Annotated in this window: 90 protein-coding genes and 1 riboswitch (2 of these 91 only partly in view); of the genes, 36 read left to right on the forward strand and 54 right to left on the reverse strand. The window is 64.0% G+C overall.

What is annotated here, in order from left to right; genetic code table 11:
* From AC19YX_RS22425 to AC19YX_RS22440, 4 genes are all read left to right on the forward strand, one after another.
* Positions 1 to 833, forward strand: partial view of a DUF4118 domain-containing protein gene (locus tag AC19YX_RS22425; RefSeq protein ID WP_500607044.1) — the end only. Its footprint begins 1858 nt before the window's first position; only the last 833 of its 2691 coding nucleotides appear in the window; its start codon lies beyond the left edge, outside the window; the stop codon is at positions 831 to 833.
* A complete protein-coding gene (locus tag AC19YX_RS22430) occupies positions 830 to 1522 on the forward strand; it encodes a response regulator (protein ID WP_020296250.1) in 693 nt (230 codons plus the stop codon). Before AC19YX_RS22425 ends, AC19YX_RS22430 begins: the two co-directional genes overlap by 4 nt.
* Before the next feature lie 357 nt (positions 1523 to 1879).
* Positions 1880 to 3130, forward strand: coding sequence for an EAL domain-containing protein (locus AC19YX_RS22435; RefSeq protein WP_500607045.1), 1251 nt, complete (start codon positions 1880 to 1882; stop codon positions 3128 to 3130).
* 158 nt (positions 3131 to 3288) lie between these two features.
* On the forward strand, positions 3289 to 6045 hold the full coding sequence (locus AC19YX_RS22440) for an autotransporter outer membrane beta-barrel domain-containing protein (protein WP_500607046.1): 2757 nt from the start codon (positions 3289 to 3291) through the stop codon (positions 6043 to 6045).
* A 178-nt stretch (positions 6046 to 6223) separates the two neighbouring features.
* On the opposite strand, the gene AC19YX_RS22445 is transcribed toward AC19YX_RS22440, so the two are convergent.
* Positions 6224 to 7165 carry a GGDEF domain-containing protein gene (locus AC19YX_RS22445; RefSeq protein WP_078468869.1) on the reverse strand — a complete coding sequence of 314 codons (942 nt, stop codon included), beginning with the start codon at positions 7163 to 7165 and terminating at the stop codon, positions 6224 to 6226.
* Positions 7166 to 7270: 105 nt separating this feature from the next.
* Positions 7271 to 8629, reverse strand: coding sequence for a chromate efflux transporter (gene chrA, locus AC19YX_RS22450; protein ID WP_500607047.1), 1359 nt, complete (start codon positions 8627 to 8629; stop codon positions 7271 to 7273).
* A gap of 256 nt (positions 8630 to 8885) precedes the next feature.
* On the opposite strand from chrA, the gene AC19YX_RS22455 reads away from it, so the two are divergent.
* The 5 genes from AC19YX_RS22455 to AC19YX_RS22475 all read left to right on the forward strand — a co-directional run bounded on the left by AC19YX_RS22455 (position 8886) and on the right by AC19YX_RS22475 (position 13503).
* A complete protein-coding gene (locus AC19YX_RS22455; protein WP_500607048.1) occupies positions 8886 to 9488 on the forward strand; it encodes a DUF6708 domain-containing protein in 603 nt (200 codons plus the stop codon).
* A 152-nt stretch (positions 9489 to 9640) separates the two neighbouring features.
* Positions 9641 to 9904: a PAAR domain-containing protein gene (locus tag AC19YX_RS22460; protein WP_500607049.1), complete on the forward strand. Its 264-nt coding sequence runs from the start codon at positions 9641 to 9643 to the stop codon at positions 9902 to 9904.
* A gap of 207 nt (positions 9905 to 10111) precedes the next feature.
* Positions 10112 to 11032, forward strand: a complete 921-nt coding sequence (gene rbsK, locus AC19YX_RS22465) for a ribokinase (RefSeq protein WP_500607050.1) — start codon at positions 10112 to 10114, stop codon at positions 11030 to 11032.
* 69 nt (positions 11033 to 11101) lie between these two features.
* Complete coding sequence (fucP, locus tag AC19YX_RS22470) at positions 11102 to 12433, forward strand: L-fucose:H+ symporter permease (RefSeq protein WP_500607051.1); 1332 nt, start codon at positions 11102 to 11104, stop codon at positions 12431 to 12433.
* Entirely contained in the window at positions 12430 to 13503 is a 1074-nt protein-coding gene (locus AC19YX_RS22475) for an aldose 1-epimerase family protein (protein ID WP_500607052.1), read from the forward strand. Before fucP ends, AC19YX_RS22475 begins: the two co-directional genes overlap by 4 nt.
* Before the next feature lie 20 nt (positions 13504 to 13523).
* Here AC19YX_RS22475 and deoR read toward each other — a convergent pair whose 3' ends face one another.
* Positions 13524 to 14294, reverse strand: a complete 771-nt coding sequence (gene deoR / locus AC19YX_RS22480) for a DNA-binding transcriptional repressor DeoR (protein ID WP_078468875.1) — start codon at positions 14292 to 14294, stop codon at positions 13524 to 13526.
* Between the two features lie 115 nt (positions 14295 to 14409).
* Here deoR and deoC point away from each other — a divergent pair, with 115 nt between their 5' ends.
* Complete coding sequence (gene deoC, locus AC19YX_RS22485; protein WP_201131401.1) at positions 14410 to 15093, forward strand: deoxyribose-phosphate aldolase; 684 nt, start codon at positions 14410 to 14412, stop codon at positions 15091 to 15093.
* A 128-nt stretch (positions 15094 to 15221) separates the two neighbouring features.
* Positions 15222 to 15575: a hypothetical protein gene (locus AC19YX_RS22490; RefSeq protein WP_238596113.1), complete on the forward strand. Its 354-nt coding sequence runs from the start codon at positions 15222 to 15224 to the stop codon at positions 15573 to 15575.
* A gap of 122 nt (positions 15576 to 15697) precedes the next feature.
* Here AC19YX_RS22490 and AC19YX_RS22495 read toward each other — a convergent pair whose 3' ends face one another.
* A complete protein-coding gene (locus AC19YX_RS22495; RefSeq protein ID WP_500607053.1) occupies positions 15698 to 18511 on the reverse strand; it encodes an autotransporter domain-containing protein in 2814 nt (937 codons plus the stop codon).
* 244 nt (positions 18512 to 18755) lie between these two features.
* Entirely contained in the window at positions 18756 to 19439 is a 684-nt protein-coding gene (locus AC19YX_RS22500) for a response regulator transcription factor (RefSeq protein WP_500607054.1), read from the reverse strand.
* Positions 19440 to 19533: 94 nt separating this feature from the next.
* Here AC19YX_RS22500 and AC19YX_RS22505 point away from each other — a divergent pair, with 94 nt between their 5' ends.
* The gene (locus AC19YX_RS22505) at positions 19534 to 21600 is read left to right on the forward strand and encodes a sensor histidine kinase (RefSeq protein WP_500607055.1); all 2067 of its coding nucleotides are present in this window, start codon (positions 19534 to 19536) and stop codon (positions 21598 to 21600) included.
* Between the two features lie 106 nt (positions 21601 to 21706).
* Here AC19YX_RS22505 and AC19YX_RS22510 read toward each other — a convergent pair whose 3' ends face one another.
* The gene (locus AC19YX_RS22510) at positions 21707 to 22342 is read right to left on the reverse strand and encodes a LysE family translocator (protein ID WP_078468881.1); all 636 of its coding nucleotides are present in this window, start codon (positions 22340 to 22342) and stop codon (positions 21707 to 21709) included.
* Positions 22343 to 22660: 318 nt separating this feature from the next.
* Between AC19YX_RS22510 and AC19YX_RS22515 the strand changes: the two genes are divergently transcribed.
* Positions 22661 to 24256, forward strand: a complete 1596-nt coding sequence (locus tag AC19YX_RS22515; protein ID WP_500607056.1) for a hypothetical protein — start codon at positions 22661 to 22663, stop codon at positions 24254 to 24256.
* A 158-nt stretch (positions 24257 to 24414) separates the two neighbouring features.
* On the opposite strand, the gene AC19YX_RS22520 is transcribed toward AC19YX_RS22515, so the two are convergent.
* Positions 24415 to 25335 carry a GntR family transcriptional regulator gene (locus tag AC19YX_RS22520; protein WP_500607057.1) on the reverse strand — a complete coding sequence of 307 codons (921 nt, stop codon included), beginning with the start codon at positions 25333 to 25335 and terminating at the stop codon, positions 24415 to 24417.
* Positions 25336 to 25550: 215 nt separating this feature from the next.
* Here AC19YX_RS22520 and AC19YX_RS22525 point away from each other — a divergent pair, with 215 nt between their 5' ends.
* Both AC19YX_RS22525 and AC19YX_RS22530 read left to right on the forward strand, forming a co-directional pair.
* On the forward strand, positions 25551 to 26300 hold the full coding sequence (locus AC19YX_RS22525; RefSeq protein ID WP_500607058.1) for a hydroxypyruvate isomerase family protein: 750 nt from the start codon (positions 25551 to 25553) through the stop codon (positions 26298 to 26300).
* 41 nt (positions 26301 to 26341) lie between these two features.
* A complete protein-coding gene (locus AC19YX_RS22530; RefSeq protein WP_500607059.1) occupies positions 26342 to 27064 on the forward strand; it encodes a transporter substrate-binding domain-containing protein in 723 nt (240 codons plus the stop codon).
* A 66-nt stretch (positions 27065 to 27130) separates the two neighbouring features.
* Here the strand turns inward: AC19YX_RS22530 and AC19YX_RS22535 are convergent, their stop codons facing one another.
* The 3 genes from AC19YX_RS22535 to AC19YX_RS22545 form a co-directional block, all read right to left on the reverse strand.
* Entirely contained in the window at positions 27131 to 27475 is a 345-nt protein-coding gene (locus AC19YX_RS22535) for a hypothetical protein (protein WP_078468884.1), read from the reverse strand.
* A 199-nt stretch (positions 27476 to 27674) separates the two neighbouring features.
* Positions 27675 to 27809 (reverse strand): DUF2256 domain-containing protein, encoded by a 135-nt coding sequence (locus AC19YX_RS22540; RefSeq protein ID WP_078468885.1) that lies wholly within the window; start codon positions 27807 to 27809, stop codon positions 27675 to 27677.
* A complete protein-coding gene (locus tag AC19YX_RS22545) occupies positions 27806 to 29344 on the reverse strand; it encodes a cryptochrome/photolyase family protein (RefSeq protein ID WP_500607060.1) in 1539 nt (512 codons plus the stop codon). Before AC19YX_RS22545 ends, AC19YX_RS22540 begins: the two co-directional genes overlap by 4 nt.
* 408 nt (positions 29345 to 29752) lie before the next feature.
* Between AC19YX_RS22545 and AC19YX_RS22550 the strand changes: the two genes are divergently transcribed.
* Positions 29753 to 30055, forward strand: coding sequence for a hypothetical protein (locus AC19YX_RS22550; protein WP_153050178.1), 303 nt, complete (start codon positions 29753 to 29755; stop codon positions 30053 to 30055).
* Complete coding sequence (locus AC19YX_RS22555; protein WP_500607061.1) at positions 30021 to 31115, forward strand: hypothetical protein; 1095 nt, start codon at positions 30021 to 30023, stop codon at positions 31113 to 31115. Before AC19YX_RS22550 ends, AC19YX_RS22555 begins: the two co-directional genes overlap by 35 nt.
* Before the next feature lie 93 nt (positions 31116 to 31208).
* On the opposite strand, the gene AC19YX_RS22560 is transcribed toward AC19YX_RS22555, so the two are convergent.
* The 3 genes from AC19YX_RS22560 to AC19YX_RS22570 all read right to left on the reverse strand — a co-directional run bounded on the left by AC19YX_RS22560 (position 31209) and on the right by AC19YX_RS22570 (position 35482).
* Positions 31209 to 31928, reverse strand: a complete 720-nt coding sequence (locus AC19YX_RS22560; protein ID WP_500607062.1) for a hypothetical protein — start codon at positions 31926 to 31928, stop codon at positions 31209 to 31211.
* 78 nt (positions 31929 to 32006) lie between these two features.
* Positions 32007 to 33746 carry an ABC transporter ATP-binding protein gene (locus AC19YX_RS22565; protein ID WP_500607063.1) on the reverse strand — a complete coding sequence of 580 codons (1740 nt, stop codon included), beginning with the start codon at positions 33744 to 33746 and terminating at the stop codon, positions 32007 to 32009.
* Complete coding sequence (locus AC19YX_RS22570; RefSeq protein ID WP_500607064.1) at positions 33743 to 35482, reverse strand: ABC transporter ATP-binding protein; 1740 nt, start codon at positions 35480 to 35482, stop codon at positions 33743 to 33745. The genes AC19YX_RS22565 and AC19YX_RS22570 overlap by 4 nt, the downstream gene beginning before the upstream one ends.
* Before the next feature lie 380 nt (positions 35483 to 35862).
* Between AC19YX_RS22570 and AC19YX_RS22575 the strand changes: the two genes are divergently transcribed.
* From AC19YX_RS22575 to AC19YX_RS22585, 3 genes are read left to right on the forward strand one after another with little or no spacing between them, the layout of a single operon-like run.
* The gene (locus AC19YX_RS22575; protein ID WP_078468892.1) at positions 35863 to 36747 is read left to right on the forward strand and encodes an ABC transporter ATP-binding protein; all 885 of its coding nucleotides are present in this window, start codon (positions 35863 to 35865) and stop codon (positions 36745 to 36747) included.
* The gene (locus AC19YX_RS22580) at positions 36744 to 39848 is read left to right on the forward strand and encodes a hypothetical protein (protein ID WP_500607065.1); all 3105 of its coding nucleotides are present in this window, start codon (positions 36744 to 36746) and stop codon (positions 39846 to 39848) included. The genes AC19YX_RS22575 and AC19YX_RS22580 overlap by 4 nt, the downstream gene beginning before the upstream one ends.
* A gap of 36 nt (positions 39849 to 39884) precedes the next feature.
* A complete protein-coding gene (locus AC19YX_RS22585) occupies positions 39885 to 42026 on the forward strand; it encodes a TonB-dependent receptor (RefSeq protein WP_500607066.1) in 2142 nt (713 codons plus the stop codon).
* 42 nt (positions 42027 to 42068) lie between these two features.
* Here the strand turns inward: AC19YX_RS22585 and AC19YX_RS22590 are convergent, their stop codons facing one another.
* Positions 42069 to 44192, reverse strand: coding sequence for a TonB-dependent receptor domain-containing protein (locus tag AC19YX_RS22590; RefSeq protein ID WP_500607067.1), 2124 nt, complete (start codon positions 44190 to 44192; stop codon positions 42069 to 42071).
* A 161-nt stretch (positions 44193 to 44353) separates the two neighbouring features.
* Here AC19YX_RS22590 and AC19YX_RS22595 point away from each other — a divergent pair, with 161 nt between their 5' ends.
* Entirely contained in the window at positions 44354 to 45391 is a 1038-nt protein-coding gene (locus AC19YX_RS22595) for a helix-turn-helix transcriptional regulator (RefSeq protein WP_500607068.1), read from the forward strand.
* Between the two features lie 42 nt (positions 45392 to 45433).
* Here the strand turns inward: AC19YX_RS22595 and AC19YX_RS22600 are convergent, their stop codons facing one another.
* The 4 genes from AC19YX_RS22600 to AC19YX_RS22615 form a co-directional block, all read right to left on the reverse strand.
* Positions 45434 to 47791, reverse strand: coding sequence for a PIG-L family deacetylase (locus AC19YX_RS22600; protein WP_500607069.1), 2358 nt, complete (start codon positions 47789 to 47791; stop codon positions 45434 to 45436).
* Entirely contained in the window at positions 47791 to 50181 is a 2391-nt protein-coding gene (locus tag AC19YX_RS22605) for a TonB-dependent receptor plug domain-containing protein (protein ID WP_421546496.1), read from the reverse strand. Before AC19YX_RS22605 ends, AC19YX_RS22600 begins: the two co-directional genes overlap by 1 nt.
* Positions 50182 to 50387: 206 nt before the next feature.
* On the reverse strand, positions 50388 to 50564 hold the full coding sequence (locus AC19YX_RS22610) for a hypothetical protein (protein WP_161955726.1): 177 nt from the start codon (positions 50562 to 50564) through the stop codon (positions 50388 to 50390).
* A 168-nt stretch (positions 50565 to 50732) separates the two neighbouring features.
* On the reverse strand, positions 50733 to 51290 hold the full coding sequence (locus tag AC19YX_RS22615) for a hypothetical protein (RefSeq protein WP_201131391.1): 558 nt from the start codon (positions 51288 to 51290) through the stop codon (positions 50733 to 50735).
* Between the two features lie 320 nt (positions 51291 to 51610).
* Here AC19YX_RS22615 and AC19YX_RS22620 point away from each other — a divergent pair, with 320 nt between their 5' ends.
* Together AC19YX_RS22620 and aldA are read left to right on the forward strand one after the other, a co-directional pair.
* A complete protein-coding gene (locus tag AC19YX_RS22620) occupies positions 51611 to 53788 on the forward strand; it encodes a PQQ-dependent dehydrogenase, methanol/ethanol family (protein ID WP_421546497.1) in 2178 nt (725 codons plus the stop codon).
* A gap of 69 nt (positions 53789 to 53857) precedes the next feature.
* Entirely contained in the window at positions 53858 to 55294 is a 1437-nt protein-coding gene (gene aldA, locus AC19YX_RS22625) for an aldehyde dehydrogenase (RefSeq protein ID WP_201131389.1), read from the forward strand.
* A 71-nt stretch (positions 55295 to 55365) separates the two neighbouring features.
* Here aldA and AC19YX_RS22630 read toward each other — a convergent pair whose 3' ends face one another.
* From AC19YX_RS22630 to AC19YX_RS22650, 5 genes are all read right to left on the reverse strand, one after another.
* Positions 55366 to 57309: a sigma-54-dependent Fis family transcriptional regulator gene (locus AC19YX_RS22630; RefSeq protein ID WP_500607070.1), complete on the reverse strand. Its 1944-nt coding sequence runs from the start codon at positions 57307 to 57309 to the stop codon at positions 55366 to 55368.
* Positions 57310 to 57466: 157 nt separating this feature from the next.
* Positions 57467 to 58747 (reverse strand): TRAP transporter large permease, encoded by a 1281-nt coding sequence (locus AC19YX_RS22635; protein ID WP_421546499.1) that lies wholly within the window; start codon positions 58745 to 58747, stop codon positions 57467 to 57469.
* Entirely contained in the window at positions 58748 to 59353 is a 606-nt protein-coding gene (locus AC19YX_RS22640; RefSeq protein ID WP_078468903.1) for a TRAP transporter small permease subunit, read from the reverse strand. It lies immediately after the preceding gene.
* A gap of 53 nt (positions 59354 to 59406) precedes the next feature.
* The gene (locus AC19YX_RS22645; protein ID WP_500607071.1) at positions 59407 to 60447 is read right to left on the reverse strand and encodes a TRAP transporter substrate-binding protein; all 1041 of its coding nucleotides are present in this window, start codon (positions 60445 to 60447) and stop codon (positions 59407 to 59409) included.
* An 82-nt stretch (positions 60448 to 60529) separates the two neighbouring features.
* On the reverse strand, positions 60530 to 61201 hold the full coding sequence (locus AC19YX_RS22650; protein ID WP_421546502.1) for an RraA family protein: 672 nt from the start codon (positions 61199 to 61201) through the stop codon (positions 60530 to 60532).
* 113 nt (positions 61202 to 61314) lie between these two features.
* On the opposite strand from AC19YX_RS22650, the gene AC19YX_RS22655 reads away from it, so the two are divergent.
* Positions 61315 to 62214 (forward strand): LysR family transcriptional regulator, encoded by a 900-nt coding sequence (locus AC19YX_RS22655; protein WP_078468905.1) that lies wholly within the window; start codon positions 61315 to 61317, stop codon positions 62212 to 62214.
* Positions 62215 to 62328: 114 nt separating this feature from the next.
* On the opposite strand, the gene AC19YX_RS22660 is transcribed toward AC19YX_RS22655, so the two are convergent.
* From AC19YX_RS22660 to AC19YX_RS22680, 5 genes are all read right to left on the reverse strand, one after another.
* Entirely contained in the window at positions 62329 to 63132 is an 804-nt protein-coding gene (locus AC19YX_RS22660; RefSeq protein ID WP_500607072.1) for an HpcH/HpaI aldolase family protein, read from the reverse strand.
* A 91-nt stretch (positions 63133 to 63223) separates the two neighbouring features.
* On the reverse strand, positions 63224 to 64027 hold the full coding sequence (locus tag AC19YX_RS22665) for a carbon-nitrogen hydrolase family protein (protein WP_078468907.1): 804 nt from the start codon (positions 64025 to 64027) through the stop codon (positions 63224 to 63226).
* 114 nt (positions 64028 to 64141) lie between these two features.
* Positions 64142 to 65140, reverse strand: a complete 999-nt coding sequence (locus AC19YX_RS22670; protein WP_500607073.1) for a TRAP transporter substrate-binding protein — start codon at positions 65138 to 65140, stop codon at positions 64142 to 64144.
* 27 nt (positions 65141 to 65167) lie between these two features.
* Entirely contained in the window at positions 65168 to 66451 is a 1284-nt protein-coding gene (locus AC19YX_RS22675; protein WP_020296292.1) for a TRAP transporter large permease subunit, read from the reverse strand.
* Positions 66451 to 66960 (reverse strand): TRAP transporter small permease, encoded by a 510-nt coding sequence (locus AC19YX_RS22680; RefSeq protein ID WP_421546506.1) that lies wholly within the window; start codon positions 66958 to 66960, stop codon positions 66451 to 66453. Before AC19YX_RS22680 ends, AC19YX_RS22675 begins: the two co-directional genes overlap by 1 nt.
* A 472-nt stretch (positions 66961 to 67432) precedes the next feature.
* On the opposite strand from AC19YX_RS22680, the gene AC19YX_RS22685 reads away from it, so the two are divergent.
* On the forward strand, positions 67433 to 68416 hold the full coding sequence (locus tag AC19YX_RS22685) for a GlxA family transcriptional regulator (protein ID WP_500607174.1): 984 nt from the start codon (positions 67433 to 67435) through the stop codon (positions 68414 to 68416).
* 121 nt (positions 68417 to 68537) lie between these two features.
* Here the strand turns inward: AC19YX_RS22685 and AC19YX_RS22690 are convergent, their stop codons facing one another.
* The 7 genes from AC19YX_RS22690 to AC19YX_RS22720 all read right to left on the reverse strand — a co-directional run bounded on the left by AC19YX_RS22690 (position 68538) and on the right by AC19YX_RS22720 (position 79323).
* Positions 68538 to 68885, reverse strand: coding sequence for a hypothetical protein (locus AC19YX_RS22690; protein WP_078468911.1), 348 nt, complete (start codon positions 68883 to 68885; stop codon positions 68538 to 68540).
* A gap of 170 nt (positions 68886 to 69055) precedes the next feature.
* A complete protein-coding gene (locus AC19YX_RS22695) occupies positions 69056 to 70804 on the reverse strand; it encodes a dipeptidase (RefSeq protein ID WP_500607074.1) in 1749 nt (582 codons plus the stop codon).
* Positions 70805 to 71005: 201 nt separating this feature from the next.
* Positions 71006 to 72412 carry an ATP-binding protein gene (locus tag AC19YX_RS22700; RefSeq protein WP_500607075.1) on the reverse strand — a complete coding sequence of 469 codons (1407 nt, stop codon included), beginning with the start codon at positions 72410 to 72412 and terminating at the stop codon, positions 71006 to 71008.
* Entirely contained in the window at positions 72409 to 74220 is a 1812-nt protein-coding gene (locus AC19YX_RS22705; RefSeq protein WP_500607076.1) for a DAHL domain-containing sensor histidine kinase, read from the reverse strand. Before AC19YX_RS22705 ends, AC19YX_RS22700 begins: the two co-directional genes overlap by 4 nt.
* Positions 74217 to 75170, reverse strand: a complete 954-nt coding sequence (locus AC19YX_RS22710; protein ID WP_500607077.1) for a cytochrome-c peroxidase — start codon at positions 75168 to 75170, stop codon at positions 74217 to 74219. Before AC19YX_RS22710 ends, AC19YX_RS22705 begins: the two co-directional genes overlap by 4 nt.
* Before the next feature lie 26 nt (positions 75171 to 75196).
* Positions 75197 to 77065 (reverse strand): putative bifunctional diguanylate cyclase/phosphodiesterase, encoded by a 1869-nt coding sequence (locus tag AC19YX_RS22715; RefSeq protein WP_500607078.1) that lies wholly within the window; start codon positions 77063 to 77065, stop codon positions 75197 to 75199.
* Positions 77062 to 79323: a GGDEF/EAL domain-containing response regulator gene (locus AC19YX_RS22720; protein WP_500607079.1), complete on the reverse strand. Its 2262-nt coding sequence runs from the start codon at positions 79321 to 79323 to the stop codon at positions 77062 to 77064. The genes AC19YX_RS22715 and AC19YX_RS22720 overlap by 4 nt, the downstream gene beginning before the upstream one ends.
* 211 nt (positions 79324 to 79534) lie before the next feature.
* Here AC19YX_RS22720 and nosR point away from each other — a divergent pair, with 211 nt between their 5' ends.
* Positions 79535 to 80893, forward strand: a complete 1359-nt coding sequence (nosR, locus tag AC19YX_RS22725) for a response regulator c-di-GMP phosphodiesterase, NosR family (protein WP_078468918.1) — start codon at positions 79535 to 79537, stop codon at positions 80891 to 80893.
* Between the two features lie 37 nt (positions 80894 to 80930).
* On the opposite strand, the gene AC19YX_RS22730 is transcribed toward nosR, so the two are convergent.
* Positions 80931 to 82301 (reverse strand): aminotransferase-like domain-containing protein, encoded by a 1371-nt coding sequence (locus AC19YX_RS22730; RefSeq protein ID WP_500607080.1) that lies wholly within the window; start codon positions 82299 to 82301, stop codon positions 80931 to 80933.
* Between the two features lie 132 nt (positions 82302 to 82433).
* On the opposite strand from AC19YX_RS22730, the gene AC19YX_RS22735 reads away from it, so the two are divergent.
* From AC19YX_RS22735 to AC19YX_RS22755, 5 genes are read left to right on the forward strand one after another with little or no spacing between them, the layout of a single operon-like run.
* On the forward strand, positions 82434 to 83723 hold the full coding sequence (locus AC19YX_RS22735) for a hydroxymethylglutaryl-CoA reductase, degradative (RefSeq protein ID WP_500607081.1): 1290 nt from the start codon (positions 82434 to 82436) through the stop codon (positions 83721 to 83723).
* A complete protein-coding gene (locus AC19YX_RS22740) occupies positions 83720 to 84646 on the forward strand; it encodes a hydroxymethylglutaryl-CoA lyase (RefSeq protein ID WP_500607082.1) in 927 nt (308 codons plus the stop codon). Before AC19YX_RS22735 ends, AC19YX_RS22740 begins: the two co-directional genes overlap by 4 nt.
* Positions 84647 to 84704: 58 nt before the next feature.
* Positions 84705 to 85169, forward strand: coding sequence for a hypothetical protein (locus AC19YX_RS22745; protein WP_500607083.1), 465 nt, complete (start codon positions 84705 to 84707; stop codon positions 85167 to 85169).
* Positions 85166 to 86554: a tripartite tricarboxylate transporter permease gene (locus tag AC19YX_RS22750; protein ID WP_078468923.1), complete on the forward strand. Its 1389-nt coding sequence runs from the start codon at positions 85166 to 85168 to the stop codon at positions 86552 to 86554. Before AC19YX_RS22745 ends, AC19YX_RS22750 begins: the two co-directional genes overlap by 4 nt.
* 37 nt (positions 86555 to 86591) lie before the next feature.
* The gene (locus AC19YX_RS22755) at positions 86592 to 87614 is read left to right on the forward strand and encodes an SMP-30/gluconolactonase/LRE family protein (RefSeq protein ID WP_500607084.1); all 1023 of its coding nucleotides are present in this window, start codon (positions 86592 to 86594) and stop codon (positions 87612 to 87614) included.
* A gap of 13 nt (positions 87615 to 87627) precedes the next feature.
* On the opposite strand, the gene AC19YX_RS22760 is transcribed toward AC19YX_RS22755, so the two are convergent.
* The 7 genes from AC19YX_RS22760 to AC19YX_RS22790 form a co-directional block, all read right to left on the reverse strand.
* Positions 87628 to 88395 carry an ABC transporter ATP-binding protein gene (locus tag AC19YX_RS22760; RefSeq protein WP_500607085.1) on the reverse strand — a complete coding sequence of 256 codons (768 nt, stop codon included), beginning with the start codon at positions 88393 to 88395 and terminating at the stop codon, positions 87628 to 87630.
* Positions 88392 to 89399 carry a FecCD family ABC transporter permease gene (locus AC19YX_RS22765; RefSeq protein WP_421546520.1) on the reverse strand — a complete coding sequence of 336 codons (1008 nt, stop codon included), beginning with the start codon at positions 89397 to 89399 and terminating at the stop codon, positions 88392 to 88394. Before AC19YX_RS22765 ends, AC19YX_RS22760 begins: the two co-directional genes overlap by 4 nt.
* Positions 89396 to 90256, reverse strand: a complete 861-nt coding sequence (locus tag AC19YX_RS22770; protein WP_421546521.1) for an ABC transporter substrate-binding protein — start codon at positions 90254 to 90256, stop codon at positions 89396 to 89398. Before AC19YX_RS22770 ends, AC19YX_RS22765 begins: the two co-directional genes overlap by 4 nt.
* A gap of 47 nt (positions 90257 to 90303) precedes the next feature.
* Complete coding sequence (locus AC19YX_RS22775; protein ID WP_500607086.1) at positions 90304 to 92424, reverse strand: TonB-dependent receptor; 2121 nt, start codon at positions 92422 to 92424, stop codon at positions 90304 to 90306.
* Positions 92425 to 92459: 35 nt separating this feature from the next.
* Complete coding sequence (locus tag AC19YX_RS22780) at positions 92460 to 93233, reverse strand: class I SAM-dependent methyltransferase (RefSeq protein WP_078468929.1); 774 nt, start codon at positions 93231 to 93233, stop codon at positions 92460 to 92462.
* A gap of 109 nt (positions 93234 to 93342) precedes the next feature.
* Positions 93343 to 93544, reverse strand: a riboswitch (cobalamin riboswitch).
* Between the two features lie 57 nt (positions 93545 to 93601).
* Positions 93602 to 94597, reverse strand: coding sequence for an NADP-dependent oxidoreductase (locus AC19YX_RS22785; protein ID WP_500607087.1), 996 nt, complete (start codon positions 94595 to 94597; stop codon positions 93602 to 93604).
* An 86-nt stretch (positions 94598 to 94683) separates the two neighbouring features.
* Positions 94684 to 95472, reverse strand: coding sequence for an SDR family NAD(P)-dependent oxidoreductase (locus AC19YX_RS22790; RefSeq protein ID WP_500607088.1), 789 nt, complete (start codon positions 95470 to 95472; stop codon positions 94684 to 94686).
* 157 nt (positions 95473 to 95629) lie between these two features.
* Between AC19YX_RS22790 and AC19YX_RS22795 the strand changes: the two genes are divergently transcribed.
* Positions 95630 to 96208: a TetR/AcrR family transcriptional regulator gene (locus AC19YX_RS22795; protein ID WP_500607089.1), complete on the forward strand. Its 579-nt coding sequence runs from the start codon at positions 95630 to 95632 to the stop codon at positions 96206 to 96208.
* A 54-nt stretch (positions 96209 to 96262) separates the two neighbouring features.
* Here the strand turns inward: AC19YX_RS22795 and AC19YX_RS22800 are convergent, their stop codons facing one another.
* The 6 genes from AC19YX_RS22800 to AC19YX_RS22825 form a co-directional block, all read right to left on the reverse strand.
* Positions 96263 to 97099, reverse strand: coding sequence for an ABC transporter ATP-binding protein (locus AC19YX_RS22800; protein ID WP_020298635.1), 837 nt, complete (start codon positions 97097 to 97099; stop codon positions 96263 to 96265).
* Positions 97087 to 97890 (reverse strand): ABC transporter permease, encoded by an 804-nt coding sequence (locus tag AC19YX_RS22805; protein WP_078468933.1) that lies wholly within the window; start codon positions 97888 to 97890, stop codon positions 97087 to 97089. Before AC19YX_RS22805 ends, AC19YX_RS22800 begins: the two co-directional genes overlap by 13 nt.
* 9 nt (positions 97891 to 97899) lie before the next feature.
* Positions 97900 to 98886, reverse strand: coding sequence for an ABC transporter substrate-binding protein (locus AC19YX_RS22810; RefSeq protein ID WP_201131316.1), 987 nt, complete (start codon positions 98884 to 98886; stop codon positions 97900 to 97902).
* A gap of 795 nt (positions 98887 to 99681) precedes the next feature.
* Positions 99682 to 101316: a GMC family oxidoreductase gene (locus AC19YX_RS22815; protein WP_500607090.1), complete on the reverse strand. Its 1635-nt coding sequence runs from the start codon at positions 101314 to 101316 to the stop codon at positions 99682 to 99684.
* Positions 101313 to 102713 (reverse strand): purine-cytosine permease family protein, encoded by a 1401-nt coding sequence (locus AC19YX_RS22820; protein ID WP_020298639.1) that lies wholly within the window; start codon positions 102711 to 102713, stop codon positions 101313 to 101315. The genes AC19YX_RS22815 and AC19YX_RS22820 overlap by 4 nt, the downstream gene beginning before the upstream one ends.
* 158 nt (positions 102714 to 102871) lie before the next feature.
* Positions 102872 to 104362, reverse strand: coding sequence for an aldehyde dehydrogenase (locus AC19YX_RS22825; protein ID WP_500607091.1), 1491 nt, complete (start codon positions 104360 to 104362; stop codon positions 102872 to 102874).
* A gap of 486 nt (positions 104363 to 104848) precedes the next feature.
* On the opposite strand from AC19YX_RS22825, the gene AC19YX_RS22830 reads away from it, so the two are divergent.
* A complete protein-coding gene (locus AC19YX_RS22830; RefSeq protein ID WP_078468937.1) occupies positions 104849 to 105763 on the forward strand; it encodes a LysR family transcriptional regulator in 915 nt (304 codons plus the stop codon).
* A gap of 2 nt (positions 105764 to 105765) precedes the next feature.
* On the opposite strand, the gene argE is transcribed toward AC19YX_RS22830, so the two are convergent.
* From argE to AC19YX_RS22845, 3 genes are all read right to left on the reverse strand, one after another.
* A complete protein-coding gene (gene argE / locus AC19YX_RS22835) occupies positions 105766 to 106914 on the reverse strand; it encodes an acetylornithine deacetylase (protein ID WP_500607092.1) in 1149 nt (382 codons plus the stop codon).
* Entirely contained in the window at positions 106915 to 107589 is a 675-nt protein-coding gene (locus AC19YX_RS22840; RefSeq protein WP_078468939.1) for a DUF1028 domain-containing protein, read from the reverse strand.
* 160 nt (positions 107590 to 107749) lie between these two features.
* Positions 107750 to 109132: an aspartate aminotransferase family protein gene (locus AC19YX_RS22845; protein WP_078468940.1), complete on the reverse strand. Its 1383-nt coding sequence runs from the start codon at positions 109130 to 109132 to the stop codon at positions 107750 to 107752.
* A gap of 172 nt (positions 109133 to 109304) precedes the next feature.
* On the opposite strand from AC19YX_RS22845, the gene AC19YX_RS22850 reads away from it, so the two are divergent.
* The 3 genes from AC19YX_RS22850 (at position 109305) to AC19YX_RS22860 (ending at position 111883) form a co-directional block, all read left to right on the forward strand.
* A complete protein-coding gene (locus tag AC19YX_RS22850; RefSeq protein ID WP_201131310.1) occupies positions 109305 to 109913 on the forward strand; it encodes a TetR/AcrR family transcriptional regulator in 609 nt (202 codons plus the stop codon).
* A gap of 135 nt (positions 109914 to 110048) precedes the next feature.
* Complete coding sequence (locus AC19YX_RS22855; RefSeq protein ID WP_500607093.1) at positions 110049 to 111371, forward strand: flavin-containing monooxygenase; 1323 nt, start codon at positions 110049 to 110051, stop codon at positions 111369 to 111371.
* A gap of 68 nt (positions 111372 to 111439) precedes the next feature.
* Positions 111440 to 111883 carry a RidA family protein gene (locus tag AC19YX_RS22860; protein WP_078468943.1) on the forward strand — a complete coding sequence of 148 codons (444 nt, stop codon included), beginning with the start codon at positions 111440 to 111442 and terminating at the stop codon, positions 111881 to 111883.
* Positions 111884 to 111966: 83 nt separating this feature from the next.
* Here AC19YX_RS22860 and AC19YX_RS22865 read toward each other — a convergent pair whose 3' ends face one another.
* A complete protein-coding gene (locus tag AC19YX_RS22865) occupies positions 111967 to 114375 on the reverse strand; it encodes a TonB-dependent siderophore receptor (RefSeq protein WP_078468944.1) in 2409 nt (802 codons plus the stop codon).
* Between the two features lie 74 nt (positions 114376 to 114449).
* Positions 114450 to 115343, reverse strand: partial view of a FecR family protein gene (locus tag AC19YX_RS22870; RefSeq protein ID WP_500607094.1) — the 3' portion only. The gene runs 57 nt beyond the window's last position; 894 of the gene's 951 nt are visible here — the last part of the coding sequence; its start codon lies off the right edge, out of view — the gene reads right to left on this strand; the stop codon is at positions 114450 to 114452.

Consider the following 115343-nt stretch of genomic DNA (forward strand, 5'->3'; position numbering starts at 1 on the left):
TGGAGCTGGCTGAAGCCGAGCGCCTGGCTGATCCCCAGGAGCAGGGCTTGCTGGAGGCCTGCATGAGCCAGTTGGCAATCGCCCTGGAGCGGGTGCATTACGTCGAGGTGGCGCAGAGCACCCTGGTGCAGATGGAGGGCGAACGCATGCGCAACACCTTGCTCGCCGCCATCTCCCACGACCTGCGCACCCCGCTGACCACCATCATCGGCGCGGCGGACGCCGCAGCCCCCCATGCGCCACCGGGGCCGTTGCAGGACCTGCTGGGCGGCATCCACGAGCAGGCCAGCTCCATGCAGCGCCTGATCGAAAACCTGCTGGACATGGCGCGCATGCAAGAGGGCGGGGTGCGCCTGAATCGGCAGTGGCATTCCCTGGAGGAAATCGTTGGCAGCGCCCTGCGCCAACTGCGCGAGCCCCTGGCCCGGCATGTGGTGCGCACGGCCATGGCGCCCGAGTTGCCGTTGGTGGAGGTCGATGCCCTGTTGCTCGAACGGGTGCTGGTCAACTTGCTGGATAACGCCGCCAAGTACACGCCCGCCGGCACCCTGATTCAGGTCAAGGCCCGGGAGGAGCAGCACAGTATCGTCCTGCAGGTCAGCGATGCCGGGCCGGGCTGCCCCGATGGCAGCTCGCTGCACAGCCTGTTCGAACCCTTCACCCGCGGCCGGCAGGAGTCTTCGGTGGCCGGGATCGGCCTGGGGCTGGCCTTGAGCCGGCGCATTATCGAAGCCCACGGCGGCCGCATCGAGGCCCAGCCTCATGCAGGCCCGGGCATCAGTTTCATCATCACCTTACCCGCGGGGCAGCCGCCCTCCATGGAATCCCTATGACCAGTGCGCGCATCCTTATCGTCGAAGACGAGGCCAATATTCGCCGTTTTGTCGGCATCGCCTTGCAGGATGAGGGCTTTCAAGTGTTCGAGGCCGACAGCGTGAAACGCGCGCTGATCCACGCTGCCAGCCGCCAGCCGGACCTGGTGATCGTCGACCTGGGCCTGCCGGACGGTGATGGCAAACAGCTGATCACCGAACTGCGGGGCTGGCTGGCAGTGCCGATCCTGGTGCTGTCGGCCCGAGACCGCGAGGACGAGAAAGTGGCGGCGCTGGATGCCGGCGCCGACGACTACCTGGTCAAACCCTTCGGTGTGCCGGAACTCCTGGCGCGGATCCGCGCCCAACTGCGACGCCATGTGCAAGCCAGTACCACGGCCGCCACCAGCAAGGTGGCCTTCGGCAGCATCGAGGTCGACCTGGCCACCCACGAGGTGCGCCGCGAGGGCGCGCCGGTGCATTTGACGCCCATTGAATACCGCCTGCTCTGTGCCCTGATTCGCGGCCAGAGCCGAGTCCTGACCCATCGCCAATTGCTCCTGGAAGTGTGGGGCCTGGACTATGTGGAGCGCTTTCATTATCTGCGCGTGCACATGGCCCACCTGCGCCAGAAACTCGAAGCCGACCCGGCCCAGCCGGCGCACTTCATTACCGAGTTGCAGGTGGGGTATCGGCTGATGGGGCTGTAGCGGTCAATCGCAGCCCCTGTGCGCAAGGTGCAGGGGGCCGAGTGCCAGGGGCGGTCAGCCAATACCGTTGCTGCCTGGGGTTGATCAAGGGTCTGGAGACTGAAAACGTTTCACCTGAATGGGGGACGGGTTTCATTGGACCTCTCCACTGAGAACTCCCAGGGTGGGCACGCCTGTTGGGTGGCGCAGCGAGCTATATAACCCTCGGGTGAAAGCGATAAGTTACTGCTGTATCACTGGCCCATGACTTGAACTGCAACATGACTCGGCAGGCACTTATAGCGGGAAGGATAGAAATAAGAATTTTCTTATTTTCTTGGGAGGGTGCTGCGCGTAGGATCAAAAAAGTTTCGCAAGATGACCTCATGTAACGTGAAAACGCTAACAGTAATACTCTTTTGTTCGAGTACCTCAAGATCCAGTTCGTTAGTTTGTAAGTTAGAGGCCGCTGGCGTCGAACACATCCATGTTGTCGGTGGTGTCGAGGCCGCAGCGCTGCCTCCGGCGGAAGATAAAATAGATTTGGTGGTGTGCGATTCTTTTAAAACCCTAAGCGAGTTTGGGGTATTCAAGATGTTGTGCGAACGGCTTTCTTTTTTTTCGATCGTCATGTCTGAGAGTCTGGGGGGAGGGCTGAAGTGGGGCGTTCAAAGTTTGCAAGTCAAGTCAAAAAAGTACAATGCCGGCTTTTATGAGTTGACGGAAGGTGGGGCAGGGTTCGACAGCCTGGTTAGAAAGGCCCTGGCGGTAAAGAAAATAGTCATTGATCATTGTGGCTCCAACAGGCGTTTGGCGGGGCAGGGTGATGGGCTTCATGAGTCGCAGTTGTCCGAAGATATAACTAACCAGGCGCTCAAGGCCAAGCAGATACAGCCTTACTTTCAACCGCGGCTATGTATGGGGACAGGGTCTATAGTCGGCATGCAAGTAGTGGCGCAGTGGCTGCACCCTGAATATGGCGCGGGGGTATTGGAAAAGTTTGGTGGAATGGTTACTTGCCCTGTTCTGCAGAGAGATATTTTTTACTGCGTGTTGAACCCTGCTCTCAGGCTGCACAGGTATCTGGGCAGTATTGGCGAGTCGTTAACATTCTCCTATAGCCTTGATTGGGGGCTGTTGGGCGACAAGCAGTTTGGCGAAGAGCTGGTTAAAGTCATCAAGGCCGCGGGTGTACCGCTTAAACATGTATTTCTTGATGTGGCTTGGGCAGAAACCAATCTTATGAGCCTGGATTGCATTGAAAATATCACCGTGTTGGTGAGTGCTGGAATATGCCTGTGCCTGTGTCGATATGATGTCCGGTGTTCGCTGATCAAGATCCTGGCTGACATTCCGTTCACGCAGATAAAGATCTGCTCAAGTTTGTTGAAACCTTCGTTCTCTATTAACAACGATCAGATTATTAAAAGCGTGTCATTGCTGGCCAAGTCTGTCAGCGCCAAGGTAGTCATCGACGGAGTCGAGACGCAGAACGCGCTCCCGTACTTGAAAGACTTGGGCGTCGATTTGGCTCAAGGAGATTTTTTCTATTCGCCCAAGCCTGCTGCTGAACTTCTTGCGCTCATGCTGGAGCGCAAATCCATAAAAACCCTTAAGCCAAGCGTATAAGCGCTTCTGGCTCTCTTAAGTGTGGTTGCCTTTCCGGTCTGCGACTGCCTTATCAGACAAGGAATGAACATTCATTCCTATTAAATAAGCGCCAGCCTTGATGGCGGGAATGCGCTGTCGCGAGCAAAAACCAGCGCACCCTGGAAAGCGCCGATTGTTTGGTAATTGTTTATCTTTTCATCAGTTCCAATGAGATGTTTATGAAATATAACCTCCAGCACTTTCAACGCAACCGCACCGGTTCTGCGATACGCCTGACTTTTTTCTTCGTGGCATCTGTAGGTTCCACATTCACCCCTCTAATGTCCGCTTCTGCTGCGGACATCATTTATACCGGAAGCCCTTCTGATCTGAAGGCCGATCCAACGGGAGATACATCAACCCCGAAAAACAGCCTGTTGCCGAGTGATGTGTCGAATAACACCGTTATTGTCGGCGATCCTGATGCTGCCACTCGGGAAGTTTGGGGTTCGAGTGGCAGTACCCTTGTCGCTCCCTATGTCATTTATGGTGGTGTGGATGTCGGCGCGGATGGCGGCGCTCACGCAGTCGATATACATGGCAATAACGTGACGGTGAGTAACGTCCAGTACAGCTGGGACGGGCAAACAGCATTCAATGGCAAGGATTTGCAAACCGGGAGCGGTGGCGGTGTTGGCGGTATGGGCGGCGGCAGTGTTTATGGTGGATTGAGTGTCGGTGGCACCGGCGGTTCGGGTGCGGTTCGTGTCGGTGGGAACGGTGGTTCGGTTTACAACAACTCCATAACCCTGAGGCAGGTGCTGTTAGAGGGGGCCACCGGTGGTACTGGCGGTTCCAGCGGCAGCGGAAACGGCGCTGGCGGCGTTGGCGGCATGGGGGGCGGTAGTATTTATGGTGGGTTGAGTCTCGGTGGCGCCGGCGGAGGCCTGAAGGGTGATGGCGGTAGTGGGGGCGATGTTTACAACAACTCGGTGACCTTGACCGACGTAGTACTGACAGGTTCAAAAGGTGGCGACGGTGGTACAGCCGTTCAAAGCTCTACCTCGGGCGGTGTTGGTGGTATGGGTGGCGGCAGTGTGTATGGCGGCCTGAGTATCGGTGGCGCTGCGGGTTTGTTCGATTTCATTGACCTGTCCAGCGGCAGTGGCGGTGCGGCAGGAAAGGTCACCAACAACCATTTGCTCCTCACGAATGTGACGCTGACGGGGGCAGCAGGCGGCAGTGGCGGCAGTGGTAGCAGTGCTGACGGCATGGCGGGCATGAACGGCGGCAGTGTCTATGGCGGCTTGAGTGCCGGCGGCGCCGGTGCGGATGCTGGCGGCAACGGTGGTCAAGTCACTGACAACAGTATCGTCCTCTCAGGCACGTCATCCCTCTCTGGTGATATCTACGGCGGCTACAGCAGTGGCGGCGCTGCGGATACCGATAGCGGTGGCCTCGCCGGTCTGGGCGGGAACGCCAATAACAATACGGTGACGCTGCAAGGCCCTGACTTGACGATCGCCGGCTCGGTTTATGGCGGTTATAGCGTTGATGGCGATGGCACGGTGCAAAACAGCAGGGCCTTTACCGGCAACACCCTCAACCTCAATGGCTACAGGGGCTCGCTGGCCGGCATCTACAACTTTGAGACCTATAACTGGGTCTTGCCCAAGGACGTGGTCAACCAGGACACCTTGATCAGGATCACCGGTACCGACAAGGTCCAGCTTGATAACACCCGGCACACGATAGCCATGGAAAACGATGGCAATCGCCTTAATGCGGGTGACATCGTGACCCTTATCGATAAGGCCGAGGGCACTCCAACGCTTACGACCCAGCAGGTCAAGCAGGGGCATTTCATCATTTACGATGCAAGCCTGAAGACCCGCAATGACGGCCTCGTCTTGAGCATTGACGGCAAGCAGGACGCTACGCCTGCCGGTCGAATCAACCCGACTTCAAAAGCCTTCCTGGAAGGCCGAGCAGCGTCTCTTGCTTTCACCAATCAAGGGGCTGATTTGATCAGTGATTACGCAATCGGTGCCGCTGATTCAAGTGTCAAACGAGCCCGGCAGGACGGGATCAACCTGACGCCATTCGTGCTGCTCAATGGTGGTTCCAGCCGTTACAACACGGGCTCTCATGTTGATGTACGGGGTTTCAACATGCTCTTCGGCGTGGCCACCGGCCTTGAGCTCAAAGACCAGAGCGCCATTACCCTGGGTGTCTTTGCTGAGCGGGGTGATGGTGATTACGACAGCTACAACCGCTTCTCTGACTACGGCTCCGTCCATGGCACCGGCAATGTGCGTTACACCGGGGGTGGTGCGTTGTTCCATATGGACGTCGCCGGCACTGCGCTGAACAAAACGCCCTCATCGAGTACCCGTGGGCATGCGGGGCTGTACCTCGATGGATCGGTACGTACGGGTAATGCTGACCTGAGCTTTGACAGCCATGACCTGACGGATGCCGAAGGGGTTCGTGGCACCTACAACAAAAAGTCCAAGTACTACGGTGCTCATGGTGCAGTGGGGTATGTGCTGAATCTGGATGAACAGCAGTCGCTTGATGTGTACAGCCGCTACACCTGGACCCGGCTGGAGTCGGACAAGGTCAGCATCGGTAAAGACACCCTGAGTTTTAATACCTCGGACAGCTCCCGTCTGCGCCTGGGTAGCCGTTACAGCTACGCCTACACACAGAGAATCAAACCTTATGTGGGAGCAGCCTATGAGCATGAGTTCAAAGGTGATGTGTCGGGTAGCGCCTACGACCTTTCAATCGAGAAACCCACGCTCGGTGGTAGCACAGGGATCTTTGAGGTGGGTGTGACCATGAACCCACTGGCGTCTGCCGAGGCCCTGAGTATCGATGTGGGTGTGCAAGGGTATGTCGGTGAACGTGAGGGCGGCGCGGGCACCCTTAAAGCCAGTTACGCGTTCTGATCCGGCTGCAGGTCGTGCGCCCCGCAGGCGGGATGTTTCAGTTTCATCATCACCTTACCCGAGGGGCAGCCGCCCTCCATGGAAGCCCTATGACCCGTGCGCGGTGTGGCGGAGGGCTGAGTGGCTAAGGACTGAGTGGCTAAGGACAGTCAGCCAACACTGTCCTTTGCAGCGGGTATCAAACGTCTAGAAACTGAAAAAACTGATCTCTGCCCCGTTGTTTAGCCCTATAAAGCGCTTTGTCGGCTTGTGCCACTAAGGCACTGGACGGTTGCAGCGGGCCGAAGGTCTGAACCGAAAAGCCGATGCTGATGGTCAAATAGCCCGAGGTGGACGCGCAGTGCGGTATTTTCAGATCCCGTACACGCTGGCACAGCGATTCGACATACAACTTGGCCTGGTCGTGCGTCATGCCGTTGGAGAGGATGACAAACTCTTCGCCGCCATAGCGGGCTGCAAAGTCAGAGCCGCGCTGGAAGGTATGACTCAAACTGTCCGCGATACGTATCAACGCCTTATCGCCCGCTGGATGCCCATAAAGATCGTTGAAGGATTTGAAGTGATCGACATCGATCATGGCCAGTGTCAACGAGTCGCCGTTGCGGCAGGCAATTTTGCATTGGATTTCCAACTGCGTATCAAAGAAGCGGCGGTTGTAAATGCCGGTCAGCCCGTCTTTTATAGAGAGCTGTTCGAAGTGCATTTTCATTTGTTCGAGTGACTGATGTTCATCGCGTAACTGTTGCTGGATCAGGACTCGAGAGGTGACGTCTTTTTGAATGCCAATAAAGTTAGTGACCGCCCCAGTCTCATCGTGGATGGGCGAGATGCTTAGTTCATTCCAGAACATGGCGCCGTCCTTACGGTAGTTGCGCAAGGTCACCAGGCAGTATTCACCCTGGCTGATGGCATTGTGAACAATGTCCAGTTCTGGTTGTTCTCGGTCGTTGCCTTGCAGGTAGCGACAGTTAATGTTGGTTATTTCTTCGGCTGAGTAGCCGGTCATACGCTCAAAGGCCGGGTTTACAAAGATTAATGGGTTGTCATCCAGGCTGTTGTCGGAAATGGTAATGCCATCTCTTGAGTCCATGACGGCCTGTTTGAGAATTTCAATATTCATGCGAAATTCGCTGTTTTCAAGGGGGATCGAATCCGTTTCGCAACCAATGGAACTGCGTTTTTTGCAGTGTAGTTGCTGCCGGAGCGCACGGTTTTTTTGCCGCTGTCAGCGCAGCAGATGCACCGCCAATCCGACGAGTGCGCACGCCATCAGCACCTGAATGATTCCCCGCTTGAACCGGAACAAGGCAATGGCCGCTGCAATCGCGATCAGCACCGACGGCCAATCGAGGCTGCCGCCCACTCCCTGTGGCCAAAGCACGTGATAACCGAAGAAGCACGCCAGATTGAGAATCACCCCGACCACGGCTGCGGTAATGGCGGTGAGGGGGGCGGTGAACGTGAGTTCGTTGTGGGTCGACTCCACCAACGGTCCGCCGGCGAGGATGAACAGAAACGAGGGCAGGAAGGTGAACCAGGTCACCAGGGTGGCGGCGACGGCTCCAGCCAGAAACACATGCTCACTGCCGAACACTTGCGTGACATACGCCCCGATGAAGCCGACGAAGGCCACGACCATGATCAGTGGTCCGGGCGTCGTCTCGCCCAATGCCAGGCCATCGATCATGTGTGCCGGTGTCAGCCAGCCGTAGTGAACGACCGCGCCCTGGTAGACATACGGAAGCACCGCGTAAGCCCCGCCAAACGTCAGCAAGGCCGCTTTGGTGAAGAACCAGCCCATTTGGGTCAAGGTGCCTTCCCAGCCAAAGAGCGCGGTCAGAATGCCCATGGGCACGGCCCAGAGGGTGGCGCCAATCAGGGCCAGCGATGCCAGTTTCATCCAGCTGAACCGGGCATGCTCCGGGGGCGGGGTGTCGTCATCGATCAAGGCCGGCCCGAAGGATCTTTTGTTCGTGGCATGGCCACCTGCTCTGAACTTCTCGGGCGCCAGGCGTCCGCCGACATAGCCGAGCAGTGCCGCGCCGGCAACGATCAGCGGGAATGGAATATTGAACGCGAAGAGGGCGGTGAATGAGGCCGCGGCTATTGCCCAGAGCCAGGTGTTTTTCAAGGCCCGAGAGCCGATCCGCTGGGCGGCCTGGGCGACGATCGCGGTCACGGCAGGCTTGATGCCATAGAACAACCCGGCCATCACAGGCACTTCACCGAAGGCGATGTACATCCACGACAACGCGATCAGGATGAACAATGAAGGCAGCACGAACAGCACGCCCGCGATGACCCCGCCCCAGGTTCGATGCATCAGCCAGCCGATGTAGGTTGCCAACTGCTGCGCCTCCGGCCCGGGCAGCAACATGCAGTAGTTGAGGGCATGCAGAAAACGTCGATCGGAGATCCAGCGTCGCCGCTCCACCAACTCCTCGTACAGGGTGGAAATCTGCCCCGCAGGCCCGCCGAAACTGATGAATCCGAGCCGCAACCAAAACCAGAATGCCTCGCGAAGGCTGACGGCTCCCGGCCTCGACGGTGGGTGCTCAGCGGTAGGTGCCAAAACCTTGCTCATCGGCTTGCTCCTGTTCTGCACACACATATTCGGTGAGCACACCGTCGAACATGGCGCCGGTGGCCACTACGGGGTGGTCGTCGAAGCCTGGATTAAGTCAGTGACATTTCGAGGGTTGCGCGCAGCCCCGCGGGTTGGATGTTTTCCAGCCGGATCTGTCCGCCGAGGCGAAAGGCAATCGCTTGCACAATGGTCAGCCCCAGCCCTGCGCCCTGGTCATTGCCCCCGGCTGTAGAACCAGAGATTCGCTTGGCATTTGATCAGCCCGGAAAATTTCGTCCAACGCCGCCTACTAATCCGTTTTAACCGCGTTACCCGCCAAGTCTATCTGCATCGCCCACGCTACGCTGGCGGCATTACTACCCTGGCCTTGGATCAGATTTCCCCTCAACCTGCGGTAGGCGAGGACGAAGCGGCCAATATCGGCAGGCAACTGGTACTGGCCTGGGACTCCGCCGTCACCGGCCTCCCGCACCTCCATCTGATGTTTGTTGGCAAGGTGGCCGATGGCACCAGCGATATCGTCAATCTGTGGGAGTTTATCCGCCGTTATATGGAGGAAGGCCCACAGTCCGTGCCCCAGCCGAAGAAACTGCTGGGCAAGATTCCCTGGTTCTGGTTGTCATTGCTGGCGCCGTGGAGTTTTTTCAAGCCACTGTGGCAGGCCGGAATGCGGCGCCAGGTCATCTTGTGGGTCACGTTGGTATCGCCAGTCCTGTTGCTGCATGCCGCAGGTCACTGGATTTCGCTGCTTCTGTGCTGGGAGCCGCGCTGGCCGAAAATCATTCGCGAAGCGGGATTGCCTGGCAAGCCGGTGCCTGCGCTGTCCACCGCCAGCGACTGGCCGCCACTACCGTAGGTGAAAACGTCCCCGGCCAAACCGCGACGATCGCGAAAACAACCTGACGCTTCATCAGGCGTGATCCTCGATCCCGACACCCGAGCCAAAGAAAACGTCTGCCCTGGACAAGTCGTCACACCCGCGCAAGATCCACAACACGAGGACCGAGCATGACTCACCCATGGGTTGTCCTTGGTGATTCCAGCAGCCATGGTGGCACCGTACACACGGCAACGACTGGTTTCACCGCCAACGGCATTCCGGTAGCCGGCCACGGAGATACGCTGGCATGCCCCACACACGGCATGGTGGCAATCCAGGCAGCAGGCAATGGCGTGCACGGCAACGGCAGGGCACCTGCGCGCGAGGGTGATGTTGCAAGCTGTGGCGCGCGGTTGATTGCCTGCCAACACAGGTTGACTTGGGCTGGGTAGAGTCGCCGCTCAAAATGCCTTTTAGCTCACACCGCCACCGCAACACCCTGCATGACGCAGCCTTCGGGCTGCGTTTCTGTTTCTGCCGGCGGCTCGATTTTGCACGGCAACAAGAAAAAGGTTGAATAGTCACATCAAATGTTATTTAAATAACAAAAATAATAACGCTGTGGTGCTTGCCACGACGTGCACAAGGTAAAGATATCCATGAATAAGATCGCGGTCATCGGCAGCAACATGGTGGATTTGATTACCTATATCGACCGGATGCCCCAGCAGGGCGAGACCCTCGAGGCCCCGGGGTTCGCCATGGGCTGTGGCGGCAAGGGCGCGAATCAGGCGGTGGCGGCGGCCAAGCTTGGCAGCGGGGTGTTGATGGTGACCAAGCTGGGGGATGACATGTTCGCCGATAACACCCTGGCCAATTTTCAGCGCCATGCCATCGACTCGCGCTATGTCACGCGGGTGCCGGGCGTCTCCAGCGGCGTGGCGCCGATCTTTGTGCAGAGCGATTCCCATAACAGCATTCTGGTCGTCAAAGGCGCCAACGCGCATTTGAAGCCGGCGGATATCGACGCCGCAGAAGCGGCGTTGCGTGAATGCAGGCTGATGGTGCTGCAACTGGAAATCGACCTGGCGACCGTCTACTACGCCATCGAATTTGCCAAGCGCCACGGCATTCCGGTGTTGCTCAACCCGGCCCCCGCCGTCGCCGGGCTAAGCCGCGAGCATCTGGCGCAGCTGGACTTTTTCATCCCCAACGAAAGCGAACTGGCATTGATCACCGGCAAGGCGGTCGATGGCCCCGAGAGCGCGCTGCTTGCCGCCCGGGAGTTGGCCGCCCAGGGCATTCGCCACGTCATCGTCACCCTGGGCGAACAGGGCGCGTTGTATGTGGGCGAGGAGGGTGAGTTTCACGTGCCGGGGCGCAAGGTCGTGGCCCGGGATACCACCGGTGCCGGTGACGCCTTTATCGGCTGCTTTGCGCACTACTGGACTCAGCAGGGCGACATGCGTGCAGCCATGACCCGGGCCGTGGCGTACTCCGCCTGCTCGGTCACCGCCCTCGGCACCCAGAGTTCCTACCCCGACGCGGCCAGGTTCGCCGAGTTTTTTGAAGAGCGTTGATCCCACGCTCACCGCAGTTGGCCACACCCGCGTGGCGCTGATGCGCCCTGAATCCCACGGAGAATAACAATGACAAAAGTCCCGCTCCAACAGACCCCCGATGGTTTCTACCTCAACCGCACGCCCTGGTTCGCGTTCTTGCTGCTGTGCAGCATTTTCGCGCTGTGGGCGGCCGCGGCCAGCATGAATGACGTGTTGATCGCCCATTTCAAGAAAGCCTTCCTGCTCAGCGATTTTCAGACCGCCTTCGTGCAATCGGCGTTTTACCTGGGCTACTTTTTCGTGGCAATTCCGGCGGCCATGGTGGTGCGCCGTTTCGGCTACAAAAGCACGATTCTGGTCGGCCTGATGTTCTACATGGCGGGCTGTGCGCTGTTCTTTCCTGCGGCATCCACCGCGACCTACGGCATGTTCCTGATGGCGCTGTTTGTGATCGCGTGCGGGCTGTCGTTTCTCGAAACTGCCTGCAACACCTACTCGACCCTGATGGGCCCGCGTGAAACCGGCACCCGACGCCTGAACATCTCGCAAACCTTCCACCCGTTCGGGGCCATGGCCGGGGTGTATGTCGGCAGCTTTGTGATGTTCAAGGACACCGACGCCACCCATGAACAGCTGACCCAGATGAGCGCCTCGGAGGCGGCCATCCAGCAGTTGGAAATGATCCAGTCGACCTTGCTGCCGTACAAATGGATGATCGCCGTGCTGGTGCTGATGTTCATCCTGATCGCCATTACCCGCTTCCCCGCGTGCCGTGGCAATGCCAAGTCAGAGGTGAAAAAGCCCAGCCTCGGCCAGAGCCTGGTGCGCCTGTCGCGCAACCCGCGCTTTACCTTCGGGGTGCTGGCGCAGTTTCTGTATGTGGGGGCCCAGGTCGGGGTGTGGAGCTTCACCATTCGCCTGGCGATGCAGATGGGCGGAATGAACGAGCGCAGCGCGTCATGGTTCCTGCTGACGACCTTTGCCGCTTATTTCGTGGGCAAGATGATCGCCAACCTGCTGATGCGCAAGCTGCACCCGGCCAAGGTCCTCGCGATCTACGGCGTGCTGACCATTGTCCTGCTGGCCTACACCATCCTGGTGCCGAACATCAGCGCGGTGTACGCGGCGGTGGCGGTGAGCATTTTCCTCGGGCCGTGCTGGCCGACCATCTACGGCCTGACGATTGAAGGGCTGGGTGAAGACACCAGCGTCGGCGGTTCGCTGCTGGTGATGAGCATCGTCGGCGGCGGGGTGATTCCGGTGTTCCAGGGTCTGCTGTCAGATGCCACCCACGGCAATATGCAACTGGCCTACAGCGTGCCCCTGCTGTGCTTCGTGGTGATTGTCGCCTACGCCTATTCCTGCATGCGCCACAGTCGCGCCACGCAGCCTCGGGCCGGTGCGGTGGTGGCCTCATGAATGCCTTCACCCTGGCCTTGTCTCCCGAGCAGTTCAGCGGGGTGGAAAAGACCCTGCTGCAATCCGCCGACTTCCGCGTGCTGGCCTGGACCTACCCCAGTGGGGTCAAGGCCCTGGCGCTGGAAAACGCCCGTGGCCGAGTGGTGGCCCTGCCTTATCAGGGGCAGATGATTTGGTCCGCGACCTTCGATGGCTGCGACCTGACCATGCGCAATATGTTCAGCCAGCCCAGGCCCAGCCCTACGGTAATCGGCACCTACGGCTGCTTTATGTTCCACGCTGGTCTGCTGCGCAACGGTTGCCCGGCCCCCGAGGATACCCACCCGCTGCATGGCGAAATGCCTTGCGCGCCCATGGACGCGGCCTGGCTCGAAGTCGGCGAGGACGCTGCGGGCCTGTACCTGCGTCTGAGTGGCGACTACGAGTATGTGCAGGGCTTTGGCGACCATTACCGGGCCACCCCGACCCTGACCCTGCGTGCCGGTTCGGGGCTATTTGATATCGGCATGGCGGTCACCAACCTTGCGGGCAAGGCCATGGAGTTGATGTACATGGCCCACATGAACTACGCCTACATTGCCGGTGGCAGCCTGGTCGAGCCCCTGGCCGGAGCCCGGGCGCGGGTGCGCAGCAGCGTGCCGGCCCACGTCAAGCCGACCCCCGAGTGGTCGGCCTACATGGCGCAGTTGAGCCAGGATCCCTCGCGCCTGAGCACCCTGGACACCCCCGCGCTGCATGATCCGGAAATCGTCTGTTTCTTCGAAGCAGTCCCGGCCGACACCGCGGGCAACGCGCATTTTCTGCTGGACCACCCAGCAGGCCCGGCGTTTTACACCCGCTACCGACCCGATCAGTTCTCCCATGCCACCCGCTGGATCCTGCACAACGCCGACCAGGGCGTGGCCGCCTTCGTCTTGCCGGCCACCTGCGAACCCGAGGGCTACCTGGCGGAAAAAGCCAAAGGCCATGTGCGCTCATTGGCGGGCGGGCAACGCGCAGTGTTCAACGTGACCACCGGCTACCTGTCGGCTGAAGAACGGCGCCGCCTGCGGGATGAACTGGGCGGCTGATATGCGGCGGCGAGGGTGGTTCAGACCACCCACTGCGCGCCGTATTGGGTGATCAGTTCGCGGTAAGGCTTGGGCAGTTTCTTGTCGGAGACCACCACGTTGAATTGGTCCAGGGTGGCGAAATGGGCGGTGCGCACGACGTCGAACTTGCTGTGATCGGCCAGCAGCATGCAGTGCTGGGCCTGGCGCAAGACCTTCTGCTTGACCGCGACTTCATTGAAGTTGAAGCAGGTCACGCCGAAGGTTTCGCTGACGCCTGCGGCCGAGATAAAGGCCCAGGTCAAGCGCACGCTGTCGAGGATGCTGCTCTCGTCGGCATGCTCGAACACCTGGTTCTTGCGATGGAAGGTGCCGCCACACAGGACGATAGTGCAGTTGGGCTTCTGTTGCAGCTTGAGCAGCACGTTGAGCGAGTTGCAGACCGCGGTGAACTCCAGTTCATCGGCAATGAAATCAATCACGAAAGGTACCGTGGTGCCGCAGTCGAAGAACACCGTGTCGCCGCTCTTGATAAATGCAGCCGCGAGCTTGCCGATGCGGCGTTTCTCTTCCACGTGGCGGGTGCCCTGTTCCGTGACCTTGTAGTCGGGCGCGTCGGCCGGGTCGAAGGCCAGGGTGATATGTCCGCCGAGCAGATGAAACTTGTCCGGGTAGCGGTTGAGATCCCGGCGCAGGGTCATTTCCGAGACTTCCAGCAACGCGGCCATTTCCCGCAGGTGGATCGCTTTTTGGTCCTGCAGGGCTTGCTGGATCAGTTTGATGCGTTCTGATTGTTTGCTTTCCACAGGCATTCCGATCGGCTAGTAATGTTGTAATTACATCATTTGTTGGTATTATATTAACATCTGTTGGGCGAGCTTTCTAACGTATTACGCCCATCGTGCTCCTTCACCAGGAACGGATTTCATGACCTCAATCACACCCGCAGCACTTGCACAGTTTATCGACCACACCTTGCTGGCGCCTGACGCGACGCGGCAGCAGATCGCCGTGTTATGCAAAGAAGCGCAGGAGTACGGGTTCTATTCCGTGTGCGTGAACTCGGGCCAGGTGCCTTATGCCGCTCAATTGCTCAGCGGGCAGAACGTCAAGGTCTGCGCTGTGGTCGGGTTCCCGCTGGGCGCCGGGCTGAGCGAGAGTAAAGCCTTCGAAGCCCAACAGGCAATTGCCGCAGGTGCGGGCGAGATCGACATGGTGCTCAATATCGGCGCGTTGCGAGAGGGGCTGCTGGACACGGTGCGCGACGACATCGCCACGGTGCATCAAGCCTGCGGCTCGGTGCCGCTGAAAGTGATCCTCGAAACGTGCCTGTTGGACGAGGAGCAGAAGATCCGCGCCTGTGAAATCTGCCGTGAACTGGGGGTGGCCTTCGTCAAGACCTCGACCGGCTTCAGCCGCAGTGGCGCCACCGCCGAAGACATCGCCCTGATGCGCCGCGTCGTCGGCCCGCAGATGGGGGTCAAGGCGTCGGGCGGGGTGCGTGATTACGCGGCTGCAGTGGCCATGATCGAAGCCGGCGCCACTCGCCTGGGCACCAGTTCGGGAGTGAGCATTGTCAGTGGCAAACCGGAGGGCGGGGCGGGTTACTGATTTCGCCAGCACCTTCGACGTCTGTCGATGTTTGAAAAAAGGAGCCTCGGCTCCTTTTTTCGTTGCCGAGCCTGTTACCGTGATCCCCACGCCAATCAACGACCGTCAGGAACACGATGAAACCGCTAATGGATCAGTTCGATCGGCTGTGCCAGCAGGCGCAGTCTGCCTTTGGCGAGGAAGGGGAGCGGTCTTATGAGGCAACGCTCATCGATATTTTGAATTTCGTAAAACGGCACCCGCAGTGTCGGGCGGGATTTGTGGAGCGCTTCAAGCTGATATTGAACGTCGGCAACGCGCCGTTCGAAGCCGTTGCGTTCTGCATGCGCGAGCTGCAGTGGTTCGAGCTGAGGGACTACGTGAGTGCGGTGCTTCAGTCTTCCGTGGATCCGCGCAGTCAAGCGCTGACCAGCGTGTTGAGCGCCTATGACGAGGTTTGGCCCGATGCCGATTTGTATCGCTATTATGGCGGCCCGGCATGAGTGGCGATCTGTGACTCGTGGCTCGGTAAACAGGGCGTGCTCCAGTGCGCGAAGCCGATCCACGCAAATAAAAAAGCCACAATCGAAATTGTGGCCTTTGTTGCTGCGGCTTGCCCTGGCGCTTAGAACGCCCAGCGCAATTTCACCGACGCACCCTGGTTCAGGTAATCGCTGCGCGATTCGGCGTCGTAGTTCACGCTGACTTCGGTGCCGTTATCCAGGGTGTGGGTCAAGCCCAGGCCGGCGCGGCCCAGCCATGGGCTGGGGTCCACGCCACGGGTGGTGAAGGCGGCGGTGGGTGAGCCGGCGTAGGTCGAGGAGATCGACGTCGATTCGTTAAGCACGTCGTAACCCACGCCCAGGTTGGCGCTGAGCACGGTGTTGCTGCCCAGGTTGTAATTGAGCTTGCCGTCCAGGCTCAGCACCAGTTCTTGCGCGTCACGGCTGTCGACGTCGAGGTTCAGCGCCCCGGCGCCTTTCTCGTGATAGGACTCATCACCGATCCAGGTGTAGTCGGCGCGTACCGACGGCACGAAGGTCATGGTGTCGGTGAACCGCAGTGTGTGGCCCAGGCCAACCCCGGCGTGGGCGCTGTAGCTGTCGTAATCGGCCTTGGCGGTGGCGTCGGCGAACGGCATGTGGCGCTTGCCCTGGTTACGGTTCTTGCCGGCGTCGACCTGGAAGTTCAGTTCGGTGTCCGGGGCCAGCGCGTAGCTGCCGTAGCCGATCAGCTGGAAGGTGTCGATCTGCGCGTCTTGCGGGGCGACATGGGAGTCGCTGTCGATGTCGGTCTTGGCGTAGGCGAAGGCCACACCCAGGCGCGCCTGCTCGGAGAAGGCACCATCGATACCAATGGCCAGGCCCTGGGTGTTGGCGTCGAATCCGGAGATCCCGCTGCGCTCGCTTTGATCGGCCCACGAACCGAAGGTCTTGATCCACAGGTTCTGTTCAGCCGCCGGAGCGTCACCGGAGGATAAGCCGCTGTTGCTGGCCTGCCGCGCCTGGATCACCCGGTTGATGCCGGAAAGGGTGCTGCTGGTGGCCGCATTGGTACCGCCGGTCAGCAGGGGCAAGGTCTGGGTCACGGCGTCGGACACTTGCTGCCCGGTGGTCAGGCCGACGAAGTGGCTGGCCAGTTCGCCGTTGGGGTTTTGCGCAAAGGTCCGGTCAAGTGCACGGGCAGCCGGGCCGGCTGGGGAGTTGCCCATCTGGTTGACCACATGTTCGACGCTGGGGCCCGGGCCGTCCGTTGGGTTGGTCGGATCGACCGGATCGACCGGTGTGGTGGCCGCCGCCTTCAGGGTCAGGTCGATGGCATTGCCGTTCTTGATCGCGCCGAAATCGAACAGCAGTGAGTTGTCGCTGACGGCAAAGGTCCCGTCACTGACCAGGGTGCCGGCACTGAACACCTTATCCATGTGCGACACGTTGAACTTGGTGCTGGCATTGCTGACGTCCACCACAATGTTCGCGTTGCTTTGCAAGGTCGCGGTGCCGCTTACAGTCAACTTGCCAAAGTGGTTATCGTCGGCCACGCCGATCTTCAGGGTGCCGTTGCCGGTTTGCGAGTAGTCACCGTTGAAGTTGGCCGTGACCCCGGCGCTAGAGGCGACCCGCAGCGTGCCGTCGTTGGAAAAGCTCTTGATGGTGAAGGCTTCGCCGCCGGTGAGGGTATAGGTCGCATCTTTGCGCAACAGCACATCGGTGTCTTTGGCGTCGACGGCGCCCATGAAGCGAGCGGTGTCATTGCCGTCGATAACCAGCTTGGCCAGGCTGCCTGAGGTGTCGGAGTCGACCTTGATGGAGTTCAGGGCGCCGCCGATGATGCCGCTGTTGGTGATCGTATCGATCGTGGCACCGTTGGCGAGGAGGATGCCGTAGGCCTGGCCGGCGACTCTGCCGCCGGAGTTGTTGTCGATTGCCTTGACTGAACCACCGTCGACGCTGATACCCACCGCCGTGCCCTGGATGGCTCCTTTGTTGAGGATCGGGCCGTTGATCCTGGTGCCTTGCGAGGCTATGCCGATGGCGCCGGTGATGATGCCGCTTGCATCGTTGGAGATGCCTCCGGTGATCTCGCCCTTATCCACCTGGACGGCTATTCCGGTATCGCTCTTGATGGTGCCGGAGTTGATCAGCCAGCCAACGGAGCCGGTGCCCGAGCCTCCCTCGTCATCGAGGGCCAGATTGATGCCGGCTGTTTTGCCGCCAATCAACCCGGTATTTTCGATCACCCCTTCCACCTTGCTGCCATTGGTCACCTGAAGGCCGAATCGGTCGCCGGTGATGGCGCCGCTGTTATAGAGGTCGGTGCGGATGGTGCCGCCGTTCAGGTTCACCCCGGTGCCACCGGAGATGGTGCCGCGGTTGAGCATGGAGTAGAGCGCGGCGCCCTTGAGTATGTTCACGGCCGAGCCGGTGCTGGTTACAGCGGTGATTCTTCCGAAGTTGGCGATGGCCCCCAGATTCAGGCTGGAGGCTCCTCCGCTCAAGACAATCGCGTTGTCATAGCCGCTGATTTTGCCGCCGGTCTGGTTGGTGATGGAGGTGCCGCTGCCGGCGCCGATCGCAATCGCGGTGCCATTCTCCGAGGTCACGGAGCCGCCATTGCTGATGGTGCTCCAGTAGCCGGGAGTCGTTGCCGTGTTGATGGCGTTGGTGCCGGCGGTGGTGATCGAGCTGTCCCCGTTCACGGTGAGGCTTGCACCGCCTTCGATGGAGCAGGTCGACGTCAAGGCGACCCCGGACAGGGTTGGTGTGGTCCCTGAGCAGGCGGGCGCAGCCATGGCCGGGCCGGCGGCGGCCAGCAGTCCGGCCCCCGCGCCGGCCAGCAGCAGACGGCTGGCGCTGCGTTTCCCGCGGGCGCTGGTGAGTTCGTCGACCACGACGAAAGCCTGGCGCGTGTGGCTCCAGATAATGCGAAATGCAGTGTTCATTCGATTCCTCGAAGAAGCCTCTTTGGGCTTTAGGTGACAGACCGAGGCAATCTAACGGAAGCGTTGGCCGGCAAACTGAGCAAATCTGAGCGCCTTGTAGCCGCTGCTGCCAGGCCGCGCTGGCCCGTCCAAGCAACCCACCTGCACCTGACACCCCACGGCGACCACGCCGGCCAGCGCAGGCTCGTGCCTCGGCAGCGGCTAGAGGCTGCATCGGGGGGGATGTTGAACAGGTTTCGTGGGGCTAGGGCCGGATGCTGGCCGGCGCGTAGAAGCAATACCCGGCGTTGCGCAGGGTATTGATCGGCACTATCTGCCCGGAGGTTTCCTCGATGTTGCGCCGCAGGCGTCGCATCTGCGAGTCGAGTCGCCGCTGGTCATAGTCCAGATAGTCCTGGCCCAGGGCTTGAACGATGCTTTGCCGGCTGACGTTGCTGCCGGCCTGGCGCATCAGGCAGTGCAATACCAGCAGATCCTGTTGTGACAGGCGTACCGGGCCGGCGCCCGGGACCAGCAGGCGTCGGGGCCCGAGTTCGAGCAGCCAGGGCTGTTCGCTGCGGTCCAGGTTCAGACGCCATTTCAGGGCATCGAGCACCGCTGCCAATTCGTCCAGGTCGCAGTTCTTGCTCAGGTAATGATCGGCCCCCTCGCCAAGTCCGGCGATCTTGCTGGGCACACTGCCGCGCGCGGTAAACACGACGATGCCGAGCCGATGCCCGGCTTGGCGCAAGCGCCGGATCAACTGCAGCCCGTCACCGTCAGGCAGGCCCAGGTCAATGATCGCCAGGTGATGAACCTGGGCATCGAAACACCGCTCGAACTGCGCCAGGCTGCCCACCGTGGTCGTGACGTAGCCATGCTCCGCAAGGAACTCGTCGAGTTCCACGGCCAGTACGGGTTCATCTTCAAGGAGAATTAGCGGGGTCATGGCATAATTGTATCAAAGCGCCATCATTTTTGAGGCGGGTCTTTCTGAGTGAAACTGAGTGAATCCAAGTGCTGATCGATTGGGCCTGAGGGCTGTGGCAAAGCGCGCCATCCTGCAAAACCTGCTGGGTTGGCTGTCAGTGCTCCTGCTCTGCGCAGTCACCGCCCAGGCTCAGGCCCAGGTTCTGCTGCTGGGCGCGGCCACGGCCCCGGCCAATGCCAAGGGCTATTTGCAGCGTCTGGACGACCCCTCGGGGGGGCTGACGCCGACCGAGGCCGAGCAATCCCCGGCCTGGCGCGCGCTGCCGCAAAGCTTGAGCGCGGGCTACACCACCAACACGGTCTGGCTGCAAGTGCAGGTCGAGGCCCAGGACCCGGGCGAACACCGTTGGGTGATGCGCCTGAGCAATACCCTGCTCGACGATGTGCGTCTGTACCAGCGCGACAAACAGGGGGCCTGGCAGGAGCAGAAAGCCGGTGAGGATCTGGCGCGCAGCCAGTGGCCCATCGACTACCGCTCGGCGGTGTTTCCTCTGAAGTTGCGCCAGGGCGAGGTCAAAGTGCTATTGGTGCGCCTGCAGACCAAGAACGCCATGTCGGTCAGCCTGGAATTTGCACCGCGCCAGCTGTTTTCCGATATGAGTCGCCACGAGTACCTGGGTTTCGGTCTGTATTTCGGCGTTTACCTGATGCTGATCGGTTTCCATAGTGTGTTCTGGCGCATGACCCAGGCACCGGAAAGTGGCTGGTACCTGAGTTACGTCAGTTGCTGCGTGGCGGTCGAGGCCTTGACCGCCGGTTTGCCTCAGCAGCTTTTCAGGTTGCCAGTGAGCCTGAGCGATCCATTGCTGGGGATAGCGCTGGCGGTGGGAGTGCCGATTGGCGTGGTGTTCGCCGGGCGTCAATTGGGCTTGCCTCAGGTCTACCCCAGGTTGCACCGAGGCTTTGCCACCCTCGCTTGGTTGCTCTGCGGGCCTGCGGCACTGATCGTCATGGCCGGGCACTACCGCGATGCCATGCCGATCGTTCAGCTCACCGCGCTGTCGCTGGTGCCGTTGTATATCGGGATGGCCCTGTGGCTGCTGGTGCGCGGCCATCGCCCGGCACGTTTTTACCTGCTGGCGTTCGGCATCTATTACGCCGGGGTGGTGATCAGTTTCCTGCGCAACCTGGGCTACGTGCCGGCCACCTTCTGGACCGACAATGCCGCCGCGGCAGGCACCCTGATTCATATGGCGCTGATGAGCCTGCGCATCATCAGCCACTACAACCGCCTCAAGCAGGACAAGCAGCAGGCGCAAGCCGAGTCGGCCAGGCAGACCTTGCAGCAGAACGCGAGGCTTGAATCCCTGGTGGCTGTGCGGGTCAGCCAGCTGAGTGAGGAGATCGGCCGACGCGTGCTGCTCGAACAGGACCTGCGCGTGGCCCTGGAGCAGGAACAGCATATCCGCGCCCAGCAGAATGACTTTGTGGCGATGGTGTCCCATGAGTTCCGCACGCCGCTGGCCATCATCAATACCTCGGCGCAGCAATTGGCCAAGCACTTGGATGCGCCCGTGGACAAGAGCCAGCGCCGTTGCCAGAACATCCGCGAGGCCGGTTCGCGCCTGCTGGCGCTGGTGGATGACTACCTGACCCACGACCGCATGGCCGACGTGCAGCCGATGTCGCAGTTCAAGGACTGCGACCTCGGGGCCCTGTTCGAGGATGTGCTGGCCGGGTTCGAGCCGGGGCGGATCCGCTTCAATTGCACGCTGCCCGAGCGGCCCTTTATCTGTGACAGCGGGTTATTGCACGTGGCCGTGCGCAACCTGCTGGCCAACGCCGACCGCCATGCCCCGGCCGGGGCACAGATCGAGTTCGAGCTTTCCGAGCAGGATTCGGCCATCTGCCTGAGCATTCGGCACCCCGGCGAGGCCATTCCCGAGCAGGAGTGCGGACGCCTGTTCGACAAGTACTACCGTGGCCAGCAGGCCCAGCGCAGTTCGGGAGCGGGCCTGGGGCTATACATGGTGCAACGGATCGCTCAGTTGCATGACGGGGATGTGCAACTGCTGGAGGCAGGCGGGCAGGGGAGCATCTGCTTTCGGATGCGTTTGCAATTGCGTCAGGGCCCCGCTCAAACAGCGATCACCGACGTTGCCAGCGATGTGTATGGGTAGCCCCCGGCTGCGTTCATGACCCATTGCCGAGCGCCCGGCAGTCGTATGCGGGCGGTCAGGGGCGGGCCGAATCAGGGGGCGAGGCACCCACCTCCAGCAACCCGCTTCAACGCCGCCCTTCAAACGCCATACGCACCGCCAGGCCCGCCAGCACCGTGCCCATCAGCCAGCGCTGCACCAACTGCCACACCGGCTTACTGGCGAGGAAGGCGGCAATGGAGCCGGCCATAAGCGCGATCAACGCATTGACGCTCACGCTGATGGCGATCTGGGTCGAGCCCAGCACCAGGGACTGGGCCAGTACCGAGCCGTGGCCGGTGGGGTCGATGAACTGCGGCATCAGCGACAGGTACATGACCGCGACCTTGGGATTCAGCAGGTTGGTGACAAACCCCATCGTGAACAGCTTGCGCGGGCTGTCCTGCGGCAGGTCCCGGACCTGAAACGCGGAGCGTCCGCCGGGCTTGACTGCCTGCCAGGCCAGGTACAGCAAGTACAGCGCGCCGCCCAGGCGCAGGGCGTCATACGCATAGGGCACCGCCAGCAGCAAGGCGGTGATACCCAGGGCCGCGCACAGCATATAGACCAGGAAACCCAGCGCCACGCCGCCCAGGGAAATCAGCCCGGCCATTCGTCCCTGGCAGATCGAGCGTGAGATCAGGTAAATCATGTTCGGCCCCGGGGTCAGCACCATGCCGAGGGAGATCAGGCCGTAGGCGATGAGGTTGGACAGTTCGGGCATGGCGTGACTCCTGAAGGCATTGAAGGGAATCGGTACTGCGCCGAACCTTTACCTGGCGGTATTGGCCAGCGCCGAAGCAGTCGACTCGATGGCGCGCCGATAGTAGGGCGCCCGACAGCCGTGCGTTAGATACAGATTCATCAACAAAACGACATACAGCGCGGCGATCAGCTTTGGCCGGCCGCGCCAAGCCCATCGGCAGCGCGGCTTTGTGGGTATCTGGCCATCAGCCACCGGCGGGTCTCGCCACTGAAAAGCCGGCCCTATAGACTCGCCGGTTCGGGCGCGAGGACGGCGCCTTTATCGAGGACTTCACCCATGGCAAAGCAGATGCCGGCCCCTGGCGACGTGCTGGGTTTTCCCATTGAGCGAATTGGCCGCTTTGGCGCGTGCCAGATCCTGGCGCTCGACAGCGACAAGCAGCAGGTCACGGTGGCATTGCTGGACTGGACCGGCGAGCAGATGCCGACGTTGGATGACGTGGCGGATGCCCCGCGCTTCGTGAAGAACTTCATGTTCTGGAACGACCAGGAAATCGTCATGCACCTGGCCCTGCCCGTACCCGTGGCGTATTGCAGTATCGGCAACCTGCCGCTGCAGGGCTGCAGCGAATCCAACAGCTATGGCGGCTGGGGCTTCGGCGATCTCATCGCCCGCCAGTATGTCTGGAATGCGCTGCCCGGCGAGCTGACCCAGGCGTTCAAGGCCAGCCTGGACAGCGACGCCCTGGTCACTGCTCCGGGGCTCCTCTGTGCCGACAACGACCAGCCGATGCAGATGCGCGTCAGGTCTGCGTCGCGCTTCAGCGATGACGCGGCCTACCGCATCAGCGGCGATTTCAACATGGCCTCACTGCACGCCTGGCCGCTGCTGCACCAGGTGTTCCTGCACGCCTGGCGCGACGACCTGATACCTTTTCTGTGCAGCGCGCCCCTGGTCACCGAGCTGTCGCTGCTCAAGCACGATCAGCGCGAGCTCGACTTCTCGGCCACCTGCCTTGAACGGCTGGTGATCGACATCGAAGGTCTTGAGCGACTGGTCCTGCCCAAGAGCCTGACCACCCTGATCGTCCACGGCCAGGGCGCGGTCAAGCGCTTCGGCGCCATCGACGACCGGGTGGATGTGCTCAGCCAGCTGGCACCTGATGTGCGCCCCATGCTGACCGTGGTGGCCACGCAGAACGGGCGCTGGATCTCGCTGCAGGCCACCGGCACGGTGCCGGCAGTGCACGGGCTCGACCAGTTGCGCGGGCTGCTTGTGGCCAAGGTGAGCGAACTTGACCTGGCCGAAGTCGTCGACACCCTCCCCCACGTCGAATACCTGCACCTGTTCGGCGCCCCCGGGACCCTGAGCGGGCTGGGGTCATTGAGCGAGCTGCCGAAGCTCGAAGCGCTGTGGTTCTGTGACCTGTTCGGCTACAGCCCGGATGATTTCCCTGCACCCGCTGCGCTGCCAAGCCTGACCAGCCTGAGCCTGGACAGCCTGCCGGCGGACGTCGCGGCTGCGGTGCGCAAGGCGTACAAGAAGGCGCCGCAGGTGGACCTGACACTGAGCAAACCGCGCAAGCCCGAATGGCTGGCGGAGAACCTCGACAACCCGCTGCGGCACTGGGACGGTCGCGAAGGGTTTGCCCCGGCCCTGGTCAAGAAGGTGCACGCGGCCTACATCGCGGCGTTGCGCCAGGTGCGCGAGGCTGAAACCGTCCGGGTCGACGAGGGGGCCTACAGCCAGCGGGTCACCGCGGCCATCGCCGCGTTCCTCGAGGTGATCGCCGGGCTCAATCGCAAGCATGGCTTCCTCTACACCCTGGAACGCGACGAAGTGATCGACGCGGTCAACCTCCTGGCCGCGTCACTCTCGGCCCCGGCACGCGTCGCGCTGGACCCCTTGATCGAAGGAGCCCTGGACGATTGAACCGGTCCGTTGCGGCCGGCATCGCTCAAGCCTGCTGATCGACGGCTGCGTAACGCCACTCTTGCAGTGGCTTTATCGGTTGTTTTGTATCTTGTATCGACAGGAAACAATCGTGTTAAGCTGCGCCGCAACACGCTGGAGCGGCGTTCGAGGACCTTTTAATCGTTTTGTGCGGGCGACATCACGTCGCCTTCAGGCACGCCATCCGGCTGAGTCTTGAGCCGGCCGACATGGTCCAGATGCCTCCAGAGAAAGTGCGCGGCCTCTTCACGCCGATCGGATTCGATGAGGTCGAGCAAGTGAATATGTTCCCGGCATTGCGCCTCAAGACGCGTGCGATCGACGTTGGCTTTGTAGCCCATGAAACGCCGGAGCTGGTTTTGCTGGCGGATGGCGTCGATGAAAAAGGCATTGGCGGAGCCCTGCACGATCAGTTCGTGAAACTGCGCGCCGATCTCGAACAGTTGGGCGCGGGACAAGGTCTGGATCTCTCCGTCGAGCAGGGCCTGTTGTTGCTGTCGGGCCTCGGCAAACGCGCTGTGATTGACCTGATAGCCAGGCTCGAGCAGCGCGGCTGGCTCAATGGCCATGCGGAAGCGGTAGCTCTGGATGTAGGTCTGGGTGTTGTGCACGAAGCTCTTGAGGCTCCAGCCTTGGCCGGGATTGCGCTCGACCATGGCTTCGCCGGCCAGCCGGTTCAACACCTTGAGCAGTTGCCCGCGCGGCACGGCATAGCGGCGCAGCAGTTGTGCTTCAAAAAAGTGGGCGGGTATTTCACCGCTCAGAATGTCGTCGACCACGCGCAGGTAAAAGTCGTCGAAAGGGTCGCTGGCAAGAGGGAACGCCGCTTGCTGAATCTGCGCGGCGTCCTGATTCAGAAAGTAGCCGCGATTGGGTTCGTGGATCGCCAGGCCCCACTCGGCGAGCAAGGCAAACACCCGCCGCACAGGGGAGCGCGAAACCCCCAGGGCCTCGGCGAAGGTCTGCTCGCGCAAGGGCTCACCGGTTTGCATCGAGCGGGCGCGAACCAGGTCGATGACGCGGGGGGCCAGTTGCAAGGCGAGGTCTTTCTTGATCACGGGTTCTTTCTCGAAGGAGTGGCCTCAGTCCCTCAGCGGTAGCCCAGGGGGCTGCGGCGGACTGGTGGTGGAAAATACCATACGCAGCGACTGCGGGTGGGCTGGCAGGCAATCGTGGTACAGGCCCTTGTTGAATACGCCGATGGCGCAGTGCTGGAGCGGTGCAAAGAGCTCCAGGCGGATGATTTGTTTTTCCCAGGATGGAGGTTTACCCAGTGCTCAAGTTCAATGCTCACCTTGGTTTTCAGTTCAATGAATGGCCGTTTCTGCAACGTATCGAAGCGGCTGCGGCCGCAGGGTTTCGGGCGGTCGAGTTCCCGTCGCCCTATGAGTTCGACGCTAGTCTCCTGGCCGATCACCTGGCCCGGCATGGGTTGCCACTGATTCAGTTCGCCGCGCCGGCCGGTGTCAGCAAAGGCCTGGCCGCCCAGCACGGCAAGGAGCAGGAGTTTCGCGCGGGCCTGGCGCAGGCGGTGCGCTATGCCAGGACATTGGGGTGCTCGGATGTGCACATCATGTCCGGCGTCACCACCCGGGACGATGCGGCATCGACCTTCGGCGGCAACCTGGAGTATGCGGTCAAGTACTTCGAAGACCAGGGGCTGCGGCCGCTGATCGAAGTGATCAGTGCCCAGGAGGTGCCCGGCTACTACCTGTCCGACTTCGACAAGGCGCAGCAGGTGCTGGAGGACTTCCCGAGTGTCGGGCTGATTCTCGATCTGTACCATGCCCAGTTGCTGACCGCAGACGCTGCCGAGGTGCTGGCAAGGTTTTATCAGCGAACTGTGCATGTGCAAATTGCCGACTGCCCGGGGCGTCATCAACCGGGAACCGGAAGCATGGATTTCCCGGCCTTGTTCGCGGCACTGGAACAGCGTGGCTACAGCGGTTGGATCGGTTGTGAGTACCGGCCTTCGGGCCCGACCGTGAACTCCCTCGAATGGCTCAAACGCCTGGGCGCCTAGAGCGCGCACGGTACGCCCCGACCCCAACCCTGGAGCAAATCATGAGTGCAATCACCCCTGCGGTTCTTCAAGACCTGGCCCCTGGCGGCGTACTGCGCGCGGCCATCAATCTCGGCAATCCGGTACTGGCGCAGCAGGACCCGGATGGCTCGCTACACGGGGTCTCCGTGGCCCTGGCCAAGGCGTTGGCCGAGGAGCTGGGAGTGCGTCTGGAGATGCTGACTTTCGACGCCGCCGGCAAAGTGTTTGCCGCGCTGGAGGAGGGCAGCTGGACCCTGGCCTTCCTGGCCATCGAGCCGGTGCGCGAGCAGCAGATCGCGTTCAGCGAACCCTACGTGATGATCGAAGGCACCTACCTGGTTGCGACCGACTCGGCGTACCTCAAGGTCGAAGATCTGGATCAGCCCGGGCTGCGCCTCGCGGTCGGCCGGGGCGCGGCGTACGACCTGTTCCTCAGTCGGACCTTGCAGCACGCACAACTGGAGCGGGCCGAGACCTCCGCGGCGGCCGTGGAGCTGTTCTTCGACCAGGGCCTGGATGCCGCCGCCGGCGTGCGCCAGCCCCTGCAACAGGTGGCTGCTGCCGATGGGCGTTACCGGGTGCTGGAAGGCGCGTTCACCGCGATCCGCCAGGCGCTGGCCGTGCCTCGCCAGCGAGCGGCAGGGGCGGCGTATGTGAGGGCCTTCGTCGAGCGGAAAAAGGCCGAAGGGTTTGTCCACGCCGCACTGGCGGCGAGTGGTCAAGCCGAGGTCACGGTGCCCTAGGGCCGATGCTCTGGCTTGACACCCAGCCACGCCAACGGCGGGTTGTCAGGCCGGGCTCATTGCCCCTCAGCGTGAACGAAACCCCCAGACCATCTCCACAATGCGCTCCGCAACCACCAGGTAGATCACGATAAGGCCCAGTTGCAGCGCCAGGTGATATTCCAGCTTGGCCAGCCGGCGAACCCCATCACTGACATTGAGCAGCCACAACAGGGCCGATAAGCCGATCAGGCCCCAGCCTGCCATGTTGGAAACCAGCAGGCCCAGGAACAGGTCATGGGTGCCCCTGAGCGCATCGGTCCCCGCAGCAAACAGCAGGGCGCAGACGATCAGGTTTTTAACGTTGTCGAAGATCTGCGTACTGAGATCGTTTTCCAGCAGTTCCAGATAGCGATTCCAGAGTTTCTGCATAGTCGATAGGCCTCAAGTGTAGGCGTCGAAAGCCGGCGCCAACCCCACTCAGGGGCCATCAGCAGCGCCCTGGAGCAGCGCCAGCCCCGGTGAGAATGTCAGCGTAGCAGCCCGGGCCCCAGGCGCAGGGTGATGGGCGTCTCAGGCGCCCACCCCAAGGCATCGTCGCGACGATCCGCCTTTGTCGGCGCGGCAACACTCACCGAGCTTTGTGCCGCCGACAGCGCTCCGAGCAATAGCGCACCTGATCCCAGCACCGCGCCCATTTCTTGCGCCAGGCAAAGGGCAACCCGCAGGTCGCGCAGGTCTTGACCGGCAGTTCGCTCTTTTTCACAGCGGGTCCCCGGCGTCCAGGGCCGCGAGCAAATGCTGGCCGCGTTGCCAGAGCGCTTGCTGCTTGGCCTCCGGCATGCGGTCGAGGTTTTTATAGAGCATGGCCATGCGTTGGTTGCCCCGCAGCAGGTCGCCGTGGCGCATCAGGAAATGCCAGTACAGCGCATTGAAGGGGCAGGCGGTGTCTTGCGTGCTCTGCGTGACGTTGTACGCGCAGTCGCGGCAGTAATCCGACATGCGCTTGATGTACTGGCCACTGGCGCAATAGGGTTTGGACCCCAGGTAACCGCCATCGGCATGCATGACCATGCCCAGGGTATTGGGCAGTTCGACCCAGTCGAAGGCGTCCATGTAGATGGCCAGGTACCACTCGCAGATCTGGCTCGGCACGATCCCGGCCAGCAGGGCAAAGTTGCCGGTGACCATCAGCCGCTGGATGTGATGGGCGTAGGCATGCTCCAGGCTCTGGCCGATGGCCTGGCGCATGCAGTTCATCCGGGTGGCGCCGGTCCAGTAGAACTCGGGCAGCGGCCGCTGGTTGCCGAAGGCATTGCCCTGGGCGTAGTCGGGCATCTTCAGCCAGTACACGCCGCGCACGTACTCGCGCCAGCCGATCAGTTGGCGGATAAAGCCTTCGGCGGCATTCAGGGCAATCCTGCCCGACCAGTACGCCGCCTCCACATCGCTGCAGACCTGGCGGACATCCAGCAGGCCGATATTCAGCGCGGCGCTGATGCGTGCGTGAAACAGAAACGGTTCGTTGCTGGCCATGGCGTCCTGGTAGTCGCCAAACCCGGCCAGGCCGAAATCCAGAAAGTACTCCCACAGCGCCAGGGCCTCGGCGTGGGTCACCGGGTAGTCGAAGTTCTCCAGGGAGCCGTAGTGGCTGGAGAAGCGTGCGGCCACCAACTCCAGCACCTCGCGGGTTATCGAGTCCGTGCCAAACCGCGCCGGGTAGGGCGCCTTCGTTCCCTTGGGCAGCGCCTTGCGGTTGTCCGCATCAAAGTTCCAGGCACCGCCCACCGGGCTGCCGTCGCCATTGAGCAACAGCCCGCATTTGCGCCGCATCTCACGGTAAAAGAACTCCATGCGCAGCTGTTTCTTGCCCTGGGCCCAGGCCGCGAACTCGCTGCGGGAACAGATAAAACGCGTATCGGCATGCCACTCGACGCTTAACCCGCAGTCCTTGATCGACTGTTCGAGGCGCCAGTCGCCGCACTCCGTCAGGCACAGGACCTGAGCCTGCAACAGCGCTTGCCAGCGGCGCAATTCGCCCGGCACCGAGCCGGTGTTGTGCGGATCATCCAGGGTCACGTACTGCACCCGCAAACCCCGTTCGCGCAACGCCTGGGCAAAATGGCGCATGGCACTGAAAATCAGCACGATCTTCTGCGGGTGATGGGGCACATGGCTGGCTTCCTCCATCACCTCCACCAGCAACACCGTGTCGCGCTGCGCATCCAGCCCCTGCAGCGAGGCCAGGTCAAAGGACAACTGATCGCCCAGCACCAGGCACAGTCGGCGAGTCGTATTCATGGGTGGATCCAGCCAGTGTCGGGTGAGCGGAAGGTCATCCGGGCGGGAAGAGGGGGCGCAACACCGGATACGCTGTGGTTCTATCGTCTAAAACCTATACAAATATATATTTATGTATAGGTTATTCATAGAGCTTTGCGCAGGAAACGGGATTGTTCCGCGGTGCCTGAGGAACCACCCTCAGCCAGGTCTGTAGCTCGTAACAGCGGTCGATGGCCTGGCAAGGCCTGCCTTGCAAACTGAAAAGCCCCGGCTACGCTGATGGCAGAATGCCCTACCTGAAAAAAAGAGCATCCCTATAACAGCTTGTATGGCCCCCTCATTCATTCGAAATGTTGAAGGCTTGGAATGCACTTAATGCTCAGGTGGCTACTTATACTTTCCATCTCGCTGACGTGCTCTTGCACGGTGGTTCATATTATCGGCGAGAGCGGCAATGTCGAAACCCGCTGGATGCCGGGCATCTCCTATATCCACATTGACGCCACTGAGCGTCCCTTGTACGTGCAAAGTGAGACCCTGGGCCTTGGCTTTTCCAATCAATCACTGACGCTGGGTTACGGGGTGTTTGAACAAGTAGTGGTAGAGGATATCAGCGGCGGCACCTGCCTCCTGATATCTATTGCTGGCGGCCCCGCCAATCGAGACTTCTCATTTCAGAAAAAGGATCCTGAATATGTTTGTACAAACAAGGAAGTCAGCGTTCGTTAATACCAGGGCCATGCTCCTGGTGGTGGCGGGGGCAGGAGCGGGGTGTGCCCCCTTGCAGCAAGCGCCCTTGGTCTATACATCTTCCCACGTGATTGGCGTGAAGCTTGGGGTCGCCCCTACGCAGCCGGAATCCATGGAAGCCGTGATCGGCTATAAGGACCTGGACGCCGCCTATGCGCCTGTCGCGGTCTCTAATCCGCATTTGGACAAGGCCATGCAACCTGGAAATAAATACGATAAGGATCTCTATGAAATCAAGGAAATCTACGGGATCTATGGAACTCAGGCGAGCGCGGCGGGTGCCACTCAGTTATTGACGCCGGAAGAGTCGGTGGATATGAAGACGTATTTTGAAGAGTTCTCGAAGAAGGAGAACAGCGCAATCACCACCAGTAAGGCTAAGGCCGATTGGGAGGAAAAGCAGATTTGGAAGACGTTGAGTGAACAATTAATAAAGGAGTCTAAGGGGAGGGGCTGTAAAGAACTCGTAAGAAGTATGCCTATCAAAGACACCTATTTAAATCTATTCAACTGCGTTGCGGTAGATGCCCAAAGCGAAGTCAGGAGGATGTACGGCACCTTAAGCGATAAAAATCAGAGTTATGACTACTTTGATAGTGAGGAGCGCAAAGCTAAAGCGGAGTATGACAAAGCTAACGATGCCTCTCAGGTCGCCCTGACGAATTTCGCCCGCATCACTGACAAAGTTAAGGGCGCCCTTGAGAAGTTGGCCAGTATCCAGAAACGAGACGCCATTTCGGTCTATGGCTCGTTCGACGCCGATACCGGTGCAGAGACTGCCAAGGTCCAGGGCACTGACACCAATGGAAATAATGGTGTGAAGGTTAAAGTCGGCAAGGTTTTTTCAACCGGCGTGGCTGCGCAGAACGTGTCCGAGGCACAAAAAACTGTCGCTTCAGCGGTGGTTGTCAGTGCCTGTATCAATGCCCTGGGTGATCAGGCGCAGAAGGTGCACACAGGCGCTGGTGCAGGTGCCGCCAGACAAGCATTTATTCAAGCCTTGTTACCCGAGTGCTTCAAAGTGAAGCAGGAGAAATAATCCCCCTTCAGCCGGTCAGGGGTTTGGTTTTTGCGGCTGGATAAGCTGTCTTGGGGTGAGTCGGAGCGGGTGCACTGCATCCGCTGCCACTCCTCAAAAACCAAACGTCGGATGCCGCCCCTCGCTGTAGCGCCACTTTTTCCCAGCCATAAATGCGTCTTCGCCAAAGTGCGTGCGTATTGCCAGTCTTACCTCATCCGGCACCGGGTCGGTGATCTGCGCGGTGGCCTCCAGCCAATAGAGATCGTCGCCAAGCTGCTCCACACGCTGGAACGGCGCACTTTCTATGGCTTGCCTGCCGAACAGCTCGATATAGGGCTTGCCGTAGAGCGAGATGTTGGGAATTTCCGGCAGGCGCAGGTGAAGGTTGAATGGGGTGTCCCAGCCGGCGAATTCCATGCTGCGGATGTCGCCATACAGGGTGTTGCTACAGGCTGCCAACCGTTTGATCAAAGCCAGGAAGTCGTCAAGCATTGCGGGCTTTTTGCTGAAGGCTTTGCGCATCAGGAAACCACTGACAAAGGGAAACGATGGCGGGGTCGAGCGGTTCCACTGCACTTGGTACCCAAGGTGGCTGCCTGCCTCCAGCACCAGGCTGCCCGCCATCGCCGAGATGCCCGGCTGCGCCAGAAAGCGCAGCGGTTCTTCCACATCGACCAATGGCTGGCGCCCTTCGAAGGCGCCGAACCGGGTGGGCCGGATACTGGCGACGGCGCTGTCAAGGCACTGGATGATTGCCCGGGCCTGGGACGGTATCGAGAAGTCCCCCGTTGAGCTCAATGAAAAAGTGACGCCCGGAACTGGATTACTCATGAAGCTTCCCTTGATTTGCTGTGGACAGTCTGCGGCGCGCAGTCTAGCAAGGTCGGACGGCTCGGCGGGGGCCGAACCCTAGGGTGCTTCGGCTGTCAGGCGCCAGCCGCCGGCGCGTTGCCGGTCGTGCCAGAAGCCGGCGTAGCGCCCGTGCTTGGTCAGCAGTTGGCGGTGGGTGCCGGATTCCACCAGGCGTCCCTGGTCCAGCACCAGGATCTGGTCGGCGGCCATGATGGTCGGCAGGCGATGGGCGATCACCAGCACCGTGGCGCTGTGCATCAGGCTGCGGATGGCGGCTTGCACAAAGGCTTCGTTCTGCGGGTCGAGGGCTGCCGTGGCTTCATCCAGCAGCACGATCGGCGCACGTTTGAGCAAGGCCCGGGCCAGGGACACGCGCTGGCGCTCGCCACCGGACAGGCTGGCGCCGCCTTCACCCACTGGTGTATCCCAGCCCTGGGGCAGGCGCGCGACGATCTCATCAACCCCCGCCAGGCGCGCCGCCTCGGCCACCTGCCCAGGGCTGGCGTCGGGGCTGCCCACGCGGATATTGGCCGCCAGGCTGTCATCGAACAGGTACACGTCCTGCATCACCAGGGACAGTTGGGCCATCAGGGCTTCATTGGACAGCTCGCGCACATCCACCCCGCCGACCATGACCCGGCCCTGGCTGGCGTCGAAGAAACGCATCAGCAAGCGGGTGACGGTGGTTTTACCGGAGCCCGAGGCGCCGACGATGGCGGTCATCGAATGGGCAGGGGCGCTGAAGCTCAGGTCCTGGAGCACCGATGGGCCGCTGGGATAGGCGAAGCTCACCTGTTCGAAGGCGATGCTGCCGGGGGCGGTCAGTGGCCGGCTTAGAGCCGGTTCTGGCAGCGGTGGTTCGCGCAGGATGCTCACCAGTTGCTCCAGGTCGTTGCCGGCCATGCGCAGCAAGCCGCTGCGAGCGGCGGCTTCAGCCAAGGGCCCGACAAAGCGCGCCACCAGGGCCAGCAGCGCCACCAACTGGATGGCATCGATCTCGCCGGCCATGGCCAGCGCCAGCCCCACGCCCACCAGCAAGGCGAACGCCAATTGCACGGTCAGGCCGCCAGCCAGCAACTTGGGAAAGGTCTGCGCCAGCATCGAGCCGCCGGCCTGCTGTTGCGCCCGATTGGCGGCCTGCAAGGGTGGGTAGCCGTCCTGGGCCTGGCCAAAGGCCCGCAGCACCTGTTGAAACCGTGCGAATTCCACCACGCGGTTGCCGGCCAGGGTAGCGGCGGCCTCCACCCTTTGGTCATTGCGGGCGATGGCGTTGGCCGACCAGTGATGGGTGAAGTAGATCAGCGGTGCGCACAGCACTGCCGTCAGTCCCAGGCGCCAATCAAACACAAACAGGCTCAGGGCCACGGTGGCAGGTACTACTACGCCGGACACCACCGGCCCCAGGTAATGGGCAAACAGGCCGGTGACCATCAGCGTGCCGCTGGTAGCACTGCGGGACAGGCGCCCGATCTGCTCCGAATTGAACCAGCCCAGGGGCAGGCGCATCAGGTGCTGGCCGAGGCGGTCGTGCAGAGTGGTGAGCACCAGCAGGGCCAGGGTGAAGCCCTGCATCGCCTGGTGGTAATGGGCGATACAGCTCAGCAGCACCATGGCCCCGAGCACGCCGAGCCAGGCCATGGCCCCGTGCAGATCACCACTGAACAAGCCGTGCAGGATCGGCACCAGCAAGGCCACGGCCAGCCCCTGGAGCACGGCGCTGATCACCAGCCAGGCCAGGTAGCGGTAAAGGCGTGGGGCGTGGTCGGGGCCCAATAGGGTGAGCAGGCTGCGGATCACAGGGACATCTCCAGGTCGGGGGCGGTGGTTTCAGTGCTGGCGCGCCACAGTCGGGCATAGGCACCGTTGGCCTGCAGCAGTGCGCGGTGGCTGCCGCGCTCCAGCACCCGGCCCTGGTCGAGGACCACGATCTGGTCGACGCCGCTGATGCTCGCCAGGCGATGGGCTATCACCAGTACCGTGCGCCCTCGGGCCAGGGCCGACAGGGCGTCTTGGATCAGTGCCTCGGATTCCGGGTCGGCGTGGGAGGTGGCTTCATCGAGGATCAGCACCGGGGTGTCGGCCAGCAGCGTGCGGGCGATGGACAGGCGCTGGGCTTCGCCGCCGGACAGGATCGCGTCCTCGCCGATCACCGATTGGTAGCCACGGGGCAGAGCCTGGATGCGCTCATGGATCTGCGCCGAGCGCGCGGCGGCCTCCAGTTCGGCGTCGCTGGCCTGGGGGCGGCCGAGGCGCAGATTGGCGGCCACGCTGCCGTGCACCAGTTGCGCGTCCTGCAAGACAAAACCCACCTGGCGGTACAACAGGCCTGGCTCGATGTCGCGCACGTCGACGCCGCCCACCCGCACCCGCCCGGCGCTGACATCGTGAAAGCGCGGCACCAGCTTGGCCAGGGTCGACTTGCCGGCGCCGGAGGCACCCACCAGCGCGGTCACGCTGCCCGCCGGGCAATGCAGGTCGATGCCCCTGAGAATCAGATGCGCCGGGTCGTAGCCAAATTCGACCTGGTCGAAGGTGATGTCGCGGCCCTCTGGGGCTTTGCCCGGCGTCGGGCTAGGCAGCTCCTCGACTTGCAGCAGGGCTTCGATGCGCCCGGCGGCGGCCAGGGCGGTGCGCTGGGCGCCAAGGCTCTGGGTGATCACCAGCAATGACTGGGGGATGACCACCGCCACCAGGGTTTCGGCGAACAGCTCCAGGGGCGTGACCCAGCCCCGGGCCAGCAGCAGGCTGCCGACCCCCAGGCTCACCAACAGAATCAGCGGCACGCTCAAGGCCATGGAGGAAAAGGTCTCCAGGCGCAGCAATGGCCGCACCCAACCGGCGTACTGCGTGCTGAAACGGTCGACCGCCTGCTGATAGCTGCGATGGGCCTGGCCCGCCCGGCCGAACGCCTTGACCACGGCAATGCCATGGACGAACTCGACGATGGCCGCGCTGACCCGGGTCATGCTGACGTCCAGCTGCTGCATCTTGTCGCCGAAGCCACGCATCATCAGGCGGTAGGCCAGCCCATAGATCGGCAGGGTCAGCACCGCCAGCAGCGCCAGGCGCCAGTTCAGGCTGGCCAGCCAGAGCAGCCCGGCCAGGGGAGTGACAATGGCCGAGGTCTGCTCCACCGCATGGTGGGCAATCAGGTGGTGCAGGTCTTCAAGATCGTCTTGCACCACCTTGCGCACCGCACCGGAGGTGGTGTCGCTGTACCAGCCCAGGGGCACGCGGCCGAGCTTGCGCACCATGGCTTCGCGCAAGCTCGCTTGCAGCCGGTGGTCCGCCAGGTGCGTCAGCCACAGGGCAAGGCCGCTGGCCATCCAGCCCAGGCTCAGGGCGCCCACCACCAGCGCCGCCCAGCGCCACAGCAATTGGGGTTCGGCATGGCCGTCGAGCAACAGACGGCCCAGCTCGGTCAGGCCGATAAAGGGCACCAGGTTGACCAGCGCGCCCACGGCGGCAAACGCCACGCCGAGGCGAACAAGGCGATTGACTGGGCGTTTCAGGGTGTCCAGGGCGCTAGTCATGGGTTTTTCCGTGGTGACTCAGCCGCTGCACCGATAGTGCCTGGGCGCGGCTGATGTGAATGGCTGGAAAGTCGAGCAGGTTCAAGGAGCAACGATGCTAGTCGTTCCCATTGTCGGCACTACCCGCATCCAGTCGATTTCGCCCCGCATCCATTGGCCGGCCGGGGACTTGGGCGCTGCCGCTGCAGGGGGCGGTCCCTGGAGGCTGCGGGATACGGTTGGAAAATGACTTGAATCGGGTAGAGGCCGACCCGCGGCCTTGTCTACCGTCCCTGGCTGCCCCCTTCGCGGGCAGGTGTTCCCGCCCATCAGTGCCCGCCGCCCATCAGGGTCTCGTTCGACCCGAGGCCGGCGGCGGCACCTTGTCCATGGAGTTGCAGATGTCAGTCGATTCGGGTTTGCAGGTGCGCGGCCTGCACAAGCGCTACAACAACGGCGTCCAAGCGTTGCGCGGTGTGGACCTGAGTGTGGGCCCGGGCATGTACGGCCTGCTGGGCCCCAACGGTGCCGGCAAAAGCAGCCTGATGCGGACCCTGGCCACCCTGCAGCAAGCAGATGCCGGCAGCATTCGCCTGGACGGGGTGGATGTACTGGCCGACTCCGATCACCTGCGCCGGCGCCTGGGTTATCTGCCGCAGCAATTGGGGGCCTATCCGGGCGTCAGTGGCCGTGACCTGCTGGACCGTTTCGCCTGGCTCAAGGGCCGGACCGATGGCCGCCAGCGCCGCGAAGAAATCGAAGGGCTGCTGGCCAAGGTCAATTTGCAGGACGCCGCGCACCGCGCGCTGGCCACCTATTCGGGCGGTATGCTGCGCCGCTTCGGTATCGCCATGGCGTTGGTGGGGGCACCGCGCCTGTTGATTGTCGATGAGCCGACGGCGGGCCTCGACCCGGCGGAACGCAACCGCTTTCACCGGGTGCTGGCAGATGTAGCCGCCGAGTCCATCGTGCTGCTGTCGACCCATATCGTCGAAGACGTCGAGAACCTGTGCAGCCGCCTCGCGGTATTGGCCGGCGGGCAAATCATTGTCGAAGGCAGCCCGGCGCAACTGCTGCAGGCTGAACAGGGGCGGCTGTGGCAAGCCTCGTTCGCCCGGGGTGAAGCCTTGCCGACGGCATTGCACGTCGCGGCCAGCCCCGAGGGCAGCCGGGTGATCGTGCACGGGGAGCGTCCGGCCGACCCACGTTTCATCCCCCACACGCCACGCCTGGAAGATATCTACTACCTGGCACTGGCCCAGGCCGGCGAGGTGGTCGAGGCATGAATACCTTCGCCCTGATGATGCGCGAGGCCTGTGTGGAAATACGGGCCGGGCTGCGCAGCGGCATTCCGTTGCTGGTGTTCCTGGGCCTGGCCGGCTACTTGCTGATGTCCCTGACCAATGCCGACTACGTGCAGAAAATGGGCGCCAGCGATATTCCGCGCAATGCCCCCAGCCTGATTTACCTGATGGCGTGCGGCTGCATGTTCTTCCTGTTTTTTGCCTGGGCCTGGGTCTTTGCCCAGCCGGCCCTGAGGGAGCGCAAGGCGCAGTTGGAGGAGGTCTGGCTGGCCTTGCCGGTGTCGTTGCCGGCACTGTTGTGGGGGCGCTTTATCGGCGCGGCGGTGGTGGGCGGCCTGCTCGCCAGCTCGTTGCTGGTCGGTTTTTTGTTGAGCCCGGTCCTGGCCTTGCTGGGTTGGGTGCCGGCGGGCAGCATCGCGGCGCCGGCATGGGCGGCGCTGGGGTTTGCCTGGGTGGCCCTGCTGCTGCCGGTGAGTACCGGCGTCGGGGCCCTGTATTACCTGCTGGCGCTGCGCAGCCGCGGGCTGGCGGCACCCTTTGCCCTGGCCACGCTGCTGATGCTGCTATGGATGTTCGCCGTGGTGGTGCTCAAGGGCGGACATATCAATCCGCTGTTGGCGGCCAGCCTCGACCCGTCGCTGTTTACCTTCGCCCAGGCCCAGGTCGAAACCTGGAGCCCGGGGCAGAAGTCCCAGGCCTTGCTGGCATTGACCCCGGGCTTCTGGCTCAACCGTGGCCTGTGGTGTGGCGTGCCTCTGTTGCTGTTGGCCTGGGTCCTGGCCCGCAGTACGCGGGAGGGCTTGATGGGGCGGCGCTCCGGCACGCTGCTGGCCGAGCCGGCGCTGCACCGGGCGTCGGATGCACCTGTGCCGGGCCCGTTGCTGCCCAGTCGCTGGGCACTGGCCCTACGCTGCGAAACCCATTGGCAGTTACGTCAGATCCTGGCCCGCAAGCTGGCCTGGCTGGCCCTGGGGTTGTTGCTGGTGATGGGGGTGCTCAGCGGCTTTGTGCATGGGGTGTGGCATGCCAGCGGGCCAATGGTACCCCGGGCGGACCTGACCCTGCCGCTGCTGTCCAGTGCGCTGTTTCTGGTGATCGCCTTCGTGCTGGCGGCGCTGGTGGGCCTGGTCTGTCGTCGCGATGCGGTGGAGGGGCTGGGGGAGATGCTGCACGCCACGCCGGCCCCGGTCTGGTTGCGCCTGCTCGGCCAGGTGCTGTGCGTGGTGCTGGCGACCCTGCTGCTGGCCCTGGTGCCCGGCGTCGCCAGCCTGTTGATCAGCGCCATCGCCGCACCGCACAGCCTGGCCCCGGGCCTGGGGCTGACCTACTCACTGCTGGTGTTCGCTCCGCCCTTGCTGGAGCTGGCCCTGCTGACGGTGCTGGTGCATGCGTTGATCCGCCGTTCCGGGCTGGCCTACGCCACTTCGATGCTGCTGACATTTTTTCTGGTGCTCAATCACGAACTGGGGCTTGTGAGTTACCCACCCTATGCCATGGCGATCCCGGCCCATTTGGCGTTGTCGGCGTTGACCGGATGGGCGCCCTGGTGGCCGTACCTGGCGACCCTGGCCAGCTGGAAACTGGCGCTGTGCCTGGTGTTGCTGGCGCTGGCGGCCCTGGCCTTGCCCCGCGGGCCCGAGCCGCGGCGAATGGCCGATCTGCGTCGGCGCCTGTTCGGCCTGCCGGGTGCACTGCTGGCGTCGGGGCTGGTGCTGATGGGCAGCAGCGGTGCGCTGTTGCATCGGCATCTGGTGGAGCAGGGCACTTACCAGTCGGCTGCTGCCGAGCGGGCCGAACGCGCGGCCTGGGAGCGGCGCTGGCTGGCCGGTGCAGGTCCCTGGCAGGTTGCTGGTGGCCACCTGCGCTTGCAGGTGGATGGCGCGGCGCGGCAGGTGCTGGGGCAGTGGACCCTGGAGGGCGTGATCGCCGCTAACGGGCAGCTGGATGCCGAGTTGCCAGTGGGCATGAAGGTCACTGAGGTCCGGGTGATGGGCCAGCCGCTGGCAGTGGAACAAGACACGGACCACCTGCGCATTGCCCTGGGTATGTGCGCGGCGACGGGGTGCAAGGTGGATGTGCGCTGGACCTTGGGCGCCAGCGGTTGGCCGAGCGCGGGCGAGGGCTTCTGGCTAGGCCCTCGGGCGGTGTGGCTGGAAGCGCGGCGGGTGATGCCGCGCCTCGGCTTCGACCCCGAGCGATGGTTGCGGGCGCCGTTGCAGCGCACACAGGCCGGGTTGCCGGTGCAGTTGCCCATGCTGCCGGCGGGGGCTGCGGTGGCGGCCCAGGCGGTGGCCCCGGCGGGTGCCTGGCAATGGCTGATCGAGCTCAACGGCCAATCCATCAGCGGCAGCAGTCAGCAGCCGTTGGACTTTGCTTACGCCATCGCTCCTGGAGCCTTGGCCCAGAACCTGGACGGCGTGCAGGTCGTGGCCGATGCCAGTCGTCGGCAGACCGCCCGTGAGGTGCGCGAGGACCTGGACGCCATGGCCGCCTGCGTGGCGCAGCGCCTGGGCAGCAGCCCGACGGTCAATGAACTGAGCCAGTGGCCCAGCGGCATGGGCCGCAGCCGCTTGAGCCATGGTCATCTGTTGCTGGGTCAGACGCCGAGCTGGGATGTGGCGGCGGCCGGCGTCGGACGCTGGGCGCGGCGCGGGCATATCGCCGAACTGCTGGCTCGTCAGCGCCTGATCAGCACCGGCGACCTGCGTGAAGCCCCCGGGCATGTCTGGCTCAGCCACGGCGTGGCCGGGGCCATCGGCTTGCTGTGTGTGGGCGATGTGGACGGCCCCGAAGCCCGGGCCGCACTGGTTCGGCTCCAGGCCGATGACCTGGCCCGGGCCCTGGGCAGCGACGGCGAACCCATCGGCACCCTGGCCCAAGCCCGGGAGCAGGGCTGGGCGACGTTATATGCCCCTTTGGCCAGCCTGGACTGGGTCGCCAGCCAGAGCCCCGAACAACTGACGGCCATGACGGCCGCACTGCGCAACGGCCAGGGATGGCCCGCTTCGATCCAGGGCCTGCTTGGCGCGCCCTCGGAGCCTGTGGTGGCCGAGGCGCTGCGGCGCTGGGGCCCGCCGCAATAAATGGTCCTTGCTCTTTCATATCCCTGGAGTTTTTCCATGCCTGCACATTGGTCACTCACACCGCTGCGCCGTCCCGAGGGCTGGCGCGCCAACGTCCTTACCCAAACCCTGGCCCTGGCCTTGTCCAGCCAGATGTGCCCGGCCTTTGCCGTGGACTACCAGCCGCGCCCCGGCGCCATCGAGTTGACCCCACTGACAGTCAGTGCCCGGTTGAACCAGGAAAGCGCCCAGGACATCCCGTTCGGCCTGTCGGTGATCGACGGGGCCACCCTGGATGCCCGGCGCCTGCGCACCCTCGAAGAAGCCTTGCGCGGCACCCCCGGAGTCGACGTCAATTCCTGGGGCGGCGCCAATGACGCCAATGTGCGCATTCGCGGCGTCGGCTCGCTGAACCAGATGAGCATGGACGACGGCTCGGTGCTGCTGAATGTGGACGGGGTGCCGATGTCGATGCGCAATGCGGCCATGGCCACCCTCGATGTGCAGCAGGTGGAGGTGCTCAAGGGGCCCCAGGGCACCCTGCTTGGACGCAACAGCGAGGCCGGGGCGATCAACGTCACCACCCGCAAGCCGACCCGCGAGGTGCAGGGTTATGTGCGTGCCGAAGGCGGCCAGCAAGGCCAGTTCATGACCGAAGGTGCCCTGGGCGGTCCGTTGACCGAGACCCTGGCCGGGCGCCTTGCACTGCGCCGCAGCGGTTTCGACAACTGGGTCGACGACCAGCAGGATGGCCAGCCACTGACCAGCCCCCGGGACCTGGCCCTGCGCGGCAGCCTGCTGTGGGACAACGATGCGGGCAGCACCGGGCTGCTGGTTGCCGAACGCCAGCGGGCCGAACAGCATGCCGGCCTGGAGATGCTGCGGCCCTTCGCCAGCCAACCGAGCCTGGACTACACCCCCGGCGTCTTTGACGGTAACCGCAAGACCAATGAACGCTATTCCCTTGAGCTGAACCGGGACCTGGCGCAGTCGCGACTGACCTCGATCAGTGCCTATACCCGCACCGACTTCAACGCGGTCAAGGGTTACGATCGCAACATCACCCGTGCGCTGTACGGCTCGCCCTTCGAATACCTGATCGAGGATGCGGCCCGCGAGCAAGTCTGGAGCCAGGACCTGCGGCTGGGCTCGCTGGCGGGGGCCGAGGTGTTTTGGGTCGGCGGGTTCAACCTCTCGCGTTCCGAACGCAGTTTCGACTCCGACAACTTCACCAACGGCGCCCGGCAACGGCGTGACTTCAGCAGCAACAGCCATGCGGCCTATGGCGAAGTAACCTATCCGCTTGCCGAGGACTGGAAGCTCACCACCGGCCTGCGTCATACCTGGGATCGCAAGACCTACGACGCCGACTACTCCAGCGCCGGCAGCGTGGCCCATGACAGCCGGCAGTTGCAGGACCACTACAGCACCGGGCGGGTGGCGCTGGCCTACGCGTTGACGCCCCAGAGCAACCTCTACGCGGTGCTGGCGCGCGGCTACAAGTCAGCCGGTTTCAACGATTACGCCACCTCGGCCAAGGACAGCGAGCCCTACAAGGCGGCCAAGGTGAACTCAGCCGAACTGGGCTTCAAGCACGCCAGCGAGGACGGGGCGTTGAGCCTCGAAGGCGCGCTGTTTATCACCCGGGTCCGGGATGACCACCTGCTGGGTTATGACTTCAACACCCTGGCGGTCAGCGCGGTGAATGCTGATACCCGCAGCCAGGGCGCCGAACTGTCGAGCACCTGGCATGTCAACGATCAACTGACCCTGGGCAGCGCCATGAGCTACACCCATGCACGGGTGACCTCGGCTGCGCCAGGGGTGTCTGGCGGTGATGTGGCCGCGGGCAGCCGGGTGCCGGATGTGCCGTTGTGGAGTGGCAATTTCAGTCTGGCCTGGACCCGGGACCTGCCTGATTGGCTGGGGTTGCCGGCACCAAGGCTGAATACCCTGTTCAATTACCGGTTGCAGAAAAACCGCCCGGCGGACGCGCAGAATCACTACGACCTCAACGGTTACGCCAAGTTGGATGCGCACTTGGGGCTGGAAAGTGCCGGCTCGGAAGTCTACCTCTGGGGCGACAACCTGCTGGATGCGCGTTATGACCTGTATGGCTCGTACTCCACCGATCAGGTGCTGACCGGCCTGCCCGGCAGGGGGCGCTCGGTGGGGCTGGGGTACTGCTATTCGTTCTGACTCGTGGACAGTGGGAGCAGGCACGCCTGCTCCCCGGATCCGTCAGAACTGATAGGTGTAGCCGACACCAAGGGTGCGGCGCTGCGCGGGCGCACCATAGGCCACCGGGTCGCTGTAGAAACCATAGGTGTCATAGGTCTGGTTCAGCAGGTTGTCGGCGTAGGCATAGACCTCGCCGAATCGGCTTTCCAGGCCGGCACGCAGGTCCAGTTTTTCGTAGTTGTCCAGGTTGAAATGGTTCTGCGGGTCCGCCGCCCGTTCGCCCACCAGGTGGTAGTTGAGGCTGGTGTTGAGGGTGGTTTCTCCGAGGCTGGCAAGGGTGCCCAGGGGGTGCTTCCAACTGGCGTTGAAATTGCCGCTCCAGCGCGGCACATCCGGTGTGCGGTTGCCGGCGTCGACGTCACCGGCCTGGATCCCCTGCACACCGCTGGTGATCCTGGCGTCGAGGTAGGTGGCGCTGGCGGCCAGGGTCAAGCCATGGTCGAAGCGCCAGCTGCCTTCGAACTCGGCACCTCGGGTCCGGGTGTCGGCGTTGAAGGCGTTGGTGGCGAAGGTCGCGGCGTCGTAGCCCAGCAGGTGGTCATCCTTGACCCGGGTGTAGAACACGGCGCCACTGAGGCTGCCACGGCGGTCGGCGGTTTCACTCTTGATCCCCAGTTCAACGGCGTTGCTGACGGCGGCCCGGTACGGCTCGCTGTCGCTGACCTGGGAGGCATAGTCATTGAAACCACCGGATTTATAGCCCCGTGCCCCTTGCACGTAGACGTTGGTCTGCGGGGTGAGGGCGTAGCTCAGGGCGACGCGGCCGGTCCCGTAGTGATCGGTCAATCGGCGCGAGTCGTCGACCGCGTCGCTGCCCGCGAAATACTGGCCGTTGTAGGTCTTGCGATCCCAGGAGTGACGGTAGCCGGTGGTCAGCTTCAGGCGCTCGCTCAAGGGCAAGGTCACCTCGCCGTAGCCGGCATAGGTGGTGGTGCTGAAGTCGCGGAACTTGGCGCCCGAGGTGCCGTAGGTGTTGCGCGGCGTGTCATAACTGCGCTCGTTGCGCGTGGCGGCAAGGCCGGTGACCCAGAACACCTCGGAATCGGGCAGGGAGCTCAAGTGCAGATCCTGGCTCCAACTGCGCTCGAAGGATTTGTCCACCACCCAGAACTCATTGGGCGTGCCGTACAGGGCGCCCATGAGTTTGCTGTCGTAGGCGATCAGGCCTTCGAAGTTCGCAGTGGAAGTGGCGGTGGTGGAGGTCAGGCGGCTGTTGGCGAAGTCATGGTCGAGTTTGATCGCGTAGCGTTCGGTGGTCTTGAAGTTGTCGTCGAACAGGCCCGGGGTCAGGTCCAGGCTCGGGTCGCTGCCGTAGGGGCGCAGCACCAGGGAGTTGGTGGCGCGCCTGGTTTTCTGCCGTTCGGCGCTGAACAGTACGTGGGTGTCAGGGTCGAGGTCCCACAGCAGGCTGCCCCGGTAGGCCTCGTTGCGTGGCTTGGTCAGGGGGTGGTTGGTCTGGTCGTTGTCGATCCAGCTGTCGTAGCCTGCGCGGCGTACCGCCAGCCGGCCACTGAGGCTGTCACTGAGGGGCCCGCCCACCGCGCCCTCGGTGAGGAACTGGCCTTCCTGGCCCACTTCACCGCGCACATAACCTTGCAGCTCGCGGCTGGGCTGGCGGGTGGTGATATTCACCGCGCCCGCCTGGCCAAGCGCGCCAGACAAGGTGCCCTGCGGACCCTTGAGCACTTCGATGCGCTCGACATCCAGAGTCTCGAAACCCAGGCTGCGGGACGATACCGGCACCCCATCGATGTTGAAGGCTACCGAACTGTCATCCATGGACATCTGGTACAGCGAGCCGACACCGCGAATCAGCACGTTGAAATCATTCGGCCCGCCGGACGAGTTGACGCTGACTCCGGAGGTGTTGCGCAGGGCGCTCTCCAGGGTGTCGAGGCGCTGGGTGCGCAGCTGTTCGCCGCTGATCACGCTGAGGCTGATGGGCACGTCCTTGGGGTCCTCCTGCTCCATGCGCGCGGTCACGGTCGAGGCCGGCAACTGCAGGGTGTCCCGGGCCGTCTCGGCCAGGGCGCCATGACTCAAGGTGCAACTGATGACTATTGTTATGGTGTAACGTGTGTAGGGTGGTCGACGGCTGGCGGTCGAGGGGCGTGGTGCAGACATGATGGGGCCTTGGCTGGGTTCTTGGGCGATGCGCATCGCGGCGTGCGACGGCGGCTAAGGGAGCAACTGCAACGCCGCGAATGCTAGTGATTATCAATTGCGCCTCTCTACCCCAATGTGATCTGATTCGAGCCGTATCCGGTCAGCAAGGAGATTTATCGATGTCAGCTGTTCAGGAGGAGGGGCTTGAGTCCCTGCCCATCTCGCGGATTATTGCCAATGGCTATGGCGGGGAATTCGGCCCGGGCACCCAGTGCCGGGTCACCCGTGTGACCTTACAGGGAGGGCTGGACATCGTGCGCTGGCAAAGCACCTTCGAGCAGCCGGTCGAACTGCCGCTGCATGACGACAGCGAGCGCATCCACTTCAGCTTCACCAACCTGCTCAGGGGCAAGGCCTCCTGCAGCTTCCTCGAAGGCAGGCGCCAGCGTCGATTCGCGATTGACGAGGGGGCGGGCAGCATCAGTTTCGGGCGCAGCCGCCAGGGCCTCTACCACCAGCACGGCGAGATCGACAACATCACGGTGATGATCCATCCCGAGTTGCTGGCCCAGTGGGAAACCCAGATCGATCCGACCCTGCACAGCGCACTGGCGTGCGATCACTGTTTCCTGGACGGCCACCGCAGCGGCGAAATGAGCGCCACCGCGCAACTGCTCTGCGACGCCATGGACCCCGGTGCTGGCCTGGCCCCGGGCCCGCCGCGCAGCAGCCTGTGGCTGTATGGCCAGAGCGTGACCCTGGTCAGCCTGTTCCTGGAGGCACGGCGCAACCCGGGCTGTATCTGCCGCATCAGCCACATCGACCGGCAACGACTGCTGCGCGCCCGGGAGCGACTGCTCCAGGACCTGGGCAAGGCGCCCAGCCTGTCCGAGCTGGCGCGGGAGTCGGGAATGAGCCAGCCCAAGCTGACCCGAGGCTTTCGCCAACTGTTCTGCAACAGCGTGTACGGCGTGTTCCAGCAAGCGCGGATGATTCAGGCCCGCAGTCGGCTACTGGAGGGCGATGAGTCGGTGATGCGGGTTGCCTCGGACCTGGGCTACGCCAACGCCAGCCATTTCGCCACGGCGTTTCGCAAACAGTTCGGCATCAATCCATCGCTGCTCAAGCACGGCGGCAAAAGCCGGCTCATCGGTGCCGATCCGCTGAGCCAGGACCTTCAGTGCCAGATCCTCAGTGAGGGTTCAGGCTCAGCGTAGCCCAGGGCCCAGCATGCTCTGCGCAGCCCCTGAACGACGCCATCACTTCGCCAACAGATTGGCCAGCAGGCGGGCCGCGCCCGGCACGCCTGCCGGCAGTTGGCGGAAGAACGACAGCGGCGCGTAGATGAAGCGGCCCCGGCCCACCTGCGCGCTGATCAGTGCGCCACTCAGTTCCTGTTCGCCACGGTCGTGCATGCCCAGCAGACGTTGATAGCGCGGGTCGATGTCGCTGGCGAAGTACAGCCCGCGCTCCTGCACCCAGCCATCGAAGTCGTGCTCGGTGATGGGGTTGGGGTGGTTCAGCAACGGATGCTCCGGCAGCAGCAGGCGTACCGCGGCGTCCTCTTCGGTGACCCGGTCGCGGGTGATCGTGAAGGGGTAGGGGCCCAGCGGTTCGGCAGGCAGGGGCGCCAGCGTGTTGTATTGCACCAGCAGCACGCCGCCTTGTTCGACGTACTGCAGCAGTTGGGTGCGCGCCGCGGCGAGCGCCGGGTTGACGTTGTAGGCCCGGACCCCGGTGACGATGGCGTCGTACTCGGCAAGGGATTGCCGGGTGAGGGTCTCGGCCTTCAGTTCATCGACCTGATAGCCCAGTTGCCGCAACATCTGCGGCAGGCGGTCGCCGGCACCGGGCAGGTAGCCGATGCGTTCACCGCCGCGCTTGAGGTCGAATTTGACCAGGGTCGCGGTGGCCGGGGGGAACCAGTCAAACGCCGGGATATGCCCGTAGTCGATGGTTGCCAGGGCCTTGTCCAGCACTTGGCCGTCGACCCTGGCCTGAAAGCGCAGCTCGCCGTTCTGCGGGTGAGCCTCGGGTTCGAGGTCGAAGCCCAGGGTCAGTTCGTCGTCCTTGCGCCGCAGGCTGAACGGCTGCTGCTCGGGGGTGATGCGCCAGCCCGCCGGGGCCTGCGGTTGCAGCACGCCATTGAGTCCGTCGGCGAAAGCGTGCACCCGGACTTCGATCCGCCGGCTGTGATCATCACCAAACAGGTAGGCCGTGCTCGACGGGGTCAGTGTCAGCGGCGGTGTGAACTGCACTGGGCGATAGACCTCGCCACGGATCGGATCGACGTGCTTGAACTGGATCTCGCGCTGCACCTCAAGCACCTCCCCGGCGATGGCCAGCTGGGTGCCGACCTGCAGGCTGTGGGCCGAGCCGCTCAGCCGCAGCGGCTGGTCAATCTGCAATGGACGGTGCTCGCCAGCACTGAGCACTGACACCTCGACCGCGCTGCGCAGGAGGATTTCGGTGCGCACGGGAATGGCGCTGCCGGCCGGGAAGCGTGGCGCATCGGCCGTGGTTTCCAGCCACACGCCCGCCGCTGCCAGCAGCAGCGTCTGCACGTCTTGCAGCTTGCGCTCGCGCCACACGCCGGCGGGTAACCCCAGCAGTTGCCTGTGCAGTTGGGCCAGCCCCGGCACGGACCTGGCCGGTGCGGCACTGTCGTATTCGCGTTGCAGACGCTCGACCTGCCGGGCGATGGCCCGGGTCTGGGGCAGGCGGCTCCAGGTGCTGTCCACGCCGTCGAACAGGTCCTGTCGCGCGGCTTGGCCGTCGAGCAGGGCAAAGGATTCCATCAGTCGACCACGCTGTGCGGCGCTGCCGAAGCCCTGGCTCTTGTGGTGGTTGCGACTCAGGGCGGCTATTTCGCCATAGCTCAGGCCGAGCCTGGGGTTGAAGCCGCCGATGTCGACCTGCAATTGGCCGGGTTCGGTGGTGTCGCCGCTGCCCAGAAATGACTTCCAGGTGTTCCACAGCAGGCGCTTGGCTTGCCAGGGCTGAACCTCGCTCAACTGCTGGGGAAAACGGCGTGGGTCGGCCGCCGCGCGAAAGGCCTCCTGGGCCAGCAGCGAAGACGCCTGGTGATGACCGTGGCCGGCGCGGCTGTCACCGGGGAAGCGGGTGATGATGACGTCGGGCTGGAATTTGCGAATGGCCCAGACCAGATCGCCCAGGGTCTGTTCCTGGCCCCAGGCGCGCAGGGTTTCTGCCGAAGTCTTGCTGAAGCCGAAGTCCCTGGCCTGGCCGAACAGTTGCTCGGCGCCATCTTCCTGGCGAGCTTCGAGCAACTCCCGGGAGCGGATCAGTCCCAGGCCATTGCCCTGCTCGTTACCCAGCAGGTTTTGCCCGCCATCGCCACGGGTCAGCGACAGGTAGGCGGTGCGGTAGTGCCGCTGCTGAGCCAGCCAGGCGAGCAGTTGGGTGTTCTCATCATCGGGGTGAGCGGCGATGTACAGTACGCTGCCCAGGACCGCCAGGCGATCCAGGCCCTGGCCGATCCGACCGGCATCCAGTACCTGGGGTTGGGCCTGGGCCAGGCTGCTGGCGAGCAGCCCGGCGCAGAGCAGGGCGCCTATCCGTGTCAGCCGGGGCCAAGGCTTGATCGGGGCGCGCATCAGAACGCGTAGCTCAGGTTGGTGTAGTAGAACGCGCCCTGATGACCTTCCGGCGACACCGTGGAGTACTTGGCAATGCCGTAGGGGCCGCTGCCGGTGGCGTCCAGTTTGTCGGGGTGGCTGTCGAACAGGTTCTGCGCACCGACCGCCACCCGCAGCCCTGCGGCAAAGCGATAGCTCAGGTCGAGGTCGCTGATCCATTGCGCGGAGAAGGTCTGGTCGGTGCTGGCGGTGGTGCCACGGGTGGTGTACTCGCCGTAGCGGCGCTGGTTGAAGTTGGCTTCGAAGCCGTTGAAGGCGTAGTGCAGGCCCCAGATCAACTTGTTCTCCGGCACGTTGTCTTCCAGCACGCCGATGGCGGTGCGGCCCATGATCCGGCTCGAGGCGAAGCGCCCCACATCCCGTGCGTTGGTGACTTCGGTCTCGGTATGGGCAAAGCCCGCGCTCAGGTCCAGGGTGCCTCGGGGCAGGGTGAGGCGGTACTTGCCCCCCAGCTCCAGGCCCTTGGTGCGGGTGTCGAGGACGTTGGTGAAGAAGGTCGCGCTGTTGACGCCGGTGATGCCTGCCGCCGCCAGGGCCGCCACCACGTCCGCGCCGGTCAGGTTTTCGGAAGGGGTGATGCGGTCGTTGATATCGATGCGATAGGCATCCAGGGTGATGCTGGCCTCGGGCAGCGGGCGCAGCACCAGGCCGACGGAGATGTTCTTCGACTGTTCCGGCTTCAGCGCCTTGCCGCCCAGGGCCGCGGCGATCGGGCCGTCGGCCCGCAGCGTGCGCTGCAACACCGAGTCGTACACCGCGCCGGTCTGCACGATCTGGATGCCGGAGGCCTGATACCCGGCCTGCACCAGGGAGGGCGCGCGGTAGCCGGTGCTCAGGCTGCCGCGTAGCGCGACCTTGGGCGTGAAGTCATAACGCAGGGACAGCTTGCCGTTGGTGGTGTCGCCGAAGTCCGAATAGTGCTCGGAGCGCAGGGCCACCCCGGCGTTGAATTTCTCGGTGACCTGGGCCTCGACATCGACATAGCCGCCGAACACATTGCGCGACAGGCGGCCGGCGTCCACCGGGGTGATCCCGGAGCTGGCGGGGGTGTAGAAGCCGCCCGCCGGGTGCGGGTACCAGCGGTTTTCCGAGGCGGCGGCTTCACCGGCCTGCAACTCGTATTGTTCCCAGCGATAGGCCAGGCCGCTGGATAGGGTCAGCGGGCCGTGCAGGCCATCGACCTCGAAGTCCTTGACCCAGTCCAGCCCCAGATTGGCCTGGGAGTTGATGCGGCTGCCGGTGTCGAAACGGGTCGGCGAGGTGGGGCCCCAACTGGCATTCAGGGTGTCGTAGTAGGTGGAGTCGACTTCGTTGCGCCCGTAGTTGGCCGAGAGGTCGAACTTGCCCAGGCCCGGGTCCTCGAAGCGCAGGCCGGTGGTGGCGGCGTAGTCTTCGAGGCGATAGCGGGTCACCGGCCAGTAGCCGTTGGGGTAGACCGCGGCAATGTTGCGCCGATCTCCCGGCAGCACCAGCGAGGCTTCGGCGTCGCTGTTCTTGTGCGACCAGGTGGCGAAGCCGTAGGCACTCAGGCGCTCACTCAGGGAGGCCTCGCTGTTGAGCAGCAGGTTGTACTGGTCGGACACCTTGCCGACGCCGAAGCGCCAGTCACGCAAGGGGTTGCTGGCCGGCACCCGATTGTCCGGGTTGGTGTCGTTGGCCGGGTCCGACTCACCGGCATCGAAACTCACCGTCAGGAAGCCATCCCCCGGCAGCGCCAAACCCTTCCAGCCACTGAGCTTGCGCGACAACCCATCGCCCTTTTTGTATTCACCCAGGCGATAGCCAAGCTTGCCGCCCTGGTCCGCGCCCTTGAGCACGATATTGATCACCCCGGCGATGGCGTCCGAGCCGTACTGAGCCGAGGCGCCGTCACGCAGCACTTCCACCCGCTCGATGGCATCCAGCGGGAACAGGCTGATGTCCACCGGCACGCCGCCCTTGGCCGCGTAGTTCTGCCGGGTCACCGTCGAACCCGTGTGCCGGCGCTTGCCGTTGACCAGCACCAGCACCTGGTCGGAACCCAGGCCCCGCAGTGACACCCCCGGCGGCACCTCCTGGGCGAAGGCGCCGTTGACGTTCTGCGGGAAGCTGAACGAGGGCAACAGGCTGGCCAGCGCCTGGCCCAGGTTGGCGGCACCGGAGTCTTGCAACTGGGCAGCGGAAATCACATCCACCGGTGCCGAACTCTGCAGCGCCGTCACATCGCTGCGGCGGGTGCCGATCACCACCACGCTGTCGAGCTGCTCGTCTTCGACGCGGGTTTCGCGGCTGTCCTGGGCGAATGCCAGCGAGGACGGGTTAAGGGCGGCGAGTGCAACGGCACCGGCTAAAACATTGGACTTGAACAAGGCGCTGATCCTGCATGAAGAAGGGAAGGTATCGGCGCTAGAGCAAGGGCGGTGCCAAGGCATTCGGAGGGCGGCGGCGAGGCGCGGAATGCGCGCCAGGAAAGCCTTGTGAAACAACCCACTACGGACGCTTTTTTTTCACGCGCCAGGGTGAGAAAAACAACCAAGGCCCCCGTCGCAGAGGGCTCGCTGCTGCGTGGCAGGCACTATGCCAGCAACGCATCTGCAGCCGGGACGCTGACGTTCCGGGCCGTGAGCTTGGACAGGTCGGGGGTGATGTTCTGGGGGTGTGGTTGGGCGCTGCCCAGCAGGCCGGTGAGCACCAGCAGCAGGGCGAACAGCAATGAGACCAGCCAAGGGGTGAAGCGCAGTGCGTATGCCATGGGGGAGATCCTGACCGTTACCAGAGAGAGGGTTTGCCTCCACCTGGCAGGGGTCGGTCAGGAGCGAACTTAAGCGGCTGGCCAAGCCGTGTGAAATCATTTTTTGATCTAAGTCGCGTAGTAAACAACCTAGCCCGCCCGGAGCATCGCGCCGGTCAGGCCCACGCCTCAGGGTGTCGGCGACACCAGGGTGCGCTCACCCGACATCGACAGCTCGTAGATGCTCAGGGTGTAGCCGTCGGCGAGCACGGTTTCGATGAGGTAGGTCTGCAACGGCTTGGGCGTGAAGATCTGAACCGGCGGCTGCTTGCTGGCGCCCAGGGGGATCGGGATGCCGTTGAAGACGAAGGTGGATTCCTTGACCTTGGCCCGGACCTTGATCGGCTGGCCGGCGCTGACCAACTGGTCGATCACATCGGTCCCGGGGGCCATGCGCCGCAGGTAGGCGGGGATTTTCTTGAGGTAGGTGGCATCGAACACCGGCTCGCCGGCCACGATCATGAGGTCGTTCGGCACTTGCGGACTGCTGAAGTAGAACGTGACCGGGTTGTTGCCTCCGCCGCCGACATGGCGGTACGTCAGGCTGGCGTGCTTGTCGTCCGGGACCAGGGTCACATGGGGCGCGGGGGGCGGCTTGACCGCCTTGGCCGTCGGAGCGCGGTGGGAGCAGGCGCTGATCAGCAGGGCGGCGGCGATGGCGGTGGACAGCGTCAGTGCTTTATTCACGGGTATTCCTTAATAAAACTCACCGCCCTACGACTGCCAGTCCGTCTTTAGGTTCAAGGGACCGTGGCCTGCTGGGCAGATGAGGCCGTTGGCGCCCAAGCGACGATGCACGGCCGAAGGTGTCGTCCTGTGCCAGGCCTGACGCAGGTGTAGCGGCCGATGCGACACCTGTCGCACCCGGACGCAAGCCCTGGTCCGGGCTGCACGCCTTGCCCCGTGGGGCTTGCAGGGGATTGTCCGAAGGCTGGCATGGCGGTTGCTCTTCTCTAGTCGCGCAGCGCAATGGCTTCGCTACTAATAAGAATCAGGAGTCTCCCCCCATGACACAGATTGGCCTCGCCGTGCCTCCCTCTTTGCCGACCGCGCCCCTTGGCGTTCCATTCAAGACCCTGTTTATCGCCCTGGCCCTGGCCTTGGGTGGTGCGCCGGCCTGGGCCCAGGACCTGCCGGCCAATGTCGATGGCCCGCGGATTATCGCCGCCGACAAGGAGCCCGGTAACTGGATGAGCACCGGGCGCACCTACGACGAACAGCGCTACAGCCCGCTGAATAAGATCAGCGACCAGAACGTCGGCAAGCTGGGCCTGGCCTGGAGCTACAAGCTCGACCTGGATCGCGGGGTCGAGGCCACGCCCATTGTGGTTGACGGCGTGATGTACACCACCGGGCCGTTTTCGGTGGTCTATGCCCTGGACGCGCGCGACGGCAAGCTGCTGTGGAAGTACGACCCCAAGTCCGACCGCAACCGCGCGGGCGAGGCTTGCTGCGATGCGGTCAACCGCGGCGTGGCGGTGTGGAAGGGCAAGGTCTATGTCGGGGTGCTCGACGGTCGCCTGGAGGCCATCGACGCCAAGACCGGGCAGCGCGCCTGGTCGGTGGACACCCGCGCCGACCACAAGCGCAGCTACACCATCACCGGCGCGCCACGGGTGGTCAACGGCAAGGTGGTGATCGGCAACGGCGGCGCCGAGTTCGGCGTGCGCGGCTATGTCACTGCCTACGACGCCGAAACCGGCAAGCAGGCCTGGCGCTTCTTCACCGTGCCGGGGGACCCCAAGCTGCCACCGGAAGACAAGGCCATGGAAATTGCCGCCAAGACCTGGCACGGCGATGCTTTCGTCGAGCAGGGCGGGGGCGGCACCGCCTGGGATTCCTTCGCCTTCGACCCCGAGTTGAACCTGCTGTACATCGGCGTGGGCAACGGCTCGATGTGGGACCCGAAATGGCGCAGCCAGGCCAAGGGCGACAACCTGTTCCTGTCCTCCATCGTCGCGGTCAACGCCGACACCGGCGAGTACGCCTGGCACTACCAGACAACCCCGGGCGACGCCTGGGACTACACCGCGACCCAGCACATGATCCTCGCCGAGCTGCCGATTGATGGCAAACCGCGCAAGGTGCTGATGCAGGCGCCGAAGAACGGCTTCTTCTACGTGATCGACCGCGCCACCGGCGAGCTGCTGTCGGCCAAGGGCATCGTGCCCCAGAGCTGGACCAAGGGCATGGACATGAAGACCGGCCGGCCGATCCTCGATGAGGAGAACGCCGCCTACTGGAAGAACGGCAAGCGCAACCTGGTGACCCCGGCGTTTTGGGGCGCCCACGACTGGCAGCCGATGTCCTACAACCCCAACACCGGGCTGGTGTACATCCCGGCGCACATCATGTCCGCCTACTACGAGCACATCCCCGAGGCGCCCAAGCGCAACCCGTTCAAGAGCATGTACCAACTGGGCCTGCGCACCGGGATGATGCCGGAGAACGCCGAAGGCCTGCTGGAAATGGCCAAGGGCTGGTCCGGCAAGCTGATCGCCTGGGACCCGGTGAAGCAGAAGGCGGCCTGGGAAGTGCCCTACGTCACCATCTTCAACGGCGGCACCCTGAGCACTGCCGGCAACCTGGTGTTCGAGGGCAGCGCCGATGGCCGGGTGATCGCCTACGCGGCCGACAGCGGCAACAAGCTCTGGGAGCAGCCGGCCGCCAGCGGAGTGATGGCGGCGCCCATTACCTACAGCGTCGACGGTGAGCAATACGTGACCTTCATGGCTGGCTGGGGTGGCGCCTTCTCGACCTTTGCCGGGGCCTTGTCGCTGCGGGCCGGGGTCCAGCCGTTTTCCCAGGTGCTGACCTACAAGCTGGGGGGCACCGCCACGCTCAACGAACCGGCACCGCCCGCCGACACGCCGAAACCACCGCCCTTGAGCCGTGACACCGCCGCCATCGACGCCGGCGCCAAGCTGTATGACGGCTACTGCTCGCAGTGCCACGGCATCCATGCGGTCAGCGGCGGCGTGTTGCCGGACCTGCGCAAGCTGACGCCGGAAAAACACCAGATGTTCCTCGGCATCCTTTTCGGCGGCCGGGTCCCCGATGGCATGCCGTCCTTTGCCGACGCCTTCACCCCGCAACAGGTGGACCAGATCCATCAGTACCTGATCAAGCGCAGCCACGACCTGCAACAGGAAGGCGGCATCTGGAAAACCTTCAGCACTCAGTAACGACCCGCGACGCAGGTGCCCCGGTGGCGCCTGCAGCCTTTTTTTGACCCTATCTGCGAGAGAACCACCATGACCGAGCTGATTCATTACCAGAACTTCATTGGCAACGCCTTTGTCCCCAGCGACCAGCACATCGAGGTGCACAACCCGGCCAATGCCCGCTTGCTGGCACGGGTGCCTCAGGCCAGCAGCGACCAGGTCGAGGCCGCCATCGCCGCCGCGCGCCAGGCGCAAAAGGGCTGGGCCGCGCGTCCGGCCATCGAGCGCGCCGGCTACCTGCGCCAGATCGCGAGCAAGGTCCGCGACAACGCCGAACGCCTGGCCCACATCATCACCGCCGAGCAGGGCAAGGTCCTGGGGCTGGCCCGGGTCGAGGTCAACTTCACCGCCGACTACCTGGATTACATGGCTGAATGGGCACGGCGCCTGGAAGGCGAAGTGCTGACCAGTGACCGGGTCGGCGAAAGCATCTTTCTGCTGCGCAAACCCCTGGGGGTGGTGGCCGGGGTCCTGCCGTGGAATTTCCCGTTCTTCCTCATCGCCCGCAAAATGGCGCCGGCGCTGATCACTGGCAACACCATCGTCATCAAGCCCAGCGAAGAAACCCCGATCAACTGCTTCGAATTCGCCCGCCTGGTGGCTGAAACCGACCTGCCGCCCGGGGTGTTCAACGTGGTCAGCGGCACCGGGGCCACGGTCGGCCACAGCTTGACCAGCCACGCCGGCATCGACCTGATCAGCTTTACCGGCAGCGTCGGCACCGGCTCGCGGATCATGGCCGCCGCCGCGCCGAACATCACCAAACTCAATCTGGAACTGGGAGGCAAGGCCCCGGCCATCGTCCTCGCGGACGCCGACCTGGCGCTGGCGGTCAAGGCCATCACCGCGTCGCGGGTGATCAACACCGGGCAGGTGTGCAACTGCGCCGAGCGGGTGTATGTCGAGCGCAAGGTGGCCGAGCCCTTTATCGAGCAGATTGCCGCATCGATGGCGGCCACCCGCTATGGCGACCCCCTGGCCGAGGATGATCTGGACATGGGCCCGCTGATCAACCAGGCGGCCCTGGACAAGGTAGCGAAGATGGTCGAGACCGCTCGCGGCCAGGGGGCTGAAGTGATGACCGGTGGCGCGGTGGCCGACAAAGGCCAGGGCTTCCATTACCAGCCCACGGTGTTGGCCGGCTGTGGCAGCGAAATGCCGATCATGCGCCAGGAGATTTTCGGCCCGGTACTGCCGATCCAGATCGTCGATGACCTGGAACAAGCCATTGCCCTGGCCAACGACAGCGAGTACGGCCTGACCTCATCCATCTACACCCGCAGCCTGAGCGCGGCCATGCGCGCCAGCAACGGCCTGGATTTCGGTGAGACCTACATCAACCGCGAGAACTTCGAGGCGATGCAGGGCTTCCATGCCGGGACGCGCAAGTCCGGGATTGGCGGCGCCGACGGCAAGCACGGTTTGTACGAGTACACCCACACCCACGTGGTGTACATCCAGATCTGAGGCCGGGCCCGAGGTAAAAAAATGCCGGCTCCCATCAAGGGACCGGCATTTTTCATGGGGGCGACGGCGTCTTACAGCCGGTCGTTGGGCGCGATCAGCCCGTGCTTTTTCATCTTGCGGTACAAGGTCGAGCGCGAGATGCCCAGCTCACTGGCGGCGGCGCTGATGTTCCAGCGCTGGCGGCGCAGGCAGTCGTGCAGGCGCCGGGATTCATCGTCGCCCAGTTGCTCGGCGAGGTGCGCGGTCGGCGGCGGGTCGCGGCTGATCAGGGGCAAGGGCAGGGGCGCCAGCAGTTCGCCGGGCAGGCAGTCGAGGTCGATGACCCCGTCTTCGGCCAGGGCCACGGCGTAACGCAGGCTGTTGAGCAGTTGGCGGATATTGCCCGGCCAGGGGTAGTCGAACAGGCACTGTCGGGCCGGGGCGTCCAGGCGCAGCCCGTGGGCGTCGGTCTGCGCCCGCAGCAGGCTGTCGATCAGCTCGGCGCGGTCGCTGCGCTCGCGCAAGGCCGGAAGCGCCAGGTTCATGCCGGCCAGGCGGTAGAACAGGTCCTGGCGAAAGGCTTTGGCGGCGATCATCCCGTGCAGGTCCTGGTGTGTGGCGGAGATCACCTGCACATCCAGCACCACCGGCACTTCGGCCCCCAGGGGCGAGATTTCCCGCTCCGCCAGGACCCGCAACAGGCGGGTTTGCAGGTGCGCCGGCATGTCGCCGATCTCGTCGAGAAACAGCGTGCCGCCGTTGGCCAGTTCCAGCTTGCCCTTCATGCCTTTCTTGTTGGCGCCGGTGAAGCTGCCGGCGCGGTAGCCGAACAGCTCGCTTTCGATCAGGGTTTCCGGAATCGCCGCGCAGTTCAGGGCGATAAACGGCCCGGCGCGACGGCTGCTGGCCTGGTGGATGGCGCGAGCGAAGGCCTCCTTGCCGGTGCCGGTCTCGCCGGTGATCAGGATCGGGATGCCCTTGTCGATCACCTTGCGTACCCGGCGTACGTTCTGTTGCAGGCGCGGGTCGTTCCCGGCCAGTTGTTGCAGGTCCGGATGCGGCGGGCTCGCCGGGCGCACCACGGCGGGCGGCCGGTGCTGCTCCGAGGGGATGCGCAGGCCGATATCGAGCAGGGCTTCATCCTGCAGTCCACGCAGACGCACACCGCGCGCGCCGCCATTGGTGAACTGCAACAGTTCCTCCACCGTGGCCGGCAGCAGGCTGTGGATCGGCGCCCCCAGCAGCGGCGCCCCGGCGCTCCGCTCCAGAGCCACAAAGGCCGCGCGGTTGGCGCCCATCACCCGGCCGTTTTCATCCAGGGCCAGCAACTGTTCGTTGGCCAGGTCGGCGATTTCATCGATGGGCTTGAGGGACAGGGTCAGGCGATCGCGGTGGCTCTGGCGAAAGTGCGCGTTCTCGATCAGGCGCGCGTACATGATCACCAGTTGCAGGGTCAGGTACTGGCTTTCCCGCGGGCCGTCGCTGTTCAGACAGGTGGCGTTGAGGCAGCCGCGCAGCAGGCCCTGGGCGTCGAAGATCGGCGCCACCGAGCAACTGAGGCGGAAGTTGGAGGCCAGGAAGTGTTCTTCGCGGTGGATGATCAAGGGCTGGGCGGCTGCCAGGGTGGTGCCGATGCCGTTGGTACCGACCATCGATTCGTCCCAGCGCGCGCCGACCACCAGCCCCGACTGGGTGTAGGCGTCGTCGTGGCTCGGCAGCCGTGAGTCGAGGGTGATGCCGTTTCCGTCGCTGAGCAACACCGCGAACCCGGCCGGAACCACGCGCTTGGCCAGGCCGCTGACGCCCTGGCTGGCAATCGACAGGTACTGTTGATGTTGCTGCTGATGGCGGCGGATGTCCTCGGCGCACAGGATGTTCTTGCGGCTGGCGGCGCCCGGGTCGAGGCGGTGCTCGACCACGCTGCGGTACCAGGACTGGGCGATCAGTCCGTCGGGGCGGATGCCGCGTGCGGAAAAGTGATCGTTGACGAAGGCCGCGAGTTCGCTGGGGCTGGTCTGCGCGCTGTGCCGAGTCATGGAGTGCTCCCATCAGGCGTGACACCGGGGGGCGGTGTGCACGGCGATCTTATTGTTGTTGACGGTTAGCCGGGGCTGGCCGCTGTCTACCTTAGTCGCTGGCGCATTATTTTTCAGCCCCTGATGGTGTCGGCGGCTTTATCGGGGGCTGCCGCGATCAGGCCAGGTGGGGCAGCCAGAGCGCGATCTGCGGAAACAGGATCAACAGCGCGATCAGGATCAGCAGCACTGCGCAGAACGGCAGGGCGCCGTACACCACATCCAGGAAGCGGCCCTTGTTGCGGATGCTTTGCACCACGAACAGGTTCATGCCAAATGGCGGGGTGATCTGCCCCATCTCGCAGAGGATGATCAGGATCACCCCGAACCACAGCGGGTCGAAGCCCAGCGCGACAATGATCGGCACCACCAGCGGTGCGGTGGTGATCAACATCGCCAGCGTGTCCATAAAGCAGCCGAGGACGATGTAGAACAGGATGATCGCCAGCAGGGTGCCCATCGGCGACATGTCGAGGTCGGTGACGAAGCTGACCAGAGTCGAGGTCAGCCCGATGGAGGCCAGCACGAAATTGAGAAAGAACGCCGACAGGGTGATGAACAGGATCATGCCGGTGGTGCGCATGGTGGATTCAAAGGCCTGGCCCAGGTTGGTCCAGGTGAATGCACGGCGCCACAGGCCCAGGGCAAATGCGGCGATCACCCCCAGGGCGGCCGACTCGCTGGCGGTGGCGAAGCCGCTGTAGATGGCGCCCACCACCAGGGCGAAGATCGCCAGGGGTGGCAACAGGTCGGGGATGCTGGCCAGGCGTTCGGCCCAGGTCGCGTGTTGCTTGTGGCCGCCCAGCTCGGGGCGGATCAGGCAGGCGATGACGATCATCGCCACGAACATGAAACTGAGCAGGATCCCCGGCAGGGTCGCCGCCAAGTACAGCTTGGGCACCGAGAGGTTGGCGATCAGGGCGAACAGAATCATGTTGATCGACGGCGGAATCAGGATGCCCAGGGTGCCACCGGCCGCGATCGACCCCAGGAACAGCGGGGCCGGGTAGCCTTTGCGCTCCTGCTCCGGCAGGGCAATGGTCGAAATGGTGGCGGCGGTGGCCACGCTGGAGCCGCTGGTGGCCGAAAACAGCGCCGAGGCGCCGATGTTGGAGTTCATCAAGCCACCCGGCAGCCACGACAACCACTTGTCGACGGCGCCGTACATGCGCCCGGCGACCCCCGAACACACCAGCAGCTCACCCATCAGGATGTACAGCGGAATGGCCACCAGCAGGAATTCGGCGCTGGTGCTCCAGGCGATTTCGCCCATGGCGTTGCTCAGGGGCAGGCTGGAAAACAGCTCGGACAACGACATGCCCAACAGGCCGACGCTGACCGCCGCCGCCACGCTCAGGCCAAGCAGGGCCAGCAGGGTAAAGAGGGTAAAGGCCAGCATCTAGTGCGCTCCATGGGATGGCGCGCCGGCGCCACCGTGGGTTTCTTGTTGAATGTCTTCTTCGACCGAGTTGATCCCGATCAGCCCGTTGATTGCTGCCCAGCGTCGTTGGCGCAGCCGGGACAGGCTGGTGCAGGCCAGCACCGCCAGGGTCAGGGCAAAGAACGCGTAGCCGGCGAACCAGATCGACTGCGGCGCCCACAGCGGGATCTGCAGCGGCGTGGTGGAAATCGAGCGGTAGTGGATCGAGTCCCAAAGCACGCCCCAGGCGTGGTACAGCAGGGTTCCGGCAAACAGCGCCATGCCGCTCAAGGCCAGCAGGTCCAGCAGGCTCCGGGCCTTGAGCGACAGCCGTGAATAGAGGATGTCGACCCGGATATGGGAGCGTTTCAACAGGGCGATGGGAAACGCCCAGGTGCTGACAATCGCCAGTACATAGCCGGCTATCTCATCGGCCCCGCCCAGGGACAGGCCCAGGGTCTTGCGCAGGATCAGGTCGATCCCGATCATCAGCGCGGTGCCCATCAGGGCGATGCCGCCCACCCAGGCGCTGAGCCGGGCAATGCCGTTCACCAGCCGGGTCGCGCGGGATTCAGTGGGGTTCATGGATGCTTCTCCGCAAACGGTGTGGGTTCAGGACGCTGGGCACGTTGCACGGCTCAGGGCTGTTGCAGGTGCACGCCGATGGCGGCGCCTGCGGTGGCATTCCAGCGTTCGACGCAGGGCGCGCCACAGCGTTGGCCCCAATCGTTGGCGATGGTCAGCACGGCGTTCTGCAGGACTTGGCGCTCGGCGTCCGTCGGGGTGCTGACCTGCATCCTGGCCGGTCGATGGATCTTGCAGTCCGGGGCGCCGATGTTGCAGGCCAGCGCCGACTGGTTCTCGTTGGCGGTGGCTTCCCACCAGCGGTCTTCCAGGGCCTGGGCCTGTCCCTGGAGCAGGCGTTGCACCGGTTCGGGCAACGCCTGCCAGCGCTTGAGACCGATGGCATAGAAGCCGATGGACCAGTCCACCGGCAGGTTGTAGAGGTGGTTGGCGACGTCATACCAGCGGGCGGCATTGCCGGAGCCGATGCCGGTCACCGCACAATCGATGACACCGGTCTGCATCGCCGTCACCACCTCGGCGAACGGCAGGGTCATGGGCGCACCGCCGAGGGCGCTGATCATGTCCGACATATTGCGCCCACGAACCCGGACCTTGCGGCCCTTGAGGTCGGCGAGCGAGGACAGCGGGTCGCGACAGAAAAACACCTGTGCGGTGTAGGGCACGGTCGCCAGCAGCTTGACCCCGTGATGCTCGGCCATACGCTCGGCCAGTACCGGCTTGAAGGCACTGGAAATCTGCCGGGAGGTCTGGATGTCGGGGGCCATGCCCGGCAGGTCGATGCCTTCGAAAAACGGGTCGTCACCGGCGACGAAGGCAAACACCCCCATGCCGATTTCCACCGCGCCGCTGCGCAGCAGGCGCACCATCTCCGGGCCCTTGAGCCCGCTTTCCGACAGCCCGCGCAGGCTCGCCGTGAGGCTGCCGCCGGAGCGGGCGGGCAGGGTCTGGTTCCAGAACGGTTTTTCCACCGCGCCAAAGGTGTAGTTGTGGCTGCCGCCGCCAATCACATTGAAGTGAATCGGCGGTGGGGTATCGGCCTGGGCTGGGACGGCCAGGGCGAGGGTCAGGGACGCTATGAGGTACGGTTTCATGGTAGTCCTGTTGTTTTTCTAGAGGGAGCTACTAAGGCAGAAACGGCGTGGCAAAGGGGCTGCGGGTGGTGCTTGCTTCGGGTCAGGAACGGCGCTGGATGGCCGCCTCGATAATGGCTCGGGAGCCGACGATATCAGGGAATTTCTCGCCCTTGGCCAACCTGGTCAGGGTGGTTTTTTCATTGTTCTGGAATTCGATGGCCCGGCGCGCCAGGGGTATGGCCTGATCAGGGGCCATGACCACGATGCCGTTTTCATCGGCCAGCACCGCATCCCCGGGTCGGACCACCACGCCGCCACACTGAATCGTGGTGCAGAATTCGCCTTCTTCGCCCTTGAGCCGGGTGGTGATGGCGCTGGCGCCCCAGGACCAGATCGGCACCCCGTGCTGGCGCAATTCGCCGAGGTCGGTGACAAAGCCGTCAATCACGATCCCGGCGATGCCCGCCTGTTTGGCCGCATAAGCCATGGCCCCTCCGAGGGCGGCGGTGACCCGTTCGCCACAGCGATCCACGATCAAAAAATCTCCGGGGCGCACACACCCCATGGCGTATTGCAGGATGCCGCCATCAGCCCCGGGCATCCTCACCGTGACCGCCGTCCCGGCGGCGCGCACATCCTGGAAGTGAGCCTTTATATCGCTGTTTAAAATACCCCGGGTGATGAAGTGACCCAGGGTGGCCGGTTCTGCCGCAAGAAGTATCGAACGTTCTTCTTCGGTCATTTGCTGCGGTAGTTCTCGAATAATATACATGCTTGGCTTGACTTGTTTTTTGGTGAATGTCTGGTGCATTTAGTTCATCCTAGCAAGCAGGATTTTAAGGCGATAATAAAAATCAGCGCGTCAACTTCGGGACTATTTTTATCATGCGAATTACCCTGATGCAGATCGAGGCCTTCTATTGGACGGCCCGATTAGGGGGCGTGCATGCCGCCTCGCGCCACCTTCACCTGACCCAGCCGGCCATCTCCTCGCGCATTCGGGAGATGGAGTCATTGTTGAGCGTGAAACTCTTCGATCGCAGCAAACAGCGGATGATAATCACCGCTGACGGCTTGATCGCCCTGCAACATGCCGAACTGGCGCTGAACAACAGCGTGAAACTGGAACAGTTCGCAGCCAAGCAGAAGCAGAACCGCCGGCTGCGGGTGGGCGCCGACGAGTGTTCGGCCATGGTCGGGCTGACGGCAGTGATTGCCGAGATCAAGGCGCATTTCCCGGAGATCACCCTGGAAATCACCATCGATGTGGGGGCGGTGCTCAATCGCAAGCTCAATGATCACGAGCTGGACCTGGCGCTTTTGACCAACCCCATGACCCGCGATGACGTGACCGATATCTTCCTGGGCTGGATGACCTTCCAGTGGGTGGCCGCCGCCCACCTGGAAATCGACGGCGATTCTTTTCAGCCGCAGCACGCCGGGGCTTACCCGATCGTCACCCATTCCGCGCCTTCGACCCTGTATTCAGTGGTCGAGCGCTGGTTGAAAGAGGGCGGCAATGTCTCCGAGGCATTTCATTCCAGTAACTCCTTGGCCTTTATCGCGAAGATGATATCGGCCGGGCACGCTATTGGGATTCTGCCAGTACCGTTGATTCGAGATATGTTGGCAGTGGACATGCTCAAGGTATTACCTTGCACGCCGCCTATTGCACCCGCCAAGTTCTGTTTGTCGTATGTGACGGAAAAGCCGGACGTACAACTTGATGAGTTAGTTGCATTGACGCGGGCCACTTTATTGCGACAAAACTTCCTGGTTAATTGATCTTTTAATGCATGGCTTGAAAGGCCGAATCAAGTTACTAAGTTCGGCCACAAGCCTGTGGGTTATTCCGACAAGAGTGGATTGAGCTGATAATGTCCCCGGCAAACCGGGAGCTTATTCCGACCCCTCGAGTGCTTCACGGGTGGCGGCGATCTGTTGCCCGGCCTGATTTAGCCAGGACAGGTCACTGCCCATCAGCAGCATGTCGCAGCCCATTTCCCGCAGGCGCCGGGCGGTTTCAGTGTCAGCCGGGAAGCACGGCACCATCACCTGGATCGCACGCTGATGGCATTTCTTGATCAGCCATTGCAGGCGCGCCAGGACCTCGGGGTTACCCAGGCGATAGTCCACCGGCAACTGGCGGGACAGCGAGTAGTCGGCCGGGCCGAAATGCACGGCGTCGATGCCCTCGACGTCGAGGATCTCATCGATGTTGTCGAAGAATTCATAGCTCTCGGCCATGGGCACGATCACGCTGCGCTGGTTTTCCGCCTCGGTGTAGCGCGCCCATTCGAAGCCGGGACCGGCGTAGCGGGCCGAGCGCACCGAACTGTCGCCGCCGCGCCGGCCCACGGGCGGAAATTTGCTGCAGCGGATGATCTCGCGCATCTGCGCGGCGTTGTGCACCTGGGGAATGATCACCCCCGAGGCGCCCATTTCCAGGGCTTTGCGAATGTCCCATTCGAGGGTGCCGCGTACCCGGACCAGGCTGTGGACCGCCGCGTGGTGCGCCGCCAGCAGCAGTTTTTCCATGTCCCGGTCGACCCCCAGAGCCGTGTGCTCGGCGTCGATAAAGACAAAGTCCAGCCCCCAGTTGCCGGCCACTTCGATGGGCAGGCAGGCGGTGCTGTAAATATTCATCCCGAACGTCACGCCAGCGGCCATTCGGTCCTTGAGCGAGCGGATCGTGTTGTGCATTGCGATTACCTGAAAAGTGAGGGGCGATGGCCGGGTGCCGATTCGCCATCCGAGGCCCGATCAAAGGCGTGGCGCCTCGGCACCCGGGTTTTCAGAGGCGATAGGTCGCTGGCAGGCGGTCGCGGAACGGGTGGATCTCGAACACCCCCGGGTCGCGGATCAGCGACTTGTTGCGCGCCTTGGCCAGGTCGATCTCGACGCTGAACACCCCGTCTTCCAGGCCGGCGCGGGTCAGGGTGGTGCCGGACGGCTCGATGATGTGGCTCATGCCGATAAACTGCATGCCGCCGTCCAGGTCATTGCGGTTGGGGGCCACGAAATACACGATGTTTTCCGCGGCGCGCACGGTGCTGAACAGGTCCGGCAGCAACCGCGCCTGCTCCGGCCAGGCGGCCGGCAGAACCACGATATCGGCGCCTTCCAGGGCCAGGGTGCGGATGACTTCCGGGAAGCGGATTTCATAGCAGATCGCCAGGCCGATGCGGCCGATGTCGGTGTTGAACACCGGCGGCGTCCACTCGGCGGGGCGATCGGTGAAACGGTCGCCGATCATGAACGGCAGATGACGTTTGCGATGCAGGCCGATGACGCCCTGGGGGCCGATCAGGGCGGCGGTATTGAAGATCGACTCGGCGTGTTTTTCATAGAAGCCGACCACGATGTGGATCCCGCTTTCAGCGCTGACCGCCAGCAACGGGGCCAGGGCGTCGAGGCTGATGGCGCCTTGTTCCAGTTCTTCACGGCTGTCGAACGAGCCGCCGGTCAACAGGCATTCGGCAAAGGCGATCAGGCGCGAGCCGTCTGCCGCGGCCTGGCGTGACAACTGCGCGACCTTGTCGATGGTCTGCGCGGGATTGCCGATGACCGGGTGGATCTGGGCGACCGAAATTTTCATTTTGCTGCTTCCTCTTGGCTGATACGGCAGTGCCCGCCGGGCGGGCGTATAAGGCGGAGACCGGGGTGACTTGTGGCGAGGGCGAGGGCCCTCGCCGGACTGCGCCGCAGTCCTTTACTGCGCCTGGTAACCCACGGCCTGGTAGACCTTCTTCACCAGTTCGGGGTTGATCTGCGCCGCGTACTTTTCGATCACCGGGCGGATCTTCTGCTGGATGCGCACCACCTCTTCGGCGGGCAATTCGTTGACCTGCATCCCGGAACTGGCGAGCTCGGCAATCGCCTTGCTGTCGGCCGCGCGGGAGATCTGGCGCTGCTCCAGGCGCACCTCCATGGCCACCTCTGTCAGCAGCGCCTGCTCGTCCGGGTTCAGGGTGTCCCAGAAGGGTTTGCTGATCAGCACGATCTGCGGGTTGTAGTTGTGATGGGTCAGGCTCAGGTACTTCTGCACCTCATTGAATTTTGAGGCCAGGATCAGCGCCGCCGGGTTTTCCTGGCCGTCCACGGTGCCGGTCTCGAGGGCGGTGTGCACCTCGGTGAAGGGCAGGGGCGTGGGGTTGGCCCCTAGGGTCGACCACACGTCGAGGAACAGCGGCGATTGCTGGGCGCGAATCTTCAGGCCGGTGATGTCTTCCATCTTCTGCACCGGGCGCACGTTGTTGGTCAGGTTGCGCACCCCCAGCTCCCAGAACGCCAGGCCCACCAGTTTTTTCTCCGGCAACTGATCGATCAGCATCTTGCCGACCTCGCCATCGAGCATGGCGTCGACCTTGGCGGTGTCGGTGTAGATAAACGGGAAATCGAGGATGCCGAAGTCGGTCACGTGGTTGAGCATCAGGCCGGCGTTCCAGGTCATCATTTCCACTACGCCGCCCTGCAGCGACGACAGCACCTGCACGTCGCCCCCGAGCACGCCGTTGGGGAAGGTGCGGACCTTGATCTTGCCGCCGCTGCGTTCGTTGATCTTCTTCGCGAACAGTTCCATGCCAATCGCCGGTGGCGTGCCCTTGGGGCTGGTGGCGGCGAATTTGAGGGTGCGTGAGTTGTACTCGGCGGCAAAGCTCAGGCTGCTGGCCAGCAGCAGCGCGGCGAGCACGGTGAGGTGTCGGGTCATGGTCATTCCTTATTGTTGTTCGGGGTGTCAGTGGGCGAACCATTGCGCCGGAACCGTCACCAGTTCAGGGAAGATCACCAGCAGGAAGAGCACGATGATTTCGGCGATAAGGAACGGGAAGGTGCCCTTGAGCAGGGCCTCGTAGCGCATCTTGCCGATCCCGCACACCACGTTGAGCACCGTGCCCACGGGCGGCGTGATCAGGCCGATGGAGCAATTGATCATGAACAGCACGCCGAAGTAGATCGGGTCGATATTGGCTGCGGTCACCACCGGCACCAGGATCGGCGCCAGGAGCAGGATGGTCGGCGTCAGGTCCATGACCATGGAGATCAGCAGGATCAGCAGCATCAACACCACGATCAGCAGTTTCGGGTTGTCCATGACCGGCTGGATCAGGTCGATGATCTGCCCAGGGATGTCGGCGATGGTGATCATCCAGGCCGGGATCGACGCTGCGGCCACCAGGAACATCACTGCGGCGGTGGTCTTGCCGGCGCGCAACAAAAGCTCGCCGAGGGATTTCAGGCTCAGCTCGCGGTAGATCAGCGACGACACCAGCAGCGCATAGACGCTGGCCACGGCCCCGGCTTCGGTCGGCGTCACCACACCGAAGCGCAGGCCGGCGACGATGATCACCGGCAGCATCAGCGCCCAGGTGCTGTCGACGAAGGCCTTGAGGCGTTCCTTGCCGGAAGCCTTGGGGCTCAGCTCGACATCGTTGTCCCGGCGCGACACCAACCACCAGGCGATCACCAGGGCCACGGCAATCATCAACCCAGGAGCGATCCCCGCGAGGAACAGTTTGGTGATCGACAAGCCGGAAGCCACCCCGAGCACCACGAAGCCGATACTCGGGGGAATGATCGAGCCCAGCACCGAAACCGAGGCGATCAGGCCACCGGAGCGATTGCGGTTGTAGCCCGCGATCACCATCATCGGCAGCAGCAGGGCGGTCAGCGACGCGGCGTCGGCCAGGGCCGAGCCCGAGAGGCTGGACAGCAGCACCCCGGCAAAGATCGTCACGTAGCCCAGGCCGCCGCGCATATGGCCGACCAGGGAAATCGCCAGGTTGATGATGCGCTTGGACAGGCCGCCGCTGTTCATCACTTCGCCGGCGATGATGAACAACGGAATCGCCAGCAACGGAAAGCTGCCCGCCGAGTTGATGATGTTTTGCGCGATGATCTGGCCATCGAACAGCCCCAGCAGCCACATCAGGGCCACGCCGCAGAGAATCAGGGCATAGGCGATGGGCACGCCGATAAGAATGGCGGCCATCAGCACGCCGACAAATACACCGAGGGCCATTACTTGAGCACCCCTTGCACGGTGGTGGAAGGTTGGAGCTCGCCGGCCGGGGTGGCCAGGTGCTTGACCAGTTGGGCTCCGAGCAGAACGCTGCTCAATACCGAAAACACCAGGCCGGCGCCGTAGAACAGGCCCATAGAGATGCCGGTGGAGGGCGCGCCCACATTCAGGTTGATCAGGGTCTGTTTCCAGCTGCCCTGGAGAAACAGCCAGGTGGCGAACAGCATCAGCAGGTAGGTCAGGGTCAGCAGGTGTTTGGCGACCCTGGGCGAGGCGCGGCTGGTCAGGATATCGACCCCGATATGGCCGTTCTCGTGCAGCATCAGCTGGGAGCCGGCGAACACCAGCCAGACGAACGCCAGCCGGGAAATTTCCTCACTGAAGAACAAGCCGGAATTGAAGCCGTAGCGCAGCACTACATTGGTGAAAATCAGCGCCGTGATACACACCAGGCAACCGACGATCAGTGCCTTCAGGGCCAGGAAATAAAGTCTTGTAAGTTCTTTCATGAACGGTGCTCCCCGCTGAGTGGGGGCCGGTTGTGCAACTCGCTGCGGGCCGCTGAAGAACGGTTTGGGCGAATGGGTCGCGCTGCATGAAACTGCAAACAGAGCATAAGTAAGACCACCTTTTATTATTAGTTATACGTCGTCGTATGACCTGGATAGAGTCTTTATTTATGCGGGGTTCGTGTCAATGAAACTCCCTGTGTTTGCTGAGTCAATGTTCTTATTAGGGCGATAAGGGATGGTAATCAGTGAGCCGGCTTATTGATTTTAAAAAGCGCGAGCGCGGGTTTTGAATACTAAGTTGTGGGACGACTTATCAGATTATTGATAAGGGTCGGCTTTTATTCTTGGGGCCAGTTTGTGCTGCCGTTTGCCTGCCTCTGGTGCTGCGCCGGGCAAACACCGCAAACTGTGCCCCCGTTAACGCAACAGAGTGCGAGCCTTGATCGAACGACGGCAATTCAGCACAGGCATGAAGGGCAAAAACCTGCGCTACCTGAATGAGCAATCCAGCCAGGGTCAGCGGCCACTGCAGGCGGGTTTTGTGCTGCTCGAGCATTTTTCCCTGCCGGCGTTCACCCAGGCGCTGGACACCATCGTCACCGCCAACCTGCTGCGGCCTAACCTGTTCTGTTCCCGAACCTTTGGTTTGCACGAAGGGGAGGTGGTGAGCGACCTGGGCCTGGTGATCCGGCCGGACGCCCGTCTCGATAGCTCCCAGCTCAAGGACCTCGACCTGCTGGTGGTGTGCGGCGGCTACCGCACCGAACTCAAGGCATCGGACGCGTTCATTCAACTGCTCAAGGCCGCTGCCGAGCAGGGTGTGACCCTGGCCGGGCTGTGGAATGGAGCGTGGTTTCTCGGCCGGGCCGGGCTCCTGGCGGGCTACCGCTGCGCGATCCATCCCGAACATCGGCCGGCATTGGCGGAGTTCTGCAAGGCGACCCAGGTCAGCAGCGAACCCTACGTGATCGACCGCGACCGGCTCACCGCGGCGAGTCCTTCGGGGGCGTTCCATATGGCCCTGGACTGGATCAAGGGCTTGCACGACAAGGCCCTGGTCGAGGGCATCGAAGACATCCTGGCCTTTGAGGAGTCGCGCTACCGACGTATCAAGCCGACCGAAAATATCTGCCTCAGCGCGCCCCTGCGCGAGGTGGTCAAGCTGATGGCCGCCAACCTCGAAGAACCCCTGGAACTGGAGCAACTGGCGGTCTACGCCGGCCGCTCACGGCGTCAGCTCGAACGCTTGTTCAAGGAGCAGTTGGGCACCACGCCGCAACGTTATTACCTGGAGTTGCGCATCACCGAAGCTCGCCGCCTGCTGCAACACACCGAACTGTCACAGGTCGATGTGCTGGTGGCCTGCGGCTTTGTCTCGCCCAGCCATTTCAGCAAGTGCTACAGCGCCTACTTCGGCTACCGGCCGTCAAAGGAAGTGCGCCTGGTGAAGTAGGCGTGGCTGAAACCCCGTAGCTGTTGCCGAGTCCGCGAGGCTGCGTTGGCCCAAGCGCCCCCTCTGAAGCCTCAGATAAACCCTGTTTGCGGATAAAACCCCACCCCGCCCGCAGCAGCCTTTACGGCTGGCGGCAATTTTGCGCGGGTGACAACTGCGGCGCCGGCTCGTAGCTGGTCTGCTGCAAGCCATCGGCACCGAGGAAGATGAAGTACTTGGTGCGACAGTCCTTGAACATTGCCGAGTAACCCTCGGCCCTGATGCCCTGGTCCTTGACGGTCTTGGTCACGGTATTGCTGCGGCTGATCACGGCCAGCACCTGGTCATAACTGTCGCCCATCTTTACCCCCGGCTCGCCGGTGACGGTCATCGACGACGCGCAGCCGCCCAGGCCCAGCATCGCCAGCATCAGCGCCGCCATCCGGCCGCCATGAGCCAGCGTGTTGCAGGTGGGGTGTGTGCCGTTCATTCCCTGTACTCCATCCATCAATCGTTGTCGGCAGCCGTCACACGGCGCGGGTCCGCCCAAGAGGCTCGCAGGCCATCCGACTGACCATTGCCGGGGATGGTTCCGTCGGCCATGGAGTGGCGCGCGGACGCCAGGTTGGACCCGCCAGGACGGCGGGTCCGGCAGGTGCATCAGAGTTTTGGCAGCTGGCCGATACGGCCCATCATTTCGGTCACGATCTGCAGGTCCAGCAGGAACTGTTCAACCGTCTTGAACTCGTTGTCGTTATGACCGGTGTACTTGACCTCCGGCCGGGCCAGGCCGAATTGCACGCCGTTGGGCAGTTCATGCACCGAGGTAGCGCCGGCGGAAGTGCCGAATTTGTGCTCCATGCCCAGGTTCTCGGTGGCCACGGCCAACAGCGCCTTGACCCATTCACCCTCGGGGTTGCGGTACATCGGCTCGGCGATCGAGTAGTCGAAGGCCACCGCGACCTTGGCCTTTTTGCTCCAGGCGTCGAGTTTGTCGGCGATTTCGCTTTTCAGCACTTGTGGCGACTTGCCTTTTGGCACCCGCAGGTTGACCGCCAGCTGGAAGGCGTTGTCCTTGACCCCGACGTAGGTCAGGGAGGTGGTCAACGGGCCCATGAAGTCGTCGGAGAAACCGACTCCGAGTTTGCCACCCAGGTAATCCAGGCCCCAGTTATCGGCGGCGTAGCGCGCGGCATCGGTGATCTGGTTGTGCTTGAGCGCGACCTTGCCGTCGAGGCTGTTGAGGAAGTCGAGCATCCGCGCCACCGGGTTGACCCCGGATTCGGGTTCGGAGGAGTGGGCGGACACACCGGTGACCGTGAGCTTGACGTTCTTGCCGTCGACCTTGGCGCTGACCTCGAATTTGCCGCCGTTGCCGGCATGGCGCTGGGCGTACTCGCTGCCGGCCTTTTGCAGGCTCGCTGCCAGTTCGGCCGGCTTGTCGGTGACCAGGGTGGCGACCGAGGTCGAAGGGATCTGGTTGGTGGCCAGGCCCCCGGTCAGCGTGGTGATTTCCGCGCCTTTGCCCTGGGCTTTACGCTGCGGGAAATTGGCCATCACCGTGCCGTAGCCTTTCTCGGCGATCACCACCGGGTAGCCGCCGTCCAGCGCCAGGTTGTAGTTGGGCGTGGGATTGCGCTCGAAATAGTAGGGGATCGCGTCGCCGGTGGTTTCCTCGGTGGTGTCCACCAGCAGCTTGAAGTCGCGCGCCAGGGGCAGCTTCTCTTCCTTGATCACCTTCATCGCGTAGAGGGTGACGACGATGCCGTTCTTGTCATCCTCGGTGCCGCGGCCATACATGCGGTCGCCCACCAGGGTGACCTTGAACGGGTCGAGGCGGGTGCCGTCCTGCAACACCCAGTTTTCCGGGGTGACCGGCACGACGTCGGCGTGGGCGTGGATACCTACCACTTCATCGCCGCTGCCCTCCAGGGTGATTTCATAGACCCGGCCGTCGACGTTGCGATAGGCGAGGTTGAAGGCCTGGGCCAGGCTTTTGATCTTGTCGGCAATCTTGATGAACTCGGGGTTCTCATGGGCCGGCACGCCGTCGACGCTGAAGGTGGGGATCGCCACCAGTTCGCGCAGGGTGTCGGTGGCGGCCTTGCCGTACTTGATCCGTGTGTACAGGCCCAGCAGGCGATGGATCTCGTTCTGCTGCTCGGCGGACAGCGGCTTGTTATCGAGGAAGGCGCCGATGGTCGAGTCCAGGTGGTCGGTTTTGCCCAGCTCGCTCTTGGCCAGGGCGCCCAGGAACTGCCTGAAATCCGTGGCCGAGGCCTCGTTGAAGTTTTTCAGGATGGCTGCGTTCTGTTGCGGGGTGAGGTTGGCCTGGGCCGAACTGGTGAACAATGACAGGCCCGCCGCCATCAGGGTCGCAGCGGCCAGGTGCTTCAGGGAAAAATCCATGGTGTGAGGCATTCCTTTGCAGAGTGAGGGAAGTATCTGAACTGAAAGTCAGAAAGGTCCACAACCTAACACCACCTGGCAGCGGAACGGGAGTCCCATAAGTGGGATCTGTCGCACATAAATGCAAAAACGGCGCACAGGCGACAAAGCCCGGGGCATTCTCCAGGCGAGGCCTCAGCGCTCGACAACCCGTACTCGACGCTACTGATACTGCTGCTCCTGCCGGATCGGCAGCTCGACGCGAAAGGTGGTGCCGATCCCCAGTTCGCTGCGCACGCTGATCTCGCCACGGTGCTTCTTGATGATGCCGTAGGACAGGGACAAACCCAGGCCCGTGCCCTGGCCCACCGGTTTGGTGGTGTAGAAGGGGTCGAAGATTTTCTGCAGGCTGTCCGGCGCTATCCCCGAGCCGGTGTCGCTGACTTCGATCCAGACCCGTTCTCCTTCCACGCCGTTGCTCAGGGTGATGGTGCCCCGTTCCGGGCCCATGGCCTGGGCGGCGTTGACGATCAGGTTCATCAGCACCTGGTTGATCTGCGACGGCAGGCACTCGACCTCCGGCAGCGGTGTGTAGCACTTGACCACGTCGGCCTTGTACTTGATCTCGGTGGCGACGATGTTCAAGGTCGAGTCCAGGCCCTGTTGCAGGTCTGCCCATTGCCATTCCTGGCTGGAGTCCACCCGGGAGAAGTCCTTGAGGTCCTTGACGATCTGGCTGACCCGGCCAATGCCCTCCTTGGACTCCTTGATCAGCAATGGAATGTCCTCCAGGAGAAAGTCCAGCTCGATCGCCGTGCGCAGTTGCACCAGGGACTCCAGCGCCGCCGCCTGGGCGATGGCCTGCTCCCCGTGGCGATAGGCATCGAGCATCTCCTGCAGGCGCCTGAAGTAGTTGTCCAGGGTGCCCAGATTGGAAGAAATGAAGCCGATGGGGTTGTTGATTTCATGGGCCACCCCGGCAGCCAGTTGCCCCAGGGACGCGAGTTTTTCGGATTGCACCAGCTGGCTTTCCAGCAACTTGCGCTCGTCGATCTCCCGTTGCAGTTCGGCGCTGGTCTGTTTGAAGGCCAGGGTGCGTTGCTCCACCCGCTCTTCCAGCTGGCTCATCTGCAGATTGGCGCGGCTGGTCATGTCCCACTTGGTGGTGAGGGTGTTGGCCATTTGCTGGACTTCGATGTTGTCGAAAGGCTTTTTCAGGATCAGCAGGCGGTCGTGGCCGTCCAGGCGATCGAGCAACTCGTCCCAGGAGTAATCGGAGTAGGCGGTGCACACCACCACTTGCAGCAACGGGTCGTGTTTCCACAGTTCCTCGATGGTCTGCGCGCCATCCCAGCCATCGGGCATGCGCATGTCGACAAAGGCCAGGGCGTAGGGCCGCCCGCGGCTCGCGGCATCCAGCAGCTTGGCCAGGCCTTCCTGGCCGCCGTAGGCCGAATCCAGTTCGAACAGGGTGGCGGCGGTCTTCGGCGCGCTGCCGAACAGTGCGCTTTCCATGGCGTCCAGTTCGGCACTGTCACCGGTCTGGGGCGTGAGGATCTTGCGGAAGTCGACGTGGATCGCCGGGGTATCGTCGATCAGCAGGATGCGCCGGTTGATGGGGTTGCTCATGACTCACCTTCGGCGATTTTCAGGGGGATTTGCAGGACGAACAGCGCTCCGGTGCCCGGACCGTCGCTGTAGGCATTCAAGCGGCCGCTCATCTCGATGGCGGCCAGCGCGCAGCTGTGCAGGCCAAAGCCGTGGCCCTCCTTGCGCGTGGTGAAGCCGTGGACAAAGATGCGCGCCATGTTTTCCGGGGTGATGCCTTCGCCTTCATCGCGGACGCTGATCTGCAGGGTCTCGCCGTCGACGATGCCGGTGGCCAGGGTCATGTTGCGCTCGTGGTTGGAGACGTCGGACATGGCGTACTTGGCGTTGCTGATCAGGTTGATCAGGATCAGCAGCAGCCGGTGCTTGTCGCCCATGATGCGCGGGATATCGGCGTACTCCTTGAGCACCGTCACATGGTGCCGGGTGAGGGCGCCGGAATTCATGCGTAGCGCATCTTCCAGCAGCTCGCCGATCGACAGCGACTCCAGCACGCTGCTGGCCCCGGCGTAGGATTGCTGGGTGGAGACGATGTCCTTGATGTGATCGACGCTCTTGCTCAACTGGGCCAGTTCCTCGGCCATGCCTTGCTGCTCAAGGTCAATGGCCTCCACCAGCTGGTTCAGGTAGCCGGGGAGCAATTTGCCTTTCTCGTCCTCGCTGAGAAAATGCCCCAGGTCCTGGGGGTGCTGGTTGATCAACTGCATCGCCTTGCCCAGGCCCTGGGCCTTGCTGTTACGCAGTTTGCGGGTCACCAGGTCGGCGGAGATGTTCACGCTGTTGAGCACGTTGCCGACATTGTGCAAGACGTTGGTGGCGATCTCCGCCATGCCGGCCTGGCGGGCGCTGTCCAGCAGTTCGCTCTGGGTATCCTTGAGCTCGCGCGTGCGCTCCTCGACCCGCTGTTCGAGTTCGTCGTTGGCCACCACCAGCGCCCGGTTCATCTGGTTGATCTGGGCAAAGCTGCGCATCAGGCGGACCGCCAGCCAGACCAGGAGCATGACCAGCAGCGCGGAAAACACCAGCAAGTAGAAATGGTAGCGCTGGTCAATGATTTCAGCCTCCTGCTGGTCACGGTTGAGCAGGTTGGTGATGTCGTCCAGGCGCTCGGCGACCGGAACCAATTCGATCTGTTCAAGCAGGCCGTTGACCAGGGGCTGCTCGCGCAGGATCAGGGAAATATGGTTGCTGAGCACATCGATGGAGTCATAAAACTCCGGGGGCAACCGCTCCTTGTTCACTTGCAGTTTGTTCAGCCCCACCAGGATGTCGGCGGCATGCTCGGCAGAGGTGACCTGGGCGAACTCCAGGCTGCTGAGCAACAGGTCGTAGGTATCGGTGGCGATATTCTGCAGCTGCTCTTTGTCGGTATCGGTGAGTCTTGCCAGTTGGGCCTGGATGTCATCCTCTGCGGTCGGCAGGAAGGCCAGGGAGTTGCGCAGCACGGCATTGTGCGACTTGAACTGCTCCACCAGCCGGGTCTTCTCCTTCATCGCGTCGAGGTACGCATCCTGGGTGGTGCGCCAGGCTGGCGAGGCGTTGCGCCGTTCCTGGGAGGCCATGGCGTCGAAGCTTTGCCACAGCTGGGTCATTTTGCTCAAGGGTGAGACCAGCGGGTCGTAGTTGTGACTGATGGCGACCCGGGCCTTGAGGATCTCGTTTTCCCATTGGGCGTTCTGCTGCATGATCTGGCGGATCAGGTCCCGGGACTCGGTGTAGGAGGCGGTCTGGTCCGATCGCGAATTGACGTACAGAAACAGCAGGATCGACGCCAGCACGGCGGCGACTCCGGCCAGCAGGAAGAGGCTGGTGCGACGGGATACTTTCATAGCGGCTTGCCTTCCCATTCGCCGGTCAGGGTCTTGAGGAACAGGACGATCAGGGCCGTGTCTTCCGCGGAGGGAATACGCCCCAGTTGGTACTTGAACATGATCGCCACGGCGCCCTCGAGGGTCGGTTCCGAACCGTCATGGAAGTAGGGCGCGGTGACCGCGACGTTGCGCAGGCTCGGCACCTTGAACACATTGCGGTCATCTTCATCGCCGGTGATGTTGAACCGCCCCAGGTCAGCCACGGTCGGGTTGCCCCGGGCCTTGAAGTAATCGCCGAGCACGCCGAATTTCTGGAACATGTTGCCGCCGATATTCACCCCCTGGTGGCAGGCGATGCAGCCGTAGTCCTGGAAGCGCTGGTAGCCGTACTTTTCCTCCAGGGTCAGGATCGCGGTGTTACCCGCCAGGTACTGGTCGAAGCGCGAGTTGCTGCTCAGCAGGGTCCGTTCATAGTCGGCCAGGGCGTTGCGAATATTGGCCTGGGTCACGGCGTCCGGGTAGGCCTCGGCGAATGCGCGGCCATAGGCCGGGTCGGCGCCGATGCGCTCGACCACGGTGGCCCAGTCACTGCCCATCTCGGAAGGGCTCTGGACCACGACGTGCACTTGTTCTTCCAGGGTTTCGGCGCGGCCGTCCCAGAACTGGCGGAAGTTCAAGCTGGCGTTGAACACGCTCGGCGTGTTGACCGCCACGGGTTTGCCGTCAAACCCCAGGGACAGGGGCTTGTCATCGGCGCCACCATGCTCCAGGCGATGGCAACTGGCGCAGGACAGGCTGTTGTTGACTGAAAGGCGTGGGTCGTTGAACAGCTGGCGTCCCAGTTCGACGTGCTGGCCATTCAGGGCTGGCACCGGCGGCAAGGCCTTGAGGGGGCCCTCGAGCGGCGCTGCCTCGGCTCCGGCCGCGAGCAGCACGCTGGCGCAGAGCAGTGATGGGAGTGACGGCATGGTCGGTATCCTTACCCGGCGGACGTTCATGAACGGCTTGGTTGGGGCTGGCGCGAGGCGTTCAGGAACAGCACGAACGCCTCGGGCTCCACGGCCTTGCTGAAGTAGAAACCCTGGCCTTCCTCGCACCGGTGGCGCCTGAGAAAGTCCAGTTGCTCGGCCGTCTCGATACCTTCGGCGATGATACGCAGGTTGAGGCTTTTTCCCAGGTCGATGATGCTGCTGACCAACTTGGCGTCGTTGCTGTCGATACTCAGGTCGCGCACGAACGATTGGTCGATCTTCAGCACATCGACCGGAAATTTCTGCAAATAGCTCAGGCTCGAATAGCCGGTCCCGAAGTCATCCACCGCCAGGCGCACCCCGAGCCGCTTGATCGCATGCAGGGTGGTGATGGTGGTGGCGACGTTTTGCATCAGCACGCTTTCGGTGATCTCCAGCTCCAGCTGCGACGGGTCGAGCCCGGTCTCGGCCAGTGTTCGGGTCAGGCGTTCGACGAAGTCGGCCTGGCGAAAATCAATGGCTGAGACATTCACCGACATGCAGATGGGCGGCAGGCCCTGGGCCTGCCAGGCCCGCGACTGGAGGCAGGCGCTGCGCAGCACCCACTGGCTGAGGGCGACGATCAGCCCGCAGTCTTCGGCCACCGGAATGAACACCGCGGGACTGACCAGGCCATGGCCGGGCCGGGCCCAGCGCACCAGGGCTTCGGCGCCGACCACGGCGCCGCTGGCCAGGTCCAGTTTGGGCTGGTAGTGCAGGACCAGCTCCTGGCGTTGCAAGGCCAGGCGCAGCCCGCTTTCCAGGGTTTGCCGGTGCCGGGCGTGGAGGTTCATGTCTTCGATGAAAAAACTGAAGCCGTTGGGGCCGCAGTCCTTGACGTTGCGCATGGCGGTCTCGGCTTTTTTGATCAGGGTCACCGCATCGCAACCATCATCGGGGTAAATGCTGATGCCCAGGCTGGCGGTTACCGTCAGGTCGTGGCCGGCTACCCAGTGCGGGGTGTTGATCGCCGCCAGCAGTTTTTCCGCGACCCCGCGGGTCTGCTGCGGATGGACGATGTCGCTCAGGATCACCACGAACTCGTCCGAACCGTAGCGGAACACCGAGTCGGACTCGCGCAGCGCCTGCGCGAGGCTCTGGGCGACGAGCTTGAGCATTTCATCCCCGGCGGGATGGCCGAGGGCATTGTTGATCCGCTTGAAGCGGTCCAGGCCGATGAACATCACGGCAATCTGCCGGTCATGGCGCCGGGACTGGGACAAGTACTGGGTCAGGCGATCACCCAGCAAGGTACTGTTGGGCAGTTCGGTGAGCAGGTCGTAGTGCAGCAGGCGGGACACGCTCAGCAGTTCCTGGACCCGTTGCTCGATGGTTTGCTCCAGGTCGCGCATCTTGATCGCGGCATCTTGTGCCAGTTGCCATTTCCAGGTGAGGGCACTGGCCATCTGGCGGATTTCCAGGCTGTCGAAAGGCTTTTTCAGGATCAGCAATTGATCGCCGAATTCAATGCGCTCGGCCATGGCCTCCCAGGAGTAGTCGGAGAACGCGGTGCACAAGGCAATCTGCAGGTGAGGGTCGGTTTTCCAGAGCTGCTCGATCGTTTGCAGGCCGTCCCAACCGGGCGGCATGCGCATGTCGATAAAGGCCAGGGCGTAGGGCCGACCTTCGGCCAGGGCCTGCTTGACCCGTTCCACGCCTTCTTCGCCCTGATAGGCGGAATCGAGCTGGAAGTGTGATTGGGGAATGCGCGTGGTGCCGAACAGCAGCGCCTCGGTACTGCTCAGCAGACCTTCATCGTCGGGGCAGAGGATCTTGCGAAAGTCCAGGTGGATGGCCGGCGTGTCGTCGATGATCAGGATCCGTCGGTTGGCGGTTGCAAAAGCAGGGTTCATTTGAGCGTCTCCGACGTTGGGTCCGCAGCTTCGACGGCGGACGTGGCCTTGAGCAGTTCACCAGCCTGTTCGCTGTCCACCGCCCGTGCCGGGACGTGCCCCAGTGGCACACCGCTGGACAGCAGGGTGATGCGCTGCTCCTGGGTTTCCACCCCTTCGGCGGTGACGCCGATCCCGGCCTCGCTGGCAAAATTGAGGATTGCGCGCAGGGTCATGGCGTTGTCCGGGTCGCTGCTGGCACTGTCGAGCAGGCGCTGGGCGAGCTTGAGGTGGCTGACCCGGTAGGTTTTCAGGTAGTCGAACGATGAATACTCGGTGCCGAAGTCGTCGATGGCGATCTTCACGCCCAGTTCGCACAGCCGGGGCAGTATGTCGTTGTGGCTCCACTTGGTCTGGGCCAGCGTGCCCTCGGTGACGTCGAATCGCAGGTCCCAGGGGCAGAGGTTCCAGCGCGCGGTGGTCCGCAGTACCTGGTAAATCAGCTCCGAACCGGTCTTGAGCTGGACCAGGGACAGGTGGATCGCAATCAGCGGCGGCGCCAGGTCCTGGTCGCGCCATGCCCGCATCTGCCGGCAGGCCTGGTCCAGTATCCAGTGGCCCAGGGGGATGATGATCCCGGTCTTTTCCGCCACCGCCATGAACTCCGAGGCTTCGAGCCAGCCGCGCTGGGGGTGGAGCCAGCGCACCTGGGCGGCCATGCTGAGGATTTTGCCGGTGCCGAGATCGACTTCGGGCAGGTACTGCAAATGCAGTTCGTCGCGCTCCAGGGCCAGTTTCAACTGATTGGCCAGGGTCACTCGCTGGGTGACTTCCTGGTTGATGTCCTCGCTGTGGAAGTGGAACTGGTTGCGGCCCTTGTCCTTGGAGCGATACAGCGCCATGTCCGACTGCGCCATGAGCCCGTCGGCGCTGAGGGTATGGGGGCTGTAGAGGCTGATGCCGATGCTGGCCGAGATACGCGCCTCGTTGCCGTCCAGGAAATAGGGGAGCGCCAGGCTATCGAGGATCTTCGCCGCCAGGCTCGCGCATTGGGTGGCTTCCTCGACCTCCAGCTGCAGGATCGCGAATTCATCACCGCCCAGGCGCGCCACCACGTCGTTTTCCCGGGTGCAGGACTTCAGGCGCCGGGCCACCTCCTGCAACAACAGGTCGCCCGCGGGATGACCCAGGGTGTCGTTGACGCGCTTGAAGTGGTCCAGGTCCAGGTAAAACATCGCGAAGGGCGCCGCGCCGCGTCGGGCCGCGGCAAACGCCTGGTGCAGGCGTTCGACCAGGGTCGGCCGGTTGGCCAGCCCGGTCAGGCCGTCCGTGTGGGCCAGCAGGGCGATTTTATCTTCGGCCAGGCGGCGCTCGGTGATGTCGAGGATGATGCCTTCCACCTCGAGCAACTGGCCCAGATTGTTGCGCACCGGGATGTAGCGGTTTTCCACCCAGCGAAAGCTACCGTCACCGGTGAGCATGCGAAATTCGATGGAGGCGCCGCAGACGTCCCGGTCCAGGGCGCGGAGCATGGCCAGCTCGACCTTGGCCCGGTCGTCGGCGTGGATCAGCGCCTGGGCCCAGTCGGGGGACGCCACCAGCTGCGCCGCCACATGCCCGAACTTGGTGATGTTGTGGGAGATGTACATCAGCGTGAATGAAGGCTCGCCCCGCAGCCGATAGAGAATCGTGGGGCTGTTCTGGACGATGATGTTGGCGTCGGCCAGCTCTCGGGTACGCTCCTCGACCGCTTGTTGCAACTGGTCCAGTTTCAACTCTGCGGCTTCGGTCATCTGCCATTTGACGGTCAGGGTACTGGCCATCTGCCGGATTTCGATGGCATCGAAGGGTTTTTTCAGGATCAGCAGGCGGTCGCCCAGCTCCAGGCGCTCGGCAATGTCTTCCCAGGAATAGTCGGAATACGCCGTGCACAGGGCAATTTGCAGCTTGGGGTCGGCCTGCCACAGCCGCGAGATGGTTTCCAGCCCGTCCCAGCCGGGTGGCATGCGCATGTCGATAAAGGCCATGGCATAAGGCTGGTCGCAGTCCAGCGCCGCCTGCACTTTTTCCAGCGCCTCCTGGCCCTGGAAGGCCGAGTCGAGGGTAAAGGCTTCTGCCGCAATGCTGAGGGTGGAGCCGAACAGCGCGGCTTCGGCGCTGCCCAGGGGGTCTTCGGCAGGGGTGCCGGGGGCCAGGATCTTGCGAAAGTCCTGATGGATCGCGGCGGTGTCGTCGACGATCAGGATTCGCCGGTTGCGGCGATCCGTCAGCGCCGTCATTGCCAGGTTCCAGCCCAATGCAGCGACCTTGGGTTTAGGCTCATCGGGCTTCCTTTCGTGTTTGACGCGGGCGATCCATCCGGGGCCTGAGCATAGTCCTGTGCGGGTTCAAGTGCGAACCTTGCGGCATTCAATTCGTACATCGCGAGCGCAATTCATCTAGTCTGATGCCCACGGCGGGCCTGATAGACGTCAAACGGAAGGGGGAAGCATGGACGAGCATGAAAACGACGTGACTCAGAACCGGCCGACGATTCTGTTGGTCGATGACGAAGAACCGATTCTCAACAGCCTGCGCCGCCTGTTGCGCAGCCAGCCTTACGAGATCCTGCTGGCCGACAGCGGCGCCAAGGCCCTGGAAATCCTTGAGCAGCGGCCGGTGGATGTGGTCATGAGCGATGCACGCATGCCGGGCATGGACGGCGCGACCCTGCTGGCGCATATCCATCGGCTTTATCCCTCGACGCTGCGTATCCTGCTCACCGGGTACGCCGATATGACGATGATCGCCAAGGCCATCAATGAAGGGCAGATTCATCGCTATATCAGCAAACCCTGGAACGACGATGAAATGCTGGTGACCTTGCGCCAGGCCCTGGTCTATCAGCATTCGGAAAGCGAACGCCAGCGCCTGGAAGCCTTGACCCAGCAGCAGAACGAACAGCTGCGCAGCCTCAATGTGACCCTGGAAAAACACGTGGCGGCCCGCACCGCCGAGCTGCAGCAGACCGCCGATATGCTCGACCTGGCCTATGAAGAGCTCAAGCGCAGCTACGTGACCGGAACCGAGGTCTTTTCGCTGCTGGCCAACCTGCGCTTGCCCAAGGCCAAGCAGACCAACCGTCAGATCATCGAATTGATTCGCGTCTACTGCGCCAGCCATGGCCTGGACGAAGCCGCAAGCCGCGACATGACCATGGCCGCCGCGCTCTACAACATCGGCAAGCTGAGCTGGACCGACAGCATGATGACGGCCCCGGCCGACCTGCTTTATCACACCGAGCGCGAGCTGTACCGGGCCTATCCGAAGCAGAGCGAGTCGTTGTTGATGACCCTGGAGCCGATGAAGGACGCGGCGCGGATCATCCTGCATCACCAGGAGCGCTGGGATGGCACCGGCTTTCCCGATCACCTCAAGGGCTCGGCAATTCCCCTGGGCTCGCGCTGGCTGAAACTGGCGGTGGACTTTATCGAGTTGCAGCGCGGGTTGGTCCTCGAGCGGCAGATGAACAGCGATGAGGCGCTGCTGTTCATTCGCAAGTACGCCGGCAAATTGTATGACCCGGACCTGGTGGAAGACTTCGTCAACGTCTGCGCCACCTTCCTCAGCGACGTGACCCTGGCCGATCCGAGCGTCAAGGACCTGGGCACCCGGGAACTGGCCGCCGGGATGATCCTGGCGCGCAACCTGAATGCCGACAACGGCATGCTGCTGCTCAATGCGGGCAAGGTCTTGAGCATGGCCCTGGTGGATAAGCTGATCGCCTTCGAGGCCATGGAGGGCGGCAAGTACACGGTTTTTGTGAAAATCCCGGAAGAGCCGGTCGAGACCGCGATCCTGGCCTCCTGAGCAGCCCTTGAGCGCCTGAGGGCGTCGAACATGTCCCTCAGCGCTGCAACACCGCCTTGAGCCGCGGGTCATTGAGGTAGGCGACGTTGAGCCGGGTCCAGGGGTTGATCCGCGATTGCTCCGGGGAAAAGATGTGCCCGGGGGCGATCATGAACCCCTTGGGCAGCAGTTGCCGGGTCAGCTCCCGGGCATCGTCGATATGGGCAAAGCGGGCCCACAGGTACAGGCTCTGCTCGGGGCGCACAAACACCTCGGCGCCGATTTCGTCCAGCAACTGCAAGCCGCTGTCGGTGGCGCTGCGCAGGCGTTCCTGGAGGCGGATCAGGTGGCGCAGGAAGTGGCCTTCGGTGAGGATTACGTCCACCGTGCGCTCGCAGAACTCCGATGAGCTGGTGTGCAGCAGCATCTTCAGGTCGCCCAGTTCATCGATCAGCTCCTTGCTGCCGGCGATAAAGCCGACCCGCAGCGCGGCCGACACCGACTTGGAAAAACTCCCGACATACAGCGAGCGCTGCAACTGATCCAGGGCCGAGACCCTGATGCCCGAGGCCGGCTTGAAATCGGCCAGGGCGTCGTCGTCCACCAGGATGAGGTTGTGGGCCTGGGCCAGTTGCACCAGGCGAAACGCCTTGCTCGGCGAGAGGTCGGAGCCGGTGGGGTTATGGCCGATCGACTGGATGAAAAACAGCTTGGGCTTGTGCAGGCGCAGGTGCTGTTCGAGCACGTCCAGGTCCGGCCCGTCCGGCAGGCGCGGCACCGGCAGCATGCGCGCGCCCTGCAATTGCAACTTGCCGAACAGCGGGTAGTAGCCCGGGTCTTCCACCAGCACCGTATCGCCGTAGCCGACAAAGCGCCGGATGATCAGGTCCAGGGCGTGGTTGGCGCCGTGGGTGGTGACGATCTGGCGCGGGGTGGCGCTGATCGAGTAGGCCGCCAGTTTCTGCACCAGGTGCTGGCGCAGGCTGGCGTTGCCCAGGCGGTTGCCGTAGCGGAACAGGGTGCTGACCCCGGTGCGCATGATCTGCCGGGTGAACTTGTCGAGGCGCATGTCCATCAGCCACTCCACCGGCGCAAAGCCCTCGCCGAGGGGGGACTGCCCGGGCTCGCGCACGAACTGCTGGCGCATCAGCCAGATGGTGTCCATGGCCCGGGCATAGGGTGGCGGCTCCTCGGGTTCGCTGCCATTGGGCGCTCCCTGCTTGACGAAAAAACCCTGGCCATGGCGCGCCTCCACCAGGCCCTGGGAGGCCAGCGCCTCGTAGGCGTTGATCACGGTGTTTTTCGAATGGCCGAACAGGCGCATGCATTCGCGCAGGGACGGCAGGCGGTCGCCGACGCGGTAGGTGCCATTGCCGATTTGCTCGGCAAGCGACGCCGCCAGTTGCTGGGCCAGGGTCAGGTGCGCCATGGGGGAAGTCCTGGGGGGAATTATGCGCAGGGTACAGCGTGGGTACTGTCTGTCCAAACTGTACCTTCTTTGCCGGGACGCAGCGGATTAGGGTGGCGCTCACTGAACAACAATAACTGCGACAGGATTTTTATGAGCCTCGATTCCCGCCTCCCCATGTTCCGTAGCATGACCCCGGCCGAACGCCTGAATCACTTGCAGGAGTTGCTGCAACTGCCCGGTGCCGACGTGGCGCTGCTGCGCGATGGCGGAGCACTGCCGCTGGAAATCGCCGATGGCATGATCGAAAACGTGATCGGAAAATTCGAATTGCCCTATGCGGTGGCCAGCAACTTCCAGATCAATGGCCGCGATGTGATCGTGCCCCTGGTGGTCGAGGAACCCTCGGTGGTGGCCGCGGCCTCGTTCATGGCCAAGCTGGCCCGCGAAGCCGGGGGGTTCCAGACCTCGAGCTCGCTGCCGCTGATGCGCGCCCAGGTGCAGATCGTCGAGGTCGAGGACCCGTTCAACGCCCGGCTGAGCCTGATGCGGCGCAAGGCGGAAATCATCGAGCTGGCCAACCGCAAGGACCAGTTGCTCAACCAGCTGGGCGGCGGCTGCCGGGATATCGAAGTCCATACCTTTGCCCAGAGCCCACGGGGGCCGATGCTGGTGGCGCACTTGATCGTCGATGTGCGCGACGCCATGGGCGCCAACACCGTGAACACCATGGCCGAAGCCGTGGCGCCGCTGATGGAGGAAATCACCGGCGGCAAGGTGCGGTTGCGCATCCTCTCCAACCTGGCCGACCTGCGCCTGGCCCGGGCCCAGGTGCGCATTGCCCCCGAGCTGCTGACCACCACCGCGTACAAGGGCGAAGAGGTGATCGAGGGCATCCTCGATGCCTACAACTTCGCGGTGATCGACCCGTACCGCGCCGCGACCCACAACAAAGGCATCATGAACGGCATCGATCCGCTGATCGTCGCCACCGGCAACGACTGGCGCGCGGTGGAGGCGGGGGCCCATGCCTACGCCTGCCGCAACGGCCACTATGGCTCCCTCACCACTTGGGAAAAAGACCGCCAGGGGCACCTGGTGGGCACCCTGGAAATGCCCATGCCGGTAGGCCTGGTCGGCGGCGCGACCAAGACCCACCCCCTGGCCCAGCTGTCGCTGCGCATTCTCGGGGTCAAGAGCGCCCAGGAGCTGGCGGAAATCGCCGTGGCCGTGGGCCTGGCGCAAAACCTCGGGGCCTTGCGCGCCCTGTCCACCGAAGGCATCCAGCGCGGGCACATGGCCCTGCATGCACGCAACATTGCCTTGTCCGCCGGGGCGCGCGGGCCCGAGGTGGATTGGCTGGTGAAACAGATGGTCGAAGCCCGTGACGTGCGGGCCGACAACGCGGCGGCGCTGCTGGCACACAAGCGCGCCGAGGGATGAGCCGGGCCGCGCAACAGGCGGTGCGCCTGGTGGAGGTCGGCGCCCGCGATGGCTTGCAGAACGAGGCGCAGGTCCTCACCCCCGAGGTCCGCCTGCAACTGCTGCAGCGGTTGGCGGATGCCGGCTTGCGCACCCTGGAGGCGGGGGCTTTTGTCTCGCCGCGCTGGGTGCCGCAAATGGCCGGTTCGGATCAGGTGTTCCAGGCCCTGCCCGAGCGTCCCGGGGTGACCTGGACCGCCCTGGTGCCCAATGTCCAGGGGCTGGAGGCGGCGCTGGCAGCCGGCTGCCGCGAGGTGGCGGTGTTTGCCGCAGCGTCCGAGGCGTTCTCGCAAAAAAACATCAACTGCTCGATTGCCCGCAGCCTGGAGCGCTTCGACGCAGTGCTGCAGGGCGCCCGCGCGGCCGGGATCAAGGTCCGGGGTTATGTGTCGTGCGTCATGGAGTGCCCGTTCAGCGGACGGGTCGAGCCCGATGCGGTGGCCACGGTCAGCGCCGCGCTGTACGCCATGGGCTGCTATGAAATCAGCTTGGGGGATACCCTGGGCAGCGGCACGCCGAGGGCCACCCGCGCCTTGATCGAGGCGTGCAGCCGGGTGGTGCCGGTGGCGGCCCTGGCCGGGCATTTTCATGACACCTACGGCATGGCCGTGGCCAACGTGCACAGCGCGCTGGAGGCCGGGGTCCGGGTGTTCGACAGTTCGGTCGCGGGTTTGGGGGGCTGTCCGTATTCCCCGGGCGCCACCGGTAATGTGGCCACCGAAGACCTGGTGTACCTGCTGGATGGCCTGGGGATGGAGCATGGCGTCGACCTGGATCGGCTGATGGCGGCCGGGGCCTTTATCAATGCCCGGCTGGGCCGGGAAACCGGGTCGAAGGTGGCGCAGGCGTTGCAGGCCAAGGGACGGCTCGCCATCGGCCATTGAGTGGTATCTCTTCACGTGCATAACAATAAAAGCCCGCAGGGGCGGTGGGAGAAGTGCTTTGAAACCCGAACTCTATGAAGTGTGGGGCGACACGGTTGACGGTCGTCACCTGATCTATTCGATCGGCATTGGTGCCTGCGTCAGCCTCGGCGCATTTTTCGGTGCCCAGCACCTGCTCAATGGCTGGGTCGAGTCGGCGCAGATGGCGCGGGCCTACGCCATGTTGCTGGGGATTGTCGGCTGCCTGATCGGCGGCGCCGTCAGTGCCCGTCTGTTCAAGCCCAAGCGCCACGTGGTGGAACACCAGGCGGATCTGGGGACGCGGACCCAGGTCCTGATTGAGCTGCAAAGCGAATTCGGCGACCTGGGGCGGCTCAGCGACCTGCCGCCGGAAACCATCGCCGAACTGCGGGAAATGGACCTCTATGAGCTGTTCGCCCAGTACGAGCAGGCTCAGGTCGCGCCGGCAACCGGCAGTGACTTGCCGGCTGCCGGCGGCCCCGTACAAGGTGTCCGCCCATGATCGCGCCCTTGCTCGACACACTCCTGATGGCCCTGGGCATGGGCATCCTCGGTGCGGTGATCTTTGCCGGCATCGGCCTGATTTCCGGCAGCGATGAAACCACCACCCTGGCGCCCCTGACCCTGCTGGTGGTGCTGCTCGGCGTGCCGGCGCCCGGGGTGCTGACCTTCTTCCTGGCCGGCGCGGTGGCCAAGCACATGACCCACGCGGTGCCCACGGCGCTGCTGGGAATTCCCGGCGACACCATGGCCACGCCATTGATGCGCGAGGCCAACTTCCTGCGCAACCTGGGGGTGCCGCACATTGCCCTGCGCAAGATGATTTCCGGCGCGGTGATCGCGGCCTTGATCGCGGTGCCGATGGCGGTGTTGTTCGCGGTGATGCTGGCGCCGTTCGGCGACATGATCAAACACGCGGCGCCCTGGGTCTTTCTCGCGGCGGCGGTGGCCATTGCCTGGTTTTCCAAGGGGCGGCTGGCGGCGGTGTTGACCCTGATCCCATTCGTGATGGTGATCCTCGGCCTGCAAAGCTTTACCGGGCAGTACGGGGTCAAGCTCAGCGTCAGTTATTTCCTGGGGATCGCCATCGGGCCGTTGATCGCCGCGCTGTTTTCCATGCTGGCTCCGGCGGAGCGGGCGAAGATGCGCCGCGATCAGGTGCGAACCTTTTCGCTGTCGCCGGACGTCAAGAGCTGGGGCGGATTCTTCCCCAACCCGCTCAAGGTCCTGGACCGCAAGCAAAGCCTGTGGACCGGCATCACCGCGGTGATTTCCAGTGCCACCTTCGTCTTCAGCCCGGTGGCCATGACCGTGATCATGGGCGAGCTGGTGGGCTCCCGGGTGCGGCATGTCTACCACCGCCTGACCACGGTGATTACCGCGCGCAATGGCGTGACCGAGGCCACCTACATCGCCGAAGCGTTGATCCCGCTGATCGCCTTCGGCCTGCCCCTGAGCCCGGTGGCCGCGGGGCCGGCAGCGCCGCTGTTCAACGCGCCGCCACGCTTCAGCGTCGACGCGGCCTCGGGCCAGGTCAACAACCTGCACTCGCTGCTCAGCACCTGGGAATTCCTCGGCTACGGCCTGCTGGCGGTGGTGGTGGCGATCCTGATTGCCTACCCCTTCACCATGAATTACGCCCACCGCGCGGCGTCCTATGTGTCGCGCAAGATCAGCCATGAAGCGGTGATCGCGACCTTTGTCGGGCTGATCCTGGTGATCGGCATCTGGGAGGGCGGTTTGCTCGGCCTGTTGGTGATCGTCACCGTGGGCCTGCTGGGCGGTTTTCTCTCGCGTTTCCTGGGGTTCAACATCGGCGTGCAGTTCATGGGCTACTACACCGCCGTACTCACGGTGCCGGCCCTGGCCGCGCTGCTGGGTGCCTGACCTATGGCCTGCATAACAACACTATCGGGGTTTCATCATGCCTAAGCTGATTGCGCTCTCCCTGCTGTTTGCTCTTGTCGCTGCGGGCCCTGGAGTCCAGGCCGCCGAGCCGTTGCCGAGCCTGACCTACCCACCGGGTGGCGCCCGGTTGCAGGCGCTGCCGGTGGCCGAGCGCGACCTGCCGACGGTCACCGCCCAGCGCTGGCTCCAGGTCTCGGACCAGGGCTTGCAGCTCGAAGGGCCGTCGTTCGACCGCGCCGGCAACCTGCTGTTTGTCGAAGTCTTCGGCGGCCAGGTGCTCAAGGCCGATCCCCAGGGACGGCTCAGTGTTGTGGTGCCAAAGAACGCCCTGGGCTCGGCCGGGCTGGCAATCCACAAGGACGGGCGGCTGTTCGTGGCCGGCCTGGGCAACTTCAAGGACAGCGGCAACCTCACGGTCTACAACGCCGACGGCTCGGACCCGCAGGTGCTCATCGCCGGCAACCGGCACTTTCTGGTGGATGACCTGGTGTTCGACCGCCAGGGCGGCTTCTACTTCACCGACTTCAAGGGCACCTCCACCGAACCCACCGGCGGCGTGTACTACGTGGCACCAGGCAGCCAGCAGATCGTGCCGATCCTGCCCAGGCTGGCCATCGCCAACGGCATTGCCCTGTCGCCCGACGGCAAGACCCTGTGGGTCACCGAGTTCGCCACCGGGCTGCTGCACCGCATCGAGCTCAAGGATGCGCAGACCATCGCCCCGTTCGGCGAGGCGGTGGTGTACCGCTTCAACGGCCCGTCGCCGGACTCGATGCGGGTCGATCAGGACGGCAACCTGTATGTGGCCCAGTACAGCCAGGGGCGGGTGCTGGTGCTCAACCCCAACGGTCTGCCGATTGGCCAGATCCTGATCCCGGGGCGTGACGACGGGCACTTCCTGCGCTCCACCAGCCTGGCGCTCAAACCCGGCACCAACGAGGTGTACCTGGTGGCCAGCGACGGCGACCTGGGGCAGGGCAGCGCCATCTTCCGGGCCCGGGGGTTCGCCAAGGCGTTGCCGTTGTATTCCCATCAGTGACGGCGAGGCGGAGTCAGGCTCCGGGCGCGCCCAGGGGAATCGGATACAGGCCATGGGGGCTGTCATGCCAGGCGAACCCCAGGCCGAACGCCTGTTCCAGCCAGCCGGCCTGCCGGACTGCCTGGGGGCTGCCCGTGCCCAGCAGGCGGCCTTCGGCCAGGACCGCGATGCGGTCGGCGAAGCGCATCGCCAGCCCCAGGTCGTGCAGCACCAGCAGTTGCGCGCAATGGTCCAGGCGGCTGCGCAGGTAGTTCATCAGGCTCAGTTGGTGGGCGATGTCCAGGGCGGCGGTGGGTTCGTCGGCCAACAGCAGGGGCGAGTCGGCGGCCAGCGCCCAGCCGATCCCGGCTCGTGCCCGCTCGCCGCCGGACAGCTGGGACAGCCGCCGCTGCAGCAGGTGGTGGATGTCCAGGGAGTGGATCAGCGCCCGGGGCAACGGCTGGCCGTGCAGCGCCGGGTTGCGCCGGGCGCCCAGGCTCAGCAGCTCGGCCACTTGCAGGTCCCATTGGCTGCGAAAGTCCTGGGGCAGGTAGGCAAGCCGTTGCGCACGCTGCGCCGCGGGCCAGGCGGCAAGGGGCCGTTGCTGCAACTGCACCTGTCCGGCGCTGGTCGGCTGCACCCCGGCCAGGGCGCGCAGGGCGCTGCTTTTGCCCGAGCCGTTGGGACCGACCAGCACCAGCAGCTCGCCGGGTTGCAGCTCCAGGTTGAAGTCATGCAGCACCGCTCGGCCGGCGTGTTCGACACACAGGCCCCGGGCCTGGAGGACGGGAGCGATGCTCATGGGGCAGGCCTCGTGCGGGTCAGCAAGACAATGAAAAACGGCGCGCCGAGCAGGGCGGTCAGCAACCCCAGGGGGATTTCCGCCGGTGGCAGCAGGCTGCGGGCCAGGCCATCGAGCAGCGCCAGCAGGGCGCCGCTGACCAGGGCACTGGCCACGATCAGGCGCTGGTGGGTCGGGCCCAGCAGCCAACGCACGGCATGGGGCGCGACCAGCCCGACAAACCCCACCAGCCCGCCCCAGGACACCGCCAGCGCGGTGATCGCCGCCGCCAGCAACAGCGCCAGGTTGATAAAGCGCCGGGGCCGCAGACCCATGCTGTAGGCCACCTGATCGCCGAACCCCAGCAGGTCCAGGCCATGGGCCAGGCGCCGGGCCGCCAGCAGCGCGAGGAGGGTGAGCAGGCCCAGCAGGCCGAGTGCGGCGAAGTCCGGGGTGTGGATGCCGCCCAGGGTCCAGCTCAGCACCACTTGCAGGTTGACCGTTTCATCCGACAGCGCCAGCAGCAGCAAGCTGCGCACGGCGCCGAGCAGGGCGGCTACGGCGATGCCGGCCAGCAGCAGGCCGCTGGTGTCGTTGATCCGCGTCAGGCGGGTGATCAGCAGCACCAGCAAGGTCGCGCCCCAGGCTCCGGTAAAAGCCAGCAGTGGCAGGCTCAGGGCCAATGCCAGCGGCAGCGGCACCAGCAGCGCAATGGCCGCCCCCACCGCCGCCCCCGGGGCGCTGCCAAGCAGGTAGGGCTCGGCCAGGGGATTGCGAAACACGCCCTGGAAAATCACCCCGGCCAGGCCCAGGCAGGCACCGACGCAAAAAGCCGCCAGCACCCGTGGCAGGCGCCAGGTCAGCAGCAGTTGGGCAAAGGGCGAATCGCTGCCGTGCCACAGCGCCACGGCGTCGCTCCAGTGGGTCAGTTCGGCGCCCAGCCACAGGGCAATCAGGATCGCCGGGATCGGCGTCAGGCACAGCAGGCGGTAGCGGCGGTCGACGCGGCGGGGGGCCCGGGTCATGGCGTAATCTCGCTCAGGGGCTTGGGAAACAGCTCAGGGTGCAGCAGCGCCGCCAGTTGCTCGACGCCTTCAACCACCCGCGGGCCGGGGATCAGCAGCAGGGCGCTGGGCAGGCTGTCGACCCGACCCTCGGCCACTGCGGCAATGCTCTGCCAGCCGGGGCGCGATCCCAGGCTGGCGGCCTGTTGCGGGCTGCCGGCGACGATGATTCGGGTGGGGTTGGCGTGGTACACCGACTCACCGCCGACCTGGCTCAGGCGGCTATCGGCGAACAGGTTGCGCCCGCCTGCCAGGCGCAGGATGTCGCTGGTGTAGTTGTGCCCGCGCAGGGTCAGGTAGCTGCCGCGATCGTTACTGCCGGTCTCCAGGTACACCGCCACCGGCGGCTGCCCGGCCAGGCGCGCCTGGACCGCCGCGAGGCGTGCCTGCATGTGCTCGATCAGCTGTTCGGCGCCGCTTTCATGGCCGGTGGCCTGGCCCAGCAGGCGGATATTGGCCTGCACCGCGACCAGGTCGCGGTGGTTGAGCACCAGGGCCGGAATGCCGATGCGCTGCAAGGGCTCGACCAGGGTTGCGGCCTGCCGCGCCGGGGTCATGATCACCAGGTCGGCGCGCAGCCGGGCAATGGCTTCCACGGAAAATCCCAGGCGCCCACCGACCTTGGCCCGGGCGGCGATGTCGGCGGGGTAGCGGGTCCATGCCTCGACCCCGACGATGGCATCGCCGGCACCGATCGCCGCCAGCATCTCGACGTTGCTGGCGAAGATCGCGACGATGCGCTGCGGCTTGTGCCGGATCTCCACCGAGCGTCCCAGGGAGTCGACCAGGGTCCGGGGGAAGCCCTCATCCGCACGCACGCCAGGGCTTGCCAAAAGGCACAACAGCAGTAGCCAGCGCACCCGGCTTAAAACCGGTAGCGCGCGCCGAGGTACAGCTCGCGCCCCGGGTTGCTGTTGCCCAGGCCACCGTTGGAGGCGCGCGGATCGGCCAGCGGTGAGTCATTGCCGGTGGCGATAAACAGGCTGCTGCGGTCGATGTCGAACAGGTTGTTGACCCCGCCGAACAGGCTCAGCTGCTGGCTCAGGGTGTAGTTGCCGCGCAGGTTGAAGACCCAGAACGGCGCCTTGCGGTACACGTAGTTGGCATCCGGGTTCAGCAGCCGCTCTTCGGTGCGGTAGTACACCGGGCCGCGCAGGATCCCGTTCAGCCCCAGGTCCCAGTCACGCTCGCGGCCGTAGGTCAGGCCAAGGCTGGCCTGGTATTGGTACATGCGCTGGATCTGGTCGCGGTGCGGGCCGGTCAGGGTGCTGGCGGCGCCCTTGTCGTCCATGTCGAAGTTCCAGTTGGCGTTGCTGTTGAGGCGCAGGATGCGCTCGTCACCCAGGGCCAATGCGCGGGCCAGGTCGTATTGCCATTGCGCTTCAAGGCCACGGATCACCGCGTCGCCGTCGCCGTTCACGTACTGGCTGACATTGCCGCCCAGGGGGCGGCTGGTGATGCGGTCCTGGATCCGGTTCTGGAACAGCGCCAGGTCGAAAAACTGGTGGCGGCTGGTCAGGGTGATGCCGGTTTCGTATTGCAGGCTGGTCTCGGGCTTGAGGTCGGCATTGCCCAGGGTCTGGCTGCCGCTGGTGGTGGTGAAGTCGGCCGCCAGCTCGCCTGCCAGCGGTGCGCGGAAACCGGTGGAAACCCCGGCCCGCAGCTTGACCCCGGGCATGGCCTCGAAGGCTGCGCCGAGGCTGTAGGTGACCTCATCGAAGCTGCGGGTCTGTTCTTCGAGGGTCGGCATGTAGTCGGTCTTGACCGTGCTCGAGCGGCCATAGCTGTAGCGCGAACCGGCGCGCAGGGTCAGGCGGTCGTCCATCAGGCGCTGGATCAGCTCGGCGTACAGCGCCGCGCTGAGGTCATCGGAGTTGATGTCGTAGGGTGCCACCTGGCTGCTGGTGGAGCCGTTCATGGCCACGCGGAAACGATCATTGCGCAGTGTGCTTTTTTCCAGGTCCAGGCCCAGCAGCAGGTCGGTGCCGGGGCCCAGCAGGAACTGCGGCGTCAGCTTCAGGCCATAGGCGTCCAGGCGGCGCTCGATATGGTCCTTGCTGAACCCGGGGCTGCCGTTGCCCTGGCGCTCCGAACCCCAGTGCAGGTCGTCGACATCGCGCAGGGCGTAGACCTGGGCCGCCCAGTTCAGCCAGTTGGTCGGCTTGGCGGTCCAGTTGGCTTCCAGGGACTGGTTATAGCGGTTGTCGTAGTTGTTGTAGTCCCATTGCGAACCGCGAAAGCCCGCGTCGTAGATACCGTCCGAGCGCAGAGTCAGGTCCAGGCGCTGGTCATCGGACAGGTCATAGCCCAGGGCCAACAACCCGCCCCGACGCTTCCACGAGGTGTTTTCCTGGGTGCCGTCCCGGCTCTGATAGTCACCGCGCCGGCCGCTGTCCAGACCCAGGTAGTAATCCAGCGGCCCGGACACGCCGCTCTGGAACAGGCTGCCCTGGGCCAGGCCCCAGGAGCCGCCCTGCAGGGTCGCGCCACCGCCTTCGGTGTTGCGGCCATTGCGGGTGATGATGTTGATCACGCCACCGATGGCCTGGCTGCCATAGATCACCGAGGCCGGGCCACGGATCACTTCAATGCGCGCGACCTGGGCCGGCGACAGCTTGGAAATATTCGCCGTGCCGGCCCGGCGCCCGTTGACCAGCACCGTTACCTGGCTGCGAAAGTCCCGGCCCTGGCCATCGGTATTGCCGCCACGGATGTTGATCGAGGTCTGGCCCGGGGTCCATTCACTGAAAAAGCCCACCGCGTTTTCCGCCAGCAGGTCGGTCAGGTTGCGCGCCGAGGAGCGTTCGATCTGCTCGCTGTCGATCACCTGCACGGTGCTGGTGGCGTCCTTGAGCGATTCGCCGGCCCGGGGTGCGCTGACCAGGGTCGTGTCCATCTGCAGCACCGACGTTTTGTCGGCGGCCTGGGTGGCGAGGCTGGTGCTCAGCAGCAGGGGCAGGGCGAAGGTGTGGCGCAGGCTAGGCATGGGGGAGGTCCGCAGGCAGGTTCTTATGGGAGAGTTCACGCGTGCCAGAGCAAGCTGGCGGCGCGTTTCGGGGCGCTGGCCAGCCAGCCCCCCGGGGCCGGTTGCAGGTGATCCTGCAAATGCCGTTCAAGCAGCCCCAGCGCCGCGCCATCGAGGGCGCCGAGCTTCTCCCTGAAATGCATCAGGGCTGCTTCGGGGGTGGCGAACAACGTGCTGAACGCCCATTCGGTGAAGTGAATCTCGTCGGGCCGGGCGCTGGCCGGCAGCTCGGCCAGGGTCAGTTGATAGCCCGGGGTCATGTCGCTGCGGTGCAGTTGAGGCGGCAGGAACCCCGAGAGGCAATAGGTGCGCGGGCCCTCCTGGGCCGGCAGGTTCCACACCAGGGTGCCGCTGGCCAGGGGCCGCACCCGCTCGAGAAAGGCCTGGGCCTGGCCGTCGCTGACCGGGATGTTGGCGCAGAGCACGGTCTGTGTCGGCGCCAGGCCCAGGTCGCCGATGTCTTGCCAGAGGCCCGGGTGCAAGCTCAGGCTCACGGCCGGTTCACGGGCCGCCAGGCGCTCGATGCAGCGACCCATATAGGCGTTGGGCTCGACCACGGTCCACTGGCCACTTGGGGCCAGCAGATGCCGCCCAAGGATCCCCGAACCGGCGCCGATATCCAGCAGTTGTCGCTGCGGGCCGAGCAGTTGCAGCAGGCAGCCACCGACACGTTCGACATAGTTGGAGGCGGCCAGATGCTCGGCATAAAACGCCGCTTCGTGGTCGGGCCAGACAAAGGGAGCAGGGCGAGGCGAGGTGCAAAGCGTCATCGGAAAGCGCCGGGTTGAGCCAGGTCGGGCCACCCGCGGGAGCTGAAGCAGAAAGTGGCGGGCAGGAGACAGCATGCGCACGCCAAGGCCTGCACCCGCCCACCGCGGATTGCCATGTTGGGATCAGGCCGGTCTCCGGGCTCGCGAGGGGCATGAAACATTCGCCTTCCCATGCCCAGGCACAGTGGATGTGTGAATGTTTCGCTCGCATACCGTTGCGGGGGCAGCGCCGGACTCGCCCAAAGGGCCTACCGGCTTCCCGTTTCACCCGCAGCACGACGGCTGCGGACACCTGAAACTGGCGCGCATCTGACCATTGAGGGACGGCAGCGTCAAGCGCCTAAGCCGCAAGCTTGTGGCTTGCAGCTTCAGAGCTTGATGACCACCTTGCCTTTGGCGCGCCCCTGTGTGACGTACTTCAGGGCCTCGGCGGTGGAGGCCAGCGGGTAGCTGCGATCGATCACCGGCTGGATCGCACCGGCCTCGATCAGTCGGCTCAGTTCACCCAGTTGTTCGCCGCTGGCGCGCATGAACACGAAACGGTAGTGCACACCCGCCTGGCGTGCCTTGCGGCGGATGCCATGACTGAGCAGGCCCATGACCTGCTTCAGCCCCCAGGACAGACGCTGCTCCCGGGCAAAGTCGGCGGTGGGCGGGCCGGAAATCGACACCAGCAGGCCGCCGGGCTTGAGCACCTTGAGCGAACGCGCCAGGGTCGCGCTGTCCAGGCTGTTGAGCACCAGGTCGTAGCCGTGCAACAGGCTGTCGAAGGATTGGCGCGTGTAGTCGATGACCAGGTCCGCCCCCAGGGCCTTCACCCACTCGACATTGGCGCTGCTGGTGGTCGTCGCGACGAAGGCCCCCAGGTGCTTGGCGAGCTGGATGGCGAAGGTCCCCACACCGCCGGAGCCGGCGTGGATCAGTACCTTTTGCCCCGGCTTGAGCTGGGCGGTTTCCACCAGCACCTGCCAGGCCGTCAGGCCGACCAGGGGAACGGATGCGGCGTGCTCCATGTCGAGGTTGGACGGCTTCAGCGCCAGGGCCTCCTCGGCCACGGCAATCCGCTCGGCGAAGGTGCCGATACGTGCCTGGGGAGGGCGCCCGTAGACCTCGTCCCCCGGCTTGAAGCGCCGGACCTCAGTGCCCACCCGCAGCACCACGCCGGCAAGGTCATTGCCCAAAACCAGGGGCAGGTGGTACGGCAGGATCAATTTGAATTCGCCTTTGGCGATCTTGGCATCCAGCAGGTTGACGCTGCTGGCATGCACCTGGACCAGGACCTCGTGGGCTTGCACCTGCGGCTCGGGCACCTGGCCCAGCCGCCCGGTGTCCTGGCCGTAACGCTCGATAAAAAATGCTTGCATACACAGTCTCTCCAGTGAGCAATGCCCGACGCTGGCGCGCGGATCGGCGTCAGCGGATGGTCGGGCATGCTCAGGTGGGCGCGGGCTCAGGACGCGCTGCGATAGCGCTCGGCGGCGCGGCTCTGGCGGATGTCGGTCAGCAGCACCTGGCGCGCGGCCTGCAGGTTGTCCCAGCGCGACACTTCATGCAGTGGCGGGATGGTCACCGGTTCGCGGCGATCGAAGCCGACCAGGGCCGCATCCACCAGTTCATCGACGTCCATGACCTCGGGCAGGGTGTTGATATCGATGCCGGAGCGTTCCCAGATCTCGGTGCGCGTGGCGGCAGGCAACACGGCCTGGATATAGACCCCCTTGGGGGCCAGTTCCAGGGTCAGCCCCTGGGACAGGAACAGCACGAAGGCCTTGGTCGCGCCGTAGACCGTCATCCCCAGTTCCGGCGCCAGGCCGACCACCGAGCCAATATTGACGATGGCGCCGTCACCGGCCTCTGCCAGGCGCGGGGCGATCGCGCTGGCCAGCCGCACCAGGGCGGTGGTGTTCAGGGTCACGATCTGCGCCACCGCGTCCGGGGTCTGGTCGATAAAACTGCCGGACTGCGCGGCCCCGGCGTTGTTGATCAGAATGCCGATTTTGCGGTCATCGCGCAGGCGCGCCTCGACCTTGATCAGGTCGCTGGTCTGGGTCAGGTCGGCCTGCAACACATCGACGGCGATCCCGTGTTCGCGCCGCAGGCGGCTGGCGAGGGTTTCCAGGCGCGCCTGGTCGCGGGCCACCAGCACCAGGTCGTGGCCGCGACGGGCAAAACGCTCGGCGTAGGTGGCGCCGATGCCGGAGGACGCGCCAGTAATCAGAACAGTCGAAAGAGTGGTCATGGAAATGCTCTCTGGATCAAAAAGGGGGGCAAGCCGTAAGGCGCGAAATGCCGCGCCGGACTTTATGATGATGATCATAATCTTAATCGTCAATGGTTTTGATGATGATCGACATCAATGTATAGTGTGCGCCTGACGAGCAACGAGGCATCCAGCTATGAGGGTCACCAAGGCGCAGGCACAGGCTAACCGGGCGCACATCGTCGAGACGGCGTCGGTGCTGTTTCGGGAACGGGGGTATGACGGCGTGAGCGTGGCGGACCTGATGGCCGCCGCCGGCTTCACCCATGGCGGGTTCTACAAACACTTCGCTTCCAAGGCCGACCTGATGGCCGAAGCGGCCGCGTGCGGGTTTTCCCAGAGCCTGGAAAACCGCGCCCAGGTCGATATCAGCGAGTTCATCACGCGTTACCTGTCCCGTGAACATCGCGATGGCCGGGGCGTGGGCTGCACCATGGCGGCGCTGTGCGGTGACGCGGCGCGGCAGCCGGAAGAGATCAAGGCCACCTTCGCCAGCGGTATTGAAAACCTGCTGGCCGCCCTAGAGCCCGGGGAGGGGGCCCAGGATGAAACAGGCCAGCAGCTGCGCGCCGCCATCATCAGCCGGGTGGCCCATGCGGTCGGCGCCCTGGTGCTGTCCCGGGCGTGCCCGGATGACTCGCCGCTGGCCGATGAGATCCTGGCAGTGTGCCGAACCCAGATCCTGGCATCGCTGCCGCCTTTATCGGTCGACTAGGCGACCCGTGCCGGGCCTTGGCCGGCAGCCAGCAGGGTGGCTGCTGCCGCGCGGCTAGTGATCGTCCTCGGGCCCGTCGTGCAGCAGGTGGAAGATGTTGCGCTTCATGCGGATAAAGTCCGGGTCCATGACCATGTCCAGGTTGCGCGGGCGGCCGATGGGCACGTCGAGCACCTCCTTGATCCGCCCCGGGCGTGCGCCCATGACGAAGATCCGGTCGCCGAGCAGGATCGCCTCGTCGATATCGTGGGTCACGAACAGCACGGTTTTCTTGCTGTGCTCCCAGACCTTGAGCAGCAGTTGCTGCATCTGCAACCGGGTCTGGCTGTCGAGGGCGCCGAAGGGTTCGTCCATCAGCAGGATCTGCGGGTCGTTGGCCAGGGCCCGGGCGATGGCCACGCGTTGCATCATCCCCCCCGAAAGTTGCTTGGAATAGTTATCGGCAAAGCGCAGCAGGCCGACTTCATTCAGGTAGTGCTCGACGATCTCCTTGCGTTCCGCCGCCGGCACGCCACGGCGCTTGAGGCCGAACTCGATGTTCTTGCGCACCGTCAGCCATGGAAACAGGGTGTAGCCCTGGAACACCATGCCGCGATCGGCACCGGGCCCATCCACCTGCTGGCCACCGACATAGATCTCGCCCGAAGTCGGCTCGGCCAGGCCCGCCGTCAGGTACAGCAGGCTCGACTTGCCGCAGCCCGAGGGGCCGACCAGGACCGCAAATTGCTGGTCCGGCACCTCGAACGACACCTGCTCCAGGGCGGTGAAGGTGCTGCCCGACGGGGTCTTGTATTGCAGGGTGACCTGATCCACCCGCAGTTGCGGCGCCGGCTGCGGGGCGATGCGGGCCTGGGTGAGTTGGGTGGGAGAAGTTGCGGTTACTGAGCCCATGCGGCCACCTTCAAACGGAGGAATCTGAACAGTTGATCGGTGATCAGGCCCAGCAGGCCGATCACGGCGATCGCCAGGAAAATCACATCGACCTGGAACCCGCGCATGGCTTTGAGGCTGAGGTAGCCCAGGCCGCTGGAGGCGGCCACCAGTTCGGCCACCACCAGGTAGGTCCAGGCCCAGCCCATGGTCACGCGCAAAGTGTCGAGTACCCCCGGCAGCGAGGCCGGGGCGATCACGTGCAGCACCGCGTCGGCGCGGCTCGAGCCCAGGGTGTAGGAGGCGTTGATCAGGTCCTTGGAAATGCCCTTGGACACGTCGGCGATCATCACCAACTGCTGGAAGAACACGCCGAAAATAATGATCGACACCCGCTGCTCCAGGCCGATGCCGATCCACAGGATGAACAGCGGCACGAACGAGGTCACCGGCAGGTAGCGGATAAAGTTCACCAGCGGTTCGAGAAACGCCTGCACCACCCGGAAGCTGCCCATCAGCAGACCGATGGGCACTGCCACCAGGGATGAGATCACGAAGCCGATCATCACCACCTCGACGCTGGCCCAGACATGGGGCCCCAGGGTGCCGTCGCGGGCCAGGCGCAGGGCGGCGTCGAACACCGCCCCCGGGGTCGGCAGGAACATCGCCGGCACCACGCCGCCGTAGGACAGAAACGCCCACAAGCCGATCAGCAGGCCCCAGGCCAGGGCGCTGGCGCTCCAGACCACCTGGATCGGCAAGCCGGTCTTGGGCGTCAGGCAGCGGTTCAGCCACGAATTGCGCTTGGACATGGCGAGCTCCTATTTCGGGCTGATAAAGCGGTTGTCGATCAGGTCGCTGTAGCTGACGTTGAAGGCTTTACCCTGCAGCTCGCTGGCGGTTTCATTGGCCAGTTTGATCACCGTGGCCGCCTCGCCGGTGCTGCCATTGCTGCCCAGCAGCTTCTCGCTCATGGCCTGGTCGTAGAAGCGCACGCCCTTGGCCGCGGCTTCCAGTTCGGCCGGGTCTGCCAGGTAGCCGCCGACGCCCTTGGCCATGATCGCGTAGGCCTCCTTCGGGTGCTCCTGGGTGTACTTCACGGCCTTGTACAGGCCGGCCACCAGGGCCTTGATGTCGTCCGGCTGCTTGTCGATCACGTCGCAGCTCAGGGCCACCACATCGACGATCACCCCTGGGGTACTGCTGCTGTCCACCAGCACCTTGCCCTGTTGCTTGTTGCGCACGGTGGTCAGGTGCGGCTCCCAGGTCACGGCGGCCGGCACGCGCCCGGAAATAAAGGCGGTGGCGGCGTCGTCGGCGGTCATGTTCTGGATGTTCAGGTCGCTCATTTTCATGCCGGCGTTTTTCAGCAGGTAATTGAGCCAGAACTGCGACACCGAACCCTCGTTGACCGCCACCGACTGGCCCTTGAGGTCTTGCAGGCGGTTGACTTCCTTGCCCACCAGCACGCCATCGCCACCATGGCTTTCATCCAGGGCGGCCACAGCCTTGAAGCAGAACTGCGGTCGGTACTTGAGGATCTCATCCAGAGTCGAAGCCGAGCCGGACAACTTGCCCGAAGCCTGGGCCGCCATGTACATCGAGGCTTCCTCGATGGTCGGCAGGTCGACGGTAAGCCCGCCTTCCTTGAAGTAGCCCAGGTCCTTGGCCAGGTACAGAGTGCCGTAGCCGACCCAGGTGGTATGGCCGATGGACAGGGTGCCGGCCTGGGCACCGCTGGCAACGCCGGCGGCGATAGCGGTGAAGACCAGGGGACGCATGCAGCGCGAGACGAAAGACTTGATCATTGAGCACTCCCGGAACGATGGTTTTTAGTTCGTATATCTCGGGGCAGTGGGGCTAGACGCCAAAAACGGGAACATCCTGCGGGTCTCTGACGGACCTTTTGCCGCTGTGGGGCGAGGTTGATGTTGGCTGATGTCGAGGGGCAGGAAAATTAGTAAATATGTCGTCGCTGACGATGAAAAAGATGGGCTGTTTTTGTGGAGAGGGAACCAGGTGTATGGGCGCCGCACTGCGCTATTTTTGTGGTGAGGGAGCTTGCTCCCGCTGGCCTGCGCAGCAGGCCCAACCCCTGGCACCTCGATACGTCTGGCCTAGCGCGCCGCCATTTGCGGCCGCTGCGCAGCCGAGCGGGAGCAAGCTCCCTCGCCACATGGGCGGGGAGCCAGGTCCAGGGGCGTCGTACTGCGCGCTGTTTTTGTGGTGAGGGAGCTTGCTCCCGCTGGCCTGCGCAGCAGGCCCAACCCCTGGCACCTCGATACATCTGGCCCAGCGCGCGCTGCCATTTGCGGTCGCTGCGCAGCCGAGCGGGAGCAAGCTCCCTCGCGACAGGGAGGGGAGCAAGATCGTATGGTCGTCGTACTGCGCGCTTTTTGTGGTGAGGGAGCTTGCTCCCGCTGGCCTGCGCAGCAGGCCCAACCCCTGGCACCTCGATACGTCTGGCCTAGCGCGCCGCCATTTGCGGCCTCTGCGCAGCCGAGCGGGAGCAAGCTCCCTCGCCACAGGGAAGGGGAGCAAGATCGCAGGGGCGTCGTACTGCGCTCTTTTTTGTGGCGAGGGGAACCAGGTCGACCGAATCGTCAGCTGGTCACCGCCTGGTTCAGGCGGGTGGCACTAGCAGCTTGGGGCGTGCCGTGCAGGATCAGGTCGGCGGCTTTTTCGCCGATCATGATGCACGGCGCGTTGGTGTTGCCGCTGATCAGGCTCGGCATGATCGAGGCATCCACCACCCGCAGCCCCTGCACCCCATGCACCTTCAAGTCCGGGCCCACCACGCTCATGGGGTCGAGCCCCATCTTGCAGGTGCCTACCGGGTGGAACACCGTCGCCGCGTACTCGCGCACATAGGCCAGCAATTGCTCGTCGGTCTGCACCGCCTTGCCGGGCAGCATCTCCTCGCCGCGAATGGCGTCGAACTGGCTGTCGGCCAGAATTCGCCGGGCCAGCTTCAAGCCCTCGATCAGCACCTGGGCGTCGCTCGGGTCACTGAGGAAGTTGAAGTCGATCAGCAACTGGCCGTCTCGGTCCAGGCGCAGTTCGCCAATGCTTTTGGGCCGCAGCACGCAGGTGTGCACCGCATAGCCGTGGCCCCATTCGAGCAGCCGTCCGCGATGGCTGCGATAGCCCGGTACAAAGTGGAACTGCACATCGGGCACGGCCTCGGCCAGGGGCGTGCGCGCAAAGCCGCCGGCCTCCACGTAGTTGGTGGTGAGCCAGCCCTTGCGCGCCAGCAGGTAGCGCAGGGGCGCGGCGAGAATGCTGGGCAGCGAGCCCAGGGAGAAGCCCAGTGTCAGCGGGCTTTTCGAGCGAATGGTGAGCAGCCCGTCGAGGTGGTCCTGGAGGTTTTTGCCGACCCCGGGCAGGTCATGCCGGACCTCGACCCCGGCCTGTTGCAGCTCGGCGGCCGGGCCGATACCGGACGCCAGCAGCAGCTGCGGGCTGCCCAGGGAACCCGCGCACAGCAGCACTTCACGGCGGGCAAGCAAGGCCTGGGGCTGGCCCTGGATGTCCACCTGCACGCCGCGGGCCACCCGCTGTTCGAGAATCAATGAGCGCACCGCGCAGTCGGTGACGACGGTGAGGTTGGGTCGCTCCCGGACCGGCGCGACAAAGGCGCGGTAGCTCGACAGGCGCCGGGCATTCTTCTGCGTGAGGTTGTAAATCCCGCAGCCTTCGAGCCGCTCGCCGTTGAAGTCATCGTTGCGGGCCAGGCCCAGGCGCTGCGCGGCCCTGACAAACAGTGCCGACACCGGGTTGGGGTCGCGCGCCGCCTCGACATTGAGCTCGCCGCCCGTACCATGCAGGCGCGGGTCCTGGCCCAGCTGGTTGTTCTCCGACTTCTTGAAATAGGGCAGCACACTGTTCCAGTCCCAGCCCGGGCAACCGGCCTCGGCCCAGCGATCGTAGTCGCTGGCATGGCCGCGAATGTAGATCATGCTGTTCATCGAACTGGAGCCGCCCAGGGCCTTGCCCCGTGGCGTGTGCAGGCGGCGCCCGTTGAGGTTTTTCTGTGGCGTGGAGAAGAAGTTCCAGCTGTAGGTCTTGCTCTTGTACAGGGTGATGGTGCCCGCCGGGGTCTGGATGCGCTGGCTGTTGTCGTGGCCGCCGGCTTCGATCAGGCACACGCTGACGCTCGGGTCGGCGCTCAGGCGGTTGGCCAGGACGCAGCCGGAGGAACCGGCGCCGACAATGATGTAGTCGTAGTCAGTGTTCATGCATTTCTCCCTGCGGGTTTGAGTGCTTGCTGGCGGCTGCGACGGCGGCTGGCCAGGTAGTAGACCGGCGAGATCACCAGCAGCCCGACGATCCAGGAAATATCGGCGCCGCCCATGGCCTGGGCGATGACCCCGGTGTACAGCTCGGTGGCCATGAACGGAATCTGCACCAGCACCCCGAGCACATAGCAGCCCACCGCCGTCCAGTTGAAGTAGCCGTAGATCCCGCCGTCGCGACGGAAGAACGAGTCGACGTCGTAGTTGCCATGGGCGATCAGGTAGTAGTCCACCAGGTTGATCGCAGTCCAGGGCACCAGCACATACAGCAGCAACAGGATGAAGTTGGTGTAGTTGGCCATGAAGTCATCCTGGCCCAGCAGCGCCAGGGCCAGGGCAATAGAGAACAGCAGCAGCGCGGTCACCGCCCGCGACAGGGCGCCGGCCGACCACGTGGGCACCAGGGTCTGGCCCACGGTGATGGCCGAGAGGGTGCCGCAATACAGGTTCATGGCGTTGGTGGCGGCGATGCCGATGGAAAACACCGCCACCACCAGGGTCGCGATGCTACCGGTCATCTCGATCAGGCCGCTGATGATGTCGCCTTCCACACTCAGGCCAACCACCACCCCCAGGGTCATCGGCAGGATCGAGCCCAGGCAGCAGCCCCAGTAGCTGGACCAGAACGCGGCGCGGCCACCGGTGTCGGCCGGCATGTAGCGCGAGTAGTCCGAGACATAGGGCGCATACGCCAGTTGCCACAGGGCTGCGATCGACAGGGTGCCGAGAAAGCCCTGGAGGTTGGTCTGGTTGCGTTGCAGGAAGTCCGCCGGCAGCCCGTGCACGCCGATGATCCAGGCAAAGCACAGCAGCAGGATCGCCCCCGACACGTAGGACATGAGCCGAGTGTAGGCGTGGATCAGGCGATAGCCGAACACCGTCGCCACCACACTGATCAAGCCCACCAGGACGATGCCCTGGTTGGTGCTGAACAGCGGGTAGCGGCTGTGCAGCGATTGCCCGCCGAGCACCAGGTTGGAGGCGAAAAAGCCCAGGTACATGATCACCACCAGGGCCACCACCAGCAGCGAGCCGTAGGAGCCGAACTGGCCCCGGGTCTGCACCATCTGCGGCACACCCAGTTGCGGGCCCTGGGCCGAGTGCAGGGCCATGAAGATGCCGCCGATCAGGTTGCCGGCAATCAAGGCGGCCATGGCCGCCAGGAACGGCAACTTGAACACCGTGACCGCCAGCGCACCGGTGACCACCGTCAGCAACATGATGTTGGAGCCGAACCAGATGGTGAACAGGTCGCGGGCGCGACCGTGGCGCAGGTGCCGGGCAATGGGCTGGATGGTGCTCAGTTCAAGGGTTGCGGCTCTGTTGTCGTTATTATTCATCGGTCATTCACTCTGGTATCGCCCGGGCAAACACCCAGGCATGAGTTGCAGGCAAGGAGGATCAAGCCGGTAAACAGTGCCCGGCCGGTTTTGCGCAAACGGCCGGGTCGTGCGTCACAGTGGCCAAGCACGAACCGGGCCGCTGTTGCGATAGGGGCTCAGCGCAGCTGGAACCAGGTGGTTTTGAGCTGGGTGTATTTGTCGAACGAGTGCAGCGACAGGTCGCGGCCAAAGCCCGATTGCTTGCCGCCGCCAAAGGGCACGCAGACGTCCAGCGCATCCACGGTATTGACCGACACGGTCCCGGCATTCAGGCGGCTGGCGACGCGATGGGCCCGGTTCAGGTCATCGCTCCAGACCGAGGCGGCCAGGGCATAGATATGGTCGTTGGCCATCTGCACCGCCTGGTCTTCATCGTCGAAGGCGGTGATCGCCAGCACCGGCCCGAACACTTCCTCGCGGGACAGGCGCATCTGCGGCGTGACCTGGGTGAAGAGGGTGGGCTGGATAAAGTTGTTCGAACCGTTGAGCGTCACTTGCTCGCCGCCGGCCACCCGCTGTGCCCCGTCGCTGCCGGCCTGGGCGATGTAGTCCATGACCCGGGCGGTCTGCCGTGCATCGACCATCGCCCCCATCTTGCTCGCGGGGTCCAGTGGGTCGCCGGGCTGCCAGTGCCGGGTCTGTTCGACCAGGCGGTCGACGAACTCATCGTGGATCGAGCGCTGCACCAGCAGCCGCGAGTTGGCCGAGCACACTTCTCCCTGGTTGAAGAAAATCCCGAACGCGGCCTTTTGCGCGGCCAGGTCCAGATCCTGACAATCATCGAACACCAGGTTCGGGCTCTTGCCACCGCATTCGAGCCACACCTGCTTGAGGTTGGATTGCGCCGAGTACTGCATGAAATGCTTGCCGACCTGGGTCGAGCCGGTGAACGCCAGCGCGTCGATATCCGGGTGCAGGCCCAGGGCGCGCCCGGCGTGCTGGCCGAGCCCGGTCACCACGTTGAACACGCCTTCCGGGACCCCGGCCTGCAGCGCCAGTTCGGCCAGGCGCAGGGCCGAGAACGGCGACTGCTCGGCGGGTTTGAGGATCACGCTGTTGCCGGCGGCCAGGGCCGGGGCGAGCTTCCAGGCGGCCATGTCCAGCGGGAAGTTCCACGGCACCACGGCGGCGATCACTCCCAGGGGCTCGCGGGTGATGGTGGCCAGGGCGCCGCGGCCGGTGGGGGCGACCTGGTCGTACAGCTTGTCGAGGCTTTCGGCGTACCAGGCAAAGACGTGGGCGGCGCCAGGCACATCGATGCTCCAGGCATCCATCACCGGCTTGCCCATGCTCATGCTGTCGAGCAGGGCCAGCTCTTCGCGGTGGGCCAGGATCAGCTCCGCCAGCCGCAGCAGCACGGCCTTGCGATCCCGCGGCAACAGGCGGGCCCAGGGGCCGCTGGCAAAACTCTTGCGGGCAGCGCTGACGGCCAGGTCGATATCGGCATCGCCGCAGGCGGCGACGTTGGCCAGCAGGGCATTGGTCGCCGGGTTGCGCACGGCAAAGGTCTCGCCGCTCAACGCGGCGTGCGCACGTCCGGCGATCAGTGCGCTGTTGCTAAAGGGTTGCTTGGCCGCCAGCGTTTGCCAGGTATTGAGGTCAGTCACTGCATACTCCCAGTTGGCCCCTCGGGGCTACGTCCACGATCAGTGGGGCCGATAGTGGGCCAAGCGCCGGGGGTGGGAAATTAGTAAAAATGTGTTCCGTATCGATAAAAAAACTCGGCTGGTGTGCTTCATCGTGGCGCACACATCGCCCCTAGCCGCTGCCGAGGTACGCGGCTACAGGGGTTGGTCCTGCCTGACCACCTCGTACACAGGCGGCATCGGGTTGAGCAGCTTTTTTAAGTTCAGGCCCCAGGAAATTGCTGGTTTCACCCGGGGCGTGCTGGTTGCAGAATCGAGGTTGTGTGCGCGTAGGCGCAACGGCCCGATTCTTGATTGACCTGGCCCAGTACCGCGCATCATTGCACCGGGGGCTCGATTGCTCGTGCAGGCACGCAGTGGCGGCGTTCAACTAGGCTGCACGCTGTGCACGAGCGCCGTGATCGCGCCCCGTTTTGATGCGTTCGACCCATCTCTTTCGAGGTAGCCATGGCCGCTTACAACTTGCGACAACTCAAATACTTCGTCACCACCGTCGAATGCGGCAGCGTGGCCGAGGCGTCGCGCAAGCTCTACATCGCCCAACCTTCGGTCTCGACCGCAATCAAGCACCTGGAAGAAAGCTTTGGCGTGCAGTTGTTTATCCGCCACCACGCCCAGGGTGTGTCCCTGACTCCCAGCGGCGCACGCTTCTATCGCAAGGCCCAGGAGCTGCTGCGGGTGGCCCACGAGTTCGAGCAAAACGCCCTGGCCGATAACGACGTGGTGGCCGGGCAGATCGACATTGGCTGTTTTGAAACCGTCGCGCCGCTGTACCTGCCACGTTTGATTGCCGGCTTTCGCGATCGCTGGCCGGGGGTGGAAATTCGCATCCGGGACGGCGAGCAGCAAGAGCTGGTGCAGGCCCTGACCTCGGGCAGCATCGACCTGGCGATTCTCTATGAGCATGACTTGGACAGCACCATCGACACCGCGCCGTTGATGGCGCCGCAGCAGCCCTACGCGCTGTTGCCCGAAGGCCATCGCTTTGCCCATCAGGCCCGGGTGTCACTCAATGACCTGGTGCTCGAACCCATGGTGCTGCTGGATGTGCAGCCCAGCCGTACCTACTTCGTCAGCATCTTCGAGGAGCGCGGCCTGACCCCGCACATCCTGTTCAGCTCACCGTCGATCGAGATGGTGCGGGGCATGGTCGGGCGCGGTTTCGGCTTTTCGATCCTGGTGACCCGGCCCAAGTCCGACTACACCTACGACGGCCAGAAGCTGGTCTGCGTACCGCTGGTGGAAGAGGTCACCGGCTCCGGGTTGTCGGCGGCCTGGTTGCGCCGCTCGCAGTTGACCAAGCCGGCGCAATTGTTTGTCGATCACTGCCGCGAAGTCTTGGCGCCCAGGGATCAGGCCTGAGGTCAGCCCTGCAGGGCCGACGCCAGGCGTTCGAGCATGGCGTCGCAGCCCGCGAGCTGGGCGAGGCTGACAAACTCGTCGGGCTTGTGCCCCTGATCCATGCTGCCCGGCCCGCAAATCACCGTGGGGATGCCCACGGCGTCGAACAGACCGCCCTCGGTGCCAAACGCCACGGTGCCAAATTCGCTGGAACCGCAGAACTGGGCAATCCAGCGCGCCGCCTGGCTGTCGGCGTCGGTGGCCAGACCCGGATAGGCCGAAAGCTCGGAAAAACCAATGCCACTGGCACCATCCACGGCCTGCATCCTCGGCACCAACTGCTGTTGCGCGAAGTGCCGCAACTGCTCGGCGACCTGCTGCGGATCCTGGTTGGGCAGGGCGCGGACTTCGAAATCGAAACGACAATCGGCCGGGACGATATTCAGTGCCTTGCCACCACTGATCAGCCCGGTCTGCACGGTACTGTACGGCGGGTCGAAACGCGGGTCATGCAGCTCCGGGCGGCGCAGGCGGGCGCCGATGCGGCCCAGTTCGCCAATCAGCTCGGCGGCGTATTCGATGGCGTTCACCCCTTGGGGGGCGTAGGCCGAATGGCAGGCCGCGCCGTGCACGTCACAGCGCATCGCCAGCTTGCCCTTGTGCCCGAGCACCGGCTTGAGCTCGGTGGGTTCGCCAATGATGCACAGCAGCGGCTTGTGTGGCCGCCGCTCAAGCTCGGCGAGCAGCGAGCGCACCCCCAGGCAGCCGACTTCTTCGTCATAGGACAGGGCAATGTGCAGCGGCATGCGCAATGGCGTCGCAAGAAACCTGGGCACCGCCGCCAGCACACAGGCGATATAGCCCTTCATGTCGGCGGTGCCGCGCCCGTAGAGTTTGCCGTCGTGCTCGCTGAGCTCAAAGGGGGCGACGCTCCACGCCTGGCCGTCCACCGGCACCACATCGGTGTGGCCGGACAGGACAATGCCCGGCACCTGCGGCGGGCCCAGGGTAGCGAACAGATTGGCCTTGCTGCGCGGCTCATTGAAGATCAGTTCGCAGGGCACGCCGAACCCGGCCAGGTAGTCACGCACGAACTCGATCAGGTGCAGATTGGATTCGCGGCTGGTGGTGTCGAAGCCCACCAGTTTGGCCAGCAACTCGCGGCTGTTCATCTATTCATCCCCGGGCACGCCGTAGCTTGGGGCTTTGGTCGGGTCCAGCGCGCGCACGATGTAGTCCTGCATCTGCGGGCTGTAGGCCTGCCATAGCTGGGCCAGTTGGCCGATGGGGTCATGGTCGGCCCAGTCGACCCGCAGGTCGACGATGGGCCAGGTCAACTCGCCGACCACCACCATCGCCGCCGAATGCACCGGCCCGGCTTCGCCCCCGGCCGCGACTGCGGCCTGCATCGCGGCGATCAGCCGGTCGGCCAGTTGCCCGCCGCTGGTTTCGAAGGTCTGCACCAGGGTTTCGATCACCCTGGGGTCGGCCAGCATATTGCCGGCGCCGACGCACTGCTCGCCGGCCAGCGCATGGTGGGTGCCCAGGGTCTGGCTGCCGCTGAAGTGCGCGGTCTGGCCCAGGTGATCGATGGCGGTCAATTGCCGGTACTGGCTGTAGCCATTGCTGGTCAGGGCCTTGTCCAGCGCCTGGGCGGGGGACAGGCCGGCCTCCATCTGTTCCAGCACCTGGGGCCCGAGGGCGGGCAGGGTGATGTTTTGCGTGGCGACCGCCCCGACCCCCGGGCGCAGCCAGGGGCAACGCGCGCCCACGGCAATGCTCGAGGAACTGATGGCGATCCCCAGTTGACCGGTTTCGGCGCAGCGGCCGACGATGGAAAAAGTCATGGCGTGGTGCTCCTGTTTCGTCTGGCCAGCCATCCGCGCCCCAGGTGGTCCTGGGGCGTGGACTGGATATGAATCCATTCTGTCCAGGCGCTGCGGTTGGCGAAACGAGGTTTTTTGTGGTGCTTGCTTAAGTAAATACTTGTCAGGCCAGTGTCCGCCGTTACAAGCGCCCGTACTCGCGGGCCGTGCGATCGACGGCGATCCGCGTCTTGTCCACCAACTCATCGAGCTCGGCACGGGTCGCCACCAGGGCCGGGGCCATGATCATGCGGCCCAGGGTCGAGCGGATGATCAGGCCTTCTTCGAAGCCGATGGTGCGGCAGCGCCAGGCAATATCGTTCTCGTTGGCGAAGCGTTTGCGGGTGGCCTTGTCCTCGGCAAATTGCAGTGCCGCCACCAGGCCGATGCCCTGGACTTCACCCACCAGCGGGTGGTCGCTGAACACCTCCCGCAGGCAGCTCTGCAAGTACGGGCCGGTGTCGGTGCGGACCTGGGTCACCACCCCCTCGTCGCGCAATGCCTTGAGGTTGGCGATGGCCACGGCGGCGGCCACCGGGTGCCCGGAGTAGGTCAGGCCGTGGGCGAATACGCCGCCTTTTTCCACCAGGGCCTCGGCCATGCGCCGCGACAGAATCAGCCCGCCCATGGGGATGTAGCCCGAGGTCAGGCCCTTGGCGATGGACAGCGTGTCGGGCTCGAAGCCCATGGTCTGGTGGGCGAACCATTCGCCGGTGCGGCCAAAGCCGCCGATCACTTCGTCGGCGCACAGCAGCACGTCGTACTGGCGACAGATGCGCTGGATTTCCGGCCAGTAGCTGGCCGGTGGAATGATCATCCCGCCCGCGCCCTGGAACGGCTCGGCAACGAAGGCGGCGACCTTGTCGGCCCCCAGTTCGAGGATCTTCTGCTCCAGTTGCCGCGCCATCTGCAGGCCGAACTCCTCGGGGCTCAGGTTGCCTTCGTGGGCGTACCAGTAGGGTTCGTCGATATGCGCCACATCGGGCACGGTGCCGCCCATTTCATGCATGAATTTCATGCCGCCCAGGGCCGTCGCCGCGAGGGTCGAGCCGTGGTAGCCGTTCCAGCGACCGATCATGATTTTCTTCTGCGGCTGGCCCATCACCTGCCAGAACTTGCGCACAGTGCGGATCAGCACCTCGTTGGCCTCGGAGCCGGAGTTGGTGTAGATCGCGTGGCTGTAATGGGCCGGCAGCAGGCTGAACAGCAGCTCCGACAGCTCGATCACCGCCGGGTGGGTGGTGTGGAAGAACATGTTGTAGTACGGCAGTTGCTGCAATTGCGCATAGGCCGCGTCGGCCAGGTCCTTGCGGCCGTAGCCGAGGTTGGTGCACCACAGGCCGGACATGCCGTCCAGGTAGCGCTTGCCGTCGTTGTCCCACAGCGCCAGGCGCTCGCCGCCGACCATCACCCGCGGGCCTTCGGCGTTGAGGGCTTTCTGGTCGACGAAGGCGTGAATGTGGTGCGCGGCGTCGGCGTTTTGATAGTCCAGGGTGCTGCGGGTGGGGTCGAGGTCGGCGGTCATGGCGTGCTCCAGGTATGAGGCGCAGTGGGCGATCGGGCTGCCTGCCGACGGGGGGCAGGGCAGCGCGGGGATAATATTTGGCACCTAAAAATATTTTTGTAAAGAAAATATTTGTCCTTGAAAAGTGATATCCGTAGGCTGGCCGACATCGTTAGCGCACCCCAGGGGAACCATGTCCGGACTACGAGAGAGGCAAAAGGAGCAGCGCCGCCAGGTGATCGCCGAGGCCGCGTTGCAGCTGTTCAAGCGCAATGGGTTCGGCGCCACCACCCTGGAGCAGATCGCCCACCAGGCTGGGGTGTCGTCGCCGACTGTGGTTAATTATTTCGGCGGCAAACAGGAGATCCTCCTGGCCCTGCTCAAGGCCCCGGACGAGCAGGCCATGGGCGAAGCCCGCGCGCACCTGGACGAGCGCAGCGACCCGCTGGAGGCGCTGTGCGAGTTCGAAGGCCTGATGACCCGCTATCAGCTCCAGGCCATGCCGGCATCCCTGTGGCGCGAGCTGGCGCCGTTCCTGTTCACTGGTGAGCTGTCCCAGGCCCTGCAACCCTGGAACGCGGCGGTGATCGAGGAAACCCAGGCCCTGCTGATGCATTTCCAGCGCCTGGGCAAGGTGCGCGCGAGCGTCGATATCGAGGTCGCCGCCACTGTCTTCAACCAGTACGCCAACATGGCGTTCATCCGCCTGGCCACCGAGCCCACGCCGGACCGTGCCGCCCATGCCGCCCATATGCGCAGCTTCCTCGGCCTGCTGTGCCACGGCATGCTCGGCGCCGAGTAGTCCAGCCACAGGGTCGTGCAGGCGTCGCTGCCGGCCCTAGTTTTTTCCTGCCTTGCGACGACAAAAATCATAATTTCGCTATGCCCGGTATCTGCACAGAATGCGACCACACCCGCCTTCGAGAAGGACACAGGCATGACAGCTGGAAAAATACAGACAGATACGCTGGTTGTGGGCGCCGGTCAGGCAGGCGTGGCCATGAGCGAACACCTGAGCAAACTGGGGGTGCCGCACCTGGTGCTGGAGCGCAACCGGATCGCCGAGGCCTGGCGCACCGGGCGCTGGGATTCCCTGGTGGCCAATGGTCCGGCCTGGCACGATCGCTTTCCGGGGTTGGAGTTCGACGACCTGAGCCCGGACAGCTTTGCCTCCAAGGAGCGGGTGGCGGATTACTTCGAGGCCTACGCCCGCACCTTCAACGCGCCGATCCGCACCGGGGTCGAGGTGCACAAGGTGCGGCGCAATATCGGGCGTCCGGGCTTTACCGTGGAAACCTCCGAGGGCGTGATCGAAGCCAACCGCGTGGTGGCGGCGACCGGGCCGTTCCAGCAGCCGGTGATCCCGGCCATCGCGCCCCAGGATCCACGCCTGACCCAATTGCATTCGGCGCACTACCGCAACCCTGGGCAACTGCCCGAAGGCGCGGTGCTGGTGGTGGGCGCCGGTTCATCGGGCACGCAGATTGCCGATGAACTGCAACGCGCCGGCAAGACCGTCTACCTCTCCATCGGCCAGCACGACCGGCCGCCACGGGCCTATCGCAACCGGGATTTCTGCTGGTGGCTGGGGGTGCTGGGGGAGTGGGACGCGGCCGCGATGAAGCCCGGGCGCGAGCACGTGACCATCGCCGTCAGCGGTGCCCACGGCGGGCGTACCGTGGACTTTCGCGAGCTGGCCCAGCGCGGCCTGAACCTGGTGGGCCTGACCCAGTCCTTCAAGGACGGGGTGGTGACCTTTTGCCCGGACCTGGTCGACAACCTGGCACGCGGCGACGAGAACTACCTGGCGCTGCTCAATGCCGCCGATGCCTATATCGAGCGCAACGGCCTGGACCTGCCCCTCGACCCTGAAGCCCGTCGGGTATTCCCTGATCCGCAGTGCGTGACCCAGCCGATCCTCGAACTCGATCTGGCGGCGGCAGGTATCAGTACCATCATCTGGGCCACCGGTTTTGTTGCGGATTACAGCTGGCTGGAAGTCGATGCCTTTGATGCCAGCGGCAAGCCGCAGCACCAGCGCGGGGTGTCCACGGAATCGGGGATCTACTTCCTGGGCCTGCCGTGGCAGTCACGGCGTGGTTCGTCGTTTATCTGGGGCGTTTGGCACGACGCCAAATACGTCGCCGACCATATCGCCACCCAGCGCCAGTACCTGACCTATCGCGATGCCAGCCAGCGCCAGGCGGACAGCGCCGTCGCGCCGCTCACCCTGCTGGAAAAGCCGGCGGTCAGTGCCTGACAACCATGGTCCGAACCGGCACCCGCAGTGCCGGCCTGGCGTTGTATTTCTCTATTCAGGAGCTCCCGATGTCGCAGCCCACCCACACCCGCATCCGCATGTTCAACACCAAGGAAACCTACCCCAACCAGGCCCTGGACAACGACCTGTGCCAGGCCGTGCGCGCCGGCAACACGGTGTATGTGCGCGGCCAGATCGGCACCGATTTCGACGGCAACCTGGTCGGCCTCGGCGACCCCCGGGCCCAGGCCGAGCAGGCGATGAAAAACGTCAAGCAACTGCTGGAAGAGGCGGGTTCGGACCTGTCCCATATCGTCAAAACCACCACCTACATCATCGACCCGCGCTACCGCGAGCCGGTGTATCAGGAGATCGGCAAGTGGCTCAAGGGCGTGTTCCCGATCTCTACCGGGTTGGTGATCTCGGGCCTGGGCCAGCCGCAATGGCTGATGGAAATCGATGTGATTGCAGTGATCCCCGATGACTGGCAAACCGGCGCCGCAACCCTGTAGCCGCTGCCGAGCCTTGCGACCGCGCGCAAAAACGCCATGGCCTCGGGGGAGGGCATGGCGTTTTTTTTTGGCTGGGACGGGGGCTAGAAATCCCAGCGGGTGTTGAGCATCACGTTGCGCGGGTCGCCGTAGTAGGCGGTGTTGTAGAAGCCGATGTTGGTGTAGTAGCGCTTGTCGAAGGCGTTATTGAGGTTAAGGGTGGTGGACAGGTGTTCGGTGATTTGGTACTTCGCCATCAGGTCCACCAGCCAGTAGGCCTCCTGGGAGAAGTCCTGGTATTGGTTCTTCGGCCGAATGTACAGGTTCTGCCAGGCCTTGCTCTGCCAGCGCGCGCCGCCGCCGACGGTCAGGCGGTCGAGGGCACCCTGGAATGTGTACGAGGTGTCGAAGCTGACCTGGTCTTCCGGCTCCCAGGTCGAGAGTTTCTTGCTCTGGTGGTCGCGGATGATCTTATGGGTGTAGCCGGCCTGGAGCTGCCAGCCCGGGGCCAGTTCGCCGGAAATCTCCGCTTCATAGCCCCGAGTCTTGGCGTCGGTGCCGACCGAGGCGTAGCCCAGCGCCGGGTTGGTCGGCGCGGCGTTGTATTCGGCGTCGCCTTCGGCGCGGTTGCTTTCGTGGACCTCGAAGTACGCCAGGCTGGTGTTGAGCCGTCCGTCAAAGAATTCACCCTTGACCCCGACCTCGTAGTTCTTGCCTTCATCCGGCTCCAGCACCTTGTTGTTGCGGTCGCGGTTGTAAGTCTGGGGCATGAAGATTTCGGTGTAGCTGGCGTAGGCGGTGAAGTTGTCGTTGAGGTCGTAGGTGACGCCGACGTAGGGCACCAGCCGCCCGGTTTCCGTGGAGTGTTCGTCTCCGGTCAGTTTGTAGTTGGCGACGCGGGTGCCGAGGAACAGGTTCAGGTCATCGCTGAGATTGAAGCGGGCGCTGATGTAGCCCGCGCTCTGGCGGGTGGTCAGGTCGTTGTACTGGGTCGGTTCGCCCCAGTCCGGCTCGGCGCGATCGCCGTTGAAGCTCCAGAAGTCGAAGCTGTTGCCGTTGGCGTAGACGGGGGCGCCGTAGTCCTTGCCGGTCCAGTGGGAATTGGAGGCCGAGGCGCCCACCACCAGTTCATGCTCGCGACCCAGCAGGCTGAAGGGGCCGTTGACGTACAGGTCGGCCGAATCCGCGCGGGTTTTGCCGGTGAATTTGTTGGACCACAGCGACGACAGCCCGGTGGCCGGGAACGGGCCGCTCTGCACCGAACCCAGCGGCGCGTTGTAGCCGTTTTGCAGATGGGTCAGTTGCGCCTTGGCCACCCAGCCATTGGCGAAGCTGTGTTCCAGGGTCGAGAACACGCTCTGGGTGTACTGTTCCCAGCGGCTCCACTTGGCGCCGTTGTTGTAGGAGCGCTTGACGTCGATGCGGTCGCCATTGCGGTCGAACAGCGGCCGGCTGCCGGACCATCCCGAGCCCTGGGGGTCGTTTTCCTGGGCGTCGAAGCCCACCGTCAGCAGGGTGTCCTCGCCGAGGTCGGCTTCCAGGCTGCCGAAGTAGACGCTGGTCTTGCGCTGGTAATGGTCCATGAACGAATGCTTGTCCTGGTACACCGCCACGGCCCGGCCGCGCAGGTTGCCGCTGTCGGTCAGGGGGCCGCTGACATCGATCTGCGAGCGGTAGTTGTCCCAGCTGCCGGCGCCCAGCTCGATGTTGGCCTTGAAGTCGCGGGTCGGCTTTTTGCGGATCAGGTTGATCGTCGCCCCGGGCGCTCCGGCGCCGTTCAGCAGGCCGGTGGCGCCTTTGAGCACTTCCACCCGGTCATAGATCGCCATGTCGCTCAGGGTCTGCCCCGACGAATAGGCCGAGTTGCGCAGGGTCGGGATGCCGTCGTATTGGAAGTTCTCGACCGAGAAACCCCGCGCGAAGTAGTTGGTGCGTTCGCTGTCATAGGTCGACACGGTGATGCCCGGGGTGTGGCGCATCACATCGTCGATGGAACTGAGGGCGAAATCGTCCATGTGCTGGCGGGTGATCACGGTGATCGACTGCGGCGTTTCCCGCGGGGTGAGCACCATGCGCGTGGAGGTGGCGAGGGTGCCCGGGGTGTAGGAGCCGCTGCCTTCGGTGATGGTGCCCAACAGGTTGGCGTTGATCTGGGTCGCGCCCAGCGCCAGCGCACCTTGCACCGGGGCACTGTCGAGCTGGTAGCCATCGGCGCTGGCCCGGGCACTGAAGCCGCTGCCGCCGAGCACTTGGGCAAACCCGTCCGCCACGCTGTAGTTGCCGCGCACGCCGGGGCTGGTCAAGCCGGCCACCTGCTCGGACTGGAAGGAGATCGGCGTACCGGCGGCCTGGGCAAAACGGCTCAGCACATCACCCAGGGGACCGGGGGCAATGTCGAAGGCCTGGACCTGCTCCTGGGCATAGGACAGGGCCGGCAACGCCAGCGGCAGGCAGCCAAGCAACAGGTGGCCGGCCAGCAGCAGGCCGCCACGGGTGGACGGGATTGAAGACATGTTATCGGTGCTCCTTTGGATGTTGGCCAAGGGAAGGACGGAGCAAAACCGCAAACACGCAACGCCCGGGCACATTATTTTTCCGCGGGGGGCAGGGTCACCCGGGTCAGCCATGGGGTGTAGTGGCTGACTTCAATCGGCAAGGTGCGCTGCAGCAGGCGCAGCGCCTTGTCGCTGTCGTCGGTCGGCAACATCACCGTCACGCGCAGGCCTTGCAAGGCCTGGCGATCGAACAGCAGCAGGCCCGGTCGATGCCGCGACAGGCGTTCAAGCACGTCCGCCAGGGGCTGGTCATTGGCCAGCAATTGATGGTGGGTCCAGGCTTGCTCGAGGGCGTCAGCATCGACCTGTTCCACCGTCCCCGGGCCCCGGGCGTCGAAACGCAGGCGCTGGCCGGGACCGAGCACCTGCTGTTGCCCGGCGCTGTCGATGCGGGTGGAGGACTCGAGCATGGTGACCTGGGTCGCATCGCCGCTGCGCTGGACGATAAACCGCGTGCCCAGGGCGCGGATGCTGCCTTGGGGGGTGTCGACATAAAACGGCCGCTGGGCATCCTTGGCCACGTTCACCAGGATTTCGCCACGCAGCAACTGCACCCGACGCTGGCGGGGGTCAAAGTGCAGGTCCACCGCCGAGCCGCCTTCGAGTTGCAGGTCGCTGCCATCGTCCAGGCGTTGCTGGCGCCACTGGCCGCTGCCGGTGCTGAGGTCGGCCAGCAGGTAACCCTGCTGCCCATACTCATAGGCCGGCACCGCAGCCAGGCCCAGCAGCACAGCCAGGCCCAGGCATTTGGCCGCCGTGGCCGCGGCTCGTGGTTGTCGGGCCCGGCGCAATGCGGCACGGGCCGGGGCCTGTTGCAGGGGCAGCAGGTGGCCTTGCAGGCGCGTGATGCTGTGGCGGTGTTGCGGGTCGGCGGCCAGCCAGGCCTGGAACGCCTGTTCGGTGGCGGCATCGGTCTGGTGGTCGAG

Source organism: Pseudomonas sp. MF09150, assembly GCF_059862355.1.

What these genes read in the sequence shown, in the direction of transcription:
- AC19YX_RS22435 (WP_500607045.1), top strand. Translation starts at nt 1,880, where the DNA reads ATGACCTCATGTAACGTGAAAACGCTAACAGTAATACTCTTTTGTTCG.
- AC19YX_RS22710 (WP_500607077.1), bottom strand. Translation starts at nt 75,170, where the DNA reads ATGCCGTCACTCCCATCACTGCTCTGCGCCAGCGTGCTGCTCGCGGCC.
- AC19YX_RS22670 (WP_500607073.1), bottom strand. Translation starts at nt 65,140, where the DNA reads ATGACCCGACACCTCACCGTGCTCGCCGCGCTGCTGCTGGCCAGCAGC.
- AC19YX_RS22635 (WP_421546499.1), bottom strand. Translation starts at nt 58,747, where the DNA reads ATGCTGGCCTTTACCCTCTTTACCCTGCTGGCCCTGCTTGGCCTGAGC.
- AC19YX_RS22785 (WP_500607087.1), bottom strand. Translation starts at nt 94,597, where the DNA reads ATGCAAGCATTTTTTATCGAGCGTTACGGCCAGGACACCGGGCGGCTG.
- AC19YX_RS22580 (WP_500607065.1), top strand. Translation starts at nt 36,744, where the DNA reads ATGAATACCTTCGCCCTGATGATGCGCGAGGCCTGTGTGGAAATACGG.
- AC19YX_RS22720 (WP_500607079.1), bottom strand. Translation starts at nt 79,323, where the DNA reads ATGACGGCGCTGACGGATCGCCGCAACCGGCGAATCCTGATCGTCGAC.
- AC19YX_RS22680 (WP_421546506.1), bottom strand. Translation starts at nt 66,960, where the DNA reads ATGAAAGAACTTACAAGACTTTATTTCCTGGCCCTGAAGGCACTGATC.
- AC19YX_RS22690 (WP_078468911.1), bottom strand. Translation starts at nt 68,885, where the DNA reads ATGAACGGCACACACCCCACCTGCAACACGCTGGCTCATGGCGGCCGG.
- AC19YX_RS22515 (WP_500607056.1), top strand. Translation starts at nt 22,661, where the DNA reads ATGGCAAAGCAGATGCCGGCCCCTGGCGACGTGCTGGGTTTTCCCATT.
- AC19YX_RS22810 (WP_201131316.1), bottom strand. Translation starts at nt 98,886, where the DNA reads ATGATCAAGTCTTTCGTCTCGCGCTGCATGCGTCCCCTGGTCTTCACC.
- AC19YX_RS22430 (WP_020296250.1), top strand. Translation starts at nt 830, where the DNA reads ATGACCAGTGCGCGCATCCTTATCGTCGAAGACGAGGCCAATATTCGC.
- rbsK (WP_500607050.1), top strand. Translation starts at nt 10,112, where the DNA reads ATGAATAAGATCGCGGTCATCGGCAGCAACATGGTGGATTTGATTACC.
- AC19YX_RS22685 (WP_500607174.1), top strand. Translation starts at nt 67,433, where the DNA reads ATGAAGGGCAAAAACCTGCGCTACCTGAATGAGCAATCCAGCCAGGGT.
- AC19YX_RS22815 (WP_500607090.1), bottom strand. Translation starts at nt 101,316, where the DNA reads ATGAACACTGACTACGACTACATCATTGTCGGCGCCGGTTCCTCCGGC.
- AC19YX_RS22560 (WP_500607062.1), bottom strand. Translation starts at nt 31,928, where the DNA reads ATGAGTAATCCAGTTCCGGGCGTCACTTTTTCATTGAGCTCAACGGGG.
- AC19YX_RS22445 (WP_078468869.1), bottom strand. Translation starts at nt 7,165, where the DNA reads ATGAATATTGAAATTCTCAAACAGGCCGTCATGGACTCAAGAGATGGC.
- AC19YX_RS22555 (WP_500607061.1), top strand. Translation starts at nt 30,021, where the DNA reads ATGTTTGTACAAACAAGGAAGTCAGCGTTCGTTAATACCAGGGCCATG.
- AC19YX_RS22735 (WP_500607081.1), top strand. Translation starts at nt 82,434, where the DNA reads ATGAGCCTCGATTCCCGCCTCCCCATGTTCCGTAGCATGACCCCGGCC.
- AC19YX_RS22570 (WP_500607064.1), bottom strand. Translation starts at nt 35,482, where the DNA reads ATGACTAGCGCCCTGGACACCCTGAAACGCCCAGTCAATCGCCTTGTT.
- AC19YX_RS22655 (WP_078468905.1), top strand. Translation starts at nt 61,315, where the DNA reads ATGCGAATTACCCTGATGCAGATCGAGGCCTTCTATTGGACGGCCCGA.
- AC19YX_RS22600 (WP_500607069.1), bottom strand. Translation starts at nt 47,791, where the DNA reads ATGCGCGCCCCGATCAAGCCTTGGCCCCGGCTGACACGGATAGGCGCC.
- AC19YX_RS22715 (WP_500607078.1), bottom strand. Translation starts at nt 77,065, where the DNA reads ATGAACCCTGCTTTTGCAACCGCCAACCGACGGATCCTGATCATCGAC.
- AC19YX_RS22860 (WP_078468943.1), top strand. Translation starts at nt 111,440, where the DNA reads ATGTCGCAGCCCACCCACACCCGCATCCGCATGTTCAACACCAAGGAA.
- AC19YX_RS22640 (WP_078468903.1), bottom strand. Translation starts at nt 59,353, where the DNA reads ATGAACCCCACTGAATCCCGCGCGACCCGGCTGGTGAACGGCATTGCC.
- AC19YX_RS22530 (WP_500607059.1), top strand. Translation starts at nt 26,342, where the DNA reads ATGAGTGCAATCACCCCTGCGGTTCTTCAAGACCTGGCCCCTGGCGGC.
- AC19YX_RS22730 (WP_500607080.1), bottom strand. Translation starts at nt 82,301, where the DNA reads ATGGCGCACCTGACCCTGGCCCAGCAACTGGCGGCGTCGCTTGCCGAG.
- AC19YX_RS22700 (WP_500607075.1), bottom strand. Translation starts at nt 72,412, where the DNA reads ATGAGCAACCCCATCAACCGGCGCATCCTGCTGATCGACGATACCCCG.
- AC19YX_RS22650 (WP_421546502.1), bottom strand. Translation starts at nt 61,201, where the DNA reads ATGTATATTATTCGAGAACTACCGCAGCAAATGACCGAAGAAGAACGT.
- AC19YX_RS22665 (WP_078468907.1), bottom strand. Translation starts at nt 64,027, where the DNA reads ATGAAAATTTCGGTCGCCCAGATCCACCCGGTCATCGGCAATCCCGCG.
- AC19YX_RS22490 (WP_238596113.1), top strand. Translation starts at nt 15,222, where the DNA reads ATGGATCAGTTCGATCGGCTGTGCCAGCAGGCGCAGTCTGCCTTTGGC.
- AC19YX_RS22775 (WP_500607086.1), bottom strand. Translation starts at nt 92,424, where the DNA reads ATGCCTAGCCTGCGCCACACCTTCGCCCTGCCCCTGCTGCTGAGCACC.
- AC19YX_RS22660 (WP_500607072.1), bottom strand. Translation starts at nt 63,132, where the DNA reads ATGCACAACACGATCCGCTCGCTCAAGGACCGAATGGCCGCTGGCGTG.
- AC19YX_RS22800 (WP_020298635.1), bottom strand. Translation starts at nt 97,099, where the DNA reads ATGGGCTCAGTAACCGCAACTTCTCCCACCCAACTCACCCAGGCCCGC.
- AC19YX_RS22585 (WP_500607066.1), top strand. Translation starts at nt 39,885, where the DNA reads ATGCCTGCACATTGGTCACTCACACCGCTGCGCCGTCCCGAGGGCTGG.
- AC19YX_RS22545 (WP_500607060.1), bottom strand. Translation starts at nt 29,344, where the DNA reads ATGAATACGACTCGCCGACTGTGCCTGGTGCTGGGCGATCAGTTGTCC.
- AC19YX_RS22820 (WP_020298639.1), bottom strand. Translation starts at nt 102,713, where the DNA reads ATGAATAATAACGACAACAGAGCCGCAACCCTTGAACTGAGCACCATC.
- AC19YX_RS22630 (WP_500607070.1), bottom strand. Translation starts at nt 57,309, where the DNA reads ATGACTCGGCACAGCGCGCAGACCAGCCCCAGCGAACTCGCGGCCTTC.
- AC19YX_RS22840 (WP_078468939.1), bottom strand. Translation starts at nt 107,589, where the DNA reads ATGACTTTTTCCATCGTCGGCCGCTGCGCCGAAACCGGTCAACTGGGG.
- AC19YX_RS22595 (WP_500607068.1), top strand. Translation starts at nt 44,354, where the DNA reads ATGTCAGCTGTTCAGGAGGAGGGGCTTGAGTCCCTGCCCATCTCGCGG.
- AC19YX_RS22510 (WP_078468881.1), bottom strand. Translation starts at nt 22,342, where the DNA reads ATGCCCGAACTGTCCAACCTCATCGCCTACGGCCTGATCTCCCTCGGC.
- AC19YX_RS22830 (WP_078468937.1), top strand. Translation starts at nt 104,849, where the DNA reads ATGGCCGCTTACAACTTGCGACAACTCAAATACTTCGTCACCACCGTC.
- AC19YX_RS22850 (WP_201131310.1), top strand. Translation starts at nt 109,305, where the DNA reads ATGTCCGGACTACGAGAGAGGCAAAAGGAGCAGCGCCGCCAGGTGATC.
- AC19YX_RS22755 (WP_500607084.1), top strand. Translation starts at nt 86,592, where the DNA reads ATGCCTAAGCTGATTGCGCTCTCCCTGCTGTTTGCTCTTGTCGCTGCG.
- fucP (WP_500607051.1), top strand. Translation starts at nt 11,102, where the DNA reads ATGACAAAAGTCCCGCTCCAACAGACCCCCGATGGTTTCTACCTCAAC.
- AC19YX_RS22675 (WP_020296292.1), bottom strand. Translation starts at nt 66,451, where the DNA reads ATGGCCCTCGGTGTATTTGTCGGCGTGCTGATGGCCGCCATTCTTATC.
- AC19YX_RS22500 (WP_500607054.1), bottom strand. Translation starts at nt 19,439, where the DNA reads ATGACCCCGCTAATTCTCCTTGAAGATGAACCCGTACTGGCCGTGGAA.
- AC19YX_RS22790 (WP_500607088.1), bottom strand. Translation starts at nt 95,472, where the DNA reads ATGACCACTCTTTCGACTGTTCTGATTACTGGCGCGTCCTCCGGCATC.
- AC19YX_RS22780 (WP_078468929.1), bottom strand. Translation starts at nt 93,233, where the DNA reads ATGACGCTTTGCACCTCGCCTCGCCCTGCTCCCTTTGTCTGGCCCGAC.
- AC19YX_RS22460 (WP_500607049.1), top strand. Translation starts at nt 9,641, where the DNA reads ATGACTCACCCATGGGTTGTCCTTGGTGATTCCAGCAGCCATGGTGGC.
- AC19YX_RS22475 (WP_500607052.1), top strand. Translation starts at nt 12,430, where the DNA reads ATGAATGCCTTCACCCTGGCCTTGTCTCCCGAGCAGTTCAGCGGGGTG.
- AC19YX_RS22845 (WP_078468940.1), bottom strand. Translation starts at nt 109,132, where the DNA reads ATGACCGCCGACCTCGACCCCACCCGCAGCACCCTGGACTATCAAAAC.
- AC19YX_RS22765 (WP_421546520.1), bottom strand. Translation starts at nt 89,399, where the DNA reads ATGACCCGGGCCCCCCGCCGCGTCGACCGCCGCTACCGCCTGCTGTGC.
- AC19YX_RS22610 (WP_161955726.1), bottom strand. Translation starts at nt 50,564, where the DNA reads ATGGCATACGCACTGCGCTTCACCCCTTGGCTGGTCTCATTGCTGTTC.
- AC19YX_RS22795 (WP_500607089.1), top strand. Translation starts at nt 95,630, where the DNA reads ATGAGGGTCACCAAGGCGCAGGCACAGGCTAACCGGGCGCACATCGTC.
- aldA (WP_201131389.1), top strand. Translation starts at nt 53,858, where the DNA reads ATGACCGAGCTGATTCATTACCAGAACTTCATTGGCAACGCCTTTGTC.
- nosR (WP_078468918.1), top strand. Translation starts at nt 79,535, where the DNA reads ATGGACGAGCATGAAAACGACGTGACTCAGAACCGGCCGACGATTCTG.
- AC19YX_RS22575 (WP_078468892.1), top strand. Translation starts at nt 35,863, where the DNA reads ATGTCAGTCGATTCGGGTTTGCAGGTGCGCGGCCTGCACAAGCGCTAC.
- AC19YX_RS22535 (WP_078468884.1), bottom strand. Translation starts at nt 27,475, where the DNA reads ATGCAGAAACTCTGGAATCGCTATCTGGAACTGCTGGAAAACGATCTC.
- argE (WP_500607092.1), bottom strand. Translation starts at nt 106,914, where the DNA reads ATGAACAGCCGCGAGTTGCTGGCCAAACTGGTGGGCTTCGACACCACC.
- AC19YX_RS22645 (WP_500607071.1), bottom strand. Translation starts at nt 60,447, where the DNA reads ATGAAACCGTACCTCATAGCGTCCCTGACCCTCGCCCTGGCCGTCCCA.
- AC19YX_RS22865 (WP_078468944.1), bottom strand. Translation starts at nt 114,375, where the DNA reads ATGTCTTCAATCCCGTCCACCCGTGGCGGCCTGCTGCTGGCCGGCCAC.
- deoR (WP_078468875.1), bottom strand. Translation starts at nt 14,294, where the DNA reads ATGCCTGTGGAAAGCAAACAATCAGAACGCATCAAACTGATCCAGCAA.
- AC19YX_RS22495 (WP_500607053.1), bottom strand. Translation starts at nt 18,511, where the DNA reads ATGAACACTGCATTTCGCATTATCTGGAGCCACACGCGCCAGGCTTTC.
- AC19YX_RS22695 (WP_500607074.1), bottom strand. Translation starts at nt 70,804, where the DNA reads ATGGATTTTTCCCTGAAGCACCTGGCCGCTGCGACCCTGATGGCGGCG.
- AC19YX_RS22805 (WP_078468933.1), bottom strand. Translation starts at nt 97,890, where the DNA reads ATGTCCAAGCGCAATTCGTGGCTGAACCGCTGCCTGACGCCCAAGACC.
- chrA (WP_500607047.1), bottom strand. Translation starts at nt 8,629, where the DNA reads ATGAGCAAGGTTTTGGCACCTACCGCTGAGCACCCACCGTCGAGGCCG.
- AC19YX_RS22855 (WP_500607093.1), top strand. Translation starts at nt 110,049, where the DNA reads ATGACAGCTGGAAAAATACAGACAGATACGCTGGTTGTGGGCGCCGGT.
- deoC (WP_201131401.1), top strand. Translation starts at nt 14,410, where the DNA reads ATGACCTCAATCACACCCGCAGCACTTGCACAGTTTATCGACCACACC.
- AC19YX_RS22590 (WP_500607067.1), bottom strand. Translation starts at nt 44,192, where the DNA reads ATGTCTGCACCACGCCCCTCGACCGCCAGCCGTCGACCACCCTACACA.
- AC19YX_RS22760 (WP_500607085.1), bottom strand. Translation starts at nt 88,395, where the DNA reads ATGAGCATCGCTCCCGTCCTCCAGGCCCGGGGCCTGTGTGTCGAACAC.
- AC19YX_RS22740 (WP_500607082.1), top strand. Translation starts at nt 83,720, where the DNA reads ATGAGCCGGGCCGCGCAACAGGCGGTGCGCCTGGTGGAGGTCGGCGCC.
- AC19YX_RS22705 (WP_500607076.1), bottom strand. Translation starts at nt 74,220, where the DNA reads ATGAAAGTATCCCGTCGCACCAGCCTCTTCCTGCTGGCCGGAGTCGCC.
- AC19YX_RS22750 (WP_078468923.1), top strand. Translation starts at nt 85,166, where the DNA reads ATGATCGCGCCCTTGCTCGACACACTCCTGATGGCCCTGGGCATGGGC.
- AC19YX_RS22620 (WP_421546497.1), top strand. Translation starts at nt 51,611, where the DNA reads ATGACACAGATTGGCCTCGCCGTGCCTCCCTCTTTGCCGACCGCGCCC.